Origin of the sequence: Terrabacter terrae, from assembly GCF_039529575.1 — a bacterium.
In the GTDB taxonomy this organism is placed as follows: domain Bacteria; phylum Actinomycetota; class Actinomycetes; order Actinomycetales; family Dermatophilaceae; genus Terrabacter; species Terrabacter terrae.
In genome coordinates, this window is the sequence record NZ_BAAANB010000021.1 from 958002 (window position 1) to 1072865 (window position 114864).

The following is a 114864-nucleotide window of genomic DNA, read 5'->3' on the forward strand; positions in this document are numbered from 1 at the left end:
TCGGCGCCGGCGCGGGCATGCCCTTCTTCTCGACCGACACGGTGAGCGCCCAGCGGGCCCTCGAGATCAAGTGCGACGCGGTGCTCATCGCCAAGAACGGTGTCGACGGCGTCTACGACTCCGACCCGCGCACCAACCCCGACGCGAAGAAGCTCGACACCCTCACCTTCAACGACGCCCTCGCCGAGGGGCTCAAGGTCGTCGACGCGGCCGCGTTCAGCCTCTGCATGGAGAACAAGCTGCCGATGGTGGTCTTCGGCATGGAGGGCGCGGGAAACATCACGCGCGCCCTGCTCGGTGAGAAGATCGGCACGCTGGTCACCAACGCCTGAGCCCGGCCATCGCGCCGGGTCACGAGACCCGCGCGAACGGCGCCGCATCGCACACCAGCACGCGCACCCGCACGAGCACTAGCACGAACGAGGGACGAGGAAACCGAAGAGACATGATCGAAGAGACGATGTTCGAGGCCGAGGAGAAGATGGACAAGGCCGTCGAGGTCCTCAAGGAGGACTTCGCGGGCATCCGCACCGGCCGCGCCAACCCCGGGCTGTTCAACAAGCTCACCGTCGAGTACTACGGCGCGCCGACCCCGCTGCAGCAGCTGGCCTCGTTCCAGAACCCCGAGCCGCGCACGATCCTCGTCATCCCCTTCGACAAGTCGGCGATCCATGCCATCGAGCGCGCGATCCGCGACTCCGACCTCGGGGTCAACCCGAGCAGCGACGGCAACCAGATCCGGTGCGTCATGCCCGAGCTGACCGAGGAGCGCCGCCGCGAGTACATCAAGCTGGCGAACCACAAGGCCGAGGAGGCGCGCGTCTCGGTGCGCAACATCCGTCGCAAGGCCAAGACCGACCTCGACAAGCTCGTCAAGGACGGCGAGGTCGGCGAGGACGACGGCACGCGCGCGGAGAAGGAGCTCGACGGCCTGACCAAGAAGCACACCGACCTCGTCGACGCCCTCGTCAAGGCCAAGGAGACCGAGCTGCTCGAGGTGTGACCTCGGTGCTCGATCCCACAATGACGACCGACCAGCCGTCGGAACCCGTGGATCCGACGCGCGCGCCGGCCCCGTCCGCCGGGCGCGGTGACGGCGGCGGTGAGCTGCCGAGCGAGCGCGACGACGACTCCGCCGGCGCGCCCGGGCCGCTCGAGCCGGTGCCCTACGACCCCAGGCTCGACGAGCTGGCGGGTCTGCCGCCCGAGGTCGTCCTCGAGAAGAAGCAGAGCCGTGCCGGGCGCAACCTCCCGGCGGCCATCGCCGTCGGGATGGGCCTCGGCGTCGTCATCGTGGCGAGCCTGCTCATCCGCAAGGAGTCGTTCCTCCCCGTGGTCGCGGTCGCGGTCGGCATCGGCATCTGGGAGCTGCGCGCCGCCCTGCGGCACGCCGCTGTCGAGGCCCCGCTGGTGCCGCCCCTCGTCGGGATGGTCGGGGTGCTGTGGGCGGCCTACGTCCACGGCCCCGCCGGCCTCGTCGTCGCCTGGGCCCTGACCGGCCTCGCCGTCGTGCTGTGGCGCGGCACGGGCCGCCCCGAGGGCGCCGGCCGCGACGCGCTCGGCGGGATCTTCATCTCGACCTACCCCACCTTCCTCGTCGGGTTCGCCGCGCTGCTGCTGGCGCCCCCGGACGGGGTGGGGCGGATGTTCGTCTTCCTCATCACCACCGTGTGCAGCGACGTCGGGGGGTATGCGGCGGGCGTCCTCCTCGGGAAGCACCCGATGGCGCCCTCCATCAGTCCCAAGAAATCCTGGGAGGGCTTCGGCGGCTCCGTGGTCCTGTGCGTCGTGGCCGGTTCGCTGACCGTCCACCTGCTGCTCGACCGCTCCTGGGTCATCGGCCTGGCGCTCGGGGTGGGCGTCGCCGTCGCCGCCACCGTGGGCGACCTGATGGAGTCGCTCATCAAGCGCGACCTCGGCATCAAGGACATGTCCAACGTGCTGCCCGGGCACGGCGGCATCATGGACCGCCTCGACTCGCTCGTCGTCGTGGCGCCGATCGTCTGGGCGGTGCTGACGCTGCTCGCCGCCAAGCCGGCCTGAGGACCCGCGAGGTGACGACGCCTCCGTTCGGGCAGGCCGGCCGCGTGGCTCTCGTCACCGGCGCCGGCAGCCCCGAGGGCATCGGCTTCGCCACGGCGCGGCTGCTGGGGCGGATGGGCGCGACGGTCGTGCTCGGCGCGACGACCCACCGGGTCGAGGAGCGAGCCGCCGAGCTCCGGGACGAGGGCATCACGGCCGGCTGCCACGTCGGCGACCTCACCGACGAGTCGACGGCCCGGGCGCTCGTCGACGCCTGCCTGCTGCGGCACGGCCGGCTCGACGTCGTCGTCAACAACGCCGGCATGACCAGCGCGGCCGACCCCGACCCGCTCGGCGGCGACCTCGAGGCCACCGACCCCGACCGCTGGCACCGCTCGCTGGCACGCAACCTCGACACGGCATACCTCGTCAGCCGGGCGGCGCTGCCGCACCTGCGCGCCTCAGGGGCCGGCCGGCTCGTGCTCGTCAGCAGCGTGACGGGCGCCGTGATGGCCATGCGGGGCGAGGTCGCCTACGCCACCGCCAAGGCCGGCCTGCTCGGCCTGACCCGGGCGCTCGCCGTCGACGAGGGGCCGCACGGGACCACGGTCAACGCCGTCGCTCCCGGCTGGGTCGCGACGGCCTCCCAGACCCCGGACGAGGCGCAGGAGGGGCGTTCGACGCCGGTCGGCCGCTCCGGCACGGCGGACGAGGTCGCGGCAGGCGTCGCCTTCCTCGCCAGCCGGGAGGCGTCCTACGTCACGGGCCAGGTCCTCGTCGTCGACGGGGGCAACGCGGTGGCCGAGCAGCGCGCGCCTCGGTGACAGCGCCGTTTTGACTCCGCCTGAGACACTGGAGGGGAGATGACTGACACTCCCGCCCCCGCACCCGAGTCGGCACCAGAGCCGGCACCCGTCGCGCTGCCCGAGCCGACGACCACCCGCCCCCAGCCGGGCCAGCTGACCTTCACGGCCCCCCGGCGCGGCAAACCGCCGCGCCACCTCGCCGACTTCACGCCGGCCGAGCGCAAGGAGGCGGTGGAGTCGCTGGGCCACAAGGGCTTCCGGGCCAAGCAGCTCTCGACGCACTACTTCGAGCGGCTCGAGGACGACCCGGAGCAGATGACCGACCTTCCCAAGGGGGTCCGCTCCGACCTCGTCGCCGACCTGCTCCCGACGCTGCTCACGCCCGTCGTCGAGCGCGTCGCCGACGACGGCCAGACGATGAAGTACGCGTGGCGCCTGCACGACGGTGCCATCGTCGAGTCGGTGCTCATGCGCTACCCGAACCGGGTGACGATCTGCATCTCCAGCCAGGCCGGCTGCGGCATGAACTGCCCGTTCTGCGCGACCGGCCAGGCGGGCCTGACCCGCAACCTCTCGGCGGCCGAGATCGTCGAGCAGGTCGTGTGGGCGGCCCGGGCGCTGCGCCGCGGCGAGCTCGCGGGCGGGGGAGACGAGGACCGGGAGGCGCCGCTGCGGGTCAGCAACGTCGTCTTCATGGGGATGGGCGAGGCGCTGGCCAACTACAAGTCCTCCATCGGCGCCATCCGTCGCCTCACCGACGCCGCCCCCGACGGCCTGGGCATGTCGGCGCGCGGCATCACCATGTCGACGGTCGGCCTCGTGCCCGGCATCGACAAGCTGACGGCCGAGGGCATCCCCGTGACGCTGGCCCTGTCACTGCACGCCCCCGACGACGAGCTGCGCAACGAGCTCGTGCCGATCAACACCCGGTGGTCCGTCGACGAGGCGCTCGACGCGGCGTACCGCTACTACGATGCCACCGGTCGACGGGTCTCCATCGAGTACGCCCTGATCCGCGACATCAACGACCAGGGCTGGCGCGCGGACCTGCTCGGCGAGAAGCTCGCCCGCCGCGGCAAGGGGTGGGTGCACGTCAACCCGATCCCGCTCAACCCGACGCCGGGCTCGAAGTGGACGGCGTCACGCCCCGGCGTGGAGCAGAACTTCGTGGAGCGGCTGCGCGCGCACGGCATCCCGACGACCATTCGTGACACCCGCGGCCAGGACATCGACGGGGCCTGCGGCCAACTCGCTGCCGCCACCGCCTGACGCGGCTAGGCTGGCGAGCAGAGGCAGTGCCCCGCCGCGGGCGCTGGTGAGGGGCACCGGGGCGGGCGTGGGGAGTGGTCGCCAGGAGGTGCACCCATGGTCCAGGCCCATGTCGAGCCGGTCGAGCCGGTCGAGCAGGTCGGTCCGCTCGGTCCCATCGGTCCGGCGGAGTCGTTCGAGCTCAGCGTCGGCGTCCTCGGACGGTCGCTGAAGGAGAACGAGCACCGGCTGCCGCTGCATCCTCGGCACTTCGACCGCATCCCGGCCGCCCTACGGGAGGGGATCTTCGTCGAGCACGGCTACGGCGAGCGCTTCGGCGTGGCCGACGACGAGCTCGAGCGCTACGTCGGCGGCTTCCGGAGCCGGGCGCAGCTGGTGCAGGAGTGCGACGTCGTCCTCGCGCCCAAGCCGCTGCTCGCCGACATCGTCGGCCTCCGGGTCGGGCAGGCCCTCTGGGGCTGGCCGCACTGCGTGCAGGACACACAGCTGACGCAGGTCGCCATCGACCGGGAGCTCACCCTGATCGCCTTCGAGGCGATGAACCACTGGAACCGGGACGGCTCCTTCAACCTGCACGTCTTCCACAGGAACAACGAGCTGGCCGGCTACTGCTCGGTGCTGCACGCGATGCAGGTCGCCGGCATCACCGGCGCCTACGGCCCGCACCGGCGTGCCGTGGTCATCGGGTTCGGGGCGACGGCCCGCGGGGCAGTGACGGCCCTGAACGCCCTGTGCATCGGCGAGGTCGACGTGCTGACCCACCGGCAGCGCGCAGCGGTCGCAGCGCCCATTCACACGGCCAACATCGTCCACTTCGACACCGACGGCAGTCCCGGCCGGGTGAGCCACGTCGCCACGCAGCACGGGCCGGTGGTGCTGGGGGAGTTCCTCACCGGCCATGACGTCGTCGTCAACTGTGTGCTCCAGGACACCGACGCGCCACTGCTCTTCATGACCGAGGACGACCTCAAGCGAATGGCCCCGGGAAGCATCATCATCGACGTGTCGTGCGACGAGGGGATGGGCTTCAGCTGGGCCCGCCCCACCAGCTTCGCCGAGCCGGCGTTCACAGTGGGCGATCACGTGCTCTACTACGCCGTCGACCACAGTCCCTCCTACCTCTGGGATGCCGCGACCTGGGAGATCAGCGAGGCCCTCCTGCCGTTTCTGCCCACCGTCATGGGCGGCCCTGCCGCCTGGGACCGGTCGCCGACGATCCGGCGCGCCATCGAGATCCGGGGCGGGGTGGTGCAGAACCCGGCCATCCTGTCGTTCCAAGGGCGCTCACCCCGGCACCCGCACCTGCCGATCGCGACCTGACAGGCCGCTCGCCTCAGGGCAGCTCCGGCCGGAAGGTGCGACGGTACGCGAGCGGGGGCAGCCCCACCGCCACGGACAGGTGCTGGCGCAGTGACGCGCTGGTGCCGAAGCCCGCCGCAGCAGCGACCCGGTCGACGGGCAGGTCGGTCGTCTCGAGGAGGTGCCGGGCGCGGTCGACCCGAGCGCGAGCGAGCCAGGAGCCGGCTGTCTCGCCCGTCTCCTCACGGAAGCGCCGGGTGAAGGTGCGCACGCTGGTCCCGGCGTGACGCGCCATGTCGGTCAGGGCGATCGGCTCGTCGAGGTGCTCCAGCACCCAGGCCCGGGTCGGACCGGTGCCGGCATCCGTCTCGTCGGGCACCGGGCGGTCGATGAACTGCGCCTGGCCGCCGGCGCGCCACGGGGCCACGACGGCGCCGCGAGCGACCCGGTTGGCGGCCTCGGTGCCGAGGTCCGAGCGCAGCACATGCAGCAGCAGGTCGATGCCGGCGGCGTTGCCGGCCGACGTGAGCACGTCACCGTGGTCGACGTAGAGCACGTCGGCGTTCAGTCGCACTCGCGGGAAGTGCCGCCGGAAAGCATCGGCGTGACACCAGTGCGTCGTCGCCTCGCGCCCGTCGAGCTTGCCGAGGGCCGCGAGGACGAACGCGCCGGTGCAGATCGACAGCCAGCGCGCGTCCGGACGCGCCGTCGCGGCGAGGGTGCGGAGCTCGTCGGGCAGGCTGCCGGTGGCGACGATGTCACCGTTGATGCCAGGCACGACGACCGTGTCCGCGCGGGCGAGCTCGGTGTTCGGGTGGGTCGGCAGGACGGCATACCCCGCCGAGGTCGTGACGGGTCCGTCATCGAGCGTCACCAGGTGCACGTCGTACGGGGCGTGCGCGCCCGTGGCCGGCCCGGGCCAGCCGGGGTCGAGCGCGTTCGCGCGCAGGAAGCGGTGGGGCAGGCCGACCTCGAAGGCGACCGCCGTGTCGAGGGCCAGGACCACCACGAGATGGGGACGGCCGGGCTCGTGTCGCATGGCCAGATCCTTGCACATCACGTCCATCCGGCCACTCGTTCGACCGGCTGCGCATGCCGCAGGATGGGCCCGTGAGCCTCACGGACCGACACTCCGCCGCCGACCCGACCGTCCCCGACGGATCGCTGCCCTCCGCCCGCCGACACCGCATCCACCCCGCGTGGTGGGTTGCGGTCGTCACGTTCCTGACCATCATCGGGGCCGCCGGCTTCCGGTCGACCCCCGGCGTCCTCATGACCCCCTTGCACGACGAGTTCGGCTGGCCCATGGGCGTCATCGGGGGTGCGGTCTCGGTCAACCTCGTCCTCTTCGGGCTGGCGGCGCCCTTCTCCGCAGCCCTCATGGAGCGCCTCGGCATCCAGCGCGTCATCGCGGTGGCGCTCGTCCTCGTCAGCGCCGGGTCGCTGCTGCCGATCTGGATGACCCGGTCCTGGCAGCTCGTCCTGTGCTGGGGCGTCGTCGTGGGCCTCGGTACCGGCGCCATGTCGATGGGCCTGGTCGCCACCGTCACGGGACGCTGGTTCGTCCAACGGCGCGGGCTCGTGACCGGCATCCTCACCGCCGCCGGAGCCACCGGCCAGCTGGTCTTCCTGCCCGTGCTCGCCTGGCTCGCCGCCCACCACGGCTGGCGCAGCGCGGCCGTCGTCACGGCAGGTGCGGCGATGAGCGTCGTCCCGCTCGTGCTCTGGAAGCTGCACGACCACCCCAGCGACCTCGGCCTGACCGCCTACGGCGCGCCCGCCGGGACGTCGGTGACCCGTCCGCCACGGCCCACCGGCCACCCGGCACGCCTTGCCGTCGACACGCTGCGGCACGCCGCCCGCACCCGGGTGTTCTGGCTACTCGCCGGCAGCTTCGCCGTGTGCGGCGCCTCGACCAACGGCCTCGTCGGCACCCACTTCATCCCCGCCGCGCACGACCACGGCATGCCGACGACCACGGCGGCGAGCCTGCTCGCGCTCGTCGGTGTCTTCGACGTGGCAGGGACGATCTTCTCGGGCTGGTTGACCGACCGGGTCGACCCCCGGGTCCTGCTCGCGGCGTACTACACGCTCCGCGGCGGTTCGCTGTTCCTGCTCCCGTCCCTGTTCAGCGACTCGATGCACGTCAACATGCTCGCCTTCGTCCTCTTCTACGGGCTCGACTGGGTCGCGACGGTGCCGCCGACGATCGCCCTGTGCCGCAGCGCCTACGGCGAGCGGGCACCGATCGTCTTCGGCTGGGTCTTCGCGTCGCACCAGCTCGGGGCGGCCGCCGCAGCGCTCGGCGCCGGGCTCGTGCGTGACCACCTCGGCGCCTACACCCTCGCCTGGTACGTGGCCGGCGCGCTCTGTCTCGCGGCGGCTGCCATGTGCGTCGCGATCACTGCCGCTCGCCTGTCAGATGCGTCACCTCGGCGCACGGACGCTGGCGCGCCCGACGCCGCGGCGGCACAGTGAGCCCATGAGCGACGGCGCTGCGACGGCATACCAGGGCATCTACGACGCGAGCCTGCGGGACCCGGAGACCTTCTGGCGGGACGCGGCGGCCGGCATCGACTGGGTGACGCCGCCCCGTCGCATCCTCGACGACTCGCGGCCGCCGTTCTACCGGTGGTACCCCGATGCCGAGCTCAACGTCTGCCACAACGCCCTGGACCGCCACGTCCTCGCCGGGCGGGGCGAGCAGGCGGCGATCCACTACGACTCGCCCGTGACGGGGACGAAGTCGACGCTCACGTATGCCGACCTGCTCGACCGCGTGTCGCGCTTCGCCGGTGCCCTCGAGGGTCTGGGTGTCGAGAAGGGCGACCGGGTCGTCATCTACATGCCGATGGTGCCGGAGGCGGTCGTCGCGATGCTCGCGTGCGCGCGCCTCGGCGCCGTGCACTCCGTCGTCTTCGGCGGCTTCGCCCCCCAGGAGCTCGCCGCACGCATCGAGGACGCCGAGCCCAAGGTCGTCGTCTCCGCGAGCTGCGGGGTCGAGCCGTCCCGCGTCGTCGAGTACAAGCCGATGCTCGACGAGGCCCTCCGGCGCAGCAGCCACAAGCCGGAGTCGGTCATCGTCCTGCAGCGCGAGCAGTCGCCGGCGGCGGTGGGTGAGCGCGACACCGACTGGGAGGAGATGACCTGGGACGAGGTCTACGCCGATGCGCCCGCGGCGGACTGCGTCACGGTGGCGGCAACCGACCCGCTCTACATTCTCTACACCTCGGGCACGACCGGGAAGCCCAAGGGGATCTACCGCGACAGCGGTGGCTACGCCGTCGCCCTTCGCTGGTCGATGGCCAACCTCTACGACGTCGCGCCGGGGGAGACGATGTTCACCGCCAGTGACGTCGGCTGGGTCGTCGGGCACTCCTACATCGTCTATGCCCCGCTGCTGACCGGGGCGACGACGGTTCTCTACGAGGGCAAGCCGGTCGGCACGCCGGATGCCGGCGCGTTCTGGCGGGTCATCGAGGAGTACCAGGCGGTGTGCCTCTTCACTGCGCCGACGGCATTCCGCGCCATCAAGAAGGAGGACTCGACGGCGTCCAAGGTGGCCGAGCACGACCTCTCTCACTTCCGCGCGCTCTTCCTCGCGGGGGAGCGGCTCGACCCGGACACCTACGAGTGGGCGTCCGCGGCTCTGGGCAAGCCCGTCATCGACAACTGGTGGCAGACCGAGACCGGGTGGCCGATCGCCAGCAACCCCAAAGGGATCGAGCTGCTCCCGATCAAGCCGGGGTCACCCACGGTCGCCGTTCCGGGCTACGACGTGCAGGTGCTCGACGGCAGCGGTGAGCCGGTCGCCCCGGGGATCGAGGGCGCGATCTGCATCAAGCTGCCGATGCCGCCCGGCACGCTGCCCACGCTCTGGCGCGACGACGACCGCTACGTCAGCTCCTACCTCTCGGCATACACCGGCTACTACCTCACCGGTGACGGCGGCTACCTCGACGAGGACGGCTACCTGTACGTGATGGGCCGCACCGACGACGTGCTCAACGTCGCCGGTCACCGTCTGTCGACGGGGTCGCTGGAGGCGGCGCTCGCCGGCCACGAGGCGGTCGCCGAGTGCGCCGTCATCGGCGTGCACGACGACCTCAAGGGCCAGGTCCCGCGCGCGCTGGTCGTGCTCAAGTCGGGCATCGATGCCGACGGCGACGGCGACCGCATCAAGCGCGAGCTCGTCGCCCGGGTGCGTTCGGAGGTGGGGCCGGTCGCCGCCCTGCACCAGGTCGACATCGTCGGGGCATTGCCCAAGACGCGTTCGGGGAAGATCCTGCGCAAGACGATGCGCGAGCTGGCCGACGGGCACACGCCGGCGGTGCCCGCGACGATCGAGGACCCCGCGGTCCTCGAGACGCTGACGCCGGTCCTGCGCGCCCCATCCGCCTGACCGCCGCCGCCTCCAGCGCCACGGCGCACTTCCACGGGGGGTTCCGGCCCGGGATCCCCGCCCGAAAGTGCGCCACGGCGCATGTCCACGGAGGTTCCGGCCCGGGATCGGCCTGAAAGTGCGCCACGGCGCGCGCGTGTGCTGCGGGGCGACCTGATCAGCGAGCAGGTGGGGCGAGGAGGGGAAGCACCCCGTCGATGGAGTCGACGAGGTGGATCGCCTGGGCCATGGGGCGGCCCGCAGCGATCGCCGTGAGGGCCGGCCACACCGGCATGCGCTCGGTCCAGTGCTCCCGTCCGACGAGCACGAGCGGCGGGAGCGGCGCCCCCTCCGCGGCGTAGAAGAGCGGTGTCACGGCCTGGAAGATCTCCTGCACCGTGCCGGCGGCGCCGTCGAGCACGACGATGCCGGCGTTGGACCGCGCCAGCAGGCCCTCCTCGCGGATCGCGTTGGAGAAGTACTTCGCGATGACGTCGCAGAAGACGTTGGGCGGCTCGTGCCCGTAGAACCAGGTGGGGATGCCGAGGGAGCGTGCGCTCGGCCCCAACGTCTCCGACGGCGGCTGCGGCTCGTCCCCGACGACGGCTCGACGCACTGCCAGGCCCGTCCTGGCCCACGCGGTGACGTCGGACCGGAAGCCCGGCACTGCGGCGAGGTGGCCCAGCGCCTCCTCCAGCGCCTCGTGGGTGCGACACAGGGCCCCGAGGTTGGCGGCCTCCATGGCGCCGGGTCCGCCGCCCGTCGCGACGAGGTGCCCCTCCTCGGCGAGCCGGTGACCGAGGCCCGCGGCTCGTGCGTATGCCGCCGAGTCCCTTTGCAGCGCGTGCCCGCCCATGATCCCGACCACCGAGCGGCCGAAGACGAACTCGTCCAGCTCGTCGGTGACGGAGTCGTCGTGGATGGCGCGGACGAGGGTGCAGTACGCGTCGGTGCGCAGGCGCGCGTCGACGAACCACGCGTACGTCCTGGCGTCGCACGTGTGCGCGTAACCGTTCTCGAGACCGTCGTAGAGGTCGGTGGCGAGGTAGAGCCCCCGCCAGGGGTCCACCGGCGTGTCGGCGATGCCGGGGAAGAGGATGGCGCCGCGTGCCAGCAGCAGCTCGGCGACGCCCAGGGGGACGGTGCCGCCGAGGACGACGAGGCCGGTGAGGTCGCCGCGCGCCGCCAGCTGCTCTCCGTAGCCGGTGAGGTCGAGGTCCTGCAGCCGGAGCCCGCGCAGGCTCGCGCCTGAGGCGAGGTGGTCGTCCAGCTCGTCGAGCGTCTCGATCTCCATGCCGTCATCCTGCCCGGCCGTCGCTGCCACGATGCGGACCCGGCCATCGTCGCGAACCGTGCCGCTGCAAGGATCTGGCCCATGGTCGGGGTGCTGGAGGGGTTCGCGACGATCGCGGTCATCGTCGCCGTCGGCTGGGTGCTCGCCGATCGCCGGGTGCTCGACGACTCGGCCCAGGTCAACCTCTCCCGGCTGGCGTTCTATGTCGCCTCACCGGCGCTGCTGCTCACCGTCATGCAACGCACCCCGCTCGACGCCGTGCTGTCGGCCAACCTCGTGACGTCGCTGGCCGCCTTCGTCCTCGTCGTGGCCGTCTACGTGGTGGTCGCCCGGTTGCGTTGGGCCGCAGGGTCGCTCGGCTCACAGTTGATCGGGAGCCTCTCGGCCGCCTACGTCAACGCGGGCAACCTCGGGATCCCGATCGCGCTCTACGTCCTCGGGGACGTCGCGTGGGTCGCCCCGACGCTGCTCATGCAGCTGCTGCTCATCACGCCGGTCTACATGGCGCTCTTCGACAGCGATGCGCGGGGTGAGCGGCCGACGCTCGGGCGCAGCCTGGGCCGGATGTTCCGCAACCCGATCACGCTCGGCGCCGTCGCGGGCCTGCTCATCGCGGTGTTCGGCATCCACCTGCCGCGCTTCGTCGCGGCCCCGATCGACCTGCTCGGTGCGATGGCCGTGCCCTCGATGCTCGTCGCGTTCGGCATCTCGCTGCGCCGCGGCCCGCGCCCGGCGACCGGCCGCTCGGCCGGGCACGTGTGGACCATCGTCGCCCTCAAGACGGTCCTGATGCCGGCCATCGCGCTGGGCATCGGCCTGGCGCTCGGGCTGCGGGGGCAGGCCCTCTTCGCCGTCGTCGTGACGGCGGCGCTGCCCACCGCGCAGAACATCTTCACGTATGCCGTCCGCTACCGCCGCGAGGTGAATCTCGCTCGCGACGTCATCTTCGTGAGCACCTTCGCGTCCGTGCCCGTCATCCTCGTCATCGCAGCGCTCTTCCACGGTTTCGCCGGAGTCTGAACGCACACAGGGCCGCGAGCTCGGCTCGAGTCCTGTGTCGACGCGGAGCCGAGTGGGGAGGCGCGTCATCCCCAGTTGGCGGCCTGGGTGAGGCAGAAGGGATGGCCGCTCGGGTCGAGCAGCACCCGCCACGTCTCACCGGGCTGCGCGTCGGGGAGGGTGGCGCCGGCTGCGACGCAGTCCGCAGCGGCCGACTCGAGGTCGTCGACGGCCAGGTCGAGGTGGAACTGCTTGGTGCCGTGCTCGTTCGGCCACGTGGGCGGCTCGTGGTCGTCGACCAGCCCGATGCCGAGCGCGCTCCCGGCCGGACCTGTCAGCATGGCGTACTCGTCCTGGGCGTGAGCCACCTCCCAGCCGAGGACGGTCGACCAGAAGGCGGCGTCGCGCCTGGGGTCGGAGCTGTCGAGGGTGATCATCTTCAGGGCGGCGATGGCCATGGGGGGCGCCTTTCGTCGGAGGACGGTGACACCCCCAGCGTCGCCGCTGTCCGCAGGTCCGTCTTGGACAATCCCGACAACGACCGGCCGCCGACCACGGGCCCTGCCTCAGAAGTCGCCGAAGTCGCCCCCGCCGAAGTCCCCGCCGCCGAAGTCCCCGTAGTCGCCGCCACCGTAGTCGCCGCCACCGAAGTCGCCGAAGTCGGAGCCACCGGCCACGTCGGAGCCGCCGCCGACGTCGGCCCCGTCGCTGAAGCTGCCGGCACCACCGGAGTCGCCGGCGTCCGCGGCACCGGAGTCACCCGAGTCACCCGAGTCACCCGAGTCACCCGAACTGGAGTCGCCGGTGTCGCCCATCTCGTGCGCCTCGGGCGAGGAGTCGAAGCCGTCGAGCATCATGTCGGCGAGGGCCGAGCCCACCACCACGCCGGCGATGGTCCCGAGCATGGACCCGGCGAACATGCCGCCCATGCCCATGCCGCCCATCCCACCCATGCCACCGAAACGGCCGCCGGCGAAGGCGCCCTGGAGGTAGCCGGGCCGGTACATCTCGGCGCGGGTCGCGCTGCGTGCGAGGTCGGCCGGCTCGTCGCTGCGCGGGCGCTCGCCCTGCGGCAGGTCCTCGGTCAGGCGCTGCAGGACCATCTGGCGCTGCTCGGGGGAGAGCTTGGCGAACGCCTCGGTGTGGACGCGCTCGATGTCCTCCGGGTCGGCGGTGCGCAGGAGGTACTTGTAGCGGGCGATCGCGCGCTCGTCCTCGCTCGACGCGCCGCCGCGGGGCGGCGGGACGGCATACGGCTGCCCGGTGGGCGGCTGCTGGGGCTGCTGTGGGCGTTGCTGCTGCAGCGGCTCACGGCCCAGCAGCCGGTCGAGGAATCCCATGGTCGTGCTCCTTGTGCGTCGGCGTCGCAGTCACCCCCCACCTACCCCAACGAACGCCCGGGCCCAGCGTTCCGAAGGTGCGCTCCTCAGGATTCCGCGGCTCGAGAGCACGAAGCCACCCGCGAACGGGTGGCTTCGTGGCCTGCGCGCCCACGGCATACGCAGGCACTGGGCACTCGGTCAGAGGTGGTTCTCGGCCTCGACGAGGACCGACCGGAGGCGGGACTCGATGTCGTCGAACTGCTCGGGCCCCATGATCAGCGGCGGAGCGAGCTGGATGACCGGGTCGCCGCGGTCGTCCGCGCGGCAGTAGAGCCCGGCGTCGAAGAGCGCCTTGGACAGGAAGCCGCGCAGCAGGCGCTCGGACTCCGCGTCGTTGAACGTCTCGCGGGTGGCCTTGTCCTTGACGAGCTCGATGCCGTAGAAGTAGCCGGCACCGCGTACGTCCCCGACGAGCGGGAGGTCGAGCAGCTTGTCGAGGGTCGCCTTGAAGACGGGGGCGTTGGTCTTGACGCGGTCGTTGAGGCCCTCCCGCTCGAAGATGTCGAGGTTGGCCATGGCGACGGCCGCGGAGACCGGGTGGCCACCGAAGGTGTAGCCGTGCGGGAAGTAGGTGGTCCCGTGCTTGAACGGCTCGAAGAGGCGGTCGCTCGCGATCATCGCCCCGATGGGGGAGTAGCCGCTCGTCATGCCCTTGGCGCAGGTGATGATGTCGGGCACGTAGCCGAAGTCGTCGCACGCGAACATCGAGCCGATGCGGCCGAAGGAGCAGATGACCTCGTCGGAGACCAGGAGCACGTCGTACTCGTCGCAGATCTCGCGGACCCGCTCGAAGTAGCCGGCCGGCGGCGGGAAGCAGCCGCCGGAGTTCTGCACCGGCTCGAGGAAGACGGCGGCGACCGTGTCGGGGCCCTCGAACTCGATGGCCTCGGCGATGCGGTCGGCGGCCCAGCGCCCGAACGCCTTCTCGTCGTCGCGCAGGTGCTCCGGTGCGCGGTACATGTTGGTGTTGGGCACCTTGTGCGCCCCCGGCACGAGCGGCTCGAACATCTCCTTGGCCGCGGGGATGCCGGTGATCGACAGGGCGCCCTGCGGGGTGCCGTGGTAGGCGACGGCGCGGGAGATGACCTTGTGCTTGGTCGGCTTGCCGGTCAGCTTGTAGTACTGCTTGGCGAGCTTCCAGGCCGTCTCGACGGCCTCGCCGCCACCGGTGGTGAAGAAGACGCGGTTGAGGTCGCCCGGCGCGTGGCTCGCCAGGCGCTCCGCCAGCTCGATCGCCCTGGGGTGCGCGTAGCTCCAGAGCGGGAAGAAGGCGAGCTCCTTGGCCTGCTTGGCCGCTGCCTCGGCCAGCTCCTCGCGGCCGTGACCGGCCTGGACGACGAAGAGGCCCGCGAGCCCGTCGATGTACTCGTTGCCGCGGTCGTCCCAGATCTTCCAGCCCTGGCCCCTGGTGATGATGGGGACCGAGTGGCCGAGGCCACCCGCCTCCTTCTCCTCGAACACCGAGTGGCGCGTGAAGTGCATCCACAGGTGGTCCCGGGCCGCCTCCGAGTGGAGGGCACCCGTGGGCGTCCTCGTGTCGGAGCTGGGTTCCCAGATCTGGTTCGGGTTGATGCTCATCGTGTACCCCAGTTGTAGAGCTGTTTGTTGAGTTTCAGGTAGACGAACGTCTCGGTGGCCGTGACGCCGGGGAGGGCCCGGATCCGGGTTGTGAGCAGCTCGAGCAGGTGGTTGTCGTTCTCGCAGACGACCTCGGCCAGCACGTCGAAGCTGCCCGCCGTCGTGACGACGTAGGCCACCTCCTCCATGCCGGACAGGGCGTCCGCGACCGGTGTGATGTCACCGGACACGCGCAGCCCGACCATCGCCTGGCGCTGGAAGCCCACCTGCAGCGGGTCCGTCACCGCGACGATCTGCATGACGTCGGCGTCGAGGAGCCGTTGCACGCGCTGGCGCACGGCGGCCTCGGACAGGCCCACCTGCTGGGCGATCGACGCATACGACTTGCGGCCGTCGTGCTGGAGGAGCTCGATGATGGTCTTGCTCACCTCGTCCAGGTTGACCGAGGGTTTCCTGTGCCCGTCGCTCCCGTTGTTCGCAACGCCTCGGATGGTCGTCATGCGCCGATACTGACCTGTGGAACACGATGTTGGCAAGTGCCGCCACAACGGATTCCGAAGATTTATCTCAACAACCCTTCCTGATTGCGAAGGTCTGTGTTTAGCATTCCGGCATGACTTCCCAGCCGCGCCAGCTCCGCAACTTCATCGGTGGCCAGTACGTCGACCCCGAGACCGACGCGACCACGGACATCGTCGATCCCTCGACCGCCCAGGTGGTCGCCAAGGCCCCCGTCAGCTCGCAGTCCGACGTCGACATGGCGTATGCCGCCGCCGCCAGGGCCTTCGAGACGTGGGGCGACACGACGCCCAGCGAACGGCAGTCCGCGCTCCTGAAGTTCGCCGACGCGATCGAGGCCCGCGCCGACGACTTCATCCGTCTCGAGTCCGAGAACACCGGCAAGCCGCACGCCCTCACCGAGAGCGAGGAGGTGCCGCCGATGCTCGACCAGCTGCGGTTCTTCGCCGGCGCGGCCCGGGTGCTCGAGGGCAAGTCGGCGGGGGAGTACATGAAGGGCCACACCTCCTTCGTGCGCCGCGAGCCGATCGGCGTCGTCGGCCAGGTGACCCCGTGGAACTACCCGATGATGATGGCGATGTGGAAGATCGCCCCGGCGCTCGCCGCGGGCAACACGATCGTCCTGAAGCCCTCCGACACCACGCCCGAGACCACGCTGCTGCTCGCCGAGCTCGCCTCGGAGTTCCTGCCCGAGGGCACCTTCAACGTCATCACCGGTGACCGCGAGACCGGGCGCATGCTCGTCGAGCACCCCACTCCCGCGCTCGTCGCCATCACCGGCTCCGTGCGGGCCGGCATGCAGGTGGCAGAGAGCGCCTCGCGCGACCTCAAGCGCGTGCACCTCGAGCTCGGCGGCAAGGCACCGGTCGTCGTCTTCGACGACGCCGACCTCGAGGCCGCGGTCGAGGGCATCGCGGTCGGCGGCTACTTCAACGCCGGCCAGGACTGCACCGCGGCCACGCGGGTGCTCGCCGGCCCGCGCATCCACGACGACTTCGTCGCCGCGCTCGCCGACTACGCCAAGGGCTCCGCCAAGGTCGGTATGCCGGACGACGCCGACGCACTCTTCGGCCCGGTCAACAACCCGAACCAGGTGGCGCACGTCTCGGGCATGATCGACCGCCTGCCCGACCACGCCCAGGTCGTCGCCGGCGGCCACCGTGCCGACGGGCTCGGTGAGGGCTACTTCTTCGAGCCCACCGTGCTCGCCGGACTGCGCCAGGACGACGAGCAGATTCAGAGCGAGATCTTCGGCCCCGTCATCACCGTGCAGCAGTTCACCGACGAGAACGAGGCGCTGGCCTGGGCCAACGGCGTGCAGTACGGCCTGGCCTCGTCCGTGTGGACCAGGGATTTCGGCCGCGCCATGCGGATGAGCCGCAAGCTCGACTTCGGCTGCGTTTGGATCAACACGCACATCCCGATCGTTGCCGAGATGCCGCACGGCGGCTTCAAGCACTCCGGCTACGGCAAGGACCTGTCCATGTACGGCCTCGAGGACTACACGCGCATCAAGCACGTCATGGCCAACATCGAGTCCTGACCGGTGTCGGCGGCCCACCCGCCCCGTCACCCACCAGCAGCACCGACCAGCACCACCCGGGTCAGCGTCGATTCCTCCACAACGGCCCCCTCGATCCCTGGAGTCACTGACATGAACGACAAGAGCTTCGACACCGGCGACCCGCACCTGCGGGCCGCCCTGATGCGCGGGCTGGTGTCGCGCCGCTCGGCCATGATGGGAGCCGCCGGCGTCGGCGCAGCCGCTTTCCTCGCGGCGTGTGGCTCGGCGGGCAAGAACCCGTCGACCGGGGCTGGAGGCAGCGGCACGGCCGCGGCCAAGACGGCAGCCGCCGCCAAGGACATGTCCGACACCGAGAAGGTCGTCAACTGGTCCAACTGGCCGGCGTACATCGACGTGAACGACAAGACCAAGGCCCGGCCCACCCTCGATGCCTTCACCAAGGAGACGGGCATCAAGGTCAACTACACCGAGGACTACAACGACAACGACGAGTTCTACGCCAAGGTCCGCCCGCTGCTCGAGGCCGGCAGCGACACCGGCCGCGACGTGTGGTGCAGCACCGACTGGATGGTGGCCCGGCTCATCCGCAACGGCTACGTCCAGAAGCTGGACCTCGCAAACATCCCCAATCACACGAACCTCGAGGACTCCCTGAAGCAGGTCACGTTCGACCCCGGCCGTCTCTACTCCCTCCCCTGGCAGAGCGGCTTCGCCGGTATCGCCTTCAACCCGAAGGCAACCGGTGGGAAGAAGATCGAGTCCGTCGACCAGCTGCTCACCGACCCGAGCCTCAAGGGCAAGGTCACGCTGCTCACCGAGATGCGCGACACGGTCGGCCTCGTGCTGATGGCGATGGGCAAGAGGATCGACAGCTTCACCGACGCCGACTTCGACGCCGCCATCGCCGAGCTGCAGAAGGCCAAGGACGCGGGTCAGATCAAGGGCTTCACCGGCAACGACTACACCAAGCCGCTCGCATCGGGCGACACCGCCGCCTGCTTCGCCTGGACCGGGGACGTCGTGCAGCTGCGGGCCGACAACCCCAGCCTGGGCTACACGCTCCCGCAGACCGGGTGCACGCTGTGGTCCGACAACTTCGTCATCCCGGCGCTGGCCAAGCACAAGAAGAACGCCGAGCGCCTCATCAACTACTACTACGACCCGAAGGTGATGGCCCAGGTCGTCGACTACGTCAACTACATCTCCGTGGTCAAGGGCACCAAGGAGGTGCTCGACAAGCTGGACCCGACCGTGTCCTCGAACCAGCTGATCTTCCCGTCGGCCGACACGATGTCGCGGGCGCAGGTCTTCCGCGGCCTCACCGCCGCCGAGGAGACCAAGTACAACAAGAAGTTCCAGGCGCTGGTGACCGGCTGATGGCCGAGCGCACGAGCGGTGACCTCGTCCTCTCCGGTGTCACGAGGACCTACGACACGTTCACCGCGGTCGACAACATCGACCTGACCATCCCGCAGGGCTCGTTCTTCGCCCTCCTCGGGCCCTCGGGCTGCGGCAAGACGACCACACTGCGCATGGTCGCCGGCCTCGAGCAGCCGACGGTGGGCACCATCTCCATCGGCGGCCGGGACATCACCTCGACCAAGCCCTACCAGCGCAACGTCAACACGGTCTTCCAGAACTACGCCCTCTTCCCGCACCTCGACATCCTCGAGAACGTGTCGTTCGGCCTCAAGCGCCGGGGCGTCCGGGACTGGAAGGCCAAGGCCATGGAGGCGCTGGAGCTGGTCGAGCTCGCGCAGGTGGCGCGCAAGAAGCCGACCCAGCTCTCGGGTGGCATGCAGCAACGCGTCGCCCTGGCGCGTGCCGTGGTCAACCGCCCCGACGTCCTGCTGCTGGACGAGCCGCTCGGCGCGCTCGACCTCAAGCTGCGCCGCCAGATGCAGATCGAGCTCAAGCGCATCCAGCAGGAGGTCGGCCTGACGTTCGTGCACGTCACCCACGACCAGGAGGAGGCCATGACCATGGCCGACACGATCGCGGTGATGAACGCCGGGCGCCTCCAGCAGGTCGGCGACCCCGGCACGCTCTACGAGAAGCCGGAGTCGACCTTCGCGGCGAACTTCCTCGGGCAGTCGAACCTCCTCCGGGCCACGGTGAGCAGGGTCACCGGACAGACCGCCTCCCTCGACGTGCACGGCATACCGATGACGCTTCCCGCCTCCTGCCTCCCGGGCAGTGGTGCGGAGTTGTGGCTGGGCATCCGGCCGGAGAAGGTCCGCATCCTCGCCGACTCCGCCGAGACGACAGGCCTCAACACGCTCAAGGGGGAGATCACCGACGTGTCCTTCCTCGGCGTGGCGACGCAGTACCTCGTCGCCATGCCGTGGGGCCGCGAGCTGACCGTGGTCCAGCAGAACGACGGTATGCCGCGTGCTGCCCTCGGCTCAAACGTCACGCTCGGGTGGGTGCCCGAGAACAGCTTCGCGCTCGATGCGTCGCAGGACGCGGACGCCGGGGCCGAGCACGTCGAGGACGAGTGAGATGGCCGTCTCCACCATCACCGGGGCGCCGGTGACCGCACCCCGTCGAGCCCGCCGCCGGGCGACGGTGCCCTACCTGCTGCTCGTCCCGGGCATGCTCTGGCTCGTCGTCTTCTTCGTCGTGCCGATGATCTCGCTCGGCTCGCAGTCGCTGCAGACGGGCGACGTGGACAACGGCTACACGATGACGTGGAACTTCGCGACGTATGCCGACGCCCTGTCCACGTACTGGCCACAGATGCTGCGCTCGCTCGTCTACGCCGGGGTCGCCACCCTTGCCACGCTGGCCCTGGGCTATCCGCTCGCGTGGTTCATCGCGCACCGCTCGGGCCGGTACAAGAACATCCTCCTCGTGCTCGTCATCGCCCCGTTCTTCACCTCGTTCCTCATCAGGACTCTGGCCTGGCAGACGATCCTCGGCGACAACGGCCTCCTCGCGCAGGTGGCGCTGCGGACGCACACCGACTTCCTGCTCTCCGGGTTCAAGGAGGTGCTGCGCACGGTCGGCCTGATCAACAACGACCAGCTGCTCTTCTCGCCCTTCGCCGTGATCTGCGGCCTGACCTACAACTTCCTGCCGTTCATGGTGCTTCCGCTCTACGCCAACCTCGAGCGCCTCGACCACCGACTGGTCGAGGCGGCGGGCGACCTCTACGCCTCGCCGTTCCAGGCGTTCCGACGCGTCATCTGGCCGCTGTCGCTGCCCGGCGTCGTGGCCGGCACCCTGCTGACCTTCATCCCGGCCGCGGGCGACTACATCAACTCGGTGCTGCTCGGCAGCACCCGCACCGTGATGATCGGGCAGGTCATCGACGCGCAGTTCCTGCGCGTCCTCGACTACCCGACGGCGGCGGCCCTGAGCTTCATCCTGATGCTCGTGATCGTGGCCTTCGTCGTCACGTACGTCCGCCGGGCCGGCACCGAGGAGCTGGTCTGACATGGCGTGGCTGAGACGCAACCTCGTGATCATCGTCGGGATCCTCGTGATGGTCTACATCCTGCTCCCGAACCTCGTCGTCATCGTCTTCTCGTTCAACAAGCCGGCGGGGCGCTACAACTACGAGTGGAACCAGTTCTCCCTCGACGCCTGGACCAACGTGTGCGGCGTCCCGGGCATGTGCCAGTCGGTGGGACTGAGCCTTCAGATCGGTGTGATCGCCTCCCTGACTGCCGCGGTCCTCGGCACCATGGTGGCCTTCGCCCTGGGGCGCTACCGGTTCCGGGGCCGCTCGGGCACCAACCTGCTGATCTTCCTGCCGATGGCCACGCCAGAGGTGGTCATGGGCTCGAGCCTGCTCACCCTGTTCATCGCCATGGGCGTCCCGACCGGCCGAACGACGATCCTCATCGCGCACATCATGTTCTGCCTGTCGTTCGTCATCGTCACGGTCAAGGCCCGAGTCGCCTCACTCGACCCGCGTCTCGAGCAGGCCGCCGCCGACCTCTACGCCAACGAGCTGCAGACCTTCCTCAAGGTGACCTTCCCGCTCGTGCTCCCGGGAATCGCTGCGGGTGCGCTGCTGGCCTTCTCGCTCTCCTTCGACGACTACATCATCACCAACTTCAACGCGAGCCCCGAGTCGGTCACGTTCCCGATGTACGTGTGGGGCGCCGCGCAACGAGGAACTCCGGTGCAGATCAACGTGATCGGGACCGTCATGTTCCTCGGTGCCCTCGTCGTGGTCATCGCCGGCCAGGTGCTGGCCGGCCGTCGCTCCCGCAAGGTGGCGTGAGCCCGTGCGGGTCCTGATGGTCGGCGCCGGCGGGGTCGGTGACGCCGCCGCGCGCATCGCCGCCGAGCGCGGCTTCTTCGAGCGGTGGGTCGTCGCCGACTACGACCTGGCCCGAGCCGAGCGCACGGTCGCCGCCGTGGTCGAGCGCCACCCGGGGGAGGCCCGGTTCGTCGCGGCGCGTGTCGACGCGTCCGACGCCGGCGCCGTCGCAGCGCTCGCCCGGGAGCACGGTGCGACGCACGTCTTCAACGCCGTCGACCCGAAGTTCACGATGTCCGTCTTCGACGGCGCCAGGGCAGCCGGAGCGGACTACCTCGACATGGCCATGAGCCTCTCGCGTCCCCACCCGGCGCAGCCGTATGCCGTCACCGGCGTCAAGCTCGGCGACGAGCAGTTCGCGGTGGCGGGGGAGTGGGAGGCCGAGGGCCGGCTCGCGCTCGTCGGGATCGGCGTCGAGCCCGGGCTCTCCGACGTCTTCGCGCGGTATGCCGCCGACCACCTCTTCGACGAGATCGACGAGCTCGGCACCCGCGACGGCGCCAACCTCGTCGTCCACGACGAGCACGGCGACGAGGTCTTCGCGCCGAGCTTCTCGATGTGGACGACGATCGAGGAGTGCCTCAACCCGCCGGTCGTGTGGGAGAAGGGGCGGGGCTGGTTCACGACGGCGCCCTTCAGCGAGCCGGAGGTCTTCGACTTCCCGGAGGGCATCGGCCCGGTCGAGTGCGTCAACGTCGAGCACGAGGAGGTCCTCCTCATGCCGCGCTGGGTCGACGCGCGGCGGGTGACGTTCAAGTACGGCCTCGGCGACGAGTTCATCAACGTCCTCGAGGTGCTGCACTCGCTGGGCCTCGACCGCACCGACCCGGTGACCGTCAAGGGCGTGCAGGTCTCGCCGCGCGATGTCGTCGCCGCCGTGCTGCCCGACCCCGCGACCATCGGCCCGCGGATGACCGGCAAGAGGTGTGCGGGCCTGTTCGTCACGGGCACCGGCAAGGACGGACGGCCACGGCGGACCTACCTCTACCACGTCGTCGACAACGCCGACACGATGGCGGCCTACGGCGCCCAGTGCGTCGTCTGGCAGACGGCGGTCAACCCGGTCGTGGCCCTCGAGCTCCTCTCGCGCGGCACCTGGAAGGGCGCCGGGGTCCTCGGCCCGGAGGCGTTCGACGCGGTGCCCTTCCTCGACCTGCTCGCCGCCGCGAAGCCGCAGGGCTACGGCTCGCCGTGGGGTACGGACGAGCGGTGAGGGCCGCGCCCCGGGCGACGACGACGACGACCACCACGCAGGACCACGCGACGACAGGATTAGGGTTTCAGGCATGGCAACGGTGACGCAGGAGTCAGTGCTCGAGTCGGTCCCGAAGGGGCTTCTCATCGGGGGTCAGTGGCGCGATGCCAGCGGCGGCAAGACCCTCGCCGTCGACGACCCGGCCACCGGGGAGGTCCTGACGCACGTGGCGGACGCCAGCGTGGCCGACGGCACTGCGGCGCTCGACGCGGCCGTCGCGGCGCAGGCGGACTGGGCGCGCACCGCACCGCGCGACCGCGCGGAGATCCTGCGGGCGGCATACGAGAAGATCACCGAGCGGGCCGACGAGCTCGCCATGCTCATGACCCTCGAGATGGGCAAGACGCTCACGGAGTCGCGCGGCGAGGTCGCCTACGGCAGCGAGTTCTTCCGGTGGTTCTCCGAGGAGGCGGTCCGCATCGGCGGCCGCTACGCGACCTCGCCGAACGGCGCCACCCGCCTGATGACGATGAAGCAGCCCGTCGGCCCGGTCCTCATGATCACGCCGTGGAACTTTCCGCTCGCGATGGGCACCCGCAAGATCGGCCCGGCGATCGCCGCCGGCTGCACGATGGTCGTCAAGCCGGCCAGCCAGACGCCGTTGACGATGCTCGCCCTCGCCGACCTGCTCAAGGAGGTCGGCCTGCCCGACGGCGTCCTCAACGTCGTCACGACGAGCAGCACCGGGGAGGTCATGGAGCCGCTCATCCGCGACCCGCGGCTGCGCAAGCTGACCTTCACCGGCTCGACCCCGGTCGGGCGCAAGCTCATGGAGCAGGCCTCCGAGCAGATCCTGCGGGTTTCGATGGAGCTCGGCGGCAACGCGCCGTTCCTCGTCTTCGGCGACGCAGACGTCGAGAAGGCGGTCACCGGGGCGATGCTCGCCAAGATGCGCAACATGGGTGAGGCCTGCACGGCCGCCAACCGCTTCTACGTGCACGAGTCGATCGCCGAGGAGTTCTCCGCCGAGCTCGGCAAGCGCATGGGCGCGCTGACGCTCGGTCGCGGCACCGACGACGGTGTCGACGTCGGCCCGCTCGTCGACGAGAAGTCGCGCGACAAGGTCTCCGCGCTCGTCGACGACGCCGTCGAGAAGGGCGCGCGGGTCGTCGTGGGCGGCTGCGCCCGCGAGGGGGCCGGCTGGTTCTACCAGCCGACGGTGCTCACCGACGTGCCGCGGGACGCCGACCTGACCCGCGAGGAGATCTTCGGCCCGGTGGCGCCGGTGTCGACCTTCACGACCGACGAGGAGGCGATCGCGATGGCCAACGACACCGAGTACGGCCTCGTCGCCTACCTCTTCACCAACGACCTCTCGCGTGCCATCACGGTGTCCGAGGCTCTCGAGTTCGGCATGGTGGGTGTCAACCAGGGGATCGTGTCCAACCCGGCCGCCCCCTTCGGCGGGGTCAAGGCCTCCGGGGTGGGCCGTGAAGGCGGGTTCGAGGGCATCGACGAGTACCTCGAGACGAAGTACGTCGGCATCGCCCTCTGACATCTCCCGACGCTTTCCGGCGCTGCCTCCCCGGCCTCCGGGGGGCATTCCAGACATTCCGGGAACCGGGTCCGGGCACAGCGTGCGTTGTGGTGCAATCGGCGCATGGGGACACCAGACGGTCATGACGTGGGGACGCTGCGCCCCTTGGACGCCCTGCTGAGCGAGACCGACGAGGTCCTGCGACGAGGCACTCCTGCGGGGGCGCGGGTGTGGCCGACCGGCTTCCCGGCCCTGGACACCGTGCTCACCGGCGGCGTCCGCTCGGGTGAGCTGGTCCTGCTCGGTGGGCCGGCCGGCCACGGCAAGACCACCCTCGGCGTGCAGATCGCACGCAACGCCGTGGCGGCCGGGGCCAGCGCCCTCGTCTTCTCCTACGAGCACGAGAGCCACACGCTGCTCGAGCGGCTCATCTCGCTCGAGGCGGCCGAGGCGGACCTCGGCGAGGTGGCGGGGGTGATCGACGTACGGCGGGCGCTCGAGACCGCCGACCGCGGCGAGTCCCTCGAGTCGGTGCTCTCCACCCTGCGCGGCGGCGCCCGCGCCCACGCGGCTCTCACGAGCTACGGCGACCGCCTGCAGGTCCACGAGTCGTCCGGCACGAGCACGACGCTGGCGCGGATCGGCGATGCCGTCGCCCGCGTCAGCGAGTCGACGGGCCGGGCCCCCCTCGTGCTGCTCGACTACATCCAGAAGGTCCCCGTCGACCGCCCGGGGGAGGACGAGCGCGTCACCGCCGCAGCCGAGGGCCTGAAGGATCTGGCACTGTCGGCGCGGGTGCCGGTCCTCGCCATCTCGGCCGCCGACAAGGACGCGCTGGCCTCCGGCCACCGGATGCGCACCCGGGACCTCCGGGGCTCGTCCGCCCTCGCCTTCGAGGCCGACGTCGTCCTCATCGTCAACGACAAGGTCGACGTCGTCTCCCGCGAGCACCTGCTCTACAACCTCGGCAACATCGAGCGCTTCCGCGAGTGGTCGGTCGTCAGCATCGAGAAGAACCGCCACGGCAAGGCGCACGTCGAGCTCGAGTTCGCCAAGGACTTCGAGCACGGACGATTCCACCCGGAGGGCCAGGAGGTCAGCGAGCGCCTCATCGACGAGCGGGTCTTCGTGTCCTGACGCTGCCGATGGCGTATGCCGTCCGCGGCGTGCGTGGGCCCGCGGATCGTCCGCGTGGTGGCGTGACGGCATACGGCGGGGCGCCGGGCGCGCTAGCGGGTGATGACCGTGACGTTGAGGTCGTCGCGCTCGTCGGCGACCTGCTCGAGGACGTCGACGACGGTGTCGTAGGCCTCGCGGTCGCGAGCGCGGAGCGTTCCGGCGTGGTCCCAGACGAGCTCGATGGGGGCCTCGCGTGAGGGGTCCAGGTCGCGCAGGGCGTCGAGCAGCGCGTCCCAGTTGCGGCCGAACCAGTCCGGCAGCGCGAGGTCGGTGGCGAAGGCGTCCAGGACGCTCTCCCTGTCCTCGCCGCCCGAGACGATGCGAACGTCGTGGCCCAGCCACCTCAGCTGCTCGATGTGGTCGTCCGGTTCGCTGTGCCTGCCGAGGAACGTCGTCACGGGCCCTCCTGGATCCGGCGGAACGAGGCGTAGTGGTCGGCGGTCCAGTACCTCTCGCCGCCGCTTCCAGCGATGATCCGACGCGGGCCGCGGTCGCTGGATCCCGGTGTCACGACGGTGAACTCGCGGTAGTAGCCGCGGGGCTCGGCCGGCAGCAGGCGTTCACGGTTGGCGAAGGTCTGGTTGTCGCTGCGCGGGTAGGGGAACGGTCCGCCGGCGCGGATCAGGGCCAGGGTGTGGCGGGCCTCGGGAGGCAGGGACGGCTCGGCGACCCAGGGCAGCCCCGACCGAGGGTCGGTCGCGGCGCGGCCGGTGCCGCCCGGTGTGGTGGAGGTGGCGACTCGCCCGGCCTGAGCCGGCGAGTCGGGAACGCCCGGTGCCGGTGGACCTTCGGCGGCCCGGACGACGACCCAGGCGAGCACGACGAGAACGACCGCGAGCACGCCGACGAGCGCCTGGCGTGGGCCGCGGGTCTTCACCTCGCCATCATGCCCGAGTCGGCAAAGGTGCGAATCCCCGGACGGGGCCGAGGCGCTGACGGCAGACTGCGGCCGTGAGCCTCCTGCGCGACCTCCTCGGGGACCGGGCCGGCCGTCGATCCGAGCCGGCTCCGGCGGTCGTCGCGCGCGACGTCGGGCACCGCGTCTTCATCGAGCGCGCACCGGAGGACGTCTGGCCGCACCTCGTCGCGCCGGCTCCCGGGGGCGAGCTCGGGATCGACTGCGTACGCGTGGCACCCCTGCCCGGGCCCGACGGCGGCGCGGGGTCCGGCGGGCCGGCCGGCCGGCTGCCGGAGTTCGTCGGGGTGTGGCGGCGGCCCAACGGTCGGCTGTGGGTGGGCCTGAGCACCGTCGTCGACCTGGAGCACGGGGTGCGGGTCGTCTCCCGGTCGGAGGACGGCGGCGCCGACCTGTCCCTGACCACGACCCTGGAGCCGCTCGACGGTGGGTGCGTCGTCGCCCAGCAGCTCTCCGGACCGGCGCCGACCGACCCCGTCGCGGAGTTCGCGCGGGCGTGGATGGCTCGGGCCCTGCTCGGGCTCAAGGCGGACGTCGAGGGCGCCCCACGCGGCCGGACCCGGGACCCCGTCTCCGAGGCGCCGGTGGAGGAGGTGGCCGGGAGCGGCTTTCTCGGCCGCGCCGTGGCCAAGGGCGGCGTCCCGGGGGTGCTGCCGGTGCACGAGACCGCCTCCGTCGACGTCGCCGTCCTGCCCGAGCGGCTCTGGGAGGTGCTCGGGCAGCCCTCGTCGGAGCAGCTGCTCGAGCCCACCCTCGAGCAGATCGTGCGCCTCGACCTCGCCGACGAGCCGGGACGGGAGCACGTGCTCGCCGTCCACCGCCACCCGGACGGACGACGTGCGGTGTCGGTCTCGATGGTCGTCGAGGCGACCCGCGCGACCCGGATCATCGAGCGCGACCTCACGTCCTCGCACGAGGCCGACGTCGTGACGACGATCGAGCCGTGCCAGCTGGGGTCACGCCTCACGGAGACCTTCACCGGCTGGCTGCCCGCCGGGCCTGGCCGGGTCGTCGACGGCTCGTCGGTGGCAGCCCTGATGCGCACGCGTCTGGCCGTCGTCAAGAACCTCGCCGAGGCCGGGGCCGTGCCCCAGCGCGACCCGCGTACCGGCTTCCTGCCGCCTGGCCAGGCGCCGGACCCGCGCCCCGGACAGGTCCCGCAGCTGCCTCCGCCGACCGGACGACCGATGCCTCCCTCGATGCCTGACCCGGCCCCGGACTCGGTGCCGGACTCGGCGGCTGACCGGGTGCCTGCTTCCGTGCCCTCCAGCGTGCTGCTCCCACCGCCCCACGTCGCGGCGCCGGCGGCCGGCTACGACCTCGGGCCGTGGCCGACCTGGGGCGACGGCGGCTTCTCCGCCGCCGCGGACCTCCTCTGGTGGTGACGACCAGCCCGGTCACGCGCCCTCGGCCCGGGGCGGGCGCGCGATCCGGTCCCGACGTCGGTGGCCGGCGCTAGCGTCGGAGGATGCTCGAGACACCCGACGAGACCTCGGCGCTGCAGGCGTTGCTGGACGCGTCCCATTCGCGGGCGACCGGACACCTGCGCAGCATCATCGACGACGATCGCACCCTGACCGCAGAGCAGCTCGCGGCGCTGCTCACCGGCATGAAGGTGCTCTCGGTCGCCACCGTCACCGCCTCCGGCGAGCCGCGCATCAGCGCCCTCGACGGTCACTTCCTGCACGGCACCTGGACGTTCGGCACCTCGGGCACCTCGGCCAAGGCCAGGCACCTGGAGCGGCGCCCGGCCGTGAGCGTCGCCCACATCGACGGTGAGGAGCTGGCGCTCTTCACCCACGGCTACGCCGAGCTGCTCGAGCCCGGTCCACGGCGCGACGCGGTCGACGCCCACTGGACCGCCCACTACGGCAGCAGCCCCTTCTCCTGGGGGGACGACATCCGGATGTACCGCCTGCGCATGACCTGGGCCGTCGCCTACGCCTTCAAGCGGGACGAGCTGCTGCGCGCGAGGGGCGTCACGACGTAGCCGGCGCCGCTTGCGGAAGAATGCCGGGCGTGACTGACACCTCGGCACGCCTCCGGCGCATCGTCCTGCTCGGCTCCACCGGCTCCATCGGAACGCAGGCGATCGACCTCGTCCAGCGCAACCCCGACCGCTTCGAGGTCGTGGGGCTCTCCGCCGGGTCCAACCTCGACCTGCTCGCCGAGCAGGCTGTCGCCCTGCACGCGCCCGTCGTCGCGGCGGCGAGCGCGACGCAGGAGAGCCTGGCCCGAGCGGTCGCCGGCGCGGCCGACGCAGCCGGCGTGACGGCATACGACCCCGAGCTGGTCGTCGGCCCCGAGGCGAGCACGACGCTCGCCGCGCGCGAGGCCGACGTCGTCGTCAACGGCATCACCGGCGCGATCGGCCTCGAGCCGACGCTCGCCGCGCTGCGCGCCGGGACGACGCTCGCCCTGGCCAACAAGGAGTCGCTCATCATCGGCGGCCCGCTCGTCAAGGCCCTCGCAGCGCCCGGGCAGATCGTCCCGGTCGACTCCGAGCACAGTGCCATCGCGCAGTGCCTGCGAGGCGGCAGGGGCGACGAGGTGCGCCGTCTCGTCGTCACGGCCAGCGGAGGACCGTTCCGCGGTCGCAGCCGTGCCGAGCTCGCCGGCGTGACACCGCAGCAGGCCCTCGCGCACCCCAACTTCTCGATGGGCCGGGTCATCACGACCAACTCGGCGACGCTCGTCAACAAGGGGCTCGAGGTCATCGAGGCGCACCTGCTCTTCGACATCCCGTTCGAGCGGATCGACGTCGTCGTGCACCCGCAGCAGATGATCCACTCGATGGTCGAGTTCGTCGACGGCTCGACCATCGCGCAGGCCGGTCCGCCGCGGATGCTCGTGCCCATCGCGCTCGGGATGAGCTGGCCAGAGCGCATCGCCGACGCCGACGTGCCGGTCGACTGGACGACGGTGCAGTCCTGGGAGTTCGAGCCGCTCGACGACGAGGCGTTCCCGGCCGTCGCGCTCGCCCGGCGGGTGGGCGAGGCCGGTGGCACCTGGCCGGCCGTCTACAACGCGGCCAACGAGGTCGCCGTCGACGCCTTCCACGACGGTCGCATCGGCTTCGTCGACATCGTGGACACCGTGGCGAAGGTCGTCGACGCGTATGCCGCCGAGCCGGCCTCGCGGGCCAGCGACCTCACGCTGGGCGACGTGCTGGCGGCCGACGCCTGGGCCCGGGCCGCCGCCGGTCGCAGCATCCCCGCCTGAGCTTCGCACCCTCACTTCCCGCGAGTCGATGTATTGCCGCGTCACCGGGGACGCGGCAATACATCGACCCGGCGTCCGTCGTGCGAACCGTCGTCCACATCTCCTGCGCTGCAGCCTGCGTTGTCCACCGCAGCCCTCGACCCGCTCGCCGTGGCGACGGGCCGCTCCCATGCTCGTGCCGTGGACCGCAAGCAGCGCAGAGCCCTCGCCGGCTCGGTGGCAGAGGCGCAGGACGGGGTCATCTCGCGTGCCCAGCTGGCCGAGCTCGGCATCTCACGGCATCACGTCCGTCGGGAGGCCGAGCGAGGGGCGTGGCGCCTTCACGGCCGGCGCACCGTGGCAGTGCACACCGGAGCGTTGAGCGCTCCGGCGCTCCGGTGGCGTGCCGTTTGGGAGATCGGAGCCAGGATCGCTGCCATCGACGGGGTGACTGCCCTGCAACACGCCGGTCTGCTGGGCTTCGAGGACTCGGCGGTGCACGTGTCCGCGGTCCACAACCACAACACCGAACCCGTGCCGGGCGCGCGGGTGCACAAGGTGATCCGCCGTGTCGGCGGCGAGGTCCTCCCGGCCGGACTGCCACGTACTCGACCGGAGGTGGCAGCAGTGCGTGCGGCGCACTGGGCCGTCTCTGACCGGCAGGCTGCTCTGGTGCTGCTCATGGTGGTGCAGCAGCGACTCACGACACCGGCCAGGCTCGCGGGCGCCCAGCGTGCCGTGCGCGGACGCACGCGCCGCGCTTTCATCCGCGCGGTCGTCCGTGACATCGCTTTCGGGGTGCAGAGCCTGGGCGAGCTCGACTTCGCCGAGGAGTGTCGGCGCCGAGGGCTGCCAGAGCCGACCAGACAGGCGGTTCGCCAGGCCTCCGGCGGTCGCATCTACCTCGACGTCGCTTGGGAGGACCACGGACTGGTCGTCGAGATCGACGGGGTCCATCACAGGCTGGGCCTCAACGTGACCTTCGACAACTTGCGCCAGAACGACGTGACCCTCGACGGCGAGAGGGTGCTGAGGATCGATGTCATCGGGTTCCGGCTCGAGAGTGACCGGTTCATGGTGCAGGTGGCCCGGGGCTTGCGCTGCTGCTCCTCTGCCACCTCCGCCGCTTGACGCCGACTCGATGTGTCAATGCGTCACTGGTGACGCATTGACACATCGAAGCGGGATCACAGGGAGTGGATGTGACAATGAAGGGGTGCTGTTCTTCCTAGGGGTCCTGATCGTCGTCGTCGGCGTGGCGCTCAGCATCGCGCTCCACGAGATCGGCCACCTCGTGCCGGCCAAGAGGTTCGGCGTCAAGGTCACGCAGTACATGGTCGGCTTCGGGCCGACGGTGTGGTCGCGCCGGCGCGGCGAGACCGAGTACGGCATCAAGGCGATCCCGCTCGGCGGCTACGTCCGGATGATCGGCATGCTGCCGCCGCGCCCCGGCGACAAGCCGGGCGAGCTGCGCACGCTCTCGACCGGCCGGTTCAGCCAGATGGTCGACCAGGCGCGGGCCGACTCGATGGAGGAGGTCAAGCCCGGCGACGAGGACCGCGTCTTCTACAAGCTGAGCCCCGGCAAGAAGATCGTCATCATGCTCGGCGGCCCGATCATGAACCTCGTCATCGCCGCCGTGCTGCTGACCGGCGTCATCACGCTCTACGGCCTGCCGCAGGTCGCCCCGAAGGTGGGCCTCCTCTCACCGTGCGTGCCCACGACCGCCCCGACGCTCCAGGTCCCGCAGCCCCAGTGCAAGCCGGGAGACCCCGTCGCACCCGCCAAGGCCGCCGGGCTGCAGGAGCGCGACCGGATCCTGTCGGTCGACGGCAAGCCGATCAGCGCGTGGGACCAGGTCACGGCCGCCATCCGCGACAGCAAGGGCAGGCCCATGACGTGGGTCGTCCAGCGCGGCGACCGCAAGGTCAGCGTTTCCATCACGCCCGCGGTCATCGACCGCGCCACCTACGACGCCAAGGGTGACCCGGTCGCCAGGAACGGCCAGCCCGTCCTCGCGTCCATGGGCTTCGCCGGCATCACCCCCGGGCAGGAGCTGGTCAGGACCCCGATCACGCAGGCACCCGGCTTCGTCTGGGACCGCGTCGTCGACACGGCGGCGATCATCGTCAACATCCCCCAGAAGATGGCGGGGGTGTTCCAGGCGGCCTTCGGCTCGCAGGAGCGCGACCCCAACGGGCCCATCTCCGTCGTCGGTGTCGGCCGCATCGGCGGTGAGGTGGCCGCGCTCGACATCCCGGCCGACGAGGGCGGCAACTGGGTCAAGCTCGCCCAGCTGATCCTGATCATCGCCTCGCTCAACCTGGCGCTCTTCGTCTTCAACCTGGTGCCGCTGCTGCCGCTCGACGGCGGCCACGTGGCAGGCGCCATCTGGGAGGCGGTCAAGAAGGGCTGGGCGAGGCTGCGCCACCGGCCCGACCCCGGCTTCGTCGACGTGGCGAAGGGCCTGCCGATCGCCTACGGCATGTCGCTCGTGCTCATCACCATGTCGGTACTGCTCATCTACGCCGACATCGTCAAGCCGATCAAGCTCTTCGGCTGAGCCGTCCCCGCGGCACCACCCGGGGACCGGCCGACCGTCGGGTGCCTCCACGGGCCGCCGGAGGCACCTCATGGAGGCGCGAGCAATAATGGCGGGCATGAGCGTCTCCCTCGGTATGCCGTCCGCGCCCCCGCCGGTCCTCGCGCCCCGGCGCCAGACCCGCCAGATCAAGGTCGGCAAGGTCGGGGTGGGAAGCGACTTCCCGGTGTCCGTGCAGTCCATGACGACGACGCCGACGACCGACATCAACGCAACGCTCCAGCAGATCGCCGAGCTGACCGCCGCCGGCTGCGACATCGTCCGCGTGGCGTGCCCCAGCCAGGACGACGCCGAGGCGCTCCCGGCGATCGCGCAGAAGAGCCAGATCCCGGTCATCGCCGACATCCACTTCCAGCCCAAGTACGTCTACACGGCCATCGAGGCCGGTTGCGCTGCCGTACGCGTCAACCCCGGCAACATCCGGCAGTTCGACGACCAGGTCAAGCAGATCGCGCGCGAGGCGAAGGACGCCGGCGTCTCGATCCGCATCGGAGTCAACGCCGGCAGCCTCGACAAGCGCCTGCTGGCCAAGTACGGCAAGGCCACGCCCGAGGCCCTGGTCGAGTCGGCCGTCTGGGAGGCGAGCCTCTTCGAGGAGCACGACTTCCACGACTTCAAGATCTCGGTCAAGCACAACGACCCCGTCGTCATGGTCCGTGCCTACGAGCTGCTGGCCGAGCGCGGCGACTGGCCGCTGCACCTCGGCGTCACCGAGGCCGGACCCGCCTTCCAGGGCACCATCAAGTCCGCCACCGCCTTCGGGGCACTGCTCTCGCGCGGGATCGGCGACACCATCCGCGTCTCGCTGTCGGCCCCGCCCGTCGAGGAGGTCAAGGTCGGGATCCAGATCTTGCAGAGCCTCAACCTGCGCCCCCGCAAGCTCGAGATCGTCTCGTGCCCGTCGTGCGGTCGCGCCCAGGTCGACGTCTACACGCTCGCCGACCAGGTCACTGCCGGCCTCGAGGGCATGACCGTGCCGCTGCGCGTCGCCGTCATGGGGTGCGTCGTCAACGGCCCGGGCGAGGCCCGCGAGGCCGACCTCGGCGTTGCCTCCGGCAACGGCAAGGGCCAGATCTTCGTCAAGGGCGAGGTCATCAAGACGGTGCCCGAGGCGCAGATCGTCGAGACCCTCATCGAGGAGGCCATGCGCCTCGCCGAGGAGATGGGCGAGCCGATCGACGAGGAGTCGGCCGGCGCCCCGAGCGTCACCATCGGCTGACGTGCGCCCTCCGGCCCGCTCGACCGAGCGTGGAGCCGGGGACGAGCCGCGCCCGAGCTTGCGAGGGCCCGGCGCGTCATTCCGGCATGCCGTCCTGCGCGACCTCGCCGAGCGTGTCGTCGCGCTCCGGCCGGGTGAGCGCATCGCCGTGGCCGTCGACGGCTTCGACGGCGCCGGCAAGACCGTGCTGGCCGACCAGCTCGCCGAGGTGATCGGCGGCCTCGCCGGCGCCCGTGAGGTGCTGCGCCTCTCGATCGACGGCTTCCACCGGCCACGGGCCCAGCGGGTGGCGCGGGGCCGGGGACCGGAGACCTTCTACGAGGACTCCTACGACTACGAGGCATTCTCCCGCGCCGTCATGGACCCCTTCCGCCGTGGGGAGCCGGTCACGCCTGCCGTCAACGACGTCGACGCCGACCGGCCGGTCCGCCCGGACCCGGTGCCCGTGGGAGCCGACACGGTGCTGCTCGTCGACGGCATCTTCCTGCAGCGCCCCGAGCTCGCCGACGTGTGGGACGCGGCCGTGTGGGTCGACGTCCCGTTCGAGGTGTCGGTGCCGCGGGGCAACGGTCGCTCCCCGGGCGACCACGACGCGGATCCCGAGGCGGAGGTCAACCGCCGCTATGTCGGGGGGCAGCGGCTCTACCTCGCGGCTGCCGACCCGCGCTCGCGCGCGACCTGGGTGCTCGACAACACCGACCTCGCACGCCCGGTGCTGCACGCGCGCACCCGGTGAGCCGAGGGCACACGCCAGGAGCTCGTGCTGGGGTCACGTGGGCCTTCACGCGGCGTGGAAGGCGCGCCGAGGTGACACCCGGCCCGCGGGCAGGCAGTCTGGGGAGGTGCTTCGCCAACGACTACCCGTGCGGCCGCTGTCCGGGGCCGACCACGAGGCCGCGCTCGCCGTCTGCGCGCGGGACCGGGTGGCCAACGCCTTCGTCGCGGCGCGCATCGTCGAGGGGTCCCTGCGCGCGTCGCCCGGGGCGCTGCTCGGCCACTGGTCGGAGGGCCGGCTCCGGGGCCTCGCGTGGGTCAGTGCCAACGTCGTCCCGGTGGAGCTGGACGACGACGGCGTGACGGCCGTGGCCTCGCGGATCATCCGTATGCGGCGCCAGTGCGCCTCGGTCTTCGGACCGAGCGAGCAGGTCGCCGGTCTCTGGGAGCGCCTCAGCCCGACGTGGGGACCGGCACGGGCCATCCGCGGCCACCAGCCGCTCCTGACAACGACCACTCCGCCGTCCTCCCTCGGACTCGCTCTCGACCCCGACGTCCGTCCGGCGCGCATCGACGAGGTCGAGCTCGTGCTTCCCGCCGCCGCGCACATGTTCACCGAGGAGATCGGCTACCCGCCCTACTTCGGCTCCGACCGTGGCTACCGGGCGAGCATCGCCGCACTGATCCGGGCTGGGCACACCTTCGTCAAGGTGCAGGACGGCGAGGTCGTGTTCAAGGCCGACGTGGGCTCCCTGGCGCTGGGGTGCGCGCAGGTGCAGGGCGTGTGGCTGCACCCGCGCCTGCGCGGGCAGGGTCTCTCCGTGCCCGCCATGGCGAGCGTCGTCGAGCAGGTGCTCACCAGCATGGCCGACGAGGTGTCGCTCTACGTCAACGACTACAACGCCGCGGCTCGGGCCACCTACGACCGGTGCGGCTTCCACGAGGTCGGCTCCTTCACCACGGTGCTGCTCTGAGACCCCGCGGTCCCGAGGTGGGCGTGAAGACCGCGAGGACGGCGCCGCTGGGCAAGGACGCGGCTGCCCTCGCCGGCCTGTTCGTCGTGTCCGGCGTCCTGCACCTCGTCAGGCCACGGGTCTTCGAGTCGATCGTCCCCCAGCCGCTGCCCGCCCGCCGAACGCTGGTGTATGCGTCGGGCGCCGCCGAGCTCGCTTGCGCGGCAGGGCTCTTCGTTGCTCGCACGCGCCGGGCTGCCGGGATCGCCTCTGCCGCCCTGCTCGTGGCGGTCTTCCCGGCGAACGTCGCCATGGCGACGGGCGCCAAGCGGCGGCTCGAGCGTCACCCGGACGCGCGCAGGCGTGGCTACCTCGCCGCGACCCTCCTGCGTCTCCCGCTGCAGTGGCCGATGATCCGGACGGCGCTGCGGGCCGGGGGAGTCATCGCTCGAAGGTGATCCGGATGCTGTCGCCGACCCGGCGGTAGCCGAGAGCGGAGTAGATGGCGTTGGACGTCGGGTTGGCCAGGTCGGTGTAGAGCAGGCACGCCTCGCCGGCGTCCATCCGCGCCGAGCTGAGGGCCGCGACCACGGCGCTGGCGTAGCCGTGTCCGCGCAGCTCCGGCGGCGTCCAGACACCCGAGACCCGCGTCAGGCCCCCGGCCGCCGCCGAGGCGTACGCCATCGAGACCGGCCGACCGGCGTCCTCCCACAGGCCCACTCGTCCGTCGGCGAGGTGCTGCGTGAGCAGCGGTGCCGCGCGACCCGCGCCCTCGATCGCGTCGAGGAACTGCTGGTGCCACTCGTCCAGGAGCGCGGCGTCCTCCTCGGTGGCGAGCCGGAACCGGCCGCCGACCTCGAAGGGGAGCCGAGGACGCGCCGGCAGGTCGTACCGTCCCTGCTCCATCGCCACCGTCGCAGCCGCGCCGGTGCGGGCCACCCACTCGGCCGTGAAGGCCTCGGCCGGCTCCCGGTCACCCCCGACGCCCGGCAGGTCGTCGTCCGCGTCCGCGAGCAGGACGGCGAGGTCGCGGGCCTCGTCGCACGTGGCCAGCGCGATGTGGAGCGGGTGCGGCGGCGTGTGCATGAACGCGGCCACAGCCTCGCCCGACGGCGCGCTCCCCACCCACCACCGGGGGTCGAGAAAGCGGCCGGGGTCCGTGACGAGCGATCGCGTCACGCTGGCGACGACGCTGAGGGCGTCCGGCTCGCGCTCGACGAGGCGAGCGAAGCGGGCCTCTGCCTCCGCGGGGTCGGTGAGGAGCGTGAACGTGGACGAGCTGTGCGGCATACGGCAACTCTGGCAAACCGGCCAGCGTGACGGCGAGTCGTTTCCCGCCGAACCGCGCCGCGGTCAGACGTGGGCGAGCACCTCGGCGTGGGTCATCGCGAACCACGCGTCCGGGTGCCGCGACCACGACTGCCAGGCCGCGCTGATCTCCTCGAGCTCCGCGCGCGTCGCGAGCCCGCGCTCGAGCGCCTGTGAGGCGAACGTCGAGTCGAGCGATCGTCGGGCCCACACGCCGCCCCACCAGGCGCACTGCTCAGGAGTGGCGTAGGCCCACAGCGATGCCGACGGCGTGAGGCGGGACAGGCCGGCGGCGTGCGCCCACGCGACGAGGTGGCGGCCGGCGTCGGGCTCGGCGTGGTTGAGGCGCGCCAGCCGGCGGTAGAGCTCGAGCCAGCGCGTCATGCCCTGGGACGCGGGGTGCCACACCATCGAGGCGTAGTCGACGTCGCGCACGGCGACGAGGCCACCGGGCCGAGTCACCCGAGCCATCTCGCGGAGGGCGCCGACGGGATCGGGAAGGTGCTGGAGCACCTGGTGGGCGTGCACGACGTCGAAGGACTCGGCGGCATACGGCAGCGCCATCACGTCGGCCAGCGCGAAGCGCGTGCGCGAGTCTCCGCGGGCGGTGGCGTTGCGACGGGCCTCGACGAGCGGGCCCTGGACGTTCTCGACGCCGACGACCTCTCCCGAGGGACCCACCGCCTCGGCGAGGTCAAGGGTGATCGTGCCCGGCCCGCACCCCACGTCGAGGAGCCGCAGGCCGTCGTGGAGGTGGGGGAGCAGGTACGCCGCGGAGTCCGTGGCCGTGCGTGCGCCGTGCGAGGCGAGAACGCTCGCGTGGTGACCGTGCAGGTAGACGTCCGCCATGACCGGACCGTACGCCGGGGACGGGGTCACGCGTCCCCGCAGTCCGCTCCGCGACCCGCAGGGCCCCCGACGCAAACACCTCGCGAGCGACCGCGAGGACCCCGATATCCTTCCCAGGTTGCGCAACACCGCCAGCAACACGCTCGACCCGATAGCCCTACGAGGAGTCCCGGTGGCCCTGCACATGTCGTCCCTGTTCCTGCGAACCCTTCGCGAGGACCCGGCGGACGCAGAGGTCCCGAGCCACCGGCTCCTCGTGCGCGCCGGCTACGTCCGCCGCGTCAGCCCCGGCGTCTACACGTGGCTGCCGCTCGGTCTGCGCGTGCTGCGCAACGTCGAGCGGATCGTGCGCGAGGAGATGGACGCGATCGGCGCCCAGGAGCTGCTCTTCCCGGCGCTGCTGCCCAAGGAGCCCTTCGAAGCCACCGGCCGCTGGACCGAATACGGCGACAACATCTTCCGCCTGCAGGACCGCAAGGGCGCCGACCACCTCCTCGGGCCGACGCACGAGGAGATGTTCACCCTCGCCGTCAAGGACCTCTTCAGCTCCTACAAGGACCTGCCGCTGTCGATCTACCAGATCCAGACGAAGTTCCGCGACGAGGCGCGTCCGCGCGCGGGCGTGCTCCGGGGCCGCGAGTTCGTCATGAAGGACAGCTACTCCTTCGACGTCGACGCCGCCGGGCTCGACAAGAGCTACCAGCTCCACCGCGAGGCCTACGTCCGCATCTTCGACCGTCTCGGCTTCCACTACGTCATCGTCGAGGCGATGGCCGGTGCCATGGGCGGCAGCAGGAGCGAGGAGTTCCTCGCCACCGCCGAGGTCGGCGAGGACACCTACGTGCACTGCACGAGCTGCGGGTATGCCGCCAACGTCGAGGCCGTACACGTGCACGCCCCCAGCCCGGTGGGTTGGGACGGCGTCCCTGCCGCGCACGCCGAGGACACCCCCGACACGCCGACCATCGAGACGCTCGTCGCGCACCTCAACGAGCGGTTCCCCCGCGAGGACCGGCCGTGGGAGGCCGGCGACACCCTCAAGAACGTCATCGTGACGCTCGTGCACCCGGACGGCACGCGTGAGCCGCTCGCGATCGGCGTGCCCGGTGACCGCGAGGTAGACGAGAAGCGCCTCGGCGCCCAGGTCGAGCCGGCCGAGGTCGAGGCCTTCACCGAGGCCGACTTCGCCGCCAACCCGGCGCTCGTGAAGGGCTACATCGGCCCCGGGGCGCTCGGCCTCGAGGGCACCTCGGGCATCCGCTACCTGCTCGACCCGCGCGTCGCCGAGGGCACCCGCTGGGTCACCGGCGCCAACGCCGCAGGCCGGCACGTCATCGACCTCGTCGCCGGTCGCGACTTCACCGCCGACGGCACCATCGAGGCCGCCGAGGTCCGCCCCGGCGACCCCTGCCCCAACTGCGACCACACGCTGTCCGCCGCCCGTGGCATCGAGATGGGCCATGTCTTCCAGCTCGGCACGAAGTACGCCGAGGCGCTCGACCTCAAGGTGCTCGACCAGAACGGCAAGCTCGTCACCGTCGTCATGGGCTCCTACGGCGTCGGCGTCTCCCGCGCGGTGGCGTGCGTCGTCGAGGGCAACCACGACGAGTCCGGCATCATCTGGCCGCGTGAGCTGGCCCCGGCCGACGTGCACATCGTCGCCGCCGGCAAGGACGACGCCCTCTTCGTCAAGGCCGAGGAGATCGCCCGCGAGCTCGAGGCGCAGGGCCTGAAGGTCCTGGTCGACGACCGCAAGGGCGTGAGTCCCGGCGTGAAGTTCAAGGACTCCGAGCTCATCGGCATCCCGACGATCCTCGTCATCGGCCGCGGCCTCGCCGGGGGCACGGTGGAGGTCAAGGACCGGCGCAGCGGCGAGCGGCGTGAGGTCGCCGTCGAGGACGTCGTGCCGGCCCTGGTCGCCGAGGTGACGGCCGAGGTCGCGCGCTCGTGACCTCGTCCCAGCGCCCGGTCGAGGCGGTGGTCTTCGACTGGGGCGGCACCCTCACGCCGTGGCACGAGGTGGACCTGCCGCAGCAGTGGCGGATCTTCGCGCGCACGGTGCACGGCCTCCCGGTCGAGGACCCCGACATGCCTGTCGAGGACCTCGCCGAGGCCGACTCGCTCGCGCTGCGCATCCACGAGGCCGAGGAGCGGGCGTGGCGTCGTGGACGGGAGACCCATGAGAGCGCCTCGCTCGCCGCCATCCTCGAGGAGGCCGGGGTCGACCCCGCGCACGACCGCCACCACCTGGCGCTCGCGGCGTACCAGCGCTTCTGGGAGCCGCACACCCACACCGACGCGCAGGTGCGCCCGCTGTGGGAGTCGCTGCGGCGCAGGGGGATCCGCGTCGGCGTCCTCTCGAACACCATCTGGACGCGCGACTACCACCGCGAGGTGTTCGAGCGCGACGGCGTGCTCCAGCTGCTCGACGCCGACGTCTACTCGTCCGAGATCCACGTCGTGAAGCCGCACCCGGACGCGTTCCGGTACGCCTGCGACGCGCTCGGGGTGCGCCCCGAGCGCGCGGTCTACGTCGGCGACCGCCTCTTCGAGGACGTCCACGGACCCCAGCAGGTCGGCATGCGGGCGATCCTCGTGCCGCACTCCGACATTCCCTCCGGGCAGCGGACGGCCGTGGTCGCCCGTCCGGATGCCGTCGCCGAGGAGCTGATCGACGTCGCCGGCATCGTGGCGCTCTGGAACCACGAGGCCCGGGCCGACGATGCGCGGGCGGACGACGAGGCGTGAACGACCCCACTCTGACGACCTTCGCGTTCCTCGCAGCCGCGGCCTTCGTGGCCGGGTGGATCGACGCCGTCGTCGGCGGCGGAGGGCTCGTGCAGCTGCCGGCACTGCTGGTCGGGCTGCCGGGCGCCTCGCCGGCGCAGCTCCTCGCCACGAACAAGTTCGGCTCCATCTTCGGCACCGCGACGAGCTCGGTGACGTTCTACCGGCGGGTGAGGCCCGACCTGCGCACCGCGCTTCCGATGGCGGCGGTGGCCTACGTCGGCTCGATCGGCGGTGCCTTGATCGGGCTGCACATCCCGAAGTCGGCGTTCAACCCGATCATCCTCGTACTGCTCGTGCTCGTCGGCGCCTACACGCTCTTCAAGCCCGATCTCGGCAAGGAGTCGATCCGCCGCTTCCACGGCGCCCGGCACACCCTCCTCGCGATGCTGACCGGCTTCGTCATCGGCGGCTACGACGGGGCCCTCGGCCCGGGCACCGGCAGCTTCCTCGTCTTCACACTCGTGGGGCTGCTCGGCTACAACTTCCTCGAGGCCAGCGCCAAGGCGAAGATCGCCAACTTCGCCACCAACCTCGGCGCCCTGACCATCTTCGCGCCGATGGGGCTGGTCATCGTCAAGGTCGGCCTCGTCATCGCCGGCGCCAACCTCCTCGGCGGCTACGTCGGCGCCCGGACCGCCGTGGCGCGCGGGAGCGGCTTCGTCCGCGGCTTCTTCGTCGCCATCGTCAGCGCCTTCATCGTCAAGATCGGCGGCAGCCTGCTCGGCTGGTGGCCGTAGGCCGGGCCACACGGCATACGTCCTCGGAGGGAAGTCGCCCGAAAGGGGACGCCGGGACGGTTGAGGTGACGCCGCCGTGGGCACGGGTGGGGCACAACTCGGTGCGGCGGCCCGTTGCTGCCGCCGCTGTCGACTCGAAGGAGATGCCATGACCACGCGCGTCGAGAAGACCGTCCTGGTGAACGTCCCGGTCAGCAGGGCCTACAACCAGTGGACGCAGTTCGAGGAGTTCCCGCAGTTCATGGGTGGGGTCCAGAGCGTCAGGCAGCTGGGCGACGACCGCCTCGAGTGGGTGGCCCAGATCGCAGGGGTGCGCCGTGAGTGGCAGGCCAGGATCCTCGAGCAGGTGCCCGACCGGAGGATCGCCTGGGCGGCCACCGAGGGTGCCACGAACGCGGGCGCGGTCACCTTCGAGGATCTCGGCGGCGACCAGACCTCCGTGACGCTCGTCCTCGAGTACGAGCCGGAGGGCCTCGTCGAGAAGGTCGGCGACAAGGCGGGCATCGTCGAGAACCAGGCGCAGAACGACCTCGAGCGGTTCAAGCAGTTCATCGAGTCGGAGGGGTATGCGACCGGTGCGTGGCGCGGCTCGGTGGAGTCAGGTGCCCCGGTGGGCACTCCCGGGACCGACGATGCTGCTGCCTCGCGCGGCGACTCGGGCAAGGCCGGACCGTCCGGCAAGGCGGTTGCGGCAGGCGTGGCGGCCGCAGGTGCGGCCGCAGCCGCCGCGGCGGCCGTGGCCGGGTCCGCCAGCGGGTCCACCAGGGAGTCCACCGGCCGGTCCACCGGCGGGTCCAGCGACTCGGGCGCCGGGCAGCGCGGTCAAGACGCCGAGTGGGCCCTGGGAACGGGCGCCGGTGACGACATCCGGATGCTGACCGACGACGAGATCGAGGCCGGTGCCTCGGACGTCCCGCTCGGCGCCGACGAGGACGAGTCGCCGGGCGACTCCGGCATCAGCCGGTAGCCCGTCGCTCTCCCGACACCCGAGCCCCACGCGTACGGAGGGCTCGGGTGTCCGCGTACCGTCCGCCGCCTCATACGACAGTACGAACGGGGCCACAGCGCACGCACAGGAGCCGGCCCGAATCTCAGTGGTATGACCTCACTCGTGCTCCCCGACAGCCGTGACCTCGCGGCCCCCGCGGCCTCGCGGCGCCGGGCTCTCGCGCCGACGCCTCGCTGGTGGAGGGACGCCTCGGCCGTCTTCGCCTGGGGCGTCACCCTCTTCGTCGTCGCGCTCTGGGTCGCCGGAGGAGGTCTGACCGCGTTCGGCTCGCTCGGCGAAGGCGTCACGAACATCGGCCGGCTCACGGGCCTCGTCGCCTCGGTGCTCATGCTCCTCCAGGTGCTCCTCATGGCCCGCATCCCCATGGTCGAGCAGGCCTGGGGCCAGGACGAGCTCGCCCGGGTCCACCGGCTCGTGGGCTTCACCTCGTTCAACCTCATGGCCGCCCACATCGTGCTCATCACCGTCGGCTACAGCGCCGGAACGGACCTGGGCATCCTCGCCACCTTCGTCGACCAGGTGCTGCACTCGCCGGGGATGCTGCTGGCGCTCGCCGGCACCATTGCCCTCGTCATGGTGGTCGTCACGTCGGTCAAGAAGGCCCGCGCCCGGCTGCGCTACGAGTCGTGGCACCTGCTGCACCTCTACGCCTACCTCGGAGCGGGCCTCGCGCTGCCGCACCAGCTGTGGACCGGCCAGGACTTCAAGACGAACACGACGGCCACGGTCTTCTGGTGGGGGCTGTACGCGTTCGCCCTCGTCGCCGTGCTCGTCTACCGGGTTGGCCTGCCGATCGTGCGCTCCGCCCGCCACCGCCTCGTCGTCTCCACGGTCGTCGCCGAGTCGCCGACCGTGACGTCGGTCGTCGTGCGCGGTCGCCGGCTCGACCGCCTTCCCGTGCGGGCCGGCCAGTTCTTCCAGTGGCGCTTCCTCGACGGGGCCGGCTGGACCCGGGGCAACCCGTACTCGCTGTCGGCGGCCCCTGACGGCCGCACGCTGCGGATCACCGCCGAGGCCGTCGGTGGCTCGAGCGAGAGGCTCGCGAGGCTGCGGCCCGGCACCAGGGTGATGGTGGAGGGACCGTACGGGCGACTGCACACCGGCGTGCGCACCTCCGACAAGACGGTGCTCATCGCCGGAGGCATCGGGATCACCCCGCTGCGGGCCATCCTCGAGGAGCTGCCCGCCGCGCCCGACGGGGTCGTCGTGATCTACCGCGTCGGCAGGCAGTCCGACATCGTCCTGGCGGACGAGCTGCTCGCGCTCGCCCGTGCCAAGGGCGGTCGCGTCGTCGCGGTCGTCGGCCACCGCAACCGGGAGCGGGACAGCTGGCTGCCCGTCGAGGTCGCACACCTCGGTGACGCCGAGGCGCTGCGACGGATCGTCCCCGACATCGCCGAGCGCGACGTCTACGTGTGCGGCAACCCCGCCTGGATGGACGCCGTCATCACCGCCGCCCGCGAGGCCGGTGTGCCCGCAGGAGCCGTCCACCACGAGCGCTTCACCTACTGAGCCCCTGGGCGGCAGCCGTCCGCCGGCCCCGACCCGTCATCGAACCCACATCACGAATCGAGCCCCACATGCGCCGCATCGTCCTCTGGGCCATGAGCACCCTGACCGTGCTCGTCCTGCTCTTCAGCTACAACACCTCCCGCAGCTCCACCGCACTCGTGGCGGCCGAGGGCCGCCAGGTCACCACGACCAGCAAGAGCTCGGACAGCACCGGCTCGACCTCCGGCTCGTCCGCCGCCTCGTCCACCGACTCAGCGGGCCAGGACCCCTCGGCCGCGTCGGGCTCGACCTCGTCCGCCGGCTCCTCGGGCAGCTCAGCGAGCTCGAGCGCGGCCAAGACCTACTCCGGCGACGCGATCATGACGCGCTACGGCAACGTCCAGGTGCAGATCACCGTCAAGAACGGCAAGATCACCGCGGCCGACGTGCTGCAGGTACCGATGAACGACCGCCACGACGAGATGATCAACTCCATGGCCGTGCCGGTCTACAACGACGAGGCCGTGAGTGCGCAGTCGGCGCAGATCGACGTCGTCTCCGGCGCGACCTATACCTGGCAGGGCTACACCCAGTCCCTGCAGTCGGCCATCGACCAGGCGCACCTGTGAGCCCGTCCGCGGACCGGGCGGCGAGCGAGAAGGAGCCCAGCATGAGCGGACCGGCCCGGCAGCCCGTCAACCCGCCCCCCTTGCTCGAAGGCGCGCGGCCGACGCCCGCACCGGCGGCGGAGCGAAAGGGCTGGGTGGAGCAGATCATGGGCATGCCCGTCTCCATCCACCTGCGCGGCGCGGGGGTCGACCGCCCTGCGACCCACCAGGCGGTGGCGGCGGCCTTCGCCGTCCTGCGCGAGATGGACTCGATCTTCTCGACCTACCGCGAGGACTCCGACCTCATGCGGCTGCGCCGCGAGGAGGTGCCGATGTCCGCGTGCAGCCCCCTGCTGGAGGAGGCGCTGCACATCGGACAGGAGGCCGAGGCCGCCACCCGGGGTGCCTTCACGACCCTGCTGCCCACGGGTGAGGGAGACCTCGCCTTCGACCCGACCGGCCTGGTGAAGGGGTGGGCCGTCGACCGAGCCTCTGCGCCGCTGCTCGAGCTGGAACGGATCTCGTTCTGCATCAACGCCGGCGGTGACGTGCTCGTCGGCGCCCACCGTGACCTGCCGGCGACGGGTCCGGAGGCCATCGTGTGGCGCGTCGGCGTGGAGGACCCGCTCGACCGACAGCGCATCGCGCACACCGTGACCCTGGTCCGCGGCGCCGTGGCGACCTCCGGCACGGCGGCTCGTGGAGCGCACCTCTACGACCCGACCGCCGGCGAGATGGTGCGTCGAACGGGGTCGGTCACGGTGAGCGGGCCCACCCTGCTCTGGGCCGACATCTGGGCCACGGCGCTCTTCGTCGGCACCGCCGACACCCGCGACGCGTTCACGCACAACGCGGCGGGCTACAGCTCGACGGTCCTCTGAAGGTCGTGCGAACGAGCCTCGCGGCAGGCCTCGGTGGCGCGCCGGAGACGCTGCCGGTGCCTTGCACGTTTCTTGAGCAAATCGTGCGCAGTAGGCCTCTGGGCTCTTGCAGGTGGCCCGGCAGAGTCGTCCTTGTCAGCAGGACCGGTTGGGGGACCGCCCGCTGACGCAAGACCTTCGGGCGAGAGCCCGCCGATCCGTGGGGGCGTGATGACCAGCAGCACTCGCATTGACCCTGCAGTGCAGGTGCGCGGTCACGACACGCCCCCCGGACGGCGGGCCCACTCGAAGACTCCGGGGGGAGGGAACGCGAACGGGGCGGAACAGCTGGTGGGAGGCTGGTCCGCCCCGATCGGTTTCGTCGAGGTCGCCGCGCCGGCGGCGGGAGCCTCCGGCGCCACATGGGAGCCGGGCCGGACGTTTCCGGCACCCTGCCTGCGCCGAGGGCGCTGACGCAGTCATGGTTGCCCACGAGCGCGCACGCAGCACGCGTCCCCGGCTCTCCGCCCACCGGTTCAGCGACTCCACCGACTCCACCGACTCCACCGACTCCACCGACTCCACCGGCTGCGGCCGCTCCGGCTGCCCGGGTCCGAGCGAGGCGCTGGAGCCGCTCGAGCAGCTCGACCCGGCGGCGTTGAGCCGCCTGGCGCAGGAGCTGGAGAGCGAGGAGCTTGCCCGGTCCATCGCCGGAACCTACCTGCGCATGCTCGACGCCCGTCTGGCTCGCGCCGCCTCGGCTCTCGCCCGCCGCGACGAGATCGCGGCCATGGACGTCCTGCTCAGCCTGCGGGTCTCCTCCGCCACGGTGGGGCTCGTGGGACTCGAGGCCGCCGTGCTCCACGTCATCGACGCGGTGCACCGAGGCGAGCCCGAGCTCGCCCGCGAGCGGGGCAGCTCCATGCTGGGGCTCGCCGACCGTGCCCGCCGTGCCCTCCGGTCGCACCTGGAACGTCCGGGTCTCTCGGTCTTCTCCTGAGCTGGCAGGCGACAGCTGAGGAGAAGACCGGCCCCCGAGCGATCGGAGCCGCCCGCTCAGAACGCGTCCGGCTCCTCCATGCGGTAGCCGACACCGCGGACCGTGCGGATCGGGGCGCGCATGCCGGCCGGCCCCAGCTTGGTGAGCTTGCGGCGCAGGTTGCCGACGTGCACCTCGACGAGGTGCTCCTCTGACCAACCGGGACCCCAGAGGCTGTCGAGCAGCACGGCGCGGGACCAGACGCGCCTAGGGGCGCTGAGCAGCGTCGTCAGCAGGTCGAACTCCGTGCGGGTCAGTTCGGCCTCGTGGCTGTCCACCGTCACGACCCGGCCCTCGGGGTCGACCGTGATGCGCCCGTGGCGCACGACCGGTGGGGCCTCGACCGTCGAGACGCGGCTCGTGACCGACGCTGCAGGGTCAGCGACCGTGGACCCGTTGGCGCCGATCGGGGTGGCCGCGTCCGACCGGATCGAGGCCCCCGTGCGCGGACGCCGGAACATCGCGTTGACGCGCGCCTGCAGCTCCCGGGGGCTGAACGGCTTGGTGAGGTAGTCGTCCGCCCCGATCTCGAGACCCATGAGGCGGTCGATCTCGTCGGTGCGCGCGCTGATCATCACCACGTACGCCTGGCTGACGTCGCGCACCCGACGGCACACCTCGATGCCGTCGAGGTCGGGCAGGCCCAGGTCGAGGGTGACCAAATCGGGGTCGTTCGAGACCACGAGCTCGAGGCCGGCCTGACCCGACGACGCCGCGGCCACGTGGAAGCCCTGCATCGTCAGACTGTGCGTGATGAGCTCACGGATGTCGTCGTCGTCCTCGACGACGACAGCGGTGCGCGCGTGGCTCGTCATGCCGTGATTGTTGCAGAATGCGCCGGATCGTCGGTCACATCAGGGATTCGGCGATTCGCGACGTCCGCCCCGCCCAGCGTCTCCGGTCTCCGCCGGGGGAGTCGGGCGACTCTCACCCGAGCTGCGCGGCCAGAGCTTCCGGCGTCGTCGCCGGCAGGTCGCAGACCATCCCCCGACAGACGTAGGCGGCCGCCCGACCGTCGACCAGCGTGCGGTCGGCGAGCAGTGGCACCCCCGGTGCGTCCGGCTCGCCTCGCACGACGACGAGTCCGGGACTCGCGGAGCGCCGTGCGACCCGCACCAGCGCGTCGGCGTCCTCACCGGACCCCACCACGGCCACCTGGAGAGGACCGCAGACGAGGGCCTCCGCGACGGCGAGCGACCAGCCGCCGAAGCGCGGTTCGCGGACTGCGAGGCCCAGTCCCGCAGCCGTCGCCCGCGCGCCCGCCTCGAGTGCCTGGCTGTCCCCGGTGACCGCCCCCAGCGTGACGAGGGCGGCTGCGAGCGCGGACTGTCCGGCGGGCTCGGCGTTGTCGGCGGCGCTGCGCGGCCGCAGGTAGAGCGACTCGGCCCCCCGCGCCGTGTCGTGGAACCCGCCGTCGTCGGCCGCGAAGTCCCGAGCGGCCTGCAGCAGCCGGTCGGCCGCACTGAGCCACCCGGTCTCGCCGGTGACCTGGTGCAGGACGAGCAGGCCCTCGGCCAGGTTGCCGTGGTCGTCGGCCACTGCCCGTGCCGAACCGACGACCCCCAGGCGTGAGGCCCGTCGAAGCTCGCCGTCGACGAGGTGGACCTCGAGCAGGTGGGTGGCGCACCGGCGCGCGGCCTGCACCCAGTCGGGGCGCTCGAACGCGGCACCGGCGCCGGCGAGAGCCGACAGGACGAGCCCGTTCCAGGAGGTGACGACCTTGTCGTCCCGTCCGGGCTGAGGCCGGTCGGCGCGAGCCGCGAGCAGGCGGGACCGCACCCCGGCGAACCACGAGTGGTCGGCGGGGTCGGCGGGCAGCTGCAGCGTCGAGGCGCCGTGCTCGAAGGTGCCCTCCGTGGTGACGACGAACAGCTCCGCCGCCCTCTCGGCGTCCTCGCCGAGGACGTGGCGCAGCTGGGCCGGCGTCCACGCATACGTCAGCCCCTCCACGCCGTCCGCGTCGGCGTCGAGCGAGGAGGCGAAGCCGCCCTCCGGCGTCGCGAGGTCCCGCAGCAGGAACTCGGCCGTCTCGCGGACGACGCGCTCGGCCAGCGGGTCGCGGGTCACCTTCCACCAGGAGGTGTAGGCGCGCAGCAGCAGGGCGTTGTCGTAGAGCATCTTCTCGAAATGGGGCACCACCCACCGGGCGTCGACGGCATAGCGGGCGAAGCCGCCGGCGAGCTGGTCGTACATGCCGCTGCGCGCCATCGCCTCCAGCGTGCGCGAGGCCATGTCGAGCGACAGCGCGTCCCTCGTACGCGCGTGGTGGCGCAGCAGGAACTCCAGCACCATCGAGGGCGGGAACTTCGGTGCGCCGCCGAAACCGCCCGCGACGACGTCGAACTCACCCCCGAGCCGCTCGACTGCGGACGACAGCGCGTCGGGCTCGACGGCATACGGCGTCGGCGGGCTCAGGGCTCCGGCGAGGGTGGTGGCGATGTGCGTGCCCGAGGCTCGCACCTCCTCCTCGCGGGTGCGCCAGGCCTCGTCGAGGGCGGCCAGCACGCGCAGGAAGTGGTCCCGGGGGAAGTAGGTGCCGCAGAAGAACGGCTCGCCCTCGGGCGTGAGGAAGACCGTCATGGGCCAACCTCCGTGGCCCGTCGTCGCGGTCACGGCCGACATGTACGCGGCATCGATGTCGGGTCGCTCCTCGCGGTCGACCTTGACCGACACGAAACGCTCGTTGAGGACTGCGGCCACCGTCTCGTCCTCGAACGACTCGTGGGCCATGACGTGGCACCAGTGGCAGGCCGCGTAGCCGACCGAGAGCAGGACGGGCACGTTGCGCCGGCGGGCCTCGGCGAAGGCCTCCTCGCCCCATTCCTGCCAGTGCACCGGGTTGTCGCGGTGCTGCAGCAGGTAGGGGCTGGTCGCGGCAGCAAGACTGTTGGTCATGAGGACACTCTCTACGGCGGCGGCAGGGTCGGGTGGACGGGCGGACGTCCTGCCCGTACCCACTGGCGGTGGGCGGCTCAGGCCGGGTGGGCGGGGGAGCCGATGCGCTCGCCCATGCGCACGGTGGCGCCGATCGCGAGGCCCTCGATGGTGCCGGCCTCGGGCGAGCACACGAGGATGACGGTGGACCCGAACTCGAAGTGCCCGAGCGCAGCCCCGGCCTCGAGGCGCACGGCCCCGTCGTAGTGGTGGCGCTGGACCTCGCGGCGCCGGGCGTTGGTGTGCAGGTCGTCGAACGCGAGCCGCGTCATGCCCACCATCGTCGCCCCGACCGCGACGATCGCCAGGCGGCCGCCGTTCGTGGCGTCGAGCTCGACGACGATGCGCTCGTTGGCCGCGAAGAGGTCGGCGACGTTGGCGACGGCGGCGACGTTGACGGGCCAGAGCTCGCCCGGGATGTAGGTCGCCGCCGTGACGTCGCCGGACACGGGGGCGTGGATGCGGTGGTAGTCCTTCGGGGAGAGGTAGAGGGTGGTGTACGTGCCCCCCTCGAAGTGGTCGGCGAGCTCCCGGCTGCCGAGCAGGGCGGCCAGCGAGTAGTTGCGCCCCTTGGCCTGCACGAGCGTGTCGGCCTCCACGGAGCCGTACGCCCCCACGGTCGCGTCGACGGGGGAGACGATCGCCCCCGCAGCGACCGGGCGCAGCCCGGGCCGCAGCGTGCGGGTGAAGAACGCGTTGAGCGTCGGGTACTGCTCGAGCGGGAGCGCGGCCTCGTCCGGCTGCGCCCCGAACACCCGGCTGTAGCTGCGGTGCACGCGGCCGCGCCAGGGCGCGGGGATGGGTCGCGTCGCGAGCCAGCCGGCGCCGCGGCTGAGGGCGTGCTTGGGCAGCACGGAGAGCAGGAGGATGAGGAGTCGGCCGGGCACGCCTGACCCTAACAACGTCACCACGCGCTTCCCGACGACCTCACCGACGACGTACGCCGTCCGGCGGCCTCGCCGTGCCGGGCGCCGTCAGGCGGCTGCGGCCACCTCCTGGCGCGACGGCACGAGCCGGTCCCACCTGATGCGGCGGGCGCGCCAGCTGAAGATGGCGAGCTTGGCCAGCTCCTCGACGATGCGGGCGGCGAAGATGCCCGCGTAGCCCAGAGGCGTGTGAAGGCCGAGGAGGACGGCGAGGGGCAGCCCCACCAGGAAGGCACTCGCGACGTCTCCCATGATCACGCCGCGGACGTCGTTGGCGCTCGGCAGCACGCCTGCCCCGACGATCATGTTGCGCACCTTGACGACCTGGAAGGCGGCGTTGACGAGGATGCCGACGCCGGCCATCGTGCGCACGTCGCGGCCGGCCTCGCCGAAGAGCACGTCGAGCAGCAGCACCGAGGTCGCGAACAGGACGCCGAAGACCACGGCGGTGCCGAGGCCCGCTCGGGTCAGCCGACGGACCCATTCGGTGGCGTCGTGGACGTCCCCCCGGCCGACGGAGCGCCCGACCAGCGTCGTGGTGGCGCTCATCAGCCCGATGCTGCCGACGATGAAGACGCCCTCCATCGTCGTGACGATCTGCGCCGCCGCCAGGGCCTCGTCGCCGAGCTTCTGGAAGACGACGTTGTAGAGGAACGTCCCGACGGTCCAGAAGAGCTCGGTGACGCCGAGCGGGAGCGCCAGCACGACGAGCGGGACGATGACGGCGCGCCACTGCTGCACGCTGTCGGGCAGGCTCCACCCGACCACGCCGCGCCGTCCGAGGGTCATGCCCAGCAGGATGAGCGACTTGGCGACGGCCGTGACGAGCGTCGCCCACCCGGCGCCGGCGACCCCGAGCGACGGCAGTGGGCCGACACCCTCGACGAGGGAGTACGCGATCGCCGAGTTCGCGACGACGGTGACCATCGTGGCGATCATCGGGCTCGTGGGCCGACCCGCCGAGCGCAGGACTCCGGAGAGGATGGCGCTGAGCATGACGGGCAGCGTGGAGAGCACGGTGAGTCGGAAGTAGTCCGTGCCGGCGGCGGCGACCGAGGGGGAGGCGCCCACCAGCCCCAGGAGGTGGTCGGCGAAGAACCACGGCACGACGGAGACGACCAGTCCCAGCGTCCCGGCCACGAGCACCGCCGCGGTGACCGTGTGGTCGAGCGCGTTCCGCCGTCCCGCGCCGTGCGCGCGTGCGACGAGGATGCTGACCGATGTGCCGAAGCAGCCCAGGGTGACGGCCAGGATGAAGGTCAGGCTGTTGGAGAAGCCGACCGCGGCGATGGCGGTCGCGCCCAGGCTGCCCACGACGATCTGGTTGACGAAGTTGAGCACGAGCATGAGGACGAACTCCATGCTCACGGGCACGGCGATGCGGGCGATCTCCCGGGCCGGGGTGGGTTCCGAGGCGGCAGGGCGGCGGCCGCGGGTGGGCATGGCGAGGCGAGGCATGCAGGCGTCTTTCGGGCAAACGAGGCGGGGTGCCGCACAAGGCTAAGGGTTCGAGGACCTCGAGTCGAAACGATTTGATCCGGCGCGCCGGATGGTGCCCCCCAGCCCGGCAGCTCAGTCGTTCATCGCCTTGATGATCATCACCGCGAGGCTGATGCGGTCGTGCGCCGCAGCGTCGCCGGCGCCGCCAGTGATCCGGGCGGCTGCGTCGACGGCGTTGTCGGCCTCCCGGACGATCGTCCAGGCCCGTGCCCTGCCCTCGTCGATGCCCGCGCGCTCGCAGATGATCTCGAGCCGCCGGCGCAGCGACCACCGCACCTGCGACCCGGTGCCCAGCTCGTCCGCGCGGTTCCACAGGGCCGGAGCCACCTCGAACGCCGGGTCGCCGGACATCGGCTTCGGGTCGATGGCCAGCCACGGCGACCGGTAGGCCCCGAGCACGTTCGTGTAGTGCAGGTCCGTGTGCAGGAGGCGGTCCTCCGCGCCCGGCCGGTCCGCCAGCTCGCCCGCGAGCGCGGCCGCCTGGTCGAGGTAGCGCCGGGGCAGCACGGTGGGCGCCTGCCGCAGCTGCTGCGACTGTCGGACTGCGTATGCCGTCAGGCTGGGGACGCGCGGGTGGGCCGTCTGGCGCAGCACCGCCAGCAGGTCGCCGATCACGCCGCACGCGTCGTCGATGTCGACGCGGGTCAGGTCGCGCTGGTGCAGGCGCTCGAGGAGCATCGCGAACCGGGAGGGGTCGGCGCGGACGAGCCGCACGGCCCCTCGGCCGTTCCACGTCTGGAGGGCCAGGTGCTCGGTCGCCGCCTCCGGGTGCGGCCAGGTGATCTTGAGGATGCCCTCGCCGCTGACGCCCACGGCGTCGCGGCCGGCACCCAGCAGGCGGACCGGGATGGCCACGGCGCACACGCCGCTGGCCGGTCGGCCGATCGGCTCGAGCTCCCACTCGGCCAGCAGGTCGGTGATGAGGCCGGGCAGGTCGTCGATCCAGTCCTCTCCCGAGACGTAGCCGTCGGCCTCGTAGCCGCTCACCTCGTGGGCGAAGAGGGCGGGGATGAGGTCGTACATGGGGTCGTAGCTCACGAGGATGCTCCCGGGAAGGCGGTCAGGGGCAGGTCCCAGCCGACGGCGAGGGCCTGCAGGTGGGCACTCCAGCCGACGACGTCCTCGAGGGAGGTGGCGGTGGTGTCGGAGCGGGTCAGGGCGGCGGCGGCGTCCACCGCCGCCCAGAGAGTGTCGGTGGCGAGGCGTCGGGCGGCCCGCGGCGTCGTCACGGGGTAGGGCAGGGCCCACCCGGCGGGGGACACCGAGGTGCTGCCCGACAGGGAGCTCTCGAGGCTGGAGAGCCCCGAGAGCGTGGTCTCGGCGGCGCGGCGCTGGGCCCCGGTGCTCTGCGCACCGACCACCTGGAAGGCGTACACCAGCGCTGCCGTGCGCGCGACGAGATCCGCGCGCAGCGGGCTCGCTCGTGGTGCGGGCACCTCGCATCCGAGCAGCAGGGCGCCGGCGAGGCGCTGGCCGTAGGCGGCGGTGAGCAGCTGGCGGGTGCCCGCCGTGGCCGCGGTGAGCGGCGCCCACGCGCCCGGGCCCACCGAGTCGCGCAGCAGTTGCCCGAGCTCTTGCGGCGTGCGGTCCTGCGTGCCCGCAGACGCTGCTGCCGACGGCATACCGGTGCTGCTGGGGCTGGAGCCGGGCGCCGAGGTCCCGGGCAGGGCCGGGGTGGTCGGCCTCGTCCCGGCCCTCGTGACGGCGGCATCGATCACCGAGGTGGGCACGCCGGCGTTCGTCAGGCGACCGCGGAGGGCGCGCAGCTGCTCCTGACCGAGTGTGCGCAGGCGCCGGACGAGGGCGTTCTGGTGCTCGGACAAGACCTCGCCCTCTGCCTGCACCACCTGGTCGAGGCCGGCGACGGCTGCCAGCAGCACCAGCTCGTCCGGCGCCCGGCGACGGGTCGGCACGGGCGGGGGAGGTGGCGGCACGTCGACGCGCAGGCCGTGGTCCACGAGGAGCGCCAGGGCTGCGGCCGCGCCCCCCAGCACGACGAGCCGGCGCGTGGGGCGTCCCAGGCCACCGCCCACCCGTGACCCGATCCCACGGGTGTCGCCGTCCATGGCGAGATCTTCCCACGCGGCCGGTGGTCCGCTGGGACGGCGCAGCGCCGATAGAGTGGTGGCACGCGGTGCCGGCACCGCCCTTCGGGGCGTCGGCACCGGACATTCGAGAAGAGCAGGAGGCGTCGACTGATGAGCACGGCCCAGGAGATCAGAGCGACGCTCGAGCCGGTGCTCGCGCCCCTCGGGCTCGTCGTCGAGGACGTCTCCGTGTCTCCCGCCGGCAAGCGGCGGCTGGTCCGCGTCCTCGTCGACTCCGACATCAGCAGCCTCGACGCCTCCGACACGAAGAGCAGGGTCGCCCCGCTGTCCCTCGACGCCGTGGCGGACGCCACGAGGGCCGTCGGTGACGAGCTCGACGCCAGCGACGTGATGGGCGAGAGCCCGTACGTCCTCGAGGTGTCCTCACCCGGTGTCGGCCGTCCCCTGACCTCGCGTGAGCAGCTCCGCCGACAGGTGGGCCGCCTGCTCGAGGTCGTGCACCGCGACGCCACCCACACCGGCCGGCTCGTCGAGGTGGGCCCGGACTCCCTCACCCTCGAGGTGCCGGCCAGCAAGAAGACCCCCGCCCGCCTCGTGCAACTCGACCTCGACGGCCTCGAGCGGGGCATCGTGCAGGTCGAGTTCAAGCGCCCCGACTCCGCCATCGACCCGGCTCTCCAGTCGCACGCCGACCCGGACGACGACGACCCCGACTCGGACGACTCGGACGACGTCTCCGATGGCGTCGACGACGACGATGACGTCGACGACGACACAGACAGCGACGCGGACGCCGACACCGACGACCCGGACCACGCGTCCGCCCTGGAAGGGAACTCCTGATGGACATCGACCTCGCAGCCCTGCGCGCTCTCGAGCGGGAGCGTGACATCAGCCTCGACGTGCTGATCCCCGCGATCGAGCAGGCGCTCCTCGTCGCCTACCACCGGACCGACGGGAGCCACCGTCTCGCCCGGGTCGAGCTCGACCGCAAGACCGGCCACGTCATCGTGTGGGCCCGCGAGGAGGGCGAGCTGCTGCCCCCGACGGTCGAGGGCGAGCGTCCCGAGCGGGGCGAGCCCGGGCCCGAGTTCGACGACACCCCGGAGGGCTTCGGCCGCATCGCGGCCTCGACGGCCCGGCAGGTCATCGTCCAGCGCCTGCGCGACCTCGAGGACGAGGCGATCCTCGGGGACTTCAAGGGCCGCGAGGGCGACGTGATCTCCGGGATCATCCAGCAGAGCCAGGACCCCCGCAACGTCCTCGTCGACTTCGGCACGGTCGAGGGGATCCTGCCCCTCGCCGAGCAGGTGCCGGGGGAGCGCTACGCGCACGGTGAGCGCCTGCGCTGCTTCGTCGTCAGCGTCAAGCGCGGCCCGAAGGGTCCGCAGGTCGGCCTCAGCCGCACGCACCCCCACCTCGTGCGCACCCTGTTCCGGTTCGAGGTGCCCGAGATCGCCGACGGCACCGTCGAGATCGCGGCCCTCGCCCGGGAGGCGGGCCACCGCACCAAGATCGCCGTGCACAGCAAGGTCACCGGCGTCAATGCCAAGGGCGCGTGCATCGGCCCGATGGGCGCTCGCGTGCGAGCCGTCATGACCGAGCTGCGCGGCGAGAAGATCGACATCGTCGACTACTCCGACGACCCCGCCACCTTCGTGGCAGCGGCGCTCTCGCCGGCCCGCGTCCAGTCCGTCGAGATCGTCGACGCGGCGGCCCGCACGGCCCGTGTCGTCGTCCCCGACTACCAGCTGAGCCTCGCGATCGGCAAGGAGGGCCAGAACGCCCGCCTCGCCGCCAAGCTCACCGGGTGGCGCATCGACATCCGCCCCGACACCGACGCCGGCCGGGGTCCCACCGATGGTGGTCCCACCGGTGGCGGCGGGACGCCCGAGACGCTCTGAGCAGCCGCAGGGTGGCGCCCGGTGGAGCGAAGAGCCGCACGGACGCGGTAGACTTGTCTGTGGCCGACCGGACTGGACTCCGTGACGAGCCATTCCGCACCTGTGTGGGATGTCGAGGATCGGATAGCTGGTCGGCCCTGCTGCGAGTGGTCGCGGCGACGGACGCAGGCGCCGGCGACACCTCGCCGGTCACCCTCCGTCCCGACCCACGACATCGGATGCCGGGACGTGGTGCCTGGCTGCACCCGACGCCGGACTGCTTCCAGCTGGCGGTGCGCCGCAAGGCGTTCGGACGGGCCCTGCACCTGCAGGCCGCGGTCGACGTCAGCGCAGTGGCCCGTCATCTGGACCTCCAGCAGGCCTGAGGCACGAGCAGCACGCACGGTGCCCACCCCGGGAACGGGGCGCACCAGATCAGTCAGAGATCAGTCAACGAACCACAAGGCGGGTTGAAAACGCTATGAGCACCCGATGAGTACTCAGCGATGAGCAAGCCCCAGCAATAACCCACGGTTCGGCCACTTCCTGTTCAGGCCGGACCAGGAACAGGAGAGATGTGGCTAAGGTCCGGGTCTACGAGCTCGCGAAGGAGCTCGGAGTCGAGAGCAAGACACTGCTCGCACATTTGAAGAGCCAGGGAGAGTTCGTCCGGTCGGCGTCGTCGACCATCGAGCCCCCAGTCGTCCGCAAGATCATCGAGACGTTCCCCCGGGACGGCGCGACCGGCGGCTCCACGAAGGCGGCCCCCAAGGCAGCCCCCACCGGTGCGACTCCCAGCGCGCCCCGCACGCCTGCGCCGGCAGCACCGGCGTCGCCGTCGGTCCCTGTGCCCGGCGGCTCCAGCACGCCGGCACGGCCGTCCGCCCCCGCACCGGCGGCTCCGGCTGCCCGCGAGGCGGCCCCGGCTGCCAAGGCGGCCCCCGCACCCAGCGCTCCGGGAGCCCCGGCACCCAGCGCGCCGGCCCCCAAGGCCCCGGCTCCGGCTGCCCCCGCTGCGGCGGCTCCGGCCGCGTCGCGGGTCCAGTCCAGCCGTGACGACGGCAAGCAGACCTCGGGCGTCCCCGCGTCCCCGCGTCCGGCTCCCCGTCCCGGCCAGCCGCGTCCGGGCAACAACCCGTTCGCCCCGAGCCAGGGCATGGGCCAGTCCCGTGCCCCGCGCCCCGGTGGCGATGCCGGTCCTCGTCCGGGCAACAACCCGTTCAGCCCGAGCCAGGGCATGCCGCGTCCGCAGCAGCGTCCCGGCGGCCAGGGCGGTCCCGGCGGCCAGCGTCCGGGTGCTCCCGGTGGCGCCCCGCGTCCCGGCGCCCCCGCCGGCGGTCGTCCCGGTGCTCCCGGTGGCGCCCCGCGTCCCGGCGGCCCGCGCCCCAGCCCCGGCATGATGCCCGAGCGCAGCACCGTCGGTCGTCCGGGCCAGCGCCCGGCCGGCGGCCCGGGCCGTGGCGGCCCCGGCGGCGCCGGTCGTGGCGGCTTCGGTGGTGGCCCTGGCGGCGCCCCCGGCGGCGGTCGTCCCGGAGGCTTCGGCGGTCCCCGAGGTGGCGGCGGCGGCCGTGGTTCGACGGCAGGTGCCTTCGGCCGCGGTGGCGGTCGCCCGGTGCGAGGCCGCAAGTCCAAGCGCGCCAAGCGCCAGGAGTTCGAGCAGATGCAGGCCCCGAGCCTGGGTGGTGTCACCGTTCCCCGCGGTGACGGCAAGACGACCATCCGGGTCCGTCGCGGTTCCTCGCTCACCGACTTCGCCGACAAGATCAACGCCAACCCGGCGTCGCTCGTCACCGTGCTCTTCCACCTCGGTGAGATGGCCACGGCGACGCAGTCCCTCGACGAGGACACCTTCAAGGTGCTCGGCGCCGAGCTCGGCTACGACATCCAGGTCGTCTCCCCGGAGGAGGAGGAGAAGGAGCTCTTCGACTCCTTCAACATCGACCTCGAGACCGGTATCGAGGGCGAGGACGACGAGGACCTCGAGGCTCGTCCGCCCGTCGTCACCGTCGTCGGTCACGTCGACCACGGAAAGACGCGCCTGCTCGACGCCATCCGCAACGAGGACGTCGTCGCGGGCGAGGCCGGCGGCATCACCCAGCACATCGGTGCCTACCAGGTGCACCGTGAGCACGAGGGTGTGGACCGCGCGATCACCTTCATCGACACCCCCGGTCACGAGGCGTTCACCGCCATGCGTGCCCGTGGTGCCAAGGTCACGGACATCGCGATCCTCGTGGTCGCCGCCGACGACGGCGTCATGCCGCAGACGATCGAGGCGCTCAACCACATGCAGGCCGCCGACGTCCCGATCGTCGTCGCCGTCAACAAGATCGACGTCGAGGGTGCCAACCCGGCCAAGGTGCGCCAGCAGCTGACCGAGTACAACCTCATCGCCGAGGAGTACGGCGGCGACACGATGTTCGTCGACGTCTCGGCCCGTCAGGGGCAGAACATCGACGGTCTCCTCGAGGCGGTCCTCCTCACGGCGGACGCGGCCCTCGACCTCCGGGCCAACCCGGACAAGGAGGCTCGCGGCGTCGCGATCGAGGCCAACCTCGACCGTGGTCGCGGTGCCACGGCGACGGTGCTCGTCCAGACCGGAACGCTGCACGTCGGTGACTCGATCGTCGCCGGCTCGGCCCACGGTCGCGTCCGCGCCATGCTCGACGAGCACGGCAAGAACGTCGACGAGGCCGGCCCCTCCCGTCCGGTGCAGGTCCTCGGTCTCTCGTCGGTGCCGCGCGCCGGTGACACGTTCGTCGTGGCGCCGGACGACCGCACGGCTCGCCAGATCGCCGAGCGCCGAGAGGCCGCCGACCGCCAGGCCGTCCTGGCCAAGGCCCGCAAGCGCATCTCGCTCGAGGACCTCAACGAGGCCCTCGCGGCGGGCAAGGTCGAGACCCTCAACCTCATCCTCAAGGGTGACGTGTCGGGTTCGGTCGAGGCGCTCGAGGACGCGCTGCTCAAGATCGACGTCGGTGACGAGGTCGACCTGCGCATCATCGACCGCGGCGTCGGTGCCATCACGATGAACAACATCAACCTCGCGATGGCCTCCAACGCGGTCATCATCGGCTACAACGTTCGCGCCGAGGGGCAGAACGCCGACTACGCCGAGCGCGAGGGTGTCGAGATCCGCTACTACTCGGTGATCTACCAGGCCATCGACGAGGTCGAGGCGGCGCTCAAGGGCATGCTCAAGCCGGAGTACGAGGAGGTCGAGCTCGGCACGGCGGAGATCCGCGAGATCTTCCGTTCGAGCAAGTTCGGCAACATCGCCGGTTCGATCGTGCGCAGCGGCGAGATCAAGCGCGGCTCCAAGGCGCGGATCACCCGCAACGGCGTGGTCGTGTCCGAGAACGTCGAGATCGCCGGTCTGCGGCGCTTCAAGGACGACGTCACCGAGGTCCGCGACGGCTTCGAGTGCGGTATCAACCTCGGCTCGTACAACGACCTGCAGCTCGGTGACCTCATCGCCACCTACGAGATGCGCGAGAAGCCGCGCGCCTGAGCGCGTCGCAACCTCGGCGGCGCCGACCCTCACAGGGGTCGGCGCCGCGGCCGTCTGCGGGACGACACGCGTCCCGTCGACGCCGCGGACCGGGCTCCTTGGGGTCCGGTGCCCGCGACTAGGGTGATTCACACTCGGCTCGCCCGACCGAACGTCACACGAAAGCAGAGACAGTCATGGCTGACCCCGCCCGCGCCCGCAAGATCGCCGACCGGATCAAGGTCATCGTCGCTGAGTACCTCGAGTTCCGCGTCAAGGACGAACGCCTCGGCTTCGTCACCATCACCGACGCCCGCGTCACGGGCGACCTGCAGCACGCGTCGGTCTTCTACACCGTCTTCGGCAGCACCGAGGAGCGCCAGGCGACCGCCGACGTGCTCGAGTCCAACAAGGGCCGCATCCGCTCGGCCGTCGGCAAGGGCATCGGCATCCGCCTCACCCCGTCGATCGAGTTCATCGCCGACGCGCTGCCCGAGGGCGCTGCCCACCTCGAGGACCTCGTCGCCCAGACGCGCGCCCGGGACGAGGAGCTCGCCCGAGCGGCCGCGAACGCGAAGCCGGCCGGCGACCCCGACCCCTACCGCAAGCCCGTCGACCGCGCCGAGGACGACGTCGACACCGACGCCGACTCGCACGCCGAGGCGGGCGCCGACGTCGAGGCCCGATGACCGAGGCTCCCGGTGGCCTGCTCGTCGTGGACAAGCCGGCCGGCTGGACGAGCCACGACGTCGTGGCTCGTGCCCGCCGGCTCTGTGGCACCCGCCGCGTCGGCCACGCCGGCACGCTGGACCCCATGGCGACCGGAGTCCTCGTGCTCGGCGTCGACCGCGCCACCAAGCTGCTGACCTTCCTGGTCGGCTGCGACAAGTCGTATGCCGCGACCATCCGGCTCGGGGTCTCGACCCTCACCGACGACGCCGAGGGAGAGGCGACCCAGGCCCTCGGTGTCGGGGACGTGCCGGCCCTCGAGGCGGCCCTGCCGGCAGCCGTGGCCGCACTCACCGGGCAGCTCCAGCAGGTGCCGAGCGCCGTCAGCGCCATCAAGGTCAAGGGCGTGCGCAGCTACACGAGGGTGCGCCAGGGAGACGCGATCGAGCTCTCGGCCCGGCCCGTCACCGTCAGCCGCTTCGACGTCCTGGCCGTGCGGCCGGGCACGGGTTCTCCCGAGGTCGGACCGCCCATCGAGGTCGTGGACGTCGACGTCGAGGTCGACGTGTCCTCCGGCACCTACGTGCGGGCACTGGCCCGCGACCTGGGGGCGGCGCTGGGCGTCGGTGGCCACCTCACGGCGCTGCGGCGTACGCGCGTGGGCCGTTTCGGCCTCGCCGACGCGCTGTCGCTCGACGAGCTGGCCGCCAGGTCCGAGACGGCCGGGGGCGACGGCATACCGCTCCTGCCCATCGCTGAGGCCGCGCGGGCGCAGCTGCCCGTCCACGAGGTCTCCGCCGAAGAGGCGCTGGCGCTCGGCTACGGACAGCGGATCCGCAGTGCCGTGCCGGATGCCGACGCCGTGGCCGCCATCGACGCGGACGGACGACTGGTCGCCGTCCTGGACGAGACCCGCCCGACCGCCCGCGCCCGGGTCGTCTTCGCCCCCGCTCCGGCCAAGGCATGACCGCCCCGGGCACGCCCCGCGACGGCGGCGACGCCCCGGCCACTACAGTGGTCGCCGTGCAGCGGTGGTACGGACTCGACGACATCCCGGCCGACCTCGGGCGCACCGTCGTCACCCTCGGCAACTTCGACGGGGTGCACCGCGGTCACCGCGAGGTCCTGACGCGCGTCGTGCGCGAGGCCGCCGAGCGCGGCGCGGTTCCCGTCGCCGTCACGTTCGAGCCGCACCCCATCGCCGTGCTCTACCCCGACCGGGCCCCGGCAGCGGTCATGTCGCTCGAGCAGCGCCTCGACGCCCTCGAGTCGGTGGGCCTCGGGGCCGCACTCGTCATCGAGTTCACGCGCGAGTTCGCGCAGCAGACCCCCGAGGAGTTCGTGCGGGGCACCTTCGTCGACGCCCTGGACGCGTGCGCGGTCGTCGTCGGCAAGGACACCCGGTTCGGCGTCCGCAACTCGGGCGACGTCGACACCCTGCGCGAGCTCGGCGCCGTCCACGGTTTCGAGGTGATCGCCCTCGACGACATCGGCGAGGGTGATGACCAGGGCACCCGCTGGAGCTCGACGCGGCTGCGGGCCGAGCTGCTCGCCGGCGACGTGTGGCACGCCGCCCAGATCCTCGGCCGTCCGCACCGCGTCACGGGCACCGTCGTGCACGGCGACCACCGCGGGCGCGAGCTCGGCTACCCGACCGCGAACCTGTCGCAGGACCACGAGGGCCTCGTCCCCGCCGACGGCGTCTACGCCGGATGGCTGGTGCGCCTCGACCTCGACCCGGCCGACCTCGACCGCACGCTGCCGGCGGCGATCTCGGTGGGCAGCAACCCGACCTTCGACGGCGCCCAGCGCCGCGTCGAGGCGTACGTCCTCGACCGCACCGACCTCGACCTCTACGGGGAGCGGGTCGTCGTGGAGTTCGTCTCCCACCTGCGTCCGACGCTGCGCTTCGAGTCCATCGACGCCCTCGTCGAGCAGATGGCGCAGGACGTGGCCCGGTGTCGCGAGATCCTCTCGGCGATCGTCCCGTCCTAGCCCGGGCGACCGACCGGGTCGCACGGACCGGGCCGGCCCTGCGGGCGGCGCGAGGGACGCACGGTCCGGCCTGGCTGCGCATCGACGTCGGCCTGCTCGTCGGCGCCCTCGGGCTCTCGCTGCTCGGCTGCGTCCTGGTGTGGTCGGCGACACGCGCCTCGTCGGGCGGCAGCGCGGCCCTCAAGCAGCTCATGGCGCTCGCGGTGGGCGTGGGCTGCGCCGCGCTCGTGACCCGGCTGGACGTCCGTGCCGCGCGTGCGGCCGCCCCGGTGGTCCACGTCCTGGCCGTGCTCGGCCTCGTGGCGGTCGTCTCGCCGCTCGGGTCGACGGTCAACGGCTCGCGGTCCTGGATCCGGCTGCCGGGCGGTTTCAGCCTGCAGCCGTCCGAGCTGATGAAGGTCGCGCTCGCCATCGGGCTGGCCATGCTGCTGGCCGAGCGTGCCGAGCGCGACCTGCGCCAGAGTCCCCGCGACGTCGTCCTCGCGTGGGTGGTGGCCGGCATACCCGTGCTGCTCGTGCTGGCGCAGCCCGACCTCGGCTCGGCCCTGGTGCTGGTCACCATGTCGGTGGTCATCATCGCGGCCGCGGGCGCGCCGGTCCTCTGGACGGCGGCGGTCGTGGTGGCGGGAGCAGCCGCGGTCGCAGCGGCGTTCCTGACGCCCGTCCTGTCCGGCTACCAGCGCAACCGGCTGCGCGCGTTCCTCGACCCCTCGCTCGACCCGCAGGGCATCGGCTACCAGACGCGCCAGGTGCGGATCGCGATCGGCTCCGGCGGCCCCACCGGCCAGGGACTGTTCGAGGGGCACCAGACCCAGGGCGGGTTCATCCCCTTCCAGGAGACCGACTTCGTCTTCTCGGTCGCGGGGGAGGAGCTGGGCTTCCTCGGCGCTGCCGGGCTCGTCGTCCTCATCGGCTTCATCGTGGTGCGCTGCCTCGTCGTGGCGCGGCGCGCCGACGCCTTCGGGCGTCTCGTGGCCACCGGTGTCGCGGTGTGGTTCGGCGTGCAGGCCTTCGAGAACATCGGGATGAACCTGGGCCTGATGCCCGTGACCGGCCTGCCCCTGCCGTTCGTGTCGAGCGGCGGGTCCTCCCTCATCGCGTCGTGGATCGCGCTCGGGCTCGTCGGCAACCTCGCCGCCCGATCGGCCCCACGCTCACGCCGGCTCCCGGCGCGCTGAGCGGGGCACACGGCATACGCAGGGTCACGTTTCGATGTGGAAGGTCGACGGATCCGTGACTTGCCCCGAGGTTGTTGACATCATCCGGGCAGGGCGGCGGTTCGCAGACGCCGATGACGGATCAGCCGCAGTGACGAAGGAGTCCACATGCCCCGCCAGGCACTCGCCGACCGCACCGTCGACCAGGAGGTCCTCGACGGGCGCGCCCCCAGCGTGGGCGCGCTCTTCCGGAACCGGGTGCGGGCCACACCCGACGCGCCGGCCTACCTCTACTTCGAGGACGGGGCCGCCGAGCTGACGACCCTGACGTGGGAGCAGACGCACGAGGTCGTCGAGCAGTGGGCCGCGGGACTGATCAGCCTGGGGGTGCAGCTCGAGGACCGCGTCGCCATCGCGTCCACGACACGCGTCGAGTGGGTCCTCGCGGACCTGGCCGTCATCTGCGCCGGCGGCGCCACGACCACCGTCTACCCGACGACCATCGCCGAGGACGTCGCCTACATCCTGTCCGACTCGGGCAGCGGCATCGTCTTCGCCGAGGACGAGGAGCAGGTCGCCAAGCTCCAGCGCGTGCGCTCACAGGTGCCGGACGTCCGCCAGGTCGTCGCCCTCTCCGGCCCGGGCAGCGACGACGGCTGGGTCATCACGACCGACGAGCTCGCGCGGCGCGGGCGCGAGTGGCTGGCCGAGACGCCCGACCTCGTCGACTCGCGCATCGACCAGCTCGGCCCTGAGCACCTGGCCGTCGTCATCTACACCTCCGGCACGACCGGCCGCCCCAAGGGGGTGCGCCTCGTGCAGGACAGTGTCGTCTACGAGGGCGCGGTCATCGACGCGCTCGGCACCTTCACGCGGGACGACCTGCAGTTCCTGTGGCTGCCGCTCTCGCACGTCTTCGGCAAGATGCTCGTCGCCACGGGCCTGCAGATCGGCTTCCCGACGGCGGTCGACGGGCGCATCGACAAGATCGTCGACAACATGGCGGTCATCAAGCCCACCTTCATGGCCGGCCCACCGCGCATCTTCGAGAAGGCGCACGGGAGGATCGCGCTGATGTTCGCCGGCGAGACCGGCCTCAAGAAGCGCCTGATCGACTGGGCCCTGGGCGTCGGCGGCGAGATGCGCGACGTCCTGGCTCGCGGTGAGCAGGCCCCGGCCCTGCTCCGCGGCAAGCACGCGCTCGCGGACCGGCTCGTCCTGCAGAAGGTGAAGGACCGCTTTGGTGGCCGCGTGCGCTTCATGATCAGCGGATCTGCCCCCCTGAACGCCGAGGTGGCCCGGTGGTTCGGCTCGGTGGGGCTGCTCGTGCAGGAGGGCTACGGCCTGACCGAGACCTCCTCGGGGACCACCGTCAACTCACCCGACCACGGCGCGTACGAGTACGGCTCGGTCGGCTGGCCGCTGCCGGGCACCGAGGTCCGCATCGCCGAGGAGGACGGCGAGATCCTCGTCCGGGGTCCGGGCGTCATGCGCGGCTACCACGGCAACCCCGAGGCCACGGCGGAGGTGCTCACCGAGGACGGGTGGTTCCACACCGGCGACATCGGGCGCATGGACGAGCGCGGCTTCCTCTACGTCACCGACCGCAAGAAGGACGTCTTCAAGACCTCCGGCGGCAAGTACGTCGCGCCGGCCGAGATCGAGGCGCGCTTCAAGGGGCTGTGCCCGTTCGTCAGCCAGTTCCTCGTCCACGGTGCCGGCCACAACTACGCCACGGCGCTCGTGACGCTCGACCCGGACGCCGTGGCCGCGTGGGCCCCGACGGCGGGACTCGAGGGCCGGTCGTACGCCGAGGTCGTGTCCTCGCCCCAGGCGAGGGCGCTGGTGCAGGGCTACGTCGACAAGCTCAACGCCGGCCTCAACCGGTGGGAGACGATCAAGAAGTTCACGATCCTGCCCGAGGACCTCACGGTCGAGGCGGGTGACCTGACGCCGAGCATGAAGCTGCGCCGCAAGGCGGTCACCGAGAAGCACCGCGCCGAGCTCGATGCCATGTATGAGGGCGCCTGAGTTTTCGCGTCCGCCGGGGCCGCACGTACCATGACGGGATGCCCGGTGAGTCACTGTTCAACGCCCTCGAGCCCCTGCTGGAGCGGGTCAACAAGCCCATCCAGTACGTCGGCGGCGAGCTCAACTCGACGGTCAAGGACTGGAACGTCGGGGGTCACGGCCCTGCCGGCGAGGAGCTGACGACGCGCTGGGCGCTGATGTACCCCGACGCGTACGAGGTCGGGGTGCCCAACCAGGGCGTCATGATCCTCTACGAGGTCCTCAACGAGCGCGAGGACGCCCTCGCGGAGCGCACGTATGCCGTGTGGCCCGACATGGAGGCGCAGCTGCGCGAGGCGGGCCTCCCGCAGTTCACGGTCGACGGGCACCGCTCGGTGCGCGACTTCGACCTCTTCGGGCTCAGCTTCTCGACCGAGCTCGGCTACACCAACATGCTCACGGCGCTGGACCTCGCCGGCATCCCGCTCCACGCGGCCGACCGCGACGTCGACGACCCGATCGTCATCGCCGGCGGCCACGCGGCCTTCAACCCCGAGCCGATCGCCTCGTTCATCGACGCCGCCATCGTCGGCGACGGCGAGCAGGCCGTCCTGACGGTCACCGACATCGTGGGGGAGTGGAAGGCAGAGGGCCGCCCCGGTGGTCGCCGTGAGCTGCTGCTGCGCCTGGCCCGCACCGGCGGCGTCTACGTGCCGGCGTTCTACGACGTGTCCTACCTGCCCGACGGGCGCATCCAGCGCGTGGCGCCCTCCGGCGACGCCCCGGGCGTGCCGTGGCGCGTCGCCAAGCACACCGTCATGGACCTCGACGCCTGGCCCTACCCCAAGCAGCCGCTCGTGCCGCTCGCCGAGTCGGTGCACGAGCGCATGTCGGTCGAGATCTTCCGCGGCTGCACCCGCGGCTGCCGGTTCTGCCAGGCGGGCATGATCACCCGCCCGGTGCGCGAGCGCTCGCTCACCGGCATCGGCGAGATGGTCGAGCGCGGCCTGGCCGCCACCGGGTTCGAGGAGGTGGGCCTGCTCTCGCTGAGCTCGGCCGACCACTCCGAGATCGCAGACCTCACCAAGGGCCTCGCCGACCGCTACGAGGGCACCCAGACGGGACTCTCGCTACCCTCCACCCGCGTCGACGCGTTCAACATCGACCTCGCGAACGAGCTGACCCGCAACGGTCGCCGCTCCGGCCTGACGTTCGCCCCCGAGGGCGGCTCCGAGCGCATCCGCAAGGTCATCAACAAGATGGTGTCCGAGGAGGACCTCATCAACACCGTCGCCGCGGCCTACGGCGCCGGCTGGCGGCAGGTCAAGCTCTACTTCATGTGCGGCCTGCCCACCGAGACCGACGAGGACGTGCTGCAGATCGCCGAGCTGGCCAAGCGCGTCATCGAGACGGGTCGCCAGGTCTCCGGCCGCCGCGACATCCGCTGCACCGTCTCGATCGGCGGGTTCGTGCCCAAGCCGCACACCCCGTTCCAGTGGTGCGCGCAGCTCGGGGTCGAGGAGACCGACGCGCGGCTGCTCAAGCTGCGTGAGGCGATCCGCGCCGACAAGCGCTACGGCTCCTCGATCGGCTTCCGCTACCACGACGGCCAGCCCGGTCTGGTGGAGGGCCTGCTCTCCCGCGGCGACCGTCGCGTCGGCCGGGTCATCGAGGCGGTCTGGCGCGACGGTGGCCGTTTCGACGGCTGGAGCGAGCACTTCTCCTACGAGCGGTGGATGCGCTGCGCCGCCGAGGCGCTCGCCGACCTGCCGGTCGACGTCGCCTGGTACACCACCCGCGAGCGCGGCGAGTCGGAGGTGCTGCCGTGGGACCACCTCGACTCCGGCCTCGACAAGGACTGGCTGTGGGAGGACTGGCAGGACGCCCTCGATGAGACCGAGGTCGACGACTGCCGCTGGACCCCGTGCTTCGACTGCGGTGTCTGCCCGCAGATGGGCACGGAGATCGAGATCGGCCCCACCGGCAAGACGCTGCTGCCCCTCACCGTGCTCGGTTCGGGTCGACAGGAGCTCCTCGAGCACCAGCACTGACGCCCACCGCCGCTGTCGACCACTTCTGAGCCGCACCCCGGGGCCGTATGCCGCCTGGCCGGGGGAGGGGGGAGCGACATACGGCGTCCGGTGGGTGCGGGATCGGCCTGCCGCAACCGGGGGAGCCTCATTGGGGAGACGTCGGGGGTCGACACCGTTTCGCCGGTGTCGATCCCGTGACGGGTCCCGCCAGAGGCATCCGCAGTCCCGGATGCTGCGGTGCCGAGTCGACCAGCGCTCACAGTCGACGCTAGGCGCTGAGGCGGGCGCCACGCTGCCGATTCCCCGAACGCGTCCGTTATGCCCTCGAAGTTCCGGGCGGGGCCCGCAGGGGTCTGGCGCCCGGGAAGGGCTGCGTCAGACGGGGAAGCCGACGTGGGCCAGCGCCTGGCGCACGAGCACCCCGTGCGAGCCCGGCATCTCACCGCGGAACGCCGTCGAGGCAGCCTCCTCGGGAGTGACCCACGACAGGTCGAGGGCATCCTGCTGCGGTCGGCAGTCCCCCATGACGGGGACGACGAAGGCCAGCGAAACGGCGTGCTGGCGCGGGTCGTGGAAGGGGGTGACGCCCGGCGTCGGGAAGAACTCGGCCACCGTGAACGGCTGCGGCGACAGGGGGATGCGCGGCAGGGCCATCGGCCCGAGGTCGCTCTCGACGTGCCGGACGAGCGCGTCCCGGATGCGCTCGTGGTAGAGCACCCGCCCGCCGACGACCTCCTGCCCGATGCCGCCGTCGCTGTCGGCGCGCAGCAGCAGGCCCAGGTGCGTGACGGTCCCGCGGTCGTCCACCCGTACCGGGATCGCGTGGACGTAGAGGATCGGCAGCCGGTCCCGGGCGCTGTCGAGGTCCTCGGGGCTCAGCCACGCACCTGCCGTGTCCACTTCGCTCATGCCGTCATCCTGCCAAACGACCGGAGGCCGGGGACCGCCGGTCCACGGACGGTGCGCCTGCGGCTGGGCGACTCACGCCTCGACGGCGAAGACCTTCCCCGGGTTCATGATTTCCAGCGGGTCGAAGACGGCCTTGAGCCGGCGCTGCCTCGCCAGCTCGGCCGGCCCGAGCTCGAGCCCCAGCCAGGGCAGCTTGACCGAGCCGACCCCGTGCTCGCCGGTGATCGTGCCGCCGACCGAGAGTCCGAGCTCCATCACGTCCCCGAAGGCCTGCCAGGCGCGATCCACGCTGTCGGCGTCAGATGGATCGTGCACGATCGACGGGTGCAGGTTGCCGTCGCCGGCATGGCCGCTGACCGGGATGAGCACCGAGCGCCGCTCGGCGATGGCCTCGACCCCGCGGACGAAGTCGGCGAGCCGTCCGATCGGCACGCAGACGTCCTCGGCCAGGCGCGCGCCCATCGCCTCGAACGCGGTGCTCATCACGCGGCGTCCCGCAAGCAGCGCCTCGGACTCCTGCGCGTCGTCGGCCACCGCGACGTCGACGGCCCCTGCCGAGGCCAGCAGGGCGGCATACCGCGCGACGTCCTCGGCAACGTGTCCCGGGCGGTCGGACTGCACCAGCAGCACGGCGGCGCAGTCGTCCGGGAATCCGAAGTCGCCGAAGGACTGGATGGCGAGCACGCTCGAGCGGTCGATGATCTCGAGCAGGCACGGCCGGTGCGCGTCCCGGCGCAGCGCCACGATGCCGGCCACCGCGGCGTCGAGGGAGTCGAACACGGCGAGGGCCGTCAGGGCCGCGTCGGGGGCCGGCTCGAGACGCAGCACCGCCTCCGTGACGACACCGAGGGTGCCCTCCGACCCGACGAAGAGCCCGGTCAGGTCGTAGCCCGCCACCCCCTTGGCGGTCCGGTGGCCGGTCCGCATCAGCTCGCCGCCGGGCAGCGCGACCTGCAGCGCCTTGACCCAGTCGGACGTCACGCCGTACTTGACGCAGCAGAGGCCCCCGGCATTGGTCGCGACGTTGCCGCCGATCGTGCACGTCTCCCACGACGCGGGGTCGGGTCCGTAGAAGAGCCCCGCCGAGGCGGCTGCGCGCTTGAGGTCCGCATTGACCACGCCCGGGCCCACGACGGCATACCCCTCGAGCTCGTCGACGTCGTGGATCGCGTCGAGCGCCTCCACGTTGAGCACGATGCAGCCCTCGGAGGCCCTCGCCCCGCCGGCGCGCGACGTGCGCGCGCCCTGCGGCACCACCGGTGTGCGCGTGGCCTGGGCGTGCTCGAGCACGGCCACCACGTCGTCGACGTCCCGGGCGCGCACGACCTCGAAGTCGGTGGGGGAGGCCGTTCGGGTGACCGAGGCGTCGACGGCATACGAGAGGCGGACGTCGGGGTCCGCGACGGCGCGAGGGACAACGCGCTGGGGCAGGGTGGGCACGGGCTCAGGCTAGACTGACGGCCACAGGCGTTCGAGCCGTCATCAGCGGCGAGCCTCCGGAAGAACAGAGCGCGAGCTCCCACTAGACCCGGACGGGTGGGCCCGTCACAGCCTCGGACAAGAGAGGTCGTATGCCGTCAGCCCCCACGGGCGCGTGCGTGCGGCAAACGGGGTGGTACCGCGGCAACCTCCGGCAGGAGACGTCGTCCTCGTGCAGGCGAGTGACCAACAGACGCGAACGCAGGAGACCACGAGCATGACCTATCCCAAGGTCACCACGAACGACGACGCCGCCCAGTCCGCGGCGGGCGTGCCGTCCAACCCGCGCTTCCCCGAGATCGAGCAGCGCGTGCTGAAGTACTGGGACGAGGACGGCACCTTCCTCGCCTCCGTCGAGGGCCGGGATGCCGGCACCGACGGGGACAACGAGTTCGTCTTCTACGACGGGCCCCCGTTCGCCAACGGCCTGCCGCACTACGGCCACCTGCTCACCGGCTACGTCAAGGACATCGTCCCGCGCTACCAGACGATGCGCGGCAGGCGCGTCGAACGTCGCTTCGGCTGGGACACCCACGGCCTGCCCGCCGAGCTCGAGGCGCAGCGCCAGCTCGGCCTCAAGACCAAGCAGGACGTCGTCGAGCTCGGCATCGACAAGTTCAACGACGCCTGCCGCAGCTCGGTGCTGAAGTACACCGGCGAGTGGCGCGACTACGTCACCCGCCAGGCCCGCTGGGTCGACTTCGACCACGACTACAAGACGCTCGAGCCGGACTACATGGAGTCGGTGATCTGGGCGTTCAAGCAGCTGCACGACAAGGGCCTGGTCTACGAGGGCTTCCGGGTGCTGCCCTACTGCTGGAACGACCAGACCCCACTGTCCAACCACGAGCTGCGCATGGACGACGACGTCTACAAGATGCGCCGGGACCCCGCCGTCACGGTCGGCCTGCGCCTCGAGACCGGCGAGCTGGCCCTCGTGTGGACGACGACGCCGTGGACCCTCCCGGCCAACCTCGGCATCATGGTCGGCCCCGACATCGACTACGTCGTCGTCGAGTCCGACGTCACGGGCACGACGGAGCGCTACGTCGTCGGCGAGGCCCGCCTCGCGGCATACGCCAAGGAGCTCTTCGGCGCGGACGTCGACCCCGCCACGCTCGACGAGCGCGTCGTCGAGCGGCTCAAGGGCAGCGACCTGCTCGGCCGGGCGTTCACTCCGCCGTTCTCCTACTACGTCGGGCACGAGCGCGCGCACCGCGTCTTCCCGGCCGAGTTCGTCACGACCGAGGACGGCACCGGGCTGGTCCACACCGCCGGAGCCTTCGGTGAGGAGGACAAGATCGTCACCGACGCGGCCGGCATCGAGCCGGTCGTGCCCGTCGGCGCCGACGGCCGCTTCCTCTGGCCGGTGACCGACTACGAGGGCATGCACGTCTTCGACGCCAACGCCCACATCATCGACCACCTCAAGGCGGCCACCCGCGGCGAGGGCGAGACGGGCTCGGTGACGCCCGGCACGGTGCTGCTGCGCCGCGAGACCTACGACCACAGCTACCCGCACTGCTGGCGCTGCCGCGAGCCACTCATCTACATGGCGGTCTCGTCGTGGTTCGTCGAGGTCACCAAGATCAAGGAGCGGATGCTCGAGCTCAACCAGCAGATCGAGTGGACGCCGTCGCACATCAAGGACGGCCAGTTCGGCAAGTGGCTGGCCAACGCCCGTGACTGGTCCATCTCGCGCAACCGCTTCTGGGGCAGCCCGATCCCGGTGTGGAAGTCGGACAACCCGGAGTTCCCGCGCGTCGACGTCTACGGCTCGTTCGAGGAGCTCGAGCGGGACTTCGGCGTCGAGGTCACCGACCTGCACCGTCCGTTCATCGACAGCCTCACGCGGCCCAATCCGGACGACCCGTCGGGCCGATCGACCATGCGCCGCGTCGAGGACGTCCTCGACGTGTGGTTCGACTCCGGCTCGATGAGCTTCGCGCAGGTGCACTACCCGTTCGAGAACGCCGAGTGGTTCGAGCACCACTTCCCCGGTGACTTCATCGTCGAGTACATCGGACAGACCCGCGGCTGGTTCTACACGATGCACATCCTCGCCACGGCCCTGTTCGACCGGCCCGCGTTCAAGACGTGCGTCAGCCACGGCATCGTGCTGGGCTCGGACGGGCAGAAGATGAGCAAGTCGCTGCGCAACTACCCGGACGTCTCCGAGGTCTTCGACCGCGACGGCGCCGACGCGATGCGCTGGTTCCTCATGAGCAGCCCCATCCTGCGCGGCGGCAACCTCATCGTCACGGAGCAGGGCATCCGTGACGGCGTGCGCCAGGTGATGATCCCGCTGTGGAACGCGTGGTCCTTCTTCTCGCTGTACGCCAACACCGCGCGGGGCGGGCAGGGCTACGACGCGAAGCGCTCCACGACCTCCTCGAACGTGCTCGACCGCTACCTGCTCGCCAAGCTGCGCGAGTTCGTCGGCGACATGACCGAGCAGCTCGACGCCTACGAGATCGCCGCCGCGTGCGACACGATGCGCGGCTTCCTCGACGTGCTGACCAACTGGTACATCCGCCGCTCGCGCGACCGCTTCTGGGGCGGCGAGAGCGAGGAGTCCCTCGCCGCGTTCGACACGTTGTGGACGGCGCTGGAGACGGTGACGCGCGCGATCGCGCCGCTGCTGCCGCTCGTCACCGAGGAGATCTGGCGCGGGCTGACGGGTGGTCGTTCGGTGCACCTCACCGACTACCCGAGCGTGGACGACCTGCCGGCCGACCGCGAGCTCGTCGTGGCCATGGACCGGGCCCGCGAGGTCTGCTCGACGGGGTCCAGCCTGCGCAAGGCCAGGGCCCTGCGGGCGCGTCTGCCGCTCGCCGACCTCACGGTCGTCACCGAGGCGCCCGAGAGCCTGGAGCCGTTCCGCGGCATCATCTCGGACGAGCTCAACGTCAAGGCGCTCACCCTCGTGGACGTCGCGACGGCGAGCGAGTCGGACTTCGGGGTCAGCCAGCGGCTCACGGTCAACGCCCGGGCGGCCGGCCCGCGCCTCGGCCGAGACGTCCAGCTGGCGATCAAGGGCAGCAAGTCCGGTGACTGGTCGGTCGAGCCTGACGGCACCGTCACGTCCGGCGGGCTCGCGCTCGTCGAGGGGGAGTACGCCCTCGAGACGGTCGTGGCGGGGGAGGCCGCAGGGACGGGGGCCACGGCCATGCTGCCGTCCGGGGGCTTCGTCGTGCTCGACACCGCCGTCACGCCCGAGCTCGCCTCCGAGGGCCTGGCCCGCGACCTCGTCCGGGCGGTCCAGCAGGCGCGTCGTGATGCAGGCCTGCACGTCAGCGACCGCATCAGCCTCACGGTCCAGGGCGGTCCCGAGGTCTTCGAGGCCACGGTCACCCACCGGGACCTGATCGTCCGCGAGACCCTCGCGGAGCAGTTCGCGTCCGCCGGACTCGAGCACGCACTTCCCGCCGGGCTGCCCGGTACGCCGACCGACGTCGTCGTCGGCGACAACCACCGGGCGATCATCCTGGTGGCGAAGCGATGAGCACCACGAACCGCGAGGACGAGCTGGAGGCCGCCGACGTGAGCCCGACCCCCGAGCACGAGACGACCGCGACCGCCGCAGGCACGGAGGAGGTGGTGGTGCGCGGCGCGGTCGGTGACGACCTCGCCGGCGTGCTGTCGGTCGGTCACCGCACCTGGCTGGCGACCTACGAGCCCATCGCGGGGCCCGAGTACGTCGCCATGGGTCTCGCCAAGTGGTGGACCAGCGACGTCGTCACCGACTCGATCCGCAAGGGCCGCACCCTGGTCGCCGTCGAGGGCGATGACGTGGTCGGGGTGGCGACGTACGGTCACCAGGACGACGCCGTCGTGCTGTGGAAGCTCTACGTCCTGCCCGGCCACCACGGGAAGGGCATCGGCACCCGCCTGCTCGAGGCGGTGGTGCGGCGCGCCGTCGAGACCGAGCACGGACGCATCACCCTGTCCTACCTCGAGGGCAACCAGCAGGCCGCCCGCTTCTACGCCAAGCACGGCTTCAGCGAGACCCACCGCGAGACCCCCGGCTCGGGCCTGCCCGAGAGTGTCTGGATGGCCCGCGAGCTGGACGGGGAGGACCGGGCATGAACGGGCGACCCGACGCCGCCGCCGTCGAGGCGGCGCGCAACCTCGAGGAGATGAAGCGGATGCGCGAGATCGAGGAGGAGATCCTCGCCCGCGCACCCGAGAACGACATCGGCCCGTCCCTGGGCCGCATCCGCGCCGTGATGGAGCTGGCCGGCGACCCGCAGCGCAGCTACCCCTCGATCCACCTCACCGGCACCAACGGCAAGACGTCGACCAGCCGGATGATCGACTCCATCCTGCGCGAGGCCGGGCTGTCGACGGGACGCTTCACCTCGCCCCACCTGCACGACATCCGTGAGCGGATCACCTTGTCGGGCAAGCCGATCCCGCGCGACAAGTTCATCGCCGCCTACGAGGAGATGGCGCCCCTCGTCGAGCTCGTGGACGCCCGCTCGCTCGAGTCCGGTGGCCGCCGGATGAACTTCTTCGAGGTGCTCGTGGCGGTCGCCTACGCCGCCTTCGCCGACGCCCCCGTCGACGTCGCCATCATCGAGGTGGGCCTCGGCGGCTCCTGGGACGCGACCAACGTCATCGACGCGCAGGTGGCCGTGTTCACGCCCGTGGACCTCGACCACACCAACCTGCTCGGCAACGACGTCGTGTCGATCGCCGAGGAGAAGAGCGGCATCATCAAGGCCGACTCGGTCACCGTCTCCAGCGTCCAGGACGAGGACGTCGCCCGCGTCCTGCTGGATCGCGTCGAGGAGGTGGGCGGTTCGCGGATCGTCTTCGAGGGCAACGAGTTCGGTGTCCTCGCTCGCGAGGTGGCCATCGGCGGCCAGCAGGTCTCCCTGCGTGGGCTCGCAGGGGAGTATGCCGACCTCTTCCTGCCGCTCCACGGGGCGCACCAAGCGGGCAACCTCGCCACCGCCGTGGCAGCCGTCGAGTCCTTCCTGGGAGGGGGTGAGCACCCCATCGACGCCGAGGTCCTCACCGCGGCGTGTGCGGCGATGACCTCGCCCGGGCGGCTCGAGGTCGTGCGCCGCTCGCCGACGGTCCTCGTCGACGCCGCGCACAACCCGCACGGCGCCCGCTCGCTCGTGGCGGCCCTGGAGGAGTCGTTCGCCTTCACCCGCCTCGTGGGCCTGGTCGGGATCGTGGCAGACAAGGACGCGACCGGGATGCTCGAGGTCCTCGAGCCGGTGCTCGACCACGTCGTCATCACCCGCAGCTCCTCGCCCCGTGCGATGCGCCCCGACCAGCTGGGTGCCCTGGCGGTGGAGATCTTCGGCGAGTCGCGGGTGACCGTCGTGCGCGACCTGCCCGATGCGCTGGAGCAGGCCGTGACGCTGGCCGAGTCGGACGGCATGGGCGCCGGCGTCATCGCCACCGGTTCGGTCATCACGGCCGCCGAGGTGCGCATGCTCCTGGGCCTCACCGACGTGTGAGGGGCAGCCGGCCGGTGGCGCGCAGCACCACCGGCCGCCTCACCCTGCGGCCGGCAGGCCGCCGTCCGGTCAGAGGTCGGCGGCAGCCGGGACGACGGCCTTGCCGAGAAGGTGGATCGCCTCGAGGTCGTCGGGGTCGGGCAGGGTGAAGGTGACGTACTCGGATCCCACCGCCGCGTACTCCCGCAGCCGGTCCACGACCGTGTCCGGCGTGCCGGCGATGCCGGCGAAGTCAGGGTGCCGCTCCAGCTTCGCCGCCAGCTCGGTCTCGTCCGCGGCGACGAGGATCGAGACGTGGTTGCAGCGGGTGATCTCCTCGAACGGCCGCCCGACGGCTTCGCAGTGCGCGGCGAGCACGCCGAAGAGCCGCTCGACCTCGGCCGGGTCTCCGGCGACGTTGCACATGTCGGCGTGGGCGGCGACGAGCCGGAGCGTCACCTTCTCGCCACTTCCGCCGATGAGGACGGGCGGTCGTGGCTGCTGCACCGGGCGCGGGTCGTTGTACGCCTTGCTGACGGTGTAGTGCCTGCCGGCGAAGCTGGCCGGGCGCTGGGTCAGCATCCGGTCGACGACCTGCACGGACTCCTCGAGCATCTCGAAGCGCTCTCGCAGCGGCGGGAACGGCCACCCGTAGGCGGCGAACTCCGGCTCGTGCCACGCCGCCCCGAGGCCGATGATGCTCCGCCCGTGGCTGATGACGTCGAGCGTCGTGCAGGCCTTGGCCAGCAGGGCCGGGTTGCGGTACGGCGCCCCGACGACGAGCTGTCCGATGCGGATCCGTTCGGTCACGGCAGCCATGGCACCGAGCGTGACGAAGCACTCGAGGATCGGCACCTCCTCGTCGGGATTCTCCTCGTCGACGAACATGAAGTGGTCGGCCATCCACACCGAGTCCAGGCCTGCGTCCTCGCAGGCGCGGACCACGGCCAGCAGGGTGTCGGCGTGGTTGCCGTGCTCGCCCGGGTGGGTCGGCATGAGCTGAAGGCCGAGAAGCAAGGTTTCCTCCTGGGATGTCACGCGAGTCACGCCACGCTCGGGGGCGCGATGACGCTGGTGGTCGAGGGACGGGTGCAGGGACCAGCGAACGCTAGTGCCGGCGTACCCGTCGGGCGGACAGGGCGGACAGGGCGGACGGGGCGGACGGGGCGGACGGGGCAGACGGGGCGGACAGGTCCGGCAGGGCGGTTGGGGACGAGTCATCACGCCACGCGGCATAGGTGCGCGTTGGGGCGCAGGAGGGCGCGTTCGCAACGGGAGCGCACGCTGCGGCGTGCAGCCCTTGCGCGGAGCGCGTACCGACGGAGGGAGCGCGCACGCGACGCCCGTAGGCTGGCACCCATGCACCCCCTGGTGAAGCTCGTGCTCATCCTGGTCATCGTCGTGGTGGCCGTCGTCGTCTGGGGACGGGTGATGGGACGCAAGGACCCGGACCGGGAGCTCGTGGGACTCACCGACACCGTGCGGGCCCGCGTCAGCCGCGAGATCAGCGCGGGCCACACGATCAACGCCATCAAGATCTACCGCGAGGCCACCGGGGCACCGTTGGCCGACGCCAAGCGCGCCGTGGACGGCTGGTTCGTGCCGGGCCGGGGACCGGGCGTGCGCGACGCGGCCGCGTCCTTCACCGAGGGCCGGCTCACCAGGGAGGCCCGTGCCCGCATCAGCGAGCTGATCCTCGGCGGGCGTCGGGAGGACGCGACGAGCCTCTACGCCGAGGCCACCGGAGCGAGCGCCACGGAGGCGAGCGCGATCATCCGGACCTGGGACACCACGCAGGACTACTGAGGCAGGCCATCACATGCGATCTCTCATCTTCTACGGCCGCACCGGCAGGTTCACCTTCCGCATGCTGGCCACCGTCCTCGGTGGCCAGTCCATCTGCATCCTCCTCGGCGCCCTCGTGGCGCGCGCCCTGGCGGCGACCGACCAGGGCAGTGGCGCCAGCACGGCCCATCTCTGGGTCGGCCTCGGCCTCGGTGCGCTGTGCATCGTGGCCGCCGGCCTGATGCGACGCCCGTGGGGGATCACGTTGGGCTGGGTCGTCCAGGGGCTCACGCTGCTCAGCGGCCTCGTCGTCCCGATGATGTTCGTCGTCGGCCTCTTCTTCCTGGCCCTCTGGGTCACCTGCCTCGTCAAGGGGGGCCCGATCGACGCCGAGATGGCTCGGCGCGAAGCCGCGGCGAGGCAGGAGTGACCGGCCGATAGGGTGCACGGGTGACCACCGAACGATCTCTCGTCCTCGTCAAGCCCGACGGTTTCTCCCGCGGCCTCACCGGAGAGGTGCTGCGCCGCATCGAGGCCAAGGGCTACCGCCTCGTGGGCCTGTCGATCCTGACGCCTTCGCGGGAGCAGCTCGCCGCCCACTACGCCGAGCACGAGGGCAAGCCCTTCTACGAGCCGCTGGTCGAGTTCATGAGCTCGGGAGCGGTCACGGCGGTCGTCATCGAGGGCCAGGACTGCGTCAAGGGCTTCCGCAGCCTCGCCGGCGCCACCAACCCCACCGACGCGGCGCCCGGCACCATCCGCGGCGACCTCGGCCGCGACTGGGGCACCAAGGTCCAGCAGAACATCGTGCACGGTTCCGACTCCCACGAGTCCGCCACGCGCGAGATCGGCATCTGGTTCCCCGATCTGGCGGCCTGATCGGGGCACAATCTCGGCATGACCTCGCGACCCCGGCTGCGCCCGCCGGGGCGTGACCTGGCGGTCGACCTCGGCACGGCCAACACCCTCATCCACGTGCGTGGCCGCGGTGTGGTCGTCGAGGAGCCCTCCGTCGTCGCGGTCGACGTCGGGTCGGGTCGCCTGCTCGCCGCCGGGACGCGCGCCAAGGAGATGCTCGGCCGGGCGCCGGGCACCATCCGGGCGGTGCGGCCCCTGCGCGACGGCGTCGTCTCCGACGCCGACGAGACCGAGCGCATGCTGCGCTGGTTCATCGACCAGGTGCGCACCTCGCGGCTCGTCCGGCCCCGCATGGTGCTGTGCGTCCCCAGCGAGGTGACGGGGGTCGAGCGCCGCGCGCTCGAGGACGCCGCGACCCGGTGCGGCGCCCGCCGCGTCTACATGGTCGAGGAGCCCATGGCCGCGGCCATCGGCGCCGGGCTGCCCGTGCACGAGACCGCCGCGAGCATGGTGGTCGACATCGGCGGCGGGACCACCGACGTCGCGGTGATCAGCCTCGGGGGCATCGTCACGTCGCGGTCGTTGCGCGTCGCCGGCGACGAGATCGACGAGGCGCTCGTCAGCCACGTCAAGAGCGAGTACTCCCTGCTCCTCGGCGAGCGCAGCGCCGAGGACCTCAAGGTGGCGGTGGGCTCGGTCTTCCCGCTCCGCGAGGAGCTGAGCACCCGCCTGCGCGGCCGCGACCTCGTCACGGGGCTGCCCAAGACGGTCCAGGTCGGCTCGGCGGAGGTGCGCCGCGCCATCGAGGGACCCGTGCTCCAGATCATCGAGCTGGTCCGCGCCACCCTCGACGTGTGCCCGCCCGAGCTGGCCGGCGACATCCTCGACCGGGGCATCACCCTCACCGGGGGCGGAGCCCTGCTGCGAGGCCTCGACGAGCGGATGCGCCACGAGCTCGGGGTGCCGGTCCGGGTGGCCGAAGACCCGCTCAGGGCCGTCGCCCGCGGCGCCGGCCGCTGCGTCGACGACTTCGCCGGCCTCGAGCGACTGCTCGTCGGGGACCACCGCCTCTAGCCGTATGCCGCCCTCCGCCCGCCGCCGCCTGCTCGTCGTCCTCGCCGCGCTGACCCTCGTGCTCCTGCTCGCCGACGTGGCCGGCTGGGGGGTGGCGGACGGTGTCCGTCGCGCGGGCGGGCTCGTCCTCGGGCCGGTGCAGCGGGCCCTGTCCGGTGCACCCCACGACGGCCTGGCCTCGGCCGAGCGCGAGAACGCCCGGCTGTCAGCGGTGGTCACCGAGCAGCAGCACCGCCTGGACGAGCTCGGCCGTCTCGACGCGCTGCTGCGCTCGGCGCCCGCGGCGGCGCGCACCGTCGTGGCGGCGCGCGTGGTCGCCACCGAGGTGAGTCCACTCGGCGGCCGCAGCGTGACTCTCGACGTGGGCTCGCGCGACGGGGTGCGCGCCGACTCGACGGTGGTGGCCGCCGACGGCCTCGTCGGTCGGGTGGTGGCGGTCTCGCCCTGGACCAGTGACGTGCAGGTGCTCGGCAGCGCGGGCTCGGTGGTGGGGGTCCGCGTCGGGCCGGCCGGGACGCTCGGCACCGTGTCACCACCGGCGCCCGGGGACTCCGAGGCGCGCCCGCGCGGGTCGCTCCGGCTCTCCTTCGTCCAGCCGGCGACGCCGGTCGTCGGAGACCTCGTGCGGACACTCGGCAGCGTCGACGACACGCCGTATGCCGCCGGCGTCGTCGTCGGCACCGTGACCGACGTCGACCCCGACCGGGGCCAGGCCTCGCGCACGGCGACGGTGCGCCCCGCCGTCGACCCGGACGCGATCGACGTCGTCGCGGTCGTGGTCCCCGTGTCGCGGTCGACGCCCCGGCCCGCGACGTCGACGGGCTCGTCGAGCCGCACCGCCGTCGCCGCGACAGGAGGGACCCGGTGAGGCCGACGCTGCTGGGACTGCTGCGGACGGCATACGTCGTCGTCTCCGCGCTGCTCGTGGCCACGCTGCTGCCGCGACTCGGCGTGCCGCCGGGTGCCCTGCCCGACCTCGTCCTCGTGGGTGTCGTCGCCACGGCGGTGCTCCGAGGGCCGGACCACGGCGCCCTCACCGGCCTGGTCGCCGGCTGGGTCGTCGAGCTCGTCCCTCCCGTCGGCCACCCGCTCGGCCTGACCGCACTCGTCCTGATGCTCGCCGGCCTGGCCGCCGGGTGCTTCCGCAACCCCGCGTCCCGCTCGGCCCTGCGACCGGTGGCCGCGCTGGTCGTGGCAGCGGTCGTGGTGCTCGCGGCGCACGTCGCCGCCGCGGTGCTGGGCGACGGCGAGCTCGAGCTGCTCGACGGCGCGCGCAGGGTGGCGGCGACGACGGTTGCGGGAGTCCTCCTCCTGCCCGCACTCCTCGCGCTCGACCGGGCGCTCGTGCGCCGGAGGCTCGGGTGAGAGGCCTGCGGGGCGGGGGTCCGCGACGGCGCACGAGGCGCACGAGGCGCACGAGGCCCACGAGGCGCACGATGCGATCCTCCGTCGGCGTCACCGGCACGGTGCTCGTGCTGCTCGTGACGCTCTTCGGGCTGCTCCTCGGCCGGCTCGGGCAGCTGCAGCTCGTACAGGGCCCCGAGCTGGCGCGCGCAGCCGTCACCGTCAACACCCGGACCGTCACCGACCACGCCCTACGCGGTCGCATCCTCGACCGCAGCGGCAGACCGCTCGTCGGCAACTCGTTCGACACCGTCGTGACCGTGCAGCGCTCGGTGCTGGTCGACTCCCAGGACGGCGGGCGGGACCTGGTGACGCGCGTCGCCGCGGCGCTGGGCCTGCCCTTCGAGCGGCTCTGGGGCAAGACGAAACTGTGCGGGACCGCCGGCTCGCCGCCGGCGCCCGCCTGCTTCAACGGCTCGCCCTACGTCCCGATCCCGGTCGCCACCGGCGTGGACCCACGCCGGGCCCTGACCCTGCTCGAGCAGCCCGAGAAGTTCCCCGGCGTCGGGGTCGCCACCGAGCCGGTCCGCGACTACCCCGAGCCCGTCGGCGCCCTCGCCCCGCACCTGCTGGGCTGGGTCGGGCCCGCCTCGGCAGCCGACGTGGCGGCCGGCAAGGGCAGGGTCGACGCCGAGGACGTCGTGGGCCGGGCCGGCCTCGAGGCCGCGTACGACGACGTGCTGCGCGGCACCAACGGCGCCACGGTCGTCGCCATCGACCCGCGCGGCATCGTGACCGACACGGTCAGCACCACGCCTGCCGTCCCCGGTCGCGACGTCGTGACGCACCTCGACGCGCGGCTGCAGGCCCGCACCGAGGCAGCGCTGGCCCGGGCGGTGGGCTCCGCCCGGGCCCAGGAGCTGCCCGCCGACACCGGCGCCGCCGTCGTCGTCGACGTGACCGACGGCGCCGTGGTGGCCGCCGCGAGCTACCCCACCTACGACCCGGCGCTCTTCGCCGGCGGCATCAGCAGCGCCGACCTGGCTCGGCTCACCGACGTCCGGCAGGGCACACCCCTGCGCTCGAGGCTGACGAGCGAGACCTTCCCGCCCGCCTCGACCTTCAAGGTCGTCTCGGTGCCGGCCGCCGTCAACGCGGGCGCCGACCTGCACGGCACCTTCGACTGCTCGCCGAACGTGACGATCGGCGGCCACGTCTTCAACAACTACGAGTCGCGGGGGTACGGCCCCATCGACCTGCACAGGACCCTCGTCGTCTCCTGCGACACCGTCTTCTACCGCCTGGCGTATGCCGCGTGGCTCGAGCAGGGCGGGCTCGCGGCGCCGGTCTCCACCCCGGACCCCTTCGTCTCGATGGCCACGGCCTTCGGGCTGGGGAGGCGGACCGGTGTCGACCTGCCGGGAGAGGCCGCCGGGCGGGTCCCCGACCGGGCCTGGAAGGAGCGGTACTGGCTCGCCACCCGGGACGAGACCTGCAAGCGGGCGAAGACCGGCTACCCCGAGGTCGCGCGCAGCGACCGGACGCGAGCCGACTACCTCAAGCGCCTGGCGGTCGAGAACTGCACCGCGGGCTACCAGTACCGCGCCGGCGACGCGGTGAACCTCTCGATCGGCCAGGGCGACACGGCGGTGACCATCCTCCAGATGGCCGGGGTCTACGCCGCCATCGCCAACGGCGGCACGCTGTGGCAGCCGCAGGTCGCCGCCGCCCTCCGGACGTCCACCGGCGCCACGACGCCCATCGCGCCGAAGCGGCTCTCGAGGGTTGCACTCCGCCCCGACGTGGCCGCCTACGTCCGCGCCGCGCTGGCCGACGTCACGCGCCCCGGCGGCTCGGCCGGCACCGCGTTCAAGGGCTTCCCGCAAGACCGCTACCCGGTGGCCGGCAAGACCGGGACGGGCGAGGTGTTCGGCAAGCGGGCCACGGCCTGGTTCGCCGGCTACGGCCCGACGACGAAGCCGAAGTATGCCGTCGTGGTCGTCGTCGGGCAGGGCGGCTCGGGCTCGAAGGTGGCCGCGCCCGCCGTCCGCCAGATCTTCGATGCCATCCTTGCCCTGGGCCTCTAGCCCACAGGACCTGCTGCCGGCGCGGGCCGCCGCGGGGGAGTGACAGCACAGAGCGAGAGGCGTGAGGGTGGACGACTACCTACGAAGCGACGCACCCGTCATCGAGGCGCTCGACCGCGCCTGGGACCGCAGCCGCCTCAGCGTCCGCACGCGTCTCGGGCGGCTGCGCTCGCGGGTCTTCCTCATCGTGCAGTGCGCCGTCGCGGCCGGAGTGGGGTGGTGGCTCGCCACCGACGTCTTCAAGCACCCGTCCCCGTTCTTCGCGCCCATCGTCGCGGTCGTGTGCCTCGGCATGTCGTACGGGCAGCGGCTCAGGCGTGTCTTCGAGGTCGCGATCGGGGTCGCCGTCGGGGTCTTCACCGCGGACGTCTTCGTGCACTTCGCCGGTAGTGGTCCGTGGCAGATCGCCGTGGTGGTGCTGGCCTCCATGGCGCTCGCCACCATCCTCGACGGCAGCCGCGTCATCGTCACGCAGGCCGCGGTGCAGAGCATCGTCATCGCGGCCCTCGCGGCGACCCCGGGCCAGGCGCTGAACCGGTGGACCGACGCGCTGATCGGCGGCGGCATCGCCATCGTCGCGGCGACCGTGGTGCCCCAGGCGCCGTTGCGCCGCCCGCGCGTCGCAGCCGCGCAGGCGGTGCGCAAGATCTCGGAGTTGCTGCGGCGTGCGGCCGCCAGCGCCCGCGACGGCGACGTGGAGGCCGCTGCCGAGGTGCTCGCCTCGGCGCGGGGCACCGAGTCACTCCTGGCCGAGCTGCGGTCCGCGGCGGACGAGGGACTCTCGGTGCTCACGTCGTCGCCGTTCAAGCGGCACCACGCGCCGGGCGTCCGGAAGATGGCCGACCTCGTCGAGCCTCTCGACCGCGCGATGCGCAGCACGCGTGTCCTGGTGCGCCGGGTCACCATCGCCGTGGGCCGGGGGGAGCAGCTCCCGCCTGGCTACGAGACGGTGCTGCTCGAGCTCGCCTCCGCGACCGACGTCATCGGCCGGGCCCTGTCGGAGAACGCCTCGCCCGAGATCGGGCGGCCGGCCCTCCTCGAGGTGGCCGCCGCGACGGGTCAGGTGCCTCGCACCCCGAGCCTGGCGACCGAGACGGTGTTGGCGCAGATCCGCTCCACGGTGGTCGACCTGCTGCAGGTGACCGGCCTCGACGTCGACGCGGCCATCGCGGCCCTCCCGCCCGAAGCCCCCCGCCGGTCCTGAGCGTGATGAGCATGACCCGTCCGACTCGCAGGGGAGGCATGCGGCAGGGCCGGGTCCGTGCGGACCCGACCCTGCGGCACACGTGCTCGGTGAGCCGTGGGAGGCGCGACTACGCGGACGGGGTGTACTCGTGCGCCCCGACCGGCACCTTCTCGACCCGCGGGTCGCCCGCGTCGGCGAAGTAGTCCGCGGGGATGGTCTCGTCCCGGCCCTCGTCCGCCTTGACGGCGCGGAACACGAAGGTGAGCACCGCGGCCACGACGACGTTGAGGACGAACGCCGTCACCGCGATGTAGCCGAGCTGCCCCACGACCGGCATGTTCGCGATCGAGCCGCCGAAGTGCGGCGTCTGCGGGCTCGCCACGCCGTAGGCCGTCCACGTGCCGTAGACCATGCCGACGGCCCAGCCGACGAGCAGGGCGCGGCGGTGGAACCAGCGCGTGTAGAGGTAGAACACCACGGACGGGAACGTCTGGAGGATCCAGATGCCACCGAGGAGCTGGAAGTTGATGGCGTTCTGCTTGTCGAGCGTGAGCACGAAGATGAGGGCGAACGCCTTCACGACCAGCGAGGTGAGCTTGCTGACCTTGGCCTCCTGCTGGGGGGTGGCGTCCGGCTTGATCCATGCCTTGTAGATGTTGCGCGTGAAGGTGTTGGCCGCAGCGATCGACATGATGGCGGCCGGCACCAGCGCGCCGATCGCGATCGCGGCGAAGGCCACGCCGGCGAACCACGAGGGGAAGAAGTCCTCGAAGAGCTGCGGGACCACGAGCTGCGGGTTCGCCTTGCCGTTCAGGCCGATCGGCTTCGTGCCGGCCGCGATGGCCACCCAGCCCAGCAGGGCCAGCAGGCCGAGCAGGAAGGAGTAGGCCGGCAGGATCGAGGCGTTCTTGCGGATCGTGTTGCGGTTCTTGGCCGACAGGGTCGCTGTGATCGAGTGGGGGTACATGAACAGCGCCATGGCCGAGCCGAGGGCCAGGGTCGCGTAGGCCCAGTACTGGCTCGCGCCGGGGATGAAGACGCCCGTGGGCTTGCCCGTGGCCGGGTTCGGCTTGGCCATCTTCCCCTGGGCCGCGTCGAAGACGTGGCCCCATCCGCCGACCTTCGAGGGTAGGTAGATGACCGCCACGATGATGACGATGTAGATGAGGATGTCCTTGACGAACGCGATGATCGCCGGCGCGCGCAGCCCCGAGGTGTAGGTGTAGAGCGCGAGGACGAGGAAGGCGATGAAGAGCGGCAGGTCGTTGGCGAGCCAGTTGCCGCCGCCGCCGACGCCTGCGACCTCGAGCACGGCCTGGATGCCGACGAGCTGCAGGGCGATGTAGGGCATCGTCGCGATGAAGCCGGTGATGGCCACGGCCAGCGTCAGGCTGCGCGAGCCGGACCGCCCCTGCACGAAGTCGGCGGGGGTGACGTAGCCATGGCGGTGCGAGACCGACCACATGCGCGACATGAAGACGAAGATGATCGGGTAGAGGATGATCGTGTACGGCACGGCGAAGAAGCCGCTGACCGCGCCGGCCGAGAACATCGCGGCAGGCACCGCGACGAACGTGTAGGCCGTGTACAGGTCGCCGCCGAGCAGGAACCAGGTGATCCAGGTCCCGAAGGAGCGGCCACCGAGGCCCCACTCCTCGAGGCTGTCCATGCTGGCCGGCCGGCGCCAGCGCGCGGCCCAGAAGCCGGCGCCCGCGACGACGACGAAGAAGAAGACGAGGACGGCCAGGGCGACGCCGTTGACGCCACCGGTGTTGCCCGTGGCGGCGGGGCTGAGGGCGGGTACGACTGCGGTCATCGGATGCCGTCCTGTCGGGAGTCGGGACGGGTGTCGTCGTCGAGGAACTCGTCACCCTCGGGGTTCATCGGCACGTGCGGGCGGGCCTTGAGCACGATGCGGTACGCCGAGTAGGTCAGCGCCGAGCAGAGGACGACCCAGACGAACTGGTACCAGATGAAGAAGGGGAAGCCTGCGACGCGAGGCTCGTCCTTGGCATACGTGCCCACGAACATGAGGGCGATGATCGGGATGGCCAGGAGCACGACGGCGAGGGCCAGCAGGCCCTTGTTCGCCGGCGGCGCCTGGTGGCGGTGCGGAGTGGTACTCACGCTGGTGACCTCCGTTGGTCGGGCCGGAGAAGTTCGGCCGTGCGTCGCGGAAACTTACTCCCGCAGCAGGGGACGTTGTGGACTGCGACACAGCACAATCTGAAGTGAGGTTCAGATCGTGATGTGCGGGTGACCGCCGTGCCGGCTCGTTCCCGCGCACGGATAGGCTGTCGGGTATGGCTGATTTCGATCTCGTTGTGCTCGGTGCCGGTCCCGGTGGCTACGTCGCGGCGATCCGCGCGTCGCAGCTCGGCAAGAAGGTCGCCGTGGTGGAGAAGCAGTACTGGGGCGGCGTCTGCCTCAACGTGGGCTGCATCCCGAGCAAGGCCCTGCTGCGCAACGCGGAGATCGCGCACATCATCACGCACGAGAAGAAGACCTTCGGCATCGAGGGCGAGGCCACGATGTCCTACGGCCCGACGCACTCGCGCAGCCGCTCGGTGGCCGACGCGAGCGCCAAGGGTGTCCACTACCTGATGAAGAAGAACAAGATCGAGGAGATCGACGGCTGGGGCACCCTGACCTCGGCGACGTCGATGGACGTGGCCCTGAACGACGGTTCCTCGCGGTCGGTCACCTTCGACCACCTCATCATCGCCACGGGCGCCCAGGTCCGGATGCTGCCGGGCATGCAGGTGAGCGAGAACGTCGTCACCTACGAGGAGCAGATCCTCGACGCCGACCTGCCGGGCTCGATCGTCATCGGCGGCTCGGGCGCCATCGGCGTCGAGTTCGCCTACGTCATGAAGAACTTCGGCGTCGACGTCACCATCGTCGAGTTCCTCGACCGCATGGTGCCGACCGAGGACCCCGACGTGTCCAAGGAGCTGCTGCGCCAGTACAAGAAGCTCGGCGTCAAGGTCCTGCTGTCGACCGCCGTCAAGAACGTCGAGGACACCGGCTCCGGCGTGCGCGTCACGGTGGCCCCGGCGGCCGGGGGAGACGAGACCGTTCTCGAGGCCGACAAGTTCCTCGCCGCCTTCGGCTTCGCCCCGCGCACCGAGGGCTACGGGCTCGAGTCGCTGGGACTGGAGATGACCGAGCGGGGCGCCATCGCGATCGACGCCCGCGGCCGCACGAGCGTCCCGAACGTCTTCGCCATCGGTGACGTCACGGCCAAGCTGATGCTGGCCCACACCGCCGAGGCCATGGGCGTCGTCGCCGCCGAGACCATCGCGGACGCCGAGACCCTGGAGCTCAACTTCGACATGATCCCACGGGCGACCTTCTGCCAGCCGCAGATCGCGTCGTTCGGTTACACCGAGGCGCAGGCCAAGGAGAAGGGCTACGACGTCAAGACGGCGAGCTTCCCCTTCTCGGCCAACGGCAAGGCGCGCGGCATGGCCGAGGGCATCGGCTTCGTCAAGATCGTCGCGGACGCGGAGCACAACGAGCTGCTCGGTGCCCACATGATCGGCCCCGAGGTGACCGAGCTGCTGCCGGCCCTGACGCTGGCCCAGCAGTGGGACCTCACGGCCGACGAGGTGGCCCGCAACGTCTTCGCCCACCCGACGCTGAGCGAGGCGATGAAGGAAGCCATCGAGGGCATCGCGGGGCACATGATCAACCTCTGAGCACCCACCACGCCGAGGACGTATGCCGTCCGCTCACCTCGAGCGGACGGCATACGTCGTCTTTCGGTACACGTCGTCCGACAGCACGCTCCGGACAGCAAGACGCCCCCGCGGGGTCCGCGGGGGCGTCTACCTCATGCTGGTGGCGCGACCGGTCAGTACCAGTGCTTCCGGCCGCCGATGGCGCGACCCGTCGCGCCGAGGAGGAAGAGCACCGCGCCGATGACGACGAGAATGATGCCGATCGTGGTCAGGATGCTGATCTTGGCGAAGATGCCGATGAGCAGCAGGATGAGGCCGAGAACGATCATGGTGTTCCTTAGCTCCTTATAGAGGGATCCCCGAGCACACAACCACGTACCCGCAACCCATCGGGGGCGAACGCAGGCACTGGTCACGAAACGGTCACACCGGCGAGACGTGTCGATTAGGGCGGTCCCACGCCCACTGTTACGCTGGGAGACGCCGTAGACCGGCCGCGGATCGATAGCGCCCAGGTGGACCTGCCCTGGAGCACCGCGCAACGAGAATGAGAAGGAGTCGGTCATCCATGCCTTTGGACGCTGACGTGAAGAAGCAGATCATGACCGAGTACGCCACGGTCGAGGGCGACACCGGCTCTCCCGAGGTCCAGATCGCGATGCTGACGCAGCGCATCAAGGACCTGACCGAGCACGCTCGGGCCCACAAGCACGACCACCACAGCCGTCGTGGTCTCCTCCTGCTGGTCGGCCGCCGCAAGCGCATGCTGCGCTACCTCGAGGCCACCGACATCGAGCGCTACCGTTCGCTGATCAAGCGACTCGGCCTGCGTCGATGAGCTCGTGACGAAAGGCGGTCACCGCGTCCCTGCGGAGACCGCCTTTCGTCGTAGGTGCGGGGCGCCGACGCCCCGTCGGACGCCGCACCAGGGCCACCCCGGCCCGAAGAAGTAGAAGCAACCACGCACACAACGACGATGTGCGGGGCACATGAGAAAAAGAAAGCGAGGGCCCACATGGAGGGTCCAGACATCACCTTCGCCGAGGCCGTCATCGACAACGGCAGCTTCGGCACCCGCACGGTCCGGTTCGAGACCGGGCGCCTGGCCAAGCAGGCCGGCGGCGCCGTCACGGCCTACCTCGACGACGACACGATGCTGCTGTCGACGACGTCCGCCGGCAAGCAGCCGAAGGACCAGTTCGACTTCTTCCCCCTGACGGTCGACGTCGAGGAGCGGATGTACGCGATCGGCAAGATCCCCGGCAGCTTCTTCCGCCGCGAGGGCCGTCCGTCAACCGAGGCCATCCTGACCTGCCGCCTCATCGACCGCCCGCTGCGCCCGACCTTCAAGAAGGGCCTGCGCAACGAGGTCCAGGTCATCATCTCGGTGTTCTCGCTGAACCCCGACCACCAGTACGACGTGCTGGCCATCAACGCGGCCAGCGCCTCGACGCAGATCTCCGGCCTGCCCTTCTCCGGCCCCATCGGTGGCGTGCGCGTCTCGCTCATCGACGGCCAGTGGGTCGCCTTCCCGAACTTCTCCGACATCGAGCGCTCGGTGTTCGACATGGTCGTCGCCGGTCGCGTGGTCGGTGACGACGTCGCCATCATGATGGTCGAGGCCGAGTCCACCGAGTCCACCTGGGGCCTCGTCAAGAGCGAGGGCAAGCAGGCGCCGACCGAGGAGGTCGTGGCCGAGGGCCTCGAGGCCTCCAAGAAGTTCATCAAGCAGCTCTGCGAGGCCCAGGCCCAGCTCGCTGCCGAGGCCGCCAAGCCGGTCCAGGACTTCCCGATCTTCCTCGACTACGAGGACGACGTCTACGCCGCCGTCGAGGCCGCCACGGCCGACGACACGACCGCAGCGCTGACGATCGCCGGCAAGCAGGAGCGCGAGGAGCGCCTCGACGAGATCAAGGCCGCGGTCAAGGCCCAGCTCGCCGAGCAGTTCGCCGGTCGCGAGAAGGAGGTCTCGGCCGCCTTCCGCTCGGTGCAGAAGAAGCTCATCCGCCAGCGCATCCTGCGCGACAAGGTGCGCATCGACGGCCGTGGCCTGGCCGACATCCGTGCCCTCGGCGCCGAGGTCGAGGTGCTGCCGCGCGTGCACGGCTCGGCGATCTTCGAGCGTGGCGAGACCCAGATCATGGGTGTCACGACGCTCAACATGCTCAAGATGGAGCAGCAGCTCGACACGCTGAGCCCCGTCACGCGCAAGCGCTACATGCACAACTACAACTTCCCGCCCTACAGCACCGGTGAGACCGGCCGCGTCGGTTCGCCGAAGCGCCGCGAGATCGGTCACGGCGCCCTGGCCGAGCGTGCGCTCATGCCGGTCCTGCCGACCCGCGAGGAGTTCCCGTACGCGATCCGCCAGGTGTCCGAGGCCCTCGGCTCCAACGGCTCCACGTCGATGGGCTCGGTCTGTGCCTCGACCCTGTCGCTGCTCAACGCCGGTGTGCCGCTGCGCGCCCCGGTCGCCGGCATCGCGATGGGCCTCGTGTCCGACACCGTCGACGGGCAGACGCAGTACGCCGCGCTCACCGACATCCTCGGTGCCGAGGACGCCTTCGGCGACATGGACTTCAAGGTCGCCGGCACCAAGGAGTTCGTCACGGCCATCCAGCTCGACACGAAGCTCGACGGCATCCCGGCGTCGGTCCTCGCCGGCGCGCTGACGCAGGCCCGTGAGGCGCGACTGCACATCCTCGACGTGATGGCCGAGGCCATCGACGTGCCCGACGAGATGAGCCCGTACGCCCCGCGCATCATCACGGTGAAGGTCCCCGTCGACAAGATCGGTGAGGTCATCGGCCCGAAGGGCAAGATGATCAACCAGATCCAGGACGACACGGGCGCCGACATCTCGATCGAGGACGACGGCACCGTGTTCATCGGTGCGGTCGACGGCCCCTCCGCCGAGGCGGCTCGCGCGGCGATCAACGCCATCGCGAACCCGACGATGCCCGAGGTCGGCGAGCGCTTCCTCGGCACCGTGGTGAAGACGACGACGTTCGGCGCGTTCGTCTCGCTGCTGCCCGGCAAGGACGGCCTGCTGCACATCTCCGAGGTGCGCAAGCTCGTCGGCGGCAAGCGGATCGACAGCGTCGACGACGTCGTCAAGGTGGGCCAGAAGGTCCAGGTCGAGCTCAAGGAGATCGACCCGCGCGGCAAGCTCAGCCTCGCCGCGGTCCTGCCCGAGGGCCAGGGCGACCAGGGCGCCGAGGAAGGTGCGGCGGACTCGGCCGAGGCTCCCGCCGAGGCCTGACCCGTCCCGGGACCACATCCCGGAAGCACGCGAGCGGCCCGTCACCCCAAGGGGTGGCGGGCCGCTCCGCTGTCCGTGGAGGGAGGGCATACCCAAGGTGTGTCGAGGGGTAGGCCGCCGGGCAGGCCACTCAGCGCATGTTGCCGGTGTGGCCGAGGGAGAAGCGGCCGGGTTGCGGCCAGACGAGGATGCCGTGCGGGCTCGCGTCCGTGGGGATCCGCGAGATGAGGTGACCGTTCCTGGTGTCGATGACGTAGACCTCTGCGCTGTAGCGACCGCTCAGCCACAGCTGGCTGCCGTCGGCCGTCACACCGCCCATGTCGGGCGTCGCGTGCCCGGGCAGCTTCCACATCGTGACGGGCCGGTTGGTGGCGGCGTCGAAGACGCTGATCGTCCCGGCGTCGCGGTTGGAGACGAAGATCCGGCGCGCGTCGCGTGAGGGGTAGATGCCGTGGGCGCCCATGTCCGTGTGCACGAAGTGGTCGATGCGGAAGGTGCCCGCGTCGATGAACCAGACGCCGTTGCGCAGCATGTCGGCCACCATGAACCACCTGCCGTCGGGGGTGAGCCGCACGTCCTGCGGCATCGCGTTCGCCCCCTTGGCCAGCTCCCTGCGCGGGCCGCCCATCGGGCTGTTCGGCGGCGTGGCTCCCGGGGTCTTGACCTGGTTGAGGTCGAGCACCTTCTCGACGCGGGTGGCGGCGGCGTCGACGACGAGCAGGCGACCGCTGAACTCGCAGCTGGCGACGAACGCCTTGAGGTCGGCGGTGAAGTCGGCGTGGTTGACGCCCGCGCAGGCGGGGACCGGAAGCGAGCGCACGAGATTCATCGTGCGGGCGTCGCGCACGTCGATCGCCCGGAACCGCGAGGCCATGACGAGCGCGTACCGGCCGTCGGGCGTGAAGTAGAGGTTGTACGGGTCGCGGACGGCGACCGGCTTGCCCACCGCGCCGGTCCTCGGGTCGATCGGCGTCAGGGCGTCGCCCTTGTCCGAGTTGACCCAGAGCCGGGTCATGTCCCAGCTGGGCACGACGTGCTCGGGCGAGCTCGGCACGCGGACGCGCTTGACGACGTGTCGCGTCCGGGGGTCGATGATCTCGAGCGTGCCGGCGACCTGGTTGGGCACGTAGACCAGCCGCCTGGCGTGCACGGCCGCTCCGGTGAGCGCATTTGCGCCGGTGTGCAGGTAGGGCTCCGTGAGGCCTCGGGCGGCGCTGGCTGCACCCGTGCCGGTGCTGGCCGAGCCGGACGGCGTGGGGGCGCCGGACGGAGTGGCGGCGCTCGGGTCGGAGCTGCTCGTCGTGCGGTTGACCGACGTCTGCGTCTCCGTGCCCGTCTGCGGGCTCGTGCACGCGGCCAGGACGAGCGAGACCAGGGTGGCCGCGCCCAGCGCACCAGCGCCGGCACGGCGCGCTCTCGCCCGGTTCATGCCACCAACCTAGTCATCGCCACGGCCTGCAGGGATCGGGACGCGAGACCTCGCAGGATGGTCGGCAGGGCGTCGATCGTGCCGGGGTGGCCGAGGTGCAGGCTCACGATGGAGCCGGGCTGCACGCCGGCGAGGGTGCGGGCGGCGACGGCCGCGGCGCCCGGGTCCTGGTAGTCCGACGGGTCGACGTCGTAGGAGATGCACCGTGCGTAGCCGCTGGCGCGGGCGGCCGTCCTGATGGTGGGGGTGGAGCTCGGCGTGCCGGAGGGCCGGAACAGGTAGGGGGAGGAGCCGTCGATGGCGGCGACGGCCCGAGCGCCCTTCTCGATCTCGGTCCTGGCCGCAGCGGCCGAGAGCCGCGGGAGCGTCTGGTGCGACCACGTGTGGTTGCCGAGGTCGTGCCCGGCCGCCACGATCGCCCGGCCGAGCTCCGGGTGACCCGAGAGCCAGGTTCCGACCGCGAAGACCGTCACGTGGGCGCCGTGGTCGGCCAGGATCTGGAGCGCACGCCTGGTCAGAGCGGGGTCGCCGGCACCGTGGAAGGTCAGGGCGACTGCGCGCACCGAGGTCGGGCCGCGTCGGACGTCCGGACCGGGCGTGCGCAGCAGTGCGGGCACCGCGTCCGTCGCGGAGGCGCTCGACGCTCCGGTCGTCGTCGGCGAGGCGCCCGGTCCCGACGTCCCGGGCGCGTCGGGGGAGGAGGCGGCGGGCGTGGGGGGACTCCCCCCGGTGGTCGACGAGGCTGGGGACGCCTCCGGCTGTGGGCTGCTCGGGGAGCACGCGGCGACGCCGAGGCCGACCCCGACGGCCGAGGCCAGGCCTCCGCCGATCAGCGCGCGTCGACCGACGACGGGATTCTCTTCGGACACGGAGGCATCATTCCCACAACCGCTGAACTTCGGCTGGGACACGCCATGGCCGCCGAAGGCGACTCCTGCAGCAGGCTCCAGGGGCTCACAGGATGGCTGTGGCGATGTTCCAGCCGGTGCCGAGGAGGGAGCGGGCGCCCACACCCCCCGAACCGTTGCCCGGGTACAACCACAGGTTGCCCGTGCCGTCCCGTCCGACGAAGTCGGCGGTGCGGTCGCCGTTGAGGTCTCCCGCGCCGGCGATCGCCGTCAGGCCGTTGTAGGTGCCCGTGCCCAGCCGCGTCCGAAGCCCGAAGCCACCCGAGCCGTTGCCCGGGTAGAGCCACAGGTAGCCGGTTGCGCGTTCCCGGGCGAGCAGGTCGACGCGTCCGTCGCCGTTCCAGTCCCCGACTCCGACGAGGGCGTTCATGACGTTCCACCCGCGTCCGATCAGCACGGCCGCGCGCCACCCGCCGGTGCCCGTCCCCGAGTAGAGGTAGAGGCTGCCGTCGCTCGTGCCCCGCGTCACGAGGTCGGCACGCTGGTCCCCGGTGAAGTCCCCGACACCCACCACGGTGTCGAAGATGTTCCAGCCGCGACCCACGACCACGGCCGGCAGGCTCCAGCCGCCCCTGCCGTCGCCCTTGTAGAGCAGCAGGTCCCCGCTGGACGCGACGCGCGCGACGACGTCCAGGGACCCGTTTCCGTTGACGTCACCAGCAGTGTCGATGACGTCGAAGACGTTCCAGCCCCGGCCGATCTCCACGCCGAGCCCGAGGCCACCGGTTGCGTTGCCGGCGTACAGCCGGAGGGAGCCGGTGCTCCAGCGGGCGAGCACGTCGTTGCGCCAGTCGCCGTTGAACTCCGCGGTGCTGTTGGACAGCGACGACGCAGGCATCGGCAGGGCCGTGAACGCGTACGTGCCGCAGGTGCGGTCGTAGTCGCGGGTCGAGTCCCACCACTGCGACAGGAAGACCCTGCCGCCGGAGAAGCTCGGCTGCGTGCACCGGTCGAGCGCCTCGCCGGGGTAGTCGAGTGTGCCTGCCGTCGCCCACACCGGAACGCCGGGCAGCCACCAGCTGCCCGTGATCGCCTGCCAGCCGGAGGTGTTGGAGTACACGCCGTACGGGTAGCCGGCCTCGCGCAGCCCTCGCATCAGCCCTTCGAGGACGTAGCGGTTCTCGCGCTGCGCAGCGGTGCTGCTCGTCGGCCAGGGCTGGGCCGGACGCGGCTCGACGTCGACCCACACGACCGGGGGACGCCAGCCGACCTTCGCAAGGGACGCCACGGCATACCTGGCCTCGGCGTAGCCGACGTTCGACAGCCGGGCGGCGCGTGTCGTCGGGCGCCAGGGGCCGCTCGAGCCGTATGCCGTCTGCTGGGCCGAGGTGGGGAAGGTCGCCATCGTGTAGGCCTGCGCCGGCTTGTCGCGGGTCCTGAACCACGCCACCTGGCTCGCGAGGCACGGGTTCTCCGTGAATGCCAGCCCCTGGGTGAGGCCGACGACGACGAACTGCGCGGAGTCCGGTGGCATCGGGTGGCCGTAGCCGCCGACCGACGTCGGGCACTGGGGCCAGGAGACGTCGTTGCCGAGGAGCACCGCGGCCTGGACGCTCGGTGTCGTCCAGAGCCCGAACGTCACGGCTATGGCGACCAGCGGGACGAGGGCAAGGCGGCGGAGCCGGCCCGGAAGCCGGACGTCGTGCGCCCGGACGAACATGGCAACCACTTCCTCGGTCACCTCCAGTGTGCGTCGCGCAGCTCGTGCCCGAGCCCCCTTTCTGCTCGACGACGGGCTCGGTGGGGCGCGTTCGGGCCCCGGGCTGCTCGTTAGGCTGGGCCGGTGACTGACACGACAGGCCAGCCCTCCGGTGACCTCAAGGTCGCCGTCATCGGTGCCCGGGGGCGGATGGGCTCCGAGGCCGTTCGCGCGATCGAGGCGGCCGCCGGGCTGTCCCTGGTCGGCGCCTACGGCTCCGCCGACCTCCTCGGTGACCTCGGGGGAGCCGAGGTGGCGGTGGAGCTCACCGTGCCAGCAGCCTCACCGGGCAACGTGGCCCACTGCGTCGCTCGGGGGGTCCACGTCGTCGTCGGCACCACGGGTTGGGACGACGACCGGCTCGAGACGCTACGCGCGCAGGTGGCCGAGGCGCCCGCGCCGGCAGTCGGCGACGCGGTCGGCGTCCTGGTCGCGCCGAACTTCGCGATCGGCGCGCTGCTGATGATGTCCTTCGCTGCCAAGGCCGCTCCCTTCTTCGAGTCCGTCGAGGTGATCGAGCTGCACCACCCGGCCAAGGTGGACGCGCCTTCCGGGACGGCGGCCCGCACGGCCGCGATGATCGCGGCCGCCCGGGCTGACGCCGGCTGCGCGCCCGTGCCCGACGCGACGACGCACGACCCGGACGGTGCCCGCGGCGCCCGCGTCGACGGCATACCGCTCCACTCCGTGCGGCTGCGCGGCCTCACCGCCCACCAGGAGGTGCTGCTCGGCAACGCGGGGGAGATGCTGACCCTGCGCCACGACTCGTTCGACCGCGGCAGCTTCATGCCGGGAGTGGTCGCGGCCGTGCGTGCCGTGGCCGGTCACCCGGGCGTCACGGTGGGGCTCGAGCACTACCTCGGCCTGGCGTGAGCGCCGGCACTCGGCGGGCCTGACGTGGCGATCCCCAAGGTCGTCCTCTTCTACGCCTTCCGGCCGCTCGCCGACCCCGAGGCGCTGCGCCTCTGGCAGCGGGATCTCTGTGAGGGCCTCGGGCTGCGCGGGCGGATCCTGCTGTCGCGACACGGGATCAACGCGACCGTGGGCGGTGACGTGACGGGGCTCAAGACGTACGTCCGCAAGACCCGGGAGTACGCGGCCTTCCGTGACATCGACGTGAAGTGGAGCGACGGGACCGGACTCGACGCCGCGGGCCGCAGTGTCGACTTCCCGCGCCTCGTCGTGAAGGTCCGCGACGAGATCGTCTCGTTCGGGGTGCCCGAGGAGGTGGTCGTCGACGAGGACGGCGTCGTCGGAGGAGGCTCGCGGCTGACGCCGGACGCGCTGGACGAGCTCGTGGCCGAGCGCGGCGACGAGGTGGTGCTCCTCGACGGGCGCAACGCCGTCGAGGCCCAGGTCGGGCGGTTCCGCGGCGCCGTCGTGCCCGACATCCGGCACACCGCCGACTTCGTCCGTGAGCTCGACTCGGGGCGGTGGGACCACCTGCGGGGGCGCCCGGTCGTGACCTACTGCACGGGCGGGATCCGCTGCGAGGTGCTGACGAGCCTGATGCGCTCACGCGGGTTCGACGAGGTCTACCAGCTCGACGGCGGCATCGTGCGCTACGGCGAGCAGCGCGGCGACCGCGGGCTCTGGGAGGGGCACCTCTACGTCTTCGACGAGCGGATGAGCGTCGCGTTCAGCGACGAGGCCACCCACCTGGCCCGCTGCCATGTCTGCGACGCCCCGACGAGCCGGATGCACAACCGCGAGGACCTGCCGGGCCGTCCCCTCCAACCCGTCTGCCACGCGCACGCCTGAGGGTTCGGGCCCGAGGTCTCAGGCCCAGCCCAGCGCCCGCAGGACGGCCGCCGTCGCGGCGCCGAGCACCACCACGACGAGGAACGGCGCCCGGAGCAGGAGTGCCACGACCGCGACGGCCACGGCGACGGCGCGGGCGTCGAGCACGAAAGTGCCGCCCGGTCCGGTGAAGGCCTGGGTCGCCACGAGCGCCGCGAGCAGCGCGATCGGCAGGGCGCCGGTGATCCGTCGAACCCGTGGCTGCTCGAGCAGGTGGGCCGGCACGAGGTGTCCGGCGAGCTTGGTGCCGAAGGCGACCAGGGCCGCGACGAGGATGGCGGTCCAGAGGCTCACGGACGCGCCGCCTTCGGGCTGCGCCAGGCCAGCAGGCACGCCGCTGCCGCGGCCACGACGGGTATGCCGGGTGGCATCGTCGGCGACAGCACCACCGCCACGACGGCGCCGAGCACGGCGATCGCGACGGCGTCCCGGCTGCGCAGCCGGGGCCACAGCAGGGCGGTGAACGCCGCGCAGGCCGCGGCGTCGAGGCCGTAGGTGCGCGGGTCGCCGATGAGGTTGCCGATGAGGGCGCCGGCGAGGGTGGTGAGGTTCCACAGGACGAAGACCGTCAGCCCCGTGAGCCAGAAGCCGAGGCGCGAGGTGCGCTCCTCGCGCTGGGCCACGGCCACGGCCGTGGACTCGTCGATGGTCAGGTGCGCGGCCGCCACCCTCCTGGCACCGCGGACGCCGAGCAGGTGGGTGAGCTCCAGCGCGTAGAGGCCGTTGCGGATGCCCAGCATGGACGACGCCGCGATGGCCGCAGGAGCGGCTCCCAGGCCGTTCGCGATGATCCCGACGAAGGCGAACTGGGAGCCGCCGGTGAACATCAGCAGCGAGAGCGCCATCGCCTGCCAGGTGCTGAGGCCGGCGGCGACGGCGAGCGCGCCGAAGCTGATGCCGTAGGCGCCGGTGGCGACGCCGACCGACAGGCTCTGGCGGACGATCGCCCGCCGTGCGGCGGGTCCAGCGGCTGCGGTCACTCCGGCCCCGTCACGCCCGCCGACATCCGGACCTCGCGGGCGGTGCGGCCGTCCTCGGACACGACGCGCTCGCGCGAGGCGCCGTCGGCTCCGAGCCCCGCCGCGGCGAGGAAGCCCTGGGTGTGCTCGTCGTCGGCGAGCACCCACGCCGTCAGCGCGTCGGCGCCACGGCCGCGAGCCGTGTCGACGGCGGCGTTGAGCAGACGGGAGCCGTGGCCCTGCCGGCGGGCGTCGGGGTGCACGCCGAGGACCAGCAGCTCGGACGCGCCCCCGCCGTCCGGGTCGGGGGAGGGAGCCACCGCGGCGAAGCCGACCACCTGCTCGCCGGCGCACGCGACGAGGAGCAGGTGGTCGGGGGAGGGCGCGTCACCCAGGGACGAGCGCCAGACGCTCGCGAACGCGCGGGGCTCGAGCTGGGCGAGGACCTCCTCGGCCAGCACGCCCGCATACGCCTCCCGCCAGACGACCGACTGGACGAGGCCGACCGCCGGTGCGTCGGAGGCCCGGGCGACGCGGACACTGGCGTCGGCCACGGGCCCGGGCTCGTGGGAGTGCCCGTGCGCGTGGTCGTGATCATGACCGTGGTGGTGACCGTGGGGGCTCTGCTCGTCGTGTGCCACCTCCGCATCTTCTCAGGCGGCGCCCGCCCGGCCGGCGACGGCTCCTGCGCCGCCCTTTGGCCCCGGCTTTGGACGCTCACCGCCGCATCTCGCATACTGGACTCATGTATGGCAACGACGTCATCGACCCGACGCAACCGCTCAACGCGGCCGAGACGGACGCGTACGCCGCGGCCTCGGCGCACGAGGACCAGCGGGACACGGTCGGCGACGACTTCGACGTCCTCATCGCGGCCGACCAGCGCATCGAGCCGCGGGACGCGATGCCGGAGAAGTACCGCGAGACGCTGATCCGCCAGATCGCGCAGCACGCGCACTCCGAGATCATCGGCATGCAGCCCGAGGGCAACTGGATCACCCGCGCGCCGTCCCTGCGCCGCAAGGCCATCCTCATCGCCAAGGTGCAGGACGAGGCCGGCCACGGGCTCTACCTCTACTCCGCCGCCGAGACCCTCGGCGTCGACCGGGCCGAGCTGCTCGACCGGCTGCACGACGGCCGGCAGAAGTACTCCTCGATCTTCAACTACCCGACGCTGACCTGGGCCGACTGCGGCGCCATCGGCTGGCTCGTCGACGGTGCCGCGATCATGAACCAGGTGCCGCTGTGCCGCTGCTCCTACGGCCCGTACGCCCGCGCGATGATCCGCGTGTGCAAGGAGGAGTCCTTCCACCAGCGGCAGGGGTTCGAGATCCTCTGGACGCTGATGCGCGGCACCCCCGAGCAGCAGGCGATGGCCCAGGACGCCGCGGACCGCTGGTGGTGGCCGGCGCTCGCGATGTTCGGCCCGCCCGACACGGGGGAGGCCGCCAAGGGCGGGCACACCGAGCAGTCGATGGCCTGGGGCATCAAGCGCTTCAGCAACGACGACCTGCGCCAGAAGTTCGTCGACATGATGGTGCCGCAGGCCGACAGGCTCGGCATCGTGCTGCCGGACCCCGAGCTTCGCTGGAACGACGCGCGCGGCCACTACGACTTCGGCGAGGTCGACTGGGACGAGTTCTGGCGGGTCCTGCGTGGGGACGGTGCCTGCAACGCCGAGCGCATCGCCCACCGTCGCCGTGCCCACGAGGACGGGGCCTGGGTGCGCGAGGCCGCCAACGCGTATGCCGCCAAGCAGGCTTCCAGGGAGCAGCAGAAGGAGAGTGCCGCGTGAGCGGAGCCACGACCCCCTCCACCGAGGACGGGGCGCCGTCCCCTGCCCGCACGGAGCGCAGCTGGCCGCTGTGGGAGGTCTTCGTCCGCGGCAAGCGCGGTCTCTCGCACGTCCACGTCGGCTCGCTGCACGCGCCCGACGCCGAGCTCGCGCTGCGCAACGCCCGCGACCTCTACACCCGCCGCCAGGAGGGCGTGTCGATCTGGGTCGTCAAGGCCGACGACATCACGGCGAGCAGCCCCGCCGAGAAGGACTCGTTCTTCGACCCGGCCGCCGACAAGATCTACCGGCACCCGACGTTCTACGACGTGCCCGAGGATGTCGAGTACCTATGACCACCCCAGCAAGCCCTCCGCTTCGCTCCGATACGTCGCGGGGACCCCGGTGGGAGGACGACCACGTGGCCCACGACCCAGCGGTTGCCGAGGCAGCCGACTCCAAGCCGTGTGCCGCCTACCTCCTCGGCCTCGCCGACGACGCGATGGTCTACGCCCAGCGGCTCGCCGAGTGGATGACCAACGCCCCGCAGATCGAGGAGGACATGGCGCTCGGCAACCTCGCGCTCGACCTCCTCGGCCAGGCGCGCGCCCTCTACCCGTACATCGGATCCCTCGACGGGACCGGGCGCGGCGAGGACGACTTCGCGATGCAGCGGAGCGAGCGGGACTGGCGCAACGTCCACCTCGTCGAGCAGGAGCGCGGTGACTTCGCCGACGAGATGGCCCGGCTGCTGTGGTTCTCCGCGTACCAGGTCGAGCTGCACACGGCCCTGACCGGCTCCACCGACGAGGTCGTCGCGGGCGTCGCCGGCAAGGCGCTCAAGGAGGTGCGCTACCACCTCGACCACGCCTCGCTGTGGGTCGTGCGTCTCGGCGACGGCACCGAGGAGTCGCACCGACGCATGCAGGCGGCGCTCGAGCGCGTGCAGCCCTACCTCCCCGAGCTGTTCGACGACGACGAGGCCTCGGTCGGCGCGGCCGGTCGCGGCGTGGGCGTGCTGCCGTCGAGCCTGCGTGACGCTGCGGTGAACCGGGTGGCGAGCGTCCTCGAGCAGGCCACGCTCTCCATGCCGGAGCCGTCGAAGTGGCGCTCGCGGGGCGGACGGGCCGGCATCCACTCCAAGCCCATGGGCTACCTCCTCGCCGAGCTGCAGCACATCGCGCGTTCCTACCCGGGCGCCGCGTGGTGAGTCCGGTGGCGGTGGAGTCGGCTGTCGCGCAGGCGATCTCGAGCATCCCCGACCCGGAGGTGCCGGTCGTCAGCATCGCCGACCTCGGCATCCTTCGGTCCGTCGACATCGACGAGCACGCGCACACGGTGGCTGTCACCATCACGCCCACCTACAGCGGCTGCCCGGCCATGGAGGCGATCGCGTCGCGCATCGTCTTCGAGGCAGACCGTCAGGGGTATGCCGCCGACGTGCGGACGCAGCTCTCGCCCGCCTGGACGACGGACTGGATGAGCGAGCAAGGACGAGAGGCGTTGCGGCGCTTCGGGATCGCGCCCCCCGGTGCCGTGGCGGCGGGGGAGTCGCGTGGCCCGGTGCCCGTTGCCATCAGCCGCCACGTCGTCACGTGCCCGCACTGCGGCGCCAGCGACACCACCGAGATCAGCCACTTCGGCTCGACAGCGTGCAAGGCCCTGCGCCGGTGCAACGCGTGCCTCGAGCCCTTCGAGGAGTTCAAGGCCATCTGAATGACCGACGTCACCACGCCGCCCGCCACCGAGTCCGTCGCGAGCGCCCCTGCTTCGGCGGCCTCGGCCCGCCACCGGGCCCGCTTCCACCCGCTAACCGTCGCCTCCGTCGAGCGCCTCACCGACGAGGCCGTCGCCGTCACCTTCGAGGTGCCGGAGGACCTCGTCGACGAGTTCGCCTTCGAGCCGGGGCAGCACCTCACGCTGCGGGCCACCATCGCGGGCGAGGACGTGCGGCAGTCCTACTCCATCTGCCAGTCGCGCCTGGCCGACCCCACCGGGCGCCGGCTGCGGGTCGCCGCGGCGCGTGTGCCGGAGGGCCGGATGTCCACCTGGCTCAACGACGTCGTGACGGTGGGCGACGTCGTGGACGTCATGACCCCCCAGGGCTCCTTCACGTGCGAGACCCGGCCGGACGGCATACGTCATCACGTCGCCGTCGCGGCGGGGTCCGGCATCACGCCGGTGCTCTCGCTGCTGACGTCGGCGCTCGAGGAGGAGCCGGGCTCGCGCGCGACGTTGCTCTTCGGCAACCGGCGGACGAGCTCGATCATGTTCCTCGAGGACCTCGAGGACCTCAAGAACCGCTTCCCGGGGCGCTTCCACCTCGTCAACGTGCTCTCGCGCGAGGCGCAGGACGTCGAGCTCTTCCACGGCCGGCTCGACCCCGAGCGGCTCTCGGCGATCTTCGATGCGCTCCTGCCGGTCGAGGCGGTGGACGAGTGGTACCTGTGCGGGCCGTTCGGCATGGTGACCAGTGCCGAGGCCCTGCTGACGGGGCAGGGCGTCGACCCGCGGCACATCCACCACGAGATCTTCCACGTCGACGACGGCACCGAGCCGAAGCGCAAGGTCGTCGTCGACGCCGGCGCGCCGCCCGAGGCCACCGTCACGGTCAACCTCGACGGGCGCACCACGGTGATCCCGATGCCGAGCAAGGAGGAGACGATCCTCGACGCGACGCTTCGGGCCCGTCCCGACGCGCCCTTCTCGTGCACCAACGGCGTCTGCGGCACCTGCCGCGCCCGGCTGGTGGCCGGTGAGGTGCGGATGGACCGCAACTACGCGCTGGAGCCCGAGGAGGTCGCGGCGGGGATCGTGCTGGCCTGCCAGAGCCACCCGGTCACCGCCGAGGTCAGCCTCGACTACGACGCCTGAGTGTTGCGGCTGCCGGCGCTGACACCAGGGGTGGAGTCCTTTGCGGTCCCACGGCCCCCGCAACCACTGACGCCCCTCCACCAGGTCCTGCAACGGGACTGGGGGTCCAGCGGGTTACGCTTCCGCACGTGCGGCAGTACCTCGACCTCCTCGACCACGTCCTGACCCACGGCCAGGAGAAGTCCGACCGGACCGGCACGGGCACCCTCAGCGTCTTCGGCCACCAGATGCGCTTCGACCTGGCCGACGGCTTCCCGGCCATGACGACGAAGAGGCTGCACCTGCGCTCGATCATCGGCGAGCTGCTGTGGTTCCTGCGCGGCGACACCAACGTGCGCTGGCTCCAGGAGCGCGGCATCTCGATCTGGGACGAGTGGGCCGACCCCGTGACCGGCGACCTCGGCCCGATCTACGGCTACCAGTGGCGGTCGTGGCCGACGCCCGACGGCCGCCGCGTCGACCAGGTCGCCAAGGTCATCGAGCAGATCCGCACCAACCCCGACAGCCGCCGCCTGATCGTCTCGGCGTGGAACGTCGCCGACGTCGACGACATGGCGCTGCCGCCGTGCCACACGATGTTCCAGTTCTACGTCTCGCCGCCCGGGCCCGACGGGCGCCGCCGGCTGTCGTGCCAGCTCTACCAGCGCAGCGCCGACATCTTCCTCGGCGTGCCGTTCAACATCGCCAGCTACGCCCTGCTGACGCAGATGATCGCCCAGCTGACCGACCTCGAGCCCGGTGAGTTCGTCCACACGCTCGGCGACGCCCACCTCTACCTCAACCACCTGGACCAGGCGCGGCTGCAGCTGGCCCGCACTCCGCACCCGCTGCCGACCATGCGGATCAACCCCGACAAGAAGGCCATCGACGACTTCGACCTCGAGGACTTCGAGCTGCTCGACTACGTCGCCGACCCCGGCATCAAGGCCCCCATCGCGGTCTGAACGGGGAGCATCTGGGACCCTTGGCGCCATGAGCGAGCCGTCCGGGCCGAAGCCCGACGTCACGATGATCGCCGCCGTCGCGCGCAACGGGGTCATCGGCGACGGCCGGGCCATGCCGTGGCACCTGCCGGAGGACCTGAAGTTCTTCAAGCGCACGACCATGGGCCACCCGATGGTGATGGGCCGGCGCACCTTCGACTCCATGGGGGCGCTCCTCGGTCGCCGCAGCATCGTGGTCACCCGACAGCCCGAGTGGAGCGCCGCGGGCGTCGAGGTCGTCCACTCCCTGCCCGACGCGCTCGCCCTCGTCGCAGGCGACGAGCAGGTCTTCGTCGTCGGCGGGGGAGAGATCTACCGCCAGGCCATGCCGTATGCCGTCCGCCTCCTCGTGACGGAGGTCCACCAGTCCCCGGAGGGCTCGGTCACCTTCCCGGACATCGACCCCGGCGACTGGGCGGAGACGGCGCGCGACGAGCAGCCCGGCTTCGCCTGGGTCACCTACGAACGGCGGTCGTGAGGCCGACGCACGCCACTCGTACCGGGCGCCCGGAGAAAACGTCCGAAACGGATGTAACGCCCGCAGGTCCGCGCCGATGTAGGGGGTGGCGAGGCACTACCCGGACCCCCGAGCGGGTAGTGCCTCGTTCTCGTGCCCGAGGTCAGTGGCTCGGCAGGGAGCAGGGCAGGCGAGCTTTCTGCGGCCCGGATCCCGGCAGTGGGCGGCGCGCCGTGGGCCGCGCCGCGGGCGCTAACCTTGGGCGCATGGCTGACGCACCCGCCCTCGGACGTGTCCTCTCGGCGATGGTGACGCCCATGCGCCCCGACGGCTCCGTCGACCTCGACGCCGCCCAGCGGGTCGCCACCCACCTCGTCGACGCCGGGCACGACGGGCTCGTCGTCTCAGGCACCACCGGCGAGTCGCCGACCACCTCGGCCGACGAGAAGGACGCGCTCCTGCGGGCCGTCCTCGAGGCCGTCGGCGACCGGTGCGTCGTCATCGCCGGCGCCGGCAGCAACGACACCGCCAAGAGCGTCGAGTCGGTGCGGCTCGCCGAGAAGGCCGGAGCCCACGCCGTCCTCGCCGTGACCCCCTACTACAACAAGCCGCCCCAGGCCGGGCTCGTCGCACACTTCACGGCGCTCGCCGATGCCAGCGAGCTGCCGGTGATGGTCTACGACATCCCTGGCCGCTCCGGCATCGCCATCGCCCGCGAGACCTACCTGCGCATCGCCGAGCACGAGCGCATCGCGGCCGTGAAGGACGCGCGCGGGGACCTGTGGTTCGCAAGCCGGATGATGCAGGAGACCGGCCTCGACTGGTACTCCGGCGACGACGCCATGAACCTCGCGCACTTCGGCAACGGCGCCGTGGGCTTCGTCGGTGTGACCTCGCAGGTGGCCCCCGCGGCATACCGCGAGATGGCCGACGCCGTGGTCGAGGGCCGCTGGGACGATGCCCGCGCGGTGCACCTGCGCCTCGCGCCGCTCGTCGACGCCGTCATGAACGTCACCCAGGGCGCCATCATGGCCAAGGCCGGCCTCGCCGTTCAGGGCCTCATCGACTCGACCACGGTCCGGCTGCCGCTCGTGCCGGCCGACGAGGAGCAGACCGCCCTCGTGCGCGCGGCCGTCTCGACTCTCGCGGCGGTCGAGTGACCGCCCCACGACCTCAGACCGGAGCCTCAGACAGGCCCGGCACCACCGAATGACAGGACACCTGTGAGCCATCCCCACCCCGAGCTGACCACGCCACCCGCACTCCCCGACAACGGCCTGCGGGTCGTCGCGCTCGGCGGACTCGGCGAGGTCGGACGCAACATGGCCGTCCTCGAGACGAAGGGCCGCCTGCTCGTCATCGACTGCGGCGTGCTCTTCCCCGAGGACCACCACCCCGGCGTCGACCTGATCCTCCCCGACTTCAGCTACATCCGTGACCGCCTCGACGACATCGAGGCGATCGTGCTGACCCACGGGCACGAGGACCACATCGGGGCCGTCCCGTACCTGCTGAAGCTCAAGGGCGACATCCCGATCATCGGCTCCGCCCTCACGCTGGCGCTCGTCGAGGCCAAGCTCAAGGAGCACCGCATCCGCCCGTACTCGATGGCGGTCAGGGAGGGGCAGCGCGAGCGGCTCGGCGTCTTCGACCTCGAGTTCGTGGCCGTCAACCACTCGATCCCCGACGCGCTCGCGGTCTTCGTGCGCACCGAGGCCGGCACGCTGCTGCACACCGGCGACTTCAAGATGGACCAGCTGCCCCTCGACGGCCGCCTCACCGACCTGCGCGCCTTCGCCCGCCTCGGTGAGGAGGGCGTCGACCTCTTCCTCACCGACTCGACCAACGCCGACGTGCCCGGGTTCACCACGCCCGAGCTCGAGATCGCGCCGGCCATCGACAAGGTGTTTCGCCACGCCGAGCGCCGCATCATCGTCGCCTGCTTCAGCAGCCACGTGCACCGCGTCCAGCAGGTGCTCCACGCGGCCGAGAAGGCCGGCCGCAAGGTCGCGATGGTGGGTCGGTCGATGATCCGCAACATGGGCATCGCCGCCGAGCTCGGCTACCTCAAGGTGCCCGACGGCATCCTCGTCGACCTCAAGAAGCTCGACCACCTGCCCGACGACGAGGTCGTACTGATCTGCACCGGCTCCCAGGGTGAGCCGATGGCGGCCCTGTCGCGGATGGCCAACCGCGACCACCGCATCGACGTCGGCCCCGGCGACACCGTGCTGCTCGCCAGCAGCCTCATCCCGGGCAACGAGAACGCCGTCTACCGCATCATCAACGGCCTGATGCGCCTCGGCGCCAACGTGGTGCACAAGGGCAACGCCAAGGTGCACGTCTCGGGTCACGCGAGCGCCGGCGAGCTGCTCTACTGCTACAACATCGTCAAGCCCCGCAACGTGCTGCCGGTGCACGGCGAGTGGCGGCACATGTATGCGAACGCCCAGCTCGCCGTCGCCTCCGGCGTCCCCGAGCGCAACGTGGTGCTCGCCGAGGACGGCGTCGTCGTCGACCTCGTCGACGGCCAGGCCTCGGTCGCCGGAGTCGTCGACTGCGGCTACGTCTACGTCGACGGCAGCAGCGTGGGTGGCGCCGACGAGGCCCTGCTCAAGGACCGTCGCATCCTGCGCGACGAGGGCTTCATCACCTGCGTCGTCGTGCTCGACGCCGCCACCGGCAAGATCGCGAGCGGCCCCGAGATCACCGCGCGCGGCTTCGTCGAGAACGAAGAGATCTTCCAGCAGGTCATCCCCAAGGTGGAGCGAGCCGTCGAGGAGGCCGTGGCCAACGGCGTGCGCGACGACCAGCAGCTCCAGCAAGTCATCCGGCGGGCCGTCGGCTCGTGGGTCGGCGGCAAGATCCGTCGCCGGCCGATGATCATCCCGGTCGTGCTGCAGGCCTGAGGTGGTGACGGAGGAGGCTGACGGTGCAGGGGCGCTCCGATCGGTCGACCGGGGCCGTGCCCTGCGCCGCTGGCTCGACATCGCCATCGGGCTGATCCTGCTCGTGCTGGTCGCGGTCGGTGCCCTGCGCTGGGTCGACTCGACGGCATACCCCGTCGTCGTGCTCCAGACGACTGGGCCCTTCGTCGTCGTGGGGCTGGGACTGCTGACGGTCGCCACGCTGCTGCTGCGCCGGTGGTGGATGCTGCTCCCCGTGGTCGCGGCTCTCGCGGTCGCGGCCACGGTGGCCGCGCCGGCCTTCCGGGAGACGACCTCGCCCAAGGCGGACCGCGACCTGACGGTCATGGCGGCCAACGTCTGGATCGGCTCGGCCAACGCCGAGCAGCTGATGGACGCCGTGCGCTACCACTCGGTGGACGTGCTCGTCCTCACCGAGGCGACGCCCGCGATGCTGCGCCGGCTGGACGAGGCGGGGGCGAGCGACTACTTCACCGGGCGTGAGGGCGTGGCCCGGGCCGGCACGTCCACCGGGACGATGGTGCTCTCGCGCTACCCGGTCTCGGTGCGCGACGCGGGCGCTGACCCCGGCCGCGAGCACACCACGAGCGTCCAGCCGGAGCTCGACGTCACGACGCGCCGCGGCACGGTGCGCCTCAAGGCCGTGCACCCGCTCGCGCCCGTGCAGGGCGACACCGACGAGTGGCGTGCGGGGTTGCGGGCGCTGCAGACATGGGTGCGGGCCACCGCCCGCGACGAGCCCGTCGTCGTCGCGGGCGACTTCAACGCCGACTTCGGCCACCCCGGCTTCCGCGACCTCGCCGACGGCCTCGTCGACGCGCAGCGCGCCGACGGCCAGGGATGGGTGCGCACCTGGCCGTTCGCCGGCCGGCGGCTGCCGGCCTACGTCCAGCTCGACCACCTGTTGAGCGGGGGGCTCACCGTGGTGGATGCCGGTCAGGTGGCCTACAACCACGCCGATCACGCCGCGGTGTGGGCGACCTACGCCCTGCCCCGACGCTGACCGCCCGGCGCTGACCGCCCGGCGCTGACCGCCCGGCGCTGACCGCCCGGCGCTGACCGCTCGGCGCTGACCGCTCGGCGCGGCGGCGCCCGCTCACCAGGGTCGTTCGACCTCGACGTCCCGCGGGTCGGCGCCCTCGACGAGCCAGCCGGCCTCGGTGCGAGACCACGTCGCCGCGGTCCCGTGGTCGACGAGACCCGCGACGGCGGTGATGAGACGGTCGACGCCCTCCGGGGTGCTGCCCAGGCCGATGCTCGCCCGCACGGCGGTCACCGGACGCTCACCCCACGGGTCCTCGAGCAGCTCGTCGACGAGCAGGTGCGCACAGAACTTGCCGTCGCGCACCCCGATGCCGTGCTCGACGGACAGGACCTGCGACACCAGTGCCGAGTCCCAGCCGTCGACCGTGAACGCGACGACGCCGACGCGGTCGCTGTCGTCGCCGAAGATCGAGAGCACCTCGACGCCCGGCACGTCGGCGAGGCCGGACCGCAGGCTCTCGAGGAGCCGGGTCTCGTGCGCCTCGATGACGTCCGCGTGGCGGCGGAGGGTCGCGCAGGCCGCGGCCAGCGCGATGGCGCCGATGACGTTCGGGCTGCCGCCCTCGTGGCGGGCCGGGCCGGTCGCCCAGGCGGTGCCCTCCTCGGTGACCGCCCGCGTCGCGCCGCCCCCGAAGAGGTAGGGCGTGCCGGCGTCGAGCCAGTCGGAGCGGCCGGCGAGCACGCCGGCCCCGTACGGCGCATAGGTCTTGTGCCCGGAGAAGGCGACGTAGTCGGCGTCCCACGCGGCGAGGTCGATCCTGCGGTGGGCCGAGAGCTGCGCCGCGTCGACGGCGATCCGGGCGCCGTGCTCGTGCGCGAGTCGCGCGAAGCGACGGACCGGCCACACCTCGCCCGTCACGTTGGAGGCCGCGGCGATGACGACCAGGCGGTGCCGTGACTGGTGCGCGGACAGCGCCTCGTCCAGGAGCGCGTACGCGTCGTCGAGGGTCTGCGGGACCGGCAGGCGCACCGTGCGGAACCGACCCCACGGCAGCAGCGTCGAGTGGTGCTCGCTGCCGAAGACGAAGACGGTCGTGCGGCTGGGCAGGGCTTTGCTGAGCAGGGCCCACGAGTCCGTGGTCGTGCGGGTGAAGACCACCGAGTCGCCCTCCCGGGCGCCGACGAAGTCGGCCACCTCGGTGCGCGCCTGCTCGTACCACGCGCTCGTCAGGCGCGAGGCGAAGCCGGCGCCACGGTGAACGGAGGAGTAGGTCTCCAGCGCCCGGTCGACGGCGGCCTTGACCGTCTCGAGGGCGGGCGTCGACGCCGCATGGTCGAGGTTGGCGTATGCCGTCTCGCCCCGCAGCGTCGGCACGCGCAGTCCCGCGCCCACGACCGTGGGCAGCGTCTGTGCCCCGGTGACTGCCCGAGCGACTGACTCGGAGACCGACTCCGAGGCCGACTTCGAGACTGACTCGGAGACTGACTCGGCGACCGACTCGGGAACGGCGTGCAGGGCGCGGGTGCGCACTGCCGGCGCCGCCGAGCTCCCACCACAGGGGGAGGCCGCAGGGTAGGTCGCCTGGCGGGCCGAGTGGGTCGAGGGGTGGGTTGAGGGAAGGACCGACATCTGCGTGCTCCTGGGGTCGTGGGACCCACCTGGTGCAGGTCCGCGCTTGCCGACCTCGATCACGCGTTCGGACCGAGGGTGGCCTGGTCGTCACCCGGAGCACCCCACCGCGGAGGAGGGTTGCTGGCCAGCGAGCCGGGGCTTGTCACTGGCACTCATGACCTGCGCAGGACGATAGGCGCGTCCTTCGGCTGGTGTCCACCTGTGGTCCAGGCGTGTCGCCATCCGAGACGCGGCGCCCGAGGAGGTTCAGCCGCGGCGGCCGCGCCGCCTGGCGTCCCGCAGCTGTGCGACGATCCAGAGCCCGGGTCGGTCGTTCATCGTCCGCCACGCGCGGCGAGACGGGTGCCCACATCGCCGGCCCGGCGACCACGTACGACCCGGTCCTCGACGGTGAGGCCGAGGAGGGTGTAGCCGACGACCCAGGCCACGCCGATGACGGCGCCCAACAGGGCGGCGAGGGGCAGCGCGACGAGCAGGGCGGGAACGGGGCCGCATAGGGCTCGTTGTTCGCTGTGTGGCACTCCGCCACCTGAGGTGCGCGTGTGACGCGTGAGTTCAGCGGTGCGTTGACGTACCGTGCCAGCATGGCGTCACGTCCCTCCACCACCCAGCGATCGACCACCGCCGCGGCCACCCGCGCCAAGGGGTCGTCCGGGGGTGCCTCGTCGCGCCCGCCCGCAGCTCGCTCTGCCCGCCCCGCCCAGCGCAAGCCCGCGGCGCGCAAGCCCGCCGCCAAAGGGGCGTCCAAGACCCGCGGCGGCGGCCTGCCCTTCCCGCTCGGCGCGATGCGCAACACGTGGATGGGCGTCTCGCACCTGGCCGGGGGAGCGGTGCGTCGCGTCGGCCACAGCGCCGCCGACCTCGAGCCCGAGCACCGCCGCGACGGCATCGGCTTCGCCCTCATCGCGCTGGCCGTCATCGTCGCGGCCCGCGAGTGGTGGGGCGTTGCCGGCACGTTCGGCGACGTCGTGCACGCCGTCTTCGCCGGCACCTTCGGACGCGTCTCCTACGCCGTCCCGCTCGTCCTGCTCGCCCTCGGCCTGCGGATGCTCCGTGCCCCCCAGGACGACGCGGCGACCAACCGCATCGTCGTCGGCACCATCGCGCTGACCTTCTCGGCCTGCGGCCTGTCCCACCTCGCCGACGGCATCCCCAACCCGCCCGACGGAGCCAATGGCATGCGTGCGGCCGGTGGCATCCTCGGCTTCCTCGCCTCGAGCCCCCTCGCCGCGGCCGTCTCCCCGGTCGGCGCGCTCGTGCTGCTCATCCTGCTCGGGATCTTCGGGCTGCTCGTCGTCACGGCCACGCCGGTCGCGATGATCCCCACCCGCCTGCGCCAGCTGCGCGCGCTGGTGATCCACGACGGTCACGTCGACGACCAGGGCCACGACCACTCAGAGCCGGACGACGCGCCGGCCGCCGCGGTCAAGCGCGCCCGCCGCAAGCCGGTCGACCTCGCCGACCGCGACGGCGACGAGGCCTTCCGCCAGGCCGCTCAGAAGGCCCTCGAGGACGAGGGGGCCGGCCCCCGCCCCGGCGAGAAGCGCCCGACGCCTCCCGGGCTGGTCGTCCCGCGCCCCGGTGGCAAGGGCGAGAAGGTCATCGACGCCACCGACCCGAAGACGCTCGGCGCGCCCGACACGAGCAGGGTCGGCCCCAAGGCCGAGCTCATCCCGCCGCCCATGTCCGAGCTGCCTGCCCGTGTCGAGCAGCTCAGCCTCGGCGGCGACATCACCTACCGCCTGCCCGACCAGGCGATGCTCACGCCCGGGGCGCCCCACAAGACGCGTAGCGAGACCAACGACCGCGTCGTCGAGTCGCTGACGAACGTCTTCGACCAGTTCGACATCGACGCCGCCGTCACCGGGTTCACCCGCGGCCCGACGGTCACCCGCTACGAGGTGGAGCTCGGCTCGGGCACCAAGGTCGAGCGCGTCACCGCGCTGTCGAAGAACATCGCGTATGCCGTCGCCTCGGCCGACGTGCGCATCCTCAGCCCCATCCCGGGCAAGTCCGCCATCGGCATCGAGATCCCGAACCTCGACCGCGAGAACGTCGCGCTCGGCGACGTGCTGCGCAGCCACACCGCGCGCAGCAACGAGCACCCGATGGTCATGGGTGTCGGCAAGGACGTCGAGGGCGCCTACGTCATCGCGAACCTCGCGAAGATGCCGCACCTGCTCGTCGCCGGCGCCACCGGCTCCGGAAAGTCGAGCTTCGTCAACTCGATGATCACCTCGATCCTCATGCGCGCCACGCCTGAGGAGGTGCGCCTCATCCTCGTGGACCCGAAGCGGGTCGAGCTGACGGCATACGAAGGCATCCCGCACCTGATCACGCCGATCATCACGAACCCGAAGAAGGCCGCGGAGGCGCTCGCCTGGGTCGTCAAGGAGATGGACCAGCGCTACGACGACCTCGCGGCGTTCGGCTTCAAGCACGTCGACGACTTCAACAAGGCGGTCCGCGCCGGCAAGGTCAAGCCGCTGCCCGGCTCGGAGCGGCAGCTGACGACCTACCCGTACCTGCTCGTCGTCGTCGACGAGCTCGCCGACCTCATGATGGTCGCCCCGCGCGACGTCGAGGAGTCGGTCGTGCGCATCACCCAGCTCGCTCGCGCGGCAGGCATCCACCTGGTTCTCGCCACGCAGCGCCCGTCGGTCGACGTCGTCACCGGCCTCATCAAGGCAAACGTGCCGTCGCGCATGGCGTTCGCGACCTCCTCGCTCGCCGACAGCCGCGTCGTGCTCGACCAGCCCGGCGCCGAGAAGCTCATCGGCCAGGGTGACGCACTCTTCCTCCCGATGGGTGCCAGCAAGCCGATGCGTGTGCAGGGCGCGTGGGTCAACGAGTCCGAGATCCACGAGGTCGTCAAGTTCGTCACGACCCAGCTCAAGCCCAACTACGTCGAGAACGTCACCGTCGCCGCTCCCAAGAAGCAAATCGACGACGACATCGGCGACGACCTCGACGTGCTGCTGCAGGCGACCGAGCTCGTCGTCACGACGCAGTTCGGCTCGACGTCGATGCTCCAGCGCAAGCTGCGCGTCGGGTTCGCCAAGGCCGGCCGCCTCATGGACCTGCTCGAGTCGCGCGGCGTCGTGGGCCCGAGCGAGGGCTCCAAGGCGCGTGACGTCCTCGTGCGCCCCGACGACCTCGAGCAGACGCTGGCCCTGCTGCGCGGTGAGGACGTGCCGCACCCCAACGAGCCGTCCGACGACCTCCCCGAGGTCGCCGAGCCCGCCCAGCCGTACGCCGCCCCGCCCGTCGACATCGAGCCGCCCGAGGTGGCGGCCGGCTACACCGACGAGCCCGACGTGCCGCGGGAGTCGGGTCAGGACACGGCCCCGCAGCGCACGGCCGCGCTCGTCGCCGAGCGCGGCGAGCACCGGTTCGACGACGACAGCGAGGCCACGGCCGCGATGCCCACGGCACGGTGGACGCCCGGCGACATGACTCCCACGGTCGACGAGGACGACGAGGAGTCCGAGGACGCCTGGAACCTCACCGACCGCGGCGGGCGCGAGCGCTACTGACCCGGCGCAATGCACACGGGCGAGGGCGGGTGGCGCCCGGCGCCCCGCCGTCGCACTAGGCTCCGAGACGTGAGTGCGTCGCTGGAGCTCTGGCCGTCATCGCCCCGTGGTACGGCGCCGTCGCGACTCGACCGCCTCCGGCGCAAGGTCGCCGAGCTGCCGTGCGCGCTGCTGCTCTTCGCCCAGCTGACGGCGCTCGTGGCCTACCCGTTCATCGAGACGCGCGCCGGCGACGTCCGCGAGACCGGGCGCGCGATCTTCGGCCTGATCGGGCTGCTCGTGCTCTTCCTCGCCGTTCGCGCGGTGCGTGCGACGCCGGCCCTGACGTGGGTGGCGGTGCTGCTCGGTGGGCCGGTCGTGCTGCTGACCGTCGCCGAGGCGATCTGGCCGCTCAACGACGTCCTCGCCTTCTGGAGCGCCCTGCTGCACGCGCTCTTCTACTTCTACACGGGCTACGGCCTCCTCCGGTACATGTTCGCCGACAACTGGGTGACCCGCGACGAGCTCTACGCCACTGGTGCCACCTTCACGGTGGTCGCGTGGGGCTTCGCCTACCTCTACGTCGCGGTGCAGCTCATCTGGGGCAACTCCTTCACCATCTACGGCGAGACCAACCCCGGCACTCGCACCTGGTTCGAGCTGCTCTACCTCTCGATCACGACGATGACCTCGACCGGTCTGTCGGACATCATCGCGGTCGAGGCGCACGCACGTGCCTTCGTGCTGCTCCAGCAGATCGCCGGCATGCTGTACGTCGCGCTCGTCGTCGCCCGCCTCGTGGGCCTCACGATCGCACGCTTCCGCCAGTAGGTGGCCAGGGTCCCGCGGCCGTATGCCGTGTGCCGCGGCGAAGCGCGTACGCCCAGCGGTCGCCGGAGTTAGCCTCGAAGGGGTCCGAGGTTCGGGGCAATGCAACCGCACAGGCGTGGCGCGGCATGCGGGAGGCCTGCGATGAACAAGAAGAAGGACAGGCGGGCGGGCGCCGGCGAGGCGCTGCTGGCGGTCGCGCCGGTCGACACGTGGGACCAGTCCGCGCGCGGGACGAGGCTGCCGCGCAAGAGATACGAGTCGCAGCTCGCCGGGCTGCAGGGCGAGCTCGTCGCCATGCAGGAGTGGGTCAAGGCCTCCGGGGCCAAGGTGTGCATCGTCTTCGAGGGGCGCGACACCGCAGGCAAGGGCGGCACGATCAAGCGGCTCGTCGAGCGCGTGAGCCCCCGGGTCTTCCGAGTCGTGGCGTTGCCCGCGCCCACGGAGCGGGAGAAGTCCCAGATGTACATCCAGCGGTACATCAAGCACTTCCCGGCCGCCGGTGAGGTCGTCATCTTCGACCGCAGCTGGTACAACCGGGCCGGGGTCGAGCGGGTGATGGGGTTCTGCACGCCCGCCCAGACCGACCGCTTCCTCGAGCAGGTGGCCGAGGTCGAGAAGGCCATGACCGACTCGGGGATCCTCCTGCTGAAGTACTGGCTCGAGGTCGGACCCGAGGAGCAGACGCGCCGCATCGAGAGCCGGATCCACGACCCCCGCAAGGTGTGGAAGCTGTCCGCCATGGACCTCGAGTCGTTCAGCCGCTGGTACGACTACTCCCGTGCCCGTGACGCCATGTTCGCGGCCTCGGACACCCCGTGGGCGCCGTGGTACGTCGCACACACCGACGACAAGCGGCGCGGCCGGCTCGACATCATCGCCCACCTGCTGAGCCAGGTGCCGTACGAACCGCTGGAGATCAGAGACGTCGAGCTCCCGGCGCGTCAGGGGCCTGGTGACTACCAGCCGCCGGCTCTGCCACCCCGAGTCATCCCCACACCGTACTGAGGGCGGCCCGCCCACCGCTCCTCGCGCAGCCGTCCGGGAAGGAATCCGATGTCCGAGAAGGTCACCGTCGCAGCCGTGACCCCGCGGCCGGACCCGGCCGCCGCGTGGTGGGCCCTCACCGTGGAGGAGGTGGCGCAACGTCTGCACGTCGACCCGGTCAGCGGCCTGACGGAGGCCGAGGCCGGGCAGCGGCTCGAGACCTCGGGACCCAACGTGATCGCCGAGGAGGAGCCGGAGCCGGTCTGGAGACAGTTCTTCAAGCACTACCGCGACTACATGCAGATCGTGCTGGTCGTGGCTGCGGCCGTCAGCCTCCTGATCGGTGAGTGGGGGACCGCGGTGGGCCTCGCCCTGCTGACCCTGTTCAACGCCTGGTTGGGATACCACCAGGAGGGCAAGGCCCACGCTGCCGCAGCGGCTCTCGGAGCCATGCTCCAGGCGGTCGCCAAGGTCCGGCGTGGCGGCTCCGTCCTCGAGGTCCCCGCCCAGGACATCGTGCCGGGCGACGTGGTGCTCGTCGACGCGGGTGACCGGGTCCCGGCCGACGGCAGGGTCATCGTGGCGGCGACGCTCGAGGTCGAGGAAGGCGCCCTGACCGGCGAGAGCCTTGCCGTCGAGAAGAGCACGGAGGCGCTCGCCCCGACGGACGTGGCGATCGGTGACCGCACCTGCATGGTCTTCATGAACACGAACGTCACCCGCGGGCACGGCGAGGTCCTCGTGACCACGACCGGGATGGGCTCGGAGGTCGGGCACATCGCCCACCTGCTCGCGGAGCACAAGGCAGAGAAGACGCCCCTGACCAAGCAGGTCGACCGGCTGACGATCTTCATCATCGGTGCGGCCCTCTTCGCGTTTGTCGCGATCCTGGTCATGGGACTCGCGCAGGGCGAGTCCTTCACCGTCCTCTTCGGCATCGGGGTGGCCCTTGCCGTGGGCTCGATCCCCGACGCCCTGCCCGCCGTCGTGACCACGATCCTGTCCGTCGGCTCGGTCAACATGGCCCGCAGACACGCGATCATGAAGGTGCTGCCCGCCGTGGAGACGCTCGGCTCGACGTCGGCGATCAACTCCGACAAGACCGGCACCCTGACGAGGAACGAGATGACGGTCCGGGAGGTCACCACCGTCGCGCACCACTACACCGTGAGCGGTGAGGGGTACGACTTCGCGGGCCAGGTGCACCGCACGTCGGGGGACGCCGAAGCGGACCTCGACTACGTCTTCTTCCCCTGTGCGCTCTGCCAGGACGCCGACATCCAGGACGGCACCGTCGTCGGCGACCCCACCGAGGGCGCGCTGTACGTGCTCGCCCAGAAGGGCGGCATCGACGTGCGGCAGTTCCGCCAGAGCCACCCGCGGATCGCTGCGGTGCCCTTCGACTCCGACTACAAGTTCATGGCCACCTTCCACCGGATGCCGGGGGCGGACGGCCGGCCGGTGGTGCGGGCGTACGTCAAGGGCGCGCCGGACGTGATCCTGGACCGGTCGACGCGGGCCCGGATGCCGGGAGGGGTGAGCCAGGCGCTCACCGGCGAGACACGCGCGAAGGTGGCCGCCGAGAACGAGCGCATCGCCGCCCAGGGCAGGCGCGTCCTCGCCTTCGCCCAACGCGAGCTCGACCCGGCCACCTTCGACCCCTCCGCGGACCTGATGCCGCTCATGCAGGACCTCGAGATGGTCGCCCTCGTCGGTGAGGTCGACCCGCCCCGACCGGAGGCCAGGACCGCCATCGCCGAGGCGAGGCGGGCCGGGATCCGGGTT

General features: G+C 71.7%; 104 protein-coding genes and 1 riboswitch (2 of these 105 running past the window's edge). Of the genes, 74 read left to right on the forward strand and 30 right to left on the reverse strand.

The genetic code is table 11. The features are described from left to right. From pyrH to ABD194_RS14590, 6 genes are all read left to right on the forward strand, one after another. On the forward strand, positions 1-332 hold the final stretch of the coding sequence (pyrH, locus tag ABD194_RS14565; RefSeq protein ID WP_343992582.1) for a UMP kinase. It extends 397 nt beyond the left edge of the window; the window shows 332 of its 729 coding nt (coding positions 398-729); its start codon lies beyond the left edge, outside the window; it ends in the stop codon at positions 330-332. Positions 333-445: 113 nt separating this feature from the next. Next, entirely contained in the window at positions 446-1003 is a 558-nt protein-coding gene (gene frr, locus ABD194_RS14570; RefSeq protein ID WP_343992584.1) for a ribosome recycling factor, read from the forward strand. 5 nt (positions 1004-1008) lie between these two features. Then, a complete protein-coding gene (locus ABD194_RS14575) occupies positions 1009-2043 on the forward strand; it encodes a phosphatidate cytidylyltransferase (RefSeq protein WP_343992586.1) in 1035 nt (344 codons plus the stop codon). Between the two features lie 11 nt (positions 2044-2054). After that, positions 2055-2846: an SDR family NAD(P)-dependent oxidoreductase gene (locus tag ABD194_RS14580; protein ID WP_343992588.1), complete on the forward strand. Its 792-nt coding sequence runs from the start codon at positions 2055-2057 to the stop codon at positions 2844-2846. A gap of 39 nt (positions 2847-2885) precedes the next feature. Continuing rightward, on the forward strand, positions 2886-4097 hold the full coding sequence (gene rlmN, locus ABD194_RS14585; RefSeq protein WP_343992590.1) for a dual-specificity RNA methyltransferase RlmN: 1212 nt from the start codon (positions 2886-2888) through the stop codon (positions 4095-4097). A gap of 96 nt (positions 4098-4193) precedes the next feature. After that, positions 4194-5417, forward strand: coding sequence for a N(5)-(carboxyethyl)ornithine synthase (locus ABD194_RS14590; RefSeq protein WP_343992593.1), 1224 nt, complete (start codon positions 4194-4196; stop codon positions 5415-5417). Positions 5418-5430: 13 nt separating this feature from the next. Here ABD194_RS14590 and ABD194_RS14595 read toward each other — a convergent pair whose 3' ends face one another. Next, entirely contained in the window at positions 5431-6435 is a 1005-nt protein-coding gene (locus ABD194_RS14595; RefSeq protein WP_343992595.1) for a GlxA family transcriptional regulator, read from the reverse strand. A 71-nt stretch (positions 6436-6506) separates the two neighbouring features. Here ABD194_RS14595 and ABD194_RS14600 point away from each other — a divergent pair, with 71 nt between their 5' ends. Together ABD194_RS14600 and ABD194_RS14605 are read left to right on the forward strand one after the other, a co-directional pair. Next, positions 6507-7874 carry an MFS transporter gene (locus ABD194_RS14600; protein ID WP_425579990.1) on the forward strand — a complete coding sequence of 456 codons (1368 nt, stop codon included), beginning with the start codon at positions 6507-6509 and terminating at the stop codon, positions 7872-7874. Positions 7875-7878: 4 nt separating this feature from the next. Continuing rightward, the gene (locus tag ABD194_RS14605) at positions 7879-9798 is read left to right on the forward strand and encodes a propionyl-CoA synthetase (RefSeq protein WP_343992597.1); all 1920 of its coding nucleotides are present in this window, start codon (positions 7879-7881) and stop codon (positions 9796-9798) included. A 157-nt stretch (positions 9799-9955) separates the two neighbouring features. Here ABD194_RS14605 and ABD194_RS14610 read toward each other — a convergent pair whose 3' ends face one another. Next, positions 9956-11071 (reverse strand): LOG family protein, encoded by a 1116-nt coding sequence (locus tag ABD194_RS14610; RefSeq protein WP_343992599.1) that lies wholly within the window; start codon positions 11069-11071, stop codon positions 9956-9958. Between the two features lie 81 nt (positions 11072-11152). Here ABD194_RS14610 and ABD194_RS14615 point away from each other — a divergent pair, with 81 nt between their 5' ends. Beyond that, positions 11153-12091 (forward strand): AEC family transporter, encoded by a 939-nt coding sequence (locus tag ABD194_RS14615; protein ID WP_343992601.1) that lies wholly within the window; start codon positions 11153-11155, stop codon positions 12089-12091. Between the two features lie 65 nt (positions 12092-12156). On the opposite strand, the gene ABD194_RS14620 is transcribed toward ABD194_RS14615, so the two are convergent. The 4 genes from ABD194_RS14620 to ABD194_RS14635 form a co-directional block, all read right to left on the reverse strand. Beyond that, positions 12157-12528 (reverse strand): VOC family protein, encoded by a 372-nt coding sequence (locus ABD194_RS14620; protein ID WP_343992603.1) that lies wholly within the window; start codon positions 12526-12528, stop codon positions 12157-12159. A gap of 108 nt (positions 12529-12636) precedes the next feature. Then, complete coding sequence (locus ABD194_RS14625) at positions 12637-13410, reverse strand: hypothetical protein (RefSeq protein ID WP_343992605.1); 774 nt, start codon at positions 13408-13410, stop codon at positions 12637-12639. A gap of 180 nt (positions 13411-13590) precedes the next feature. Then, positions 13591-15030, reverse strand: a complete 1440-nt coding sequence (locus ABD194_RS14630) for an aspartate aminotransferase family protein (RefSeq protein WP_343992607.1) — start codon at positions 15028-15030, stop codon at positions 13591-13593. Further along, positions 15027-15530 (reverse strand): Lrp/AsnC family transcriptional regulator, encoded by a 504-nt coding sequence (locus ABD194_RS14635; RefSeq protein ID WP_343992609.1) that lies wholly within the window; start codon positions 15528-15530, stop codon positions 15027-15029. The genes ABD194_RS14630 and ABD194_RS14635 overlap by 4 nt, the downstream gene beginning before the upstream one ends. 113 nt (positions 15531-15643) lie before the next feature. On the opposite strand from ABD194_RS14635, the gene ABD194_RS14640 reads away from it, so the two are divergent. The 8 genes from ABD194_RS14640 (at position 15644) to ABD194_RS14675 (ending at position 25216) form a co-directional block, all read left to right on the forward strand. Next, complete coding sequence (locus ABD194_RS14640) at positions 15644-17092, forward strand: gamma-aminobutyraldehyde dehydrogenase (RefSeq protein WP_343992611.1); 1449 nt, start codon at positions 15644-15646, stop codon at positions 17090-17092. A gap of 111 nt (positions 17093-17203) precedes the next feature. Then, the gene (locus tag ABD194_RS14645) at positions 17204-18451 is read left to right on the forward strand and encodes a polyamine ABC transporter substrate-binding protein (RefSeq protein WP_343992613.1); all 1248 of its coding nucleotides are present in this window, start codon (positions 17204-17206) and stop codon (positions 18449-18451) included. After that, positions 18451-19575, forward strand: a complete 1125-nt coding sequence (locus ABD194_RS14650; RefSeq protein ID WP_343992615.1) for an ABC transporter ATP-binding protein — start codon at positions 18451-18453, stop codon at positions 19573-19575. Before ABD194_RS14645 ends, ABD194_RS14650 begins: the two co-directional genes overlap by 1 nt. A 1-nt stretch (position 19576) precedes the next feature. Continuing rightward, positions 19577-20512 carry an ABC transporter permease gene (locus ABD194_RS14655; protein WP_343992617.1) on the forward strand — a complete coding sequence of 312 codons (936 nt, stop codon included), beginning with the start codon at positions 19577-19579 and terminating at the stop codon, positions 20510-20512. Between the two features lies 1 nt (position 20513). Continuing rightward, positions 20514-21308: an ABC transporter permease gene (locus ABD194_RS14660; RefSeq protein WP_343992619.1), complete on the forward strand. Its 795-nt coding sequence runs from the start codon at positions 20514-20516 to the stop codon at positions 21306-21308. 4 nt (positions 21309-21312) lie between these two features. Then, entirely contained in the window at positions 21313-22560 is a 1248-nt protein-coding gene (locus ABD194_RS14665; RefSeq protein WP_343992621.1) for a saccharopine dehydrogenase family protein, read from the forward strand. Positions 22561-22633: 73 nt separating this feature from the next. Beyond that, positions 22634-24097, forward strand: coding sequence for an NAD-dependent succinate-semialdehyde dehydrogenase (locus tag ABD194_RS14670; RefSeq protein WP_343992622.1), 1464 nt, complete (start codon positions 22634-22636; stop codon positions 24095-24097). Positions 24098-24202: 105 nt separating this feature from the next. Beyond that, entirely contained in the window at positions 24203-25216 is a 1014-nt protein-coding gene (locus tag ABD194_RS14675) for a DnaB-like helicase C-terminal domain-containing protein (protein ID WP_343992624.1), read from the forward strand. A gap of 92 nt (positions 25217-25308) precedes the next feature. Here the strand turns inward: ABD194_RS14675 and ABD194_RS14680 are convergent, their stop codons facing one another. Next, the gene (locus tag ABD194_RS14680; protein ID WP_343992626.1) at positions 25309-25656 is read right to left on the reverse strand and encodes a barstar family protein; all 348 of its coding nucleotides are present in this window, start codon (positions 25654-25656) and stop codon (positions 25309-25311) included. Beyond that, on the reverse strand, positions 25653-26135 hold the full coding sequence (locus ABD194_RS14685; protein ID WP_343992628.1) for a guanyl-specific ribonuclease: 483 nt from the start codon (positions 26133-26135) through the stop codon (positions 25653-25655). The genes ABD194_RS14680 and ABD194_RS14685 overlap by 4 nt, the downstream gene beginning before the upstream one ends. A 74-nt stretch (positions 26136-26209) precedes the next feature. Here ABD194_RS14685 and ABD194_RS14690 point away from each other — a divergent pair, with 74 nt between their 5' ends. From ABD194_RS14690 to ABD194_RS14730, 9 genes are all read left to right on the forward strand, one after another. Continuing rightward, positions 26210-27559, forward strand: a complete 1350-nt coding sequence (locus ABD194_RS14690) for an SRPBCC family protein (protein WP_343992630.1) — start codon at positions 26210-26212, stop codon at positions 27557-27559. An 83-nt stretch (positions 27560-27642) separates the two neighbouring features. Next, entirely contained in the window at positions 27643-28164 is a 522-nt protein-coding gene (locus ABD194_RS14695; protein ID WP_343992633.1) for a pyridoxamine 5'-phosphate oxidase family protein, read from the forward strand. Between the two features lie 20 nt (positions 28165-28184). Next, positions 28185-29396, forward strand: a complete 1212-nt coding sequence (gene dxr / locus ABD194_RS14700) for a 1-deoxy-D-xylulose-5-phosphate reductoisomerase (protein ID WP_343992635.1) — start codon at positions 28185-28187, stop codon at positions 29394-29396. Between the two features lie 180 nt (positions 29397-29576). Then, positions 29577-30506, forward strand: coding sequence for a hypothetical protein (locus ABD194_RS14705; RefSeq protein ID WP_343992637.1), 930 nt, complete (start codon positions 29577-29579; stop codon positions 30504-30506). Positions 30507-30591: 85 nt separating this feature from the next. Next, positions 30592-31938: a M50 family metallopeptidase gene (locus tag ABD194_RS14710; RefSeq protein ID WP_343992639.1), complete on the forward strand. Its 1347-nt coding sequence runs from the start codon at positions 30592-30594 to the stop codon at positions 31936-31938. 97 nt (positions 31939-32035) lie between these two features. Beyond that, the gene (gene ispG, locus ABD194_RS14715) at positions 32036-33196 is read left to right on the forward strand and encodes a flavodoxin-dependent (E)-4-hydroxy-3-methylbut-2-enyl-diphosphate synthase (protein WP_343992641.1); all 1161 of its coding nucleotides are present in this window, start codon (positions 32036-32038) and stop codon (positions 33194-33196) included. A 1-nt stretch (position 33197) separates the two neighbouring features. Beyond that, on the forward strand, positions 33198-33932 hold the full coding sequence (locus ABD194_RS14720) for a nucleoside/nucleotide kinase family protein (protein WP_343992643.1): 735 nt from the start codon (positions 33198-33200) through the stop codon (positions 33930-33932). Positions 33933-34059: 127 nt separating this feature from the next. Then, complete coding sequence (locus tag ABD194_RS14725) at positions 34060-34884, forward strand: GNAT family N-acetyltransferase (protein WP_343992645.1); 825 nt, start codon at positions 34060-34062, stop codon at positions 34882-34884. Positions 34885-34907: 23 nt separating this feature from the next. Then, complete coding sequence (locus ABD194_RS14730; protein ID WP_343992647.1) at positions 34908-35321, forward strand: DoxX family protein; 414 nt, start codon at positions 34908-34910, stop codon at positions 35319-35321. On the opposite strand, the gene ABD194_RS14735 is transcribed toward ABD194_RS14730, so the two are convergent. Both ABD194_RS14735 and ABD194_RS14740 read right to left on the reverse strand, forming a co-directional pair. Next, positions 35305-36153: a GNAT family N-acetyltransferase gene (locus ABD194_RS14735; RefSeq protein WP_343992649.1), complete on the reverse strand. Its 849-nt coding sequence runs from the start codon at positions 36151-36153 to the stop codon at positions 35305-35307. The two genes, ABD194_RS14730 and ABD194_RS14735, sit on opposite strands and share 17 nt — an antisense overlap. Positions 36154-36216: 63 nt before the next feature. Continuing rightward, entirely contained in the window at positions 36217-37020 is an 804-nt protein-coding gene (locus tag ABD194_RS14740; protein ID WP_343992651.1) for a methyltransferase domain-containing protein, read from the reverse strand. Positions 37021-37192: 172 nt separating this feature from the next. On the opposite strand from ABD194_RS14740, the gene ABD194_RS14745 reads away from it, so the two are divergent. From ABD194_RS14745 to ABD194_RS14780, 8 genes are all read left to right on the forward strand, one after another. Then, entirely contained in the window at positions 37193-38971 is a 1779-nt protein-coding gene (locus tag ABD194_RS14745) for a proline--tRNA ligase (protein ID WP_343994169.1), read from the forward strand. Further along, entirely contained in the window at positions 38968-39768 is an 801-nt protein-coding gene (locus ABD194_RS14750; protein WP_343992653.1) for an HAD family hydrolase, read from the forward strand. The genes ABD194_RS14745 and ABD194_RS14750 overlap by 4 nt, the downstream gene beginning before the upstream one ends. Beyond that, the gene (locus ABD194_RS14755) at positions 39765-40547 is read left to right on the forward strand and encodes a TSUP family transporter (protein ID WP_343992655.1); all 783 of its coding nucleotides are present in this window, start codon (positions 39765-39767) and stop codon (positions 40545-40547) included. Before ABD194_RS14750 ends, ABD194_RS14755 begins: the two co-directional genes overlap by 4 nt. Before the next feature lie 148 nt (positions 40548-40695). Continuing rightward, positions 40696-41514: an SRPBCC family protein gene (locus ABD194_RS14760; protein WP_343992657.1), complete on the forward strand. Its 819-nt coding sequence runs from the start codon at positions 40696-40698 to the stop codon at positions 41512-41514. 132 nt (positions 41515-41646) lie between these two features. Next, on the forward strand, positions 41647-43068 hold the full coding sequence (locus ABD194_RS14765) for a ferredoxin reductase family protein (RefSeq protein WP_343992659.1): 1422 nt from the start codon (positions 41647-41649) through the stop codon (positions 43066-43068). 92 nt (positions 43069-43160) lie between these two features. After that, positions 43161-43676, forward strand: coding sequence for an FMN-binding protein (locus ABD194_RS14770; RefSeq protein ID WP_343992661.1), 516 nt, complete (start codon positions 43161-43163; stop codon positions 43674-43676). 41 nt (positions 43677-43717) lie between these two features. Continuing rightward, positions 43718-44536, forward strand: coding sequence for an FAD:protein FMN transferase (locus ABD194_RS14775; protein ID WP_343992663.1), 819 nt, complete (start codon positions 43718-43720; stop codon positions 44534-44536). 460 nt (positions 44537-44996) lie between these two features. After that, positions 44997-45515 (forward strand): hypothetical protein, encoded by a 519-nt coding sequence (locus ABD194_RS14780; protein WP_343992665.1) that lies wholly within the window; start codon positions 44997-44999, stop codon positions 45513-45515. 56 nt (positions 45516-45571) lie between these two features. Here the strand turns inward: ABD194_RS14780 and ABD194_RS14785 are convergent, their stop codons facing one another. The 6 genes from ABD194_RS14785 to ABD194_RS14810 all read right to left on the reverse strand — a co-directional run bounded on the left by ABD194_RS14785 (position 45572) and on the right by ABD194_RS14810 (position 52980). Then, complete coding sequence (locus ABD194_RS14785; RefSeq protein ID WP_343992669.1) at positions 45572-46369, reverse strand: response regulator transcription factor; 798 nt, start codon at positions 46367-46369, stop codon at positions 45572-45574. A gap of 112 nt (positions 46370-46481) precedes the next feature. Then, positions 46482-48449 carry a thioredoxin domain-containing protein gene (locus ABD194_RS14790; RefSeq protein WP_343992671.1) on the reverse strand — a complete coding sequence of 656 codons (1968 nt, stop codon included), beginning with the start codon at positions 48447-48449 and terminating at the stop codon, positions 46482-46484. A gap of 77 nt (positions 48450-48526) precedes the next feature. After that, a complete protein-coding gene (gene asd, locus ABD194_RS14795; RefSeq protein ID WP_343992673.1) occupies positions 48527-49375 on the reverse strand; it encodes an archaetidylserine decarboxylase in 849 nt (282 codons plus the stop codon). Positions 49376-49462: 87 nt separating this feature from the next. Next, positions 49463-50872, reverse strand: coding sequence for an MATE family efflux transporter (locus tag ABD194_RS14800; RefSeq protein ID WP_343992675.1), 1410 nt, complete (start codon positions 50870-50872; stop codon positions 49463-49465). 114 nt (positions 50873-50986) lie between these two features. Beyond that, the gene (locus tag ABD194_RS14805) at positions 50987-51952 is read right to left on the reverse strand and encodes an aminoglycoside phosphotransferase family protein (RefSeq protein WP_343992677.1); all 966 of its coding nucleotides are present in this window, start codon (positions 51950-51952) and stop codon (positions 50987-50989) included. Then, a complete protein-coding gene (locus ABD194_RS14810; RefSeq protein WP_343992679.1) occupies positions 51949-52980 on the reverse strand; it encodes a hypothetical protein in 1032 nt (343 codons plus the stop codon). The genes ABD194_RS14805 and ABD194_RS14810 overlap by 4 nt, the downstream gene beginning before the upstream one ends. Before the next feature lie 132 nt (positions 52981-53112). Between ABD194_RS14810 and ABD194_RS14815 the strand changes: the two genes are divergently transcribed. From ABD194_RS14815 to ABD194_RS14860, 10 genes are all read left to right on the forward strand, one after another. After that, positions 53113-53805: a ribosome maturation factor RimP gene (locus tag ABD194_RS14815; RefSeq protein WP_343992681.1), complete on the forward strand. Its 693-nt coding sequence runs from the start codon at positions 53113-53115 to the stop codon at positions 53803-53805. Continuing rightward, entirely contained in the window at positions 53805-54866 is a 1062-nt protein-coding gene (nusA, locus tag ABD194_RS14820) for a transcription termination factor NusA (RefSeq protein ID WP_343992683.1), read from the forward strand. The genes ABD194_RS14815 and nusA overlap by 1 nt, the downstream gene beginning before the upstream one ends. 104 nt (positions 54867-54970) lie before the next feature. Continuing rightward, on the forward strand, positions 54971-55231 hold the full coding sequence (locus tag ABD194_RS14825) for a YlxR family protein (RefSeq protein WP_343992685.1): 261 nt from the start codon (positions 54971-54973) through the stop codon (positions 55229-55231). A gap of 191 nt (positions 55232-55422) precedes the next feature. Next, the gene (infB, locus tag ABD194_RS14830) at positions 55423-58356 is read left to right on the forward strand and encodes a translation initiation factor IF-2 (protein WP_343992687.1); all 2934 of its coding nucleotides are present in this window, start codon (positions 55423-55425) and stop codon (positions 58354-58356) included. A gap of 176 nt (positions 58357-58532) precedes the next feature. Beyond that, positions 58533-59024, forward strand: coding sequence for a 30S ribosome-binding factor RbfA (rbfA, locus tag ABD194_RS14835; protein ID WP_343992689.1), 492 nt, complete (start codon positions 58533-58535; stop codon positions 59022-59024). Continuing rightward, the gene (gene truB, locus ABD194_RS14840; RefSeq protein WP_343992691.1) at positions 59021-59971 is read left to right on the forward strand and encodes a tRNA pseudouridine(55) synthase TruB; all 951 of its coding nucleotides are present in this window, start codon (positions 59021-59023) and stop codon (positions 59969-59971) included. The genes rbfA and truB overlap by 4 nt, the downstream gene beginning before the upstream one ends. A gap of 56 nt (positions 59972-60027) precedes the next feature. Next, on the forward strand, positions 60028-60999 hold the full coding sequence (locus tag ABD194_RS14845) for a bifunctional riboflavin kinase/FAD synthetase (protein WP_425580017.1): 972 nt from the start codon (positions 60028-60030) through the stop codon (positions 60997-60999). After that, positions 60963-62177 (forward strand): rod shape-determining protein RodA, encoded by a 1215-nt coding sequence (gene rodA / locus ABD194_RS14850; protein ID WP_343992695.1) that lies wholly within the window; start codon positions 60963-60965, stop codon positions 62175-62177. Before ABD194_RS14845 ends, rodA begins: the two co-directional genes overlap by 37 nt. Positions 62178-62324: 147 nt before the next feature. After that, the gene (locus ABD194_RS14855) at positions 62325-64187 is read left to right on the forward strand and encodes an AMP-dependent synthetase/ligase (RefSeq protein ID WP_343992697.1); all 1863 of its coding nucleotides are present in this window, start codon (positions 62325-62327) and stop codon (positions 64185-64187) included. 38 nt (positions 64188-64225) lie between these two features. Next, positions 64226-66217 carry a TIGR03960 family B12-binding radical SAM protein gene (locus tag ABD194_RS14860; RefSeq protein WP_343992699.1) on the forward strand — a complete coding sequence of 664 codons (1992 nt, stop codon included), beginning with the start codon at positions 64226-64228 and terminating at the stop codon, positions 66215-66217. A gap of 357 nt (positions 66218-66574) precedes the next feature. On the opposite strand, the gene ABD194_RS14865 is transcribed toward ABD194_RS14860, so the two are convergent. Further along, positions 66575-67108, reverse strand: coding sequence for an NUDIX hydrolase family protein (locus ABD194_RS14865; protein ID WP_343992701.1), 534 nt, complete (start codon positions 67106-67108; stop codon positions 66575-66577). Positions 67109-67180: 72 nt separating this feature from the next. After that, entirely contained in the window at positions 67181-68548 is a 1368-nt protein-coding gene (locus ABD194_RS14870; RefSeq protein ID WP_343992703.1) for an FAD-binding oxidoreductase, read from the reverse strand. A gap of 256 nt (positions 68549-68804) precedes the next feature. Here ABD194_RS14870 and ileS point away from each other — a divergent pair, with 256 nt between their 5' ends. From ileS to ABD194_RS14885, 3 genes are read left to right on the forward strand one after another with little or no spacing between them, the layout of a single operon-like run. Beyond that, positions 68805-72092: an isoleucine--tRNA ligase gene (ileS, locus tag ABD194_RS14875; protein ID WP_343992705.1), complete on the forward strand. Its 3288-nt coding sequence runs from the start codon at positions 68805-68807 to the stop codon at positions 72090-72092. Next, positions 72089-72676 carry a GNAT family N-acetyltransferase gene (locus tag ABD194_RS14880; protein ID WP_343992707.1) on the forward strand — a complete coding sequence of 196 codons (588 nt, stop codon included), beginning with the start codon at positions 72089-72091 and terminating at the stop codon, positions 72674-72676. Before ileS ends, ABD194_RS14880 begins: the two co-directional genes overlap by 4 nt. Continuing rightward, positions 72673-74064, forward strand: coding sequence for a bifunctional folylpolyglutamate synthase/dihydrofolate synthase (locus tag ABD194_RS14885; RefSeq protein WP_343992709.1), 1392 nt, complete (start codon positions 72673-72675; stop codon positions 74062-74064). Before ABD194_RS14880 ends, ABD194_RS14885 begins: the two co-directional genes overlap by 4 nt. Before the next feature lie 69 nt (positions 74065-74133). On the opposite strand, the gene ABD194_RS14890 is transcribed toward ABD194_RS14885, so the two are convergent. Continuing rightward, positions 74134-75060 (reverse strand): TIGR03560 family F420-dependent LLM class oxidoreductase, encoded by a 927-nt coding sequence (locus ABD194_RS14890; protein ID WP_343992711.1) that lies wholly within the window; start codon positions 75058-75060, stop codon positions 74134-74136. A gap of 342 nt (positions 75061-75402) precedes the next feature. On the opposite strand from ABD194_RS14890, the gene ABD194_RS14895 reads away from it, so the two are divergent. The 8 genes from ABD194_RS14895 to ABD194_RS14930 all read left to right on the forward strand — a co-directional run bounded on the left by ABD194_RS14895 (position 75403) and on the right by ABD194_RS14930 (position 82395). Next, positions 75403-75849, forward strand: a complete 447-nt coding sequence (locus ABD194_RS14895; RefSeq protein WP_343992713.1) for a hypothetical protein — start codon at positions 75403-75405, stop codon at positions 75847-75849. Between the two features lie 13 nt (positions 75850-75862). Next, complete coding sequence (locus ABD194_RS14900) at positions 75863-76258, forward strand: DUF4233 domain-containing protein (RefSeq protein WP_343992715.1); 396 nt, start codon at positions 75863-75865, stop codon at positions 76256-76258. 20 nt (positions 76259-76278) lie between these two features. Beyond that, complete coding sequence (ndk, locus tag ABD194_RS14905) at positions 76279-76707, forward strand: nucleoside-diphosphate kinase (RefSeq protein ID WP_343992717.1); 429 nt, start codon at positions 76279-76281, stop codon at positions 76705-76707. A gap of 18 nt (positions 76708-76725) precedes the next feature. Continuing rightward, the gene (gene mreB, locus ABD194_RS14910) at positions 76726-77760 is read left to right on the forward strand and encodes a rod shape-determining protein (protein ID WP_425579991.1); all 1035 of its coding nucleotides are present in this window, start codon (positions 76726-76728) and stop codon (positions 77758-77760) included. Positions 77761-77764: 4 nt separating this feature from the next. Beyond that, positions 77765-78628: a rod shape-determining protein MreC gene (gene mreC / locus ABD194_RS14915; RefSeq protein ID WP_343992719.1), complete on the forward strand. Its 864-nt coding sequence runs from the start codon at positions 77765-77767 to the stop codon at positions 78626-78628. Beyond that, positions 78625-79125, forward strand: a complete 501-nt coding sequence (locus tag ABD194_RS14920; RefSeq protein WP_343992721.1) for a rod shape-determining protein MreD — start codon at positions 78625-78627, stop codon at positions 79123-79125. Before mreC ends, ABD194_RS14920 begins: the two co-directional genes overlap by 4 nt. A gap of 71 nt (positions 79126-79196) precedes the next feature. Further along, positions 79197-81191, forward strand: a complete 1995-nt coding sequence (mrdA, locus tag ABD194_RS14925) for a penicillin-binding protein 2 (protein ID WP_343992723.1) — start codon at positions 79197-79199, stop codon at positions 81189-81191. Positions 81192-81252: 61 nt separating this feature from the next. Beyond that, complete coding sequence (locus ABD194_RS14930) at positions 81253-82395, forward strand: FUSC family protein (RefSeq protein WP_343992725.1); 1143 nt, start codon at positions 81253-81255, stop codon at positions 82393-82395. Positions 82396-82504: 109 nt separating this feature from the next. On the opposite strand, the gene mctP is transcribed toward ABD194_RS14930, so the two are convergent. Together mctP and ABD194_RS14940 are read right to left on the reverse strand one after the other, a co-directional pair. Next, positions 82505-84193, reverse strand: coding sequence for a monocarboxylate uptake permease MctP (gene mctP / locus ABD194_RS14935; protein ID WP_343992727.1), 1689 nt, complete (start codon positions 84191-84193; stop codon positions 82505-82507). Then, positions 84190-84504 (reverse strand): DUF3311 domain-containing protein, encoded by a 315-nt coding sequence (locus tag ABD194_RS14940; protein ID WP_343992729.1) that lies wholly within the window; start codon positions 84502-84504, stop codon positions 84190-84192. Before ABD194_RS14940 ends, mctP begins: the two co-directional genes overlap by 4 nt. Positions 84505-84680: 176 nt before the next feature. On the opposite strand from ABD194_RS14940, the gene lpdA reads away from it, so the two are divergent. Further along, positions 84681-86078: a dihydrolipoyl dehydrogenase gene (gene lpdA, locus ABD194_RS14945; protein ID WP_343992731.1), complete on the forward strand. Its 1398-nt coding sequence runs from the start codon at positions 84681-84683 to the stop codon at positions 86076-86078. 155 nt (positions 86079-86233) lie between these two features. Here the strand turns inward: lpdA and ABD194_RS14950 are convergent, their stop codons facing one another. Continuing rightward, positions 86234-86389, reverse strand: coding sequence for a DUF6131 family protein (locus tag ABD194_RS14950; protein WP_185742614.1), 156 nt, complete (start codon positions 86387-86389; stop codon positions 86234-86236). A 239-nt stretch (positions 86390-86628) separates the two neighbouring features. Between ABD194_RS14950 and rpsO the strand changes: the two genes are divergently transcribed. Further along, positions 86629-86898, forward strand: a complete 270-nt coding sequence (gene rpsO, locus ABD194_RS14955; protein ID WP_020142650.1) for a 30S ribosomal protein S15 — start codon at positions 86629-86631, stop codon at positions 86896-86898. A gap of 177 nt (positions 86899-87075) precedes the next feature. Beyond that, positions 87076-89322, forward strand: coding sequence for a polyribonucleotide nucleotidyltransferase (locus ABD194_RS14960; RefSeq protein ID WP_343992742.1), 2247 nt, complete (start codon positions 87076-87078; stop codon positions 89320-89322). A 130-nt stretch (positions 89323-89452) separates the two neighbouring features. Here the strand turns inward: ABD194_RS14960 and ABD194_RS14965 are convergent, their stop codons facing one another. From ABD194_RS14965 to ABD194_RS14975, 3 genes are all read right to left on the reverse strand, one after another. Further along, positions 89453-90751 (reverse strand): YncE family protein, encoded by a 1299-nt coding sequence (locus ABD194_RS14965; protein WP_343992744.1) that lies wholly within the window; start codon positions 90749-90751, stop codon positions 89453-89455. Further along, positions 90748-91620 (reverse strand): polysaccharide deacetylase family protein, encoded by an 873-nt coding sequence (locus tag ABD194_RS14970; protein ID WP_343992746.1) that lies wholly within the window; start codon positions 91618-91620, stop codon positions 90748-90750. Before ABD194_RS14970 ends, ABD194_RS14965 begins: the two co-directional genes overlap by 4 nt. Positions 91621-91705: 85 nt before the next feature. Then, positions 91706-93340, reverse strand: a complete 1635-nt coding sequence (locus tag ABD194_RS14975; protein ID WP_343992748.1) for an FG-GAP-like repeat-containing protein — start codon at positions 93338-93340, stop codon at positions 91706-91708. Positions 93341-93442: 102 nt separating this feature from the next. Between ABD194_RS14975 and dapB the strand changes: the two genes are divergently transcribed. Next, positions 93443-94231 (forward strand): 4-hydroxy-tetrahydrodipicolinate reductase, encoded by a 789-nt coding sequence (dapB, locus tag ABD194_RS14980; protein ID WP_343992750.1) that lies wholly within the window; start codon positions 93443-93445, stop codon positions 94229-94231. A gap of 24 nt (positions 94232-94255) precedes the next feature. Continuing rightward, positions 94256-95119: an oxygen-dependent tRNA uridine(34) hydroxylase TrhO gene (trhO, locus tag ABD194_RS14985; RefSeq protein ID WP_343992752.1), complete on the forward strand. Its 864-nt coding sequence runs from the start codon at positions 94256-94258 to the stop codon at positions 95117-95119. An 18-nt stretch (positions 95120-95137) separates the two neighbouring features. Here trhO and ABD194_RS14990 read toward each other — a convergent pair whose 3' ends face one another. Genes ABD194_RS14990 through ABD194_RS15000 form a run of 3 tightly spaced genes read right to left on the reverse strand, consistent with a single transcriptional unit; the run spans position 95138 to position 96671 of the window. Further along, on the reverse strand, positions 95138-95452 hold the full coding sequence (locus tag ABD194_RS14990; RefSeq protein ID WP_343992754.1) for an AzlD domain-containing protein: 315 nt from the start codon (positions 95450-95452) through the stop codon (positions 95138-95140). Next, a complete protein-coding gene (locus ABD194_RS14995) occupies positions 95449-96138 on the reverse strand; it encodes an AzlC family ABC transporter permease (protein ID WP_343992756.1) in 690 nt (229 codons plus the stop codon). Before ABD194_RS14995 ends, ABD194_RS14990 begins: the two co-directional genes overlap by 4 nt. Beyond that, positions 96135-96671: a GNAT family N-acetyltransferase gene (locus ABD194_RS15000; protein WP_343992758.1), complete on the reverse strand. Its 537-nt coding sequence runs from the start codon at positions 96669-96671 to the stop codon at positions 96135-96137. The genes ABD194_RS14995 and ABD194_RS15000 overlap by 4 nt, the downstream gene beginning before the upstream one ends. A gap of 191 nt (positions 96672-96862) precedes the next feature. On the opposite strand from ABD194_RS15000, the gene paaA reads away from it, so the two are divergent. From paaA to ABD194_RS15050, 10 genes are all read left to right on the forward strand, one after another. Beyond that, positions 96863-97912, forward strand: a complete 1050-nt coding sequence (gene paaA / locus ABD194_RS15005) for a 1,2-phenylacetyl-CoA epoxidase subunit PaaA (RefSeq protein ID WP_343992760.1) — start codon at positions 96863-96865, stop codon at positions 97910-97912. Continuing rightward, positions 97909-98247 (forward strand): 1,2-phenylacetyl-CoA epoxidase subunit PaaB, encoded by a 339-nt coding sequence (gene paaB / locus ABD194_RS15010; protein ID WP_343992762.1) that lies wholly within the window; start codon positions 97909-97911, stop codon positions 98245-98247. Before paaA ends, paaB begins: the two co-directional genes overlap by 4 nt. 65 nt (positions 98248-98312) lie before the next feature. Beyond that, complete coding sequence (gene paaC, locus ABD194_RS15015) at positions 98313-99101, forward strand: 1,2-phenylacetyl-CoA epoxidase subunit PaaC (protein ID WP_343992764.1); 789 nt, start codon at positions 98313-98315, stop codon at positions 99099-99101. After that, entirely contained in the window at positions 99095-99607 is a 513-nt protein-coding gene (gene paaD / locus ABD194_RS15020) for a 1,2-phenylacetyl-CoA epoxidase subunit PaaD (RefSeq protein ID WP_343992766.1), read from the forward strand. The genes paaC and paaD overlap by 7 nt, the downstream gene beginning before the upstream one ends. Further along, positions 99608-100765 (forward strand): 1,2-phenylacetyl-CoA epoxidase subunit PaaE, encoded by a 1158-nt coding sequence (gene paaE, locus ABD194_RS15025; RefSeq protein WP_343992768.1) that lies wholly within the window; start codon positions 99608-99610, stop codon positions 100763-100765. A 128-nt stretch (positions 100766-100893) separates the two neighbouring features. Then, positions 100894-101709 (forward strand): thymidylate synthase, encoded by an 816-nt coding sequence (locus tag ABD194_RS15030; protein WP_343992770.1) that lies wholly within the window; start codon positions 100894-100896, stop codon positions 101707-101709. 28 nt (positions 101710-101737) lie between these two features. After that, a complete protein-coding gene (locus ABD194_RS15035; RefSeq protein WP_343992772.1) occupies positions 101738-102226 on the forward strand; it encodes a dihydrofolate reductase in 489 nt (162 codons plus the stop codon). A gap of 245 nt (positions 102227-102471) precedes the next feature. Further along, complete coding sequence (dapA, locus tag ABD194_RS15040; protein ID WP_343992774.1) at positions 102472-103365, forward strand: 4-hydroxy-tetrahydrodipicolinate synthase; 894 nt, start codon at positions 102472-102474, stop codon at positions 103363-103365. A 63-nt stretch (positions 103366-103428) separates the two neighbouring features. After that, positions 103429-105114, forward strand: a complete 1686-nt coding sequence (locus ABD194_RS15045; RefSeq protein ID WP_343992776.1) for a ribonuclease J — start codon at positions 103429-103431, stop codon at positions 105112-105114. Between the two features lie 4 nt (positions 105115-105118). Further along, positions 105119-106135 (forward strand): endonuclease/exonuclease/phosphatase family protein, encoded by a 1017-nt coding sequence (locus tag ABD194_RS15050; RefSeq protein WP_343992779.1) that lies wholly within the window; start codon positions 105119-105121, stop codon positions 106133-106135. 93 nt (positions 106136-106228) lie between these two features. Here ABD194_RS15050 and ABD194_RS15055 read toward each other — a convergent pair whose 3' ends face one another. Together ABD194_RS15055 and ABD194_RS15060 are read right to left on the reverse strand one after the other, a co-directional pair. Continuing rightward, a complete protein-coding gene (locus tag ABD194_RS15055) occupies positions 106229-107746 on the reverse strand; it encodes an aminotransferase class V-fold PLP-dependent enzyme (protein ID WP_343992781.1) in 1518 nt (505 codons plus the stop codon). 37 nt (positions 107747-107783) lie between these two features. Further along, positions 107784-107909: riboswitch (SAM riboswitch) on the reverse strand. Between the two features lie 154 nt (positions 107910-108063). Further along, positions 108064-108270 carry a hypothetical protein gene (locus ABD194_RS15060; RefSeq protein WP_343992783.1) on the reverse strand — a complete coding sequence of 69 codons (207 nt, stop codon included), beginning with the start codon at positions 108268-108270 and terminating at the stop codon, positions 108064-108066. Positions 108271-108333: 63 nt separating this feature from the next. Between ABD194_RS15060 and ABD194_RS15065 the strand changes: the two genes are divergently transcribed. The 4 genes from ABD194_RS15065 to ABD194_RS15080 form a co-directional block, all read left to right on the forward strand. Further along, positions 108334-111285, forward strand: coding sequence for an FtsK/SpoIIIE family DNA translocase (locus tag ABD194_RS15065; RefSeq protein WP_343992786.1), 2952 nt, complete (start codon positions 108334-108336; stop codon positions 111283-111285). A 69-nt stretch (positions 111286-111354) separates the two neighbouring features. Next, positions 111355-112095, forward strand: coding sequence for an ion channel (locus ABD194_RS15070; protein ID WP_343992788.1), 741 nt, complete (start codon positions 111355-111357; stop codon positions 112093-112095). Between the two features lie 141 nt (positions 112096-112236). After that, positions 112237-113100: a polyphosphate kinase 2 gene (gene ppk2 / locus ABD194_RS15075; RefSeq protein WP_343992790.1), complete on the forward strand. Its 864-nt coding sequence runs from the start codon at positions 112237-112239 to the stop codon at positions 113098-113100. A gap of 48 nt (positions 113101-113148) precedes the next feature. Beyond that, on the forward strand, positions 113149-114864 hold the 5' portion of the coding sequence (locus ABD194_RS15080; RefSeq protein WP_343992792.1) for a cation-translocating P-type ATPase. It continues 1062 nt past the right edge of the window; the window shows 1716 of its 2778 coding nt (coding positions 1-1716); it begins with the start codon at positions 113149-113151; its stop codon lies beyond the right edge, outside the window.

What these genes read in the sequence shown, in the direction of transcription:
- frr (WP_343992584.1), top strand. Translation starts at nt 446, where the DNA reads ATGATCGAAGAGACGATGTTCGAGGCCGAGGAGAAGATGGACAAGGCC.
- rlmN (WP_343992590.1), top strand. Translation starts at nt 2,886, where the DNA reads ATGACTGACACTCCCGCCCCCGCACCCGAGTCGGCACCAGAGCCGGCA.
- ABD194_RS14590 (WP_343992593.1), top strand. Translation starts at nt 4,194, where the DNA reads ATGGTCCAGGCCCATGTCGAGCCGGTCGAGCCGGTCGAGCAGGTCGGT.
- ABD194_RS14595 (WP_343992595.1), bottom strand. Translation starts at nt 6,435, where the DNA reads ATGCGACACGAGCCCGGCCGTCCCCATCTCGTGGTGGTCCTGGCCCTC.
- ABD194_RS14605 (WP_343992597.1), top strand. Translation starts at nt 7,879, where the DNA reads ATGAGCGACGGCGCTGCGACGGCATACCAGGGCATCTACGACGCGAGC.
- ABD194_RS14610 (WP_343992599.1), bottom strand. Translation starts at nt 11,071, where the DNA reads ATGGAGATCGAGACGCTCGACGAGCTGGACGACCACCTCGCCTCAGGC.
- ABD194_RS14615 (WP_343992601.1), top strand. Translation starts at nt 11,153, where the DNA reads ATGGTCGGGGTGCTGGAGGGGTTCGCGACGATCGCGGTCATCGTCGCC.
- ABD194_RS14620 (WP_343992603.1), bottom strand. Translation starts at nt 12,528, where the DNA reads ATGGCCATCGCCGCCCTGAAGATGATCACCCTCGACAGCTCCGACCCC.
- ABD194_RS14625 (WP_343992605.1), bottom strand. Translation starts at nt 13,410, where the DNA reads ATGGGATTCCTCGACCGGCTGCTGGGCCGTGAGCCGCTGCAGCAGCAA.
- ABD194_RS14630 (WP_343992607.1), bottom strand. Translation starts at nt 15,030, where the DNA reads ATGAGCATCAACCCGAACCAGATCTGGGAACCCAGCTCCGACACGAGG.
- ABD194_RS14635 (WP_343992609.1), bottom strand. Translation starts at nt 15,530, where the DNA reads ATGACGACCATCCGAGGCGTTGCGAACAACGGGAGCGACGGGCACAGG.
- ABD194_RS14640 (WP_343992611.1), top strand. Translation starts at nt 15,644, where the DNA reads ATGACTTCCCAGCCGCGCCAGCTCCGCAACTTCATCGGTGGCCAGTAC.
- ABD194_RS14645 (WP_343992613.1), top strand. Translation starts at nt 17,204, where the DNA reads ATGAACGACAAGAGCTTCGACACCGGCGACCCGCACCTGCGGGCCGCC.
- ABD194_RS14650 (WP_343992615.1), top strand. Translation starts at nt 18,451, where the DNA reads ATGGCCGAGCGCACGAGCGGTGACCTCGTCCTCTCCGGTGTCACGAGG.
- ABD194_RS14655 (WP_343992617.1), top strand. Translation starts at nt 19,577, where the DNA reads ATGGCCGTCTCCACCATCACCGGGGCGCCGGTGACCGCACCCCGTCGA.
- ABD194_RS14660 (WP_343992619.1), top strand. Translation starts at nt 20,514, where the DNA reads ATGGCGTGGCTGAGACGCAACCTCGTGATCATCGTCGGGATCCTCGTG.
- ABD194_RS14670 (WP_343992622.1), top strand. Translation starts at nt 22,634, where the DNA reads ATGGCAACGGTGACGCAGGAGTCAGTGCTCGAGTCGGTCCCGAAGGGG.
- ABD194_RS14675 (WP_343992624.1), top strand. Translation starts at nt 24,203, where the DNA reads ATGGGGACACCAGACGGTCATGACGTGGGGACGCTGCGCCCCTTGGAC.
- ABD194_RS14695 (WP_343992633.1), top strand. Translation starts at nt 27,643, where the DNA reads ATGCTCGAGACACCCGACGAGACCTCGGCGCTGCAGGCGTTGCTGGAC.
- dxr (WP_343992635.1), top strand. Translation starts at nt 28,185, where the DNA reads ATGCCGGGCGTGACTGACACCTCGGCACGCCTCCGGCGCATCGTCCTG.
- ispG (WP_343992641.1), top strand. Translation starts at nt 32,036, where the DNA reads ATGAGCGTCTCCCTCGGTATGCCGTCCGCGCCCCCGCCGGTCCTCGCG.
- ABD194_RS14735 (WP_343992649.1), bottom strand. Translation starts at nt 36,153, where the DNA reads ATGCCGCACAGCTCGTCCACGTTCACGCTCCTCACCGACCCCGCGGAG.
- ABD194_RS14740 (WP_343992651.1), bottom strand. Translation starts at nt 37,020, where the DNA reads ATGGCGGACGTCTACCTGCACGGTCACCACGCGAGCGTTCTCGCCTCG.
- ABD194_RS14760 (WP_343992657.1), top strand. Translation starts at nt 40,696, where the DNA reads ATGACCACGCGCGTCGAGAAGACCGTCCTGGTGAACGTCCCGGTCAGC.
- ABD194_RS14765 (WP_343992659.1), top strand. Translation starts at nt 41,647, where the DNA reads ATGACCTCACTCGTGCTCCCCGACAGCCGTGACCTCGCGGCCCCCGCG.
- ABD194_RS14770 (WP_343992661.1), top strand. Translation starts at nt 43,161, where the DNA reads ATGAGCACCCTGACCGTGCTCGTCCTGCTCTTCAGCTACAACACCTCC.
- ABD194_RS14775 (WP_343992663.1), top strand. Translation starts at nt 43,718, where the DNA reads ATGAGCGGACCGGCCCGGCAGCCCGTCAACCCGCCCCCCTTGCTCGAA.
- ABD194_RS14780 (WP_343992665.1), top strand. Translation starts at nt 44,997, where the DNA reads ATGGTTGCCCACGAGCGCGCACGCAGCACGCGTCCCCGGCTCTCCGCC.
- ABD194_RS14785 (WP_343992669.1), bottom strand. Translation starts at nt 46,369, where the DNA reads ATGACGAGCCACGCGCGCACCGCTGTCGTCGTCGAGGACGACGACGAC.
- ABD194_RS14790 (WP_343992671.1), bottom strand. Translation starts at nt 48,449, where the DNA reads ATGACCAACAGTCTTGCTGCCGCGACCAGCCCCTACCTGCTGCAGCAC.
- ABD194_RS14800 (WP_343992675.1), bottom strand. Translation starts at nt 50,872, where the DNA reads ATGCCTCGCCTCGCCATGCCCACCCGCGGCCGCCGCCCTGCCGCCTCG.
- ABD194_RS14810 (WP_343992679.1), bottom strand. Translation starts at nt 52,980, where the DNA reads ATGGACGGCGACACCCGTGGGATCGGGTCACGGGTGGGCGGTGGCCTG.
- ABD194_RS14815 (WP_343992681.1), top strand. Translation starts at nt 53,113, where the DNA reads ATGAGCACGGCCCAGGAGATCAGAGCGACGCTCGAGCCGGTGCTCGCG.
- nusA (WP_343992683.1), top strand. Translation starts at nt 53,805, where the DNA reads ATGGACATCGACCTCGCAGCCCTGCGCGCTCTCGAGCGGGAGCGTGAC.
- rbfA (WP_343992689.1), top strand. Translation starts at nt 58,533, where the DNA reads ATGGCTGACCCCGCCCGCGCCCGCAAGATCGCCGACCGGATCAAGGTC.
- truB (WP_343992691.1), top strand. Translation starts at nt 59,021, where the DNA reads ATGACCGAGGCTCCCGGTGGCCTGCTCGTCGTGGACAAGCCGGCCGGC.
- ABD194_RS14855 (WP_343992697.1), top strand. Translation starts at nt 62,325, where the DNA reads ATGCCCCGCCAGGCACTCGCCGACCGCACCGTCGACCAGGAGGTCCTC.
- ABD194_RS14860 (WP_343992699.1), top strand. Translation starts at nt 64,226, where the DNA reads ATGCCCGGTGAGTCACTGTTCAACGCCCTCGAGCCCCTGCTGGAGCGG.
- ABD194_RS14865 (WP_343992701.1), bottom strand. Translation starts at nt 67,108, where the DNA reads ATGAGCGAAGTGGACACGGCAGGTGCGTGGCTGAGCCCCGAGGACCTC.
- ileS (WP_343992705.1), top strand. Translation starts at nt 68,805, where the DNA reads ATGACCTATCCCAAGGTCACCACGAACGACGACGCCGCCCAGTCCGCG.
- ABD194_RS14880 (WP_343992707.1), top strand. Translation starts at nt 72,089, where the DNA reads ATGAGCACCACGAACCGCGAGGACGAGCTGGAGGCCGCCGACGTGAGC.
- ABD194_RS14885 (WP_343992709.1), top strand. Translation starts at nt 72,673, where the DNA reads ATGAACGGGCGACCCGACGCCGCCGCCGTCGAGGCGGCGCGCAACCTC.
- ABD194_RS14895 (WP_343992713.1), top strand. Translation starts at nt 75,403, where the DNA reads ATGCACCCCCTGGTGAAGCTCGTGCTCATCCTGGTCATCGTCGTGGTG.
- ABD194_RS14900 (WP_343992715.1), top strand. Translation starts at nt 75,863, where the DNA reads ATGCGATCTCTCATCTTCTACGGCCGCACCGGCAGGTTCACCTTCCGC.
- mreB (WP_425579991.1), top strand. Translation starts at nt 76,726, where the DNA reads ATGACCTCGCGACCCCGGCTGCGCCCGCCGGGGCGTGACCTGGCGGTC.
- mreC (WP_343992719.1), top strand. Translation starts at nt 77,765, where the DNA reads ATGCCGCCCTCCGCCCGCCGCCGCCTGCTCGTCGTCCTCGCCGCGCTG.
- mrdA (WP_343992723.1), top strand. Translation starts at nt 79,197, where the DNA reads ATGCGATCCTCCGTCGGCGTCACCGGCACGGTGCTCGTGCTGCTCGTG.
- mctP (WP_343992727.1), bottom strand. Translation starts at nt 84,193, where the DNA reads ATGACCGCAGTCGTACCCGCCCTCAGCCCCGCCGCCACGGGCAACACC.
- lpdA (WP_343992731.1), top strand. Translation starts at nt 84,681, where the DNA reads ATGGCTGATTTCGATCTCGTTGTGCTCGGTGCCGGTCCCGGTGGCTAC.
- ABD194_RS14950 (WP_185742614.1), bottom strand. Translation starts at nt 86,389, where the DNA reads ATGATCGTTCTCGGCCTCATCCTGCTGCTCATCGGCATCTTCGCCAAG.
- rpsO (WP_020142650.1), top strand. Translation starts at nt 86,629, where the DNA reads ATGCCTTTGGACGCTGACGTGAAGAAGCAGATCATGACCGAGTACGCC.
- ABD194_RS14960 (WP_343992742.1), top strand. Translation starts at nt 87,076, where the DNA reads ATGGAGGGTCCAGACATCACCTTCGCCGAGGCCGTCATCGACAACGGC.
- ABD194_RS14965 (WP_343992744.1), bottom strand. Translation starts at nt 90,751, where the DNA reads ATGAACCGGGCGAGAGCGCGCCGTGCCGGCGCTGGTGCGCTGGGCGCG.
- paaA (WP_343992760.1), top strand. Translation starts at nt 96,863, where the DNA reads ATGTATGGCAACGACGTCATCGACCCGACGCAACCGCTCAACGCGGCC.
- paaE (WP_343992768.1), top strand. Translation starts at nt 99,608, where the DNA reads ATGACCGACGTCACCACGCCGCCCGCCACCGAGTCCGTCGCGAGCGCC.
- ABD194_RS15035 (WP_343992772.1), top strand. Translation starts at nt 101,738, where the DNA reads ATGAGCGAGCCGTCCGGGCCGAAGCCCGACGTCACGATGATCGCCGCC.
- dapA (WP_343992774.1), top strand. Translation starts at nt 102,472, where the DNA reads ATGGCTGACGCACCCGCCCTCGGACGTGTCCTCTCGGCGATGGTGACG.
- ABD194_RS15055 (WP_343992781.1), bottom strand. Translation starts at nt 107,746, where the DNA reads ATGTCGGTCCTTCCCTCAACCCACCCCTCGACCCACTCGGCCCGCCAG.
- ABD194_RS15065 (WP_343992786.1), top strand. Translation starts at nt 108,334, where the DNA reads ATGGCGTCACGTCCCTCCACCACCCAGCGATCGACCACCGCCGCGGCC.
- ppk2 (WP_343992790.1), top strand. Translation starts at nt 112,237, where the DNA reads ATGAACAAGAAGAAGGACAGGCGGGCGGGCGCCGGCGAGGCGCTGCTG.